The 113,166-nt window shown below is 64.6% G+C and carries 106 protein-coding genes and 10 pseudogenes (2 of these 116 running past the window's edge); 56 read left to right on the top strand and 60 right to left on the bottom strand.

The window, feature by feature from the left end; all coding sequences use genetic code 11:
• From F1640_RS21450 to F1640_RS21390, 13 genes are all read left to right on the top strand, one after another.
• Positions 1 to 197, top strand: the final stretch of a protein-coding gene (locus F1640_RS21450) for a hypothetical protein (RefSeq protein WP_194922096.1). 694 nt of this gene lie to the left of the window's left edge; only the last 197 of its 891 coding nucleotides appear in the window; its start codon lies beyond the left edge, outside the window; it ends in the stop codon at positions 195 to 197.
• Positions 194 to 526 carry a DUF3768 domain-containing protein gene (locus F1640_RS21445; protein WP_047100239.1) on the top strand — a complete coding sequence of 111 codons (333 nt, stop codon included), beginning with the start codon at positions 194 to 196 and terminating at the stop codon, positions 524 to 526. The genes F1640_RS21450 and F1640_RS21445 overlap by 4 nt, the downstream gene beginning before the upstream one ends.
• A 135-nt stretch (positions 527 to 661) precedes the next feature.
• Positions 662 to 856, top strand: coding sequence for a hypothetical protein (locus F1640_RS21440; RefSeq protein WP_037486138.1), 195 nt, complete (start codon positions 662 to 664; stop codon positions 854 to 856).
• Positions 853 to 1,182 carry a hypothetical protein gene (locus F1640_RS21435; RefSeq protein WP_047100240.1) on the top strand — a complete coding sequence of 110 codons (330 nt, stop codon included), beginning with the start codon at positions 853 to 855 and terminating at the stop codon, positions 1,180 to 1,182. The genes F1640_RS21440 and F1640_RS21435 overlap by 4 nt, the downstream gene beginning before the upstream one ends.
• A 140-nt stretch (positions 1,183 to 1,322) precedes the next feature.
• Entirely contained in the window at positions 1,323 to 1,811 is a 489-nt protein-coding gene (locus F1640_RS21430) for a hypothetical protein (protein ID WP_047100241.1), read from the top strand.
• Positions 1,801 to 2,499 carry a hypothetical protein gene (locus F1640_RS21425; RefSeq protein ID WP_047100242.1) on the top strand — a complete coding sequence of 233 codons (699 nt, stop codon included), beginning with the start codon at positions 1,801 to 1,803 and terminating at the stop codon, positions 2,497 to 2,499. Before F1640_RS21430 ends, F1640_RS21425 begins: the two co-directional genes overlap by 11 nt.
• 59 nt (positions 2,500 to 2,558) lie before the next feature.
• Positions 2,559 to 2,876, top strand: coding sequence for a hypothetical protein (locus F1640_RS21420; RefSeq protein ID WP_194921794.1), 318 nt, complete (start codon positions 2,559 to 2,561; stop codon positions 2,874 to 2,876).
• A 143-nt stretch (positions 2,877 to 3,019) separates the two neighbouring features.
• Positions 3,020 to 3,610, top strand: a complete 591-nt coding sequence (locus F1640_RS21415) for a MucR family transcriptional regulator (RefSeq protein WP_231727414.1) — start codon at positions 3,020 to 3,022, stop codon at positions 3,608 to 3,610.
• Between the two features lie 169 nt (positions 3,611 to 3,779).
• Positions 3,780 to 4,283 (top strand): DUF736 domain-containing protein, encoded by a 504-nt coding sequence (locus F1640_RS21410; RefSeq protein WP_030541254.1) that lies wholly within the window; start codon positions 3,780 to 3,782, stop codon positions 4,281 to 4,283.
• Positions 4,284 to 4,469: 186 nt separating this feature from the next.
• Positions 4,470 to 4,733 carry an antitoxin gene (locus F1640_RS21405; RefSeq protein WP_047100244.1) on the top strand — a complete coding sequence of 88 codons (264 nt, stop codon included), beginning with the start codon at positions 4,470 to 4,472 and terminating at the stop codon, positions 4,731 to 4,733.
• 11 nt (positions 4,734 to 4,744) lie between these two features.
• A complete protein-coding gene (locus F1640_RS21400) occupies positions 4,745 to 5,143 on the top strand; it encodes a type II toxin-antitoxin system VapC family toxin (protein ID WP_206694964.1) in 399 nt (132 codons plus the stop codon).
• 138 nt (positions 5,144 to 5,281) lie between these two features.
• The gene (locus tag F1640_RS21395) at positions 5,282 to 6,442 is read left to right on the top strand and encodes a YecA family protein (RefSeq protein ID WP_206694920.1); all 1,161 of its coding nucleotides are present in this window, start codon (positions 5,282 to 5,284) and stop codon (positions 6,440 to 6,442) included.
• Positions 6,443 to 6,704: 262 nt separating this feature from the next.
• Positions 6,705 to 7,025 carry a single-stranded DNA-binding protein gene (locus tag F1640_RS21390; RefSeq protein ID WP_042469252.1) on the top strand — a complete coding sequence of 107 codons (321 nt, stop codon included), beginning with the start codon at positions 6,705 to 6,707 and terminating at the stop codon, positions 7,023 to 7,025.
• Positions 7,026 to 7,073: 48 nt separating this feature from the next.
• On the opposite strand, the gene F1640_RS21385 is transcribed toward F1640_RS21390, so the two are convergent.
• Positions 7,074 to 7,454, bottom strand: coding sequence for a hypothetical protein (locus F1640_RS21385; protein WP_047100247.1), 381 nt, complete (start codon positions 7,452 to 7,454; stop codon positions 7,074 to 7,076).
• Between the two features lie 753 nt (positions 7,455 to 8,207).
• Complete coding sequence (locus F1640_RS21380) at positions 8,208 to 9,578, bottom strand: IS1380 family transposase (RefSeq protein WP_066763960.1); 1,371 nt, start codon at positions 9,576 to 9,578, stop codon at positions 8,208 to 8,210.
• A gap of 352 nt (positions 9,579 to 9,930) precedes the next feature.
• Here F1640_RS21380 and F1640_RS21375 point away from each other — a divergent pair, with 352 nt between their 5' ends.
• Both F1640_RS21375 and F1640_RS21370 read left to right on the top strand, forming a co-directional pair.
• Positions 9,931 to 10,908: a DUF2493 domain-containing protein gene (locus tag F1640_RS21375; protein WP_030541261.1), complete on the top strand. Its 978-nt coding sequence runs from the start codon at positions 9,931 to 9,933 to the stop codon at positions 10,906 to 10,908.
• Between the two features lie 189 nt (positions 10,909 to 11,097).
• A complete protein-coding gene (locus F1640_RS21370; RefSeq protein ID WP_042469249.1) occupies positions 11,098 to 11,676 on the top strand; it encodes a hypothetical protein in 579 nt (192 codons plus the stop codon).
• Between the two features lie 87 nt (positions 11,677 to 11,763).
• Here the strand turns inward: F1640_RS21370 and F1640_RS21365 are convergent, their stop codons facing one another.
• Positions 11,764 to 11,940: a hypothetical protein gene (locus tag F1640_RS21365; RefSeq protein ID WP_158014290.1), complete on the bottom strand. Its 177-nt coding sequence runs from the start codon at positions 11,938 to 11,940 to the stop codon at positions 11,764 to 11,766.
• A 675-nt stretch (positions 11,941 to 12,615) separates the two neighbouring features.
• On the opposite strand from F1640_RS21365, the gene F1640_RS21360 reads away from it, so the two are divergent.
• A complete protein-coding gene (locus F1640_RS21360) occupies positions 12,616 to 12,840 on the top strand; it encodes a hypothetical protein (RefSeq protein ID WP_047100248.1) in 225 nt (74 codons plus the stop codon).
• Between the two features lie 114 nt (positions 12,841 to 12,954).
• Here the strand turns inward: F1640_RS21360 and F1640_RS21355 are convergent, their stop codons facing one another.
• Entirely contained in the window at positions 12,955 to 13,173 is a 219-nt protein-coding gene (locus F1640_RS21355) for a hypothetical protein (protein ID WP_047100442.1), read from the bottom strand.
• Between the two features lie 660 nt (positions 13,174 to 13,833).
• Here F1640_RS21355 and F1640_RS21350 point away from each other — a divergent pair.
• The 3 genes from F1640_RS21350 to mobF are packed head-to-tail and all read left to right on the top strand — an operon-like array spanning position 13,834 to position 19,468.
• Entirely contained in the window at positions 13,834 to 14,121 is a 288-nt protein-coding gene (locus tag F1640_RS21350; protein ID WP_030541282.1) for a hypothetical protein, read from the top strand.
• Positions 14,111 to 16,417 carry a type IV secretion system DNA-binding domain-containing protein gene (locus F1640_RS21345; protein ID WP_047100249.1) on the top strand — a complete coding sequence of 769 codons (2,307 nt, stop codon included), beginning with the start codon at positions 14,111 to 14,113 and terminating at the stop codon, positions 16,415 to 16,417. The genes F1640_RS21350 and F1640_RS21345 overlap by 11 nt, the downstream gene beginning before the upstream one ends.
• Before the next feature lie 3 nt (positions 16,418 to 16,420).
• Entirely contained in the window at positions 16,421 to 19,468 is a 3,048-nt protein-coding gene (mobF, locus tag F1640_RS21340; protein ID WP_194921792.1) for a MobF family relaxase, read from the top strand.
• Positions 19,469 to 19,522: 54 nt separating this feature from the next.
• On the opposite strand, the pseudogene F1640_RS21335 reads toward mobF, so the two are convergent.
• Positions 19,523 to 20,371: pseudogene (locus F1640_RS21335) on the bottom strand (IS3 family transposase); the annotation flags it as partial.
• On the opposite strand from F1640_RS21335, the pseudogene F1640_RS21330 reads away from it, so the two are divergent.
• From F1640_RS21330 to zwf, 10 genes and pseudogenes are all read left to right on the top strand, one after another.
• Positions 20,356 to 21,219, top strand: a pseudogene (locus F1640_RS21330) (IS3 family transposase); the annotation flags it as partial. The pseudogenes F1640_RS21335 and F1640_RS21330 sit on opposite strands and share 16 nt — an antisense overlap.
• A gap of 70 nt (positions 21,220 to 21,289) precedes the next feature.
• Positions 21,290 to 22,432, top strand: a complete 1,143-nt coding sequence (locus F1640_RS21325; RefSeq protein ID WP_047867147.1) for a hypothetical protein — start codon at positions 21,290 to 21,292, stop codon at positions 22,430 to 22,432.
• A 25-nt stretch (positions 22,433 to 22,457) separates the two neighbouring features.
• A complete protein-coding gene (locus F1640_RS21320) occupies positions 22,458 to 23,105 on the top strand; it encodes an HdeD family acid-resistance protein (protein ID WP_194921789.1) in 648 nt (215 codons plus the stop codon).
• A gap of 208 nt (positions 23,106 to 23,313) precedes the next feature.
• Complete coding sequence (locus F1640_RS21315; RefSeq protein ID WP_047100255.1) at positions 23,314 to 23,946, top strand: hypothetical protein; 633 nt, start codon at positions 23,314 to 23,316, stop codon at positions 23,944 to 23,946.
• A 153-nt stretch (positions 23,947 to 24,099) separates the two neighbouring features.
• The gene (locus tag F1640_RS21310) at positions 24,100 to 25,116 is read left to right on the top strand and encodes an IS110 family transposase (protein ID WP_047100256.1); all 1,017 of its coding nucleotides are present in this window, start codon (positions 24,100 to 24,102) and stop codon (positions 25,114 to 25,116) included.
• A 630-nt stretch (positions 25,117 to 25,746) separates the two neighbouring features.
• Complete coding sequence (locus F1640_RS21305) at positions 25,747 to 26,679, top strand: YfdX family protein (protein WP_084718397.1); 933 nt, start codon at positions 25,747 to 25,749, stop codon at positions 26,677 to 26,679.
• Positions 26,680 to 26,772: 93 nt separating this feature from the next.
• Entirely contained in the window at positions 26,773 to 28,845 is a 2,073-nt protein-coding gene (gene tkt / locus F1640_RS21300) for a transketolase (protein WP_047100257.1), read from the top strand.
• Between the two features lie 2 nt (positions 28,846 to 28,847).
• Entirely contained in the window at positions 28,848 to 31,652 is a 2,805-nt protein-coding gene (locus F1640_RS21295) for a bifunctional transaldolase/phosoglucose isomerase (RefSeq protein ID WP_047100258.1), read from the top strand.
• Positions 31,653 to 31,668: 16 nt separating this feature from the next.
• A complete protein-coding gene (gnd, locus tag F1640_RS21290; RefSeq protein ID WP_037486173.1) occupies positions 31,669 to 32,655 on the top strand; it encodes a phosphogluconate dehydrogenase (NAD(+)-dependent, decarboxylating) in 987 nt (328 codons plus the stop codon).
• On the top strand, positions 32,652 to 34,112 hold the full coding sequence (gene zwf / locus F1640_RS21285; protein WP_084718399.1) for a glucose-6-phosphate dehydrogenase: 1,461 nt from the start codon (positions 32,652 to 32,654) through the stop codon (positions 34,110 to 34,112). The genes gnd and zwf overlap by 4 nt, the downstream gene beginning before the upstream one ends.
• A gap of 158 nt (positions 34,113 to 34,270) precedes the next feature.
• On the opposite strand, the pseudogene gpmA reads toward zwf, so the two are convergent.
• From gpmA to F1640_RS26100, 3 genes and pseudogenes are all read right to left on the bottom strand, one after another.
• Positions 34,271 to 34,956 (bottom strand): annotated as a pseudogene (gene gpmA, locus F1640_RS21280) (2,3-diphosphoglycerate-dependent phosphoglycerate mutase).
• A 70-nt stretch (positions 34,957 to 35,026) separates the two neighbouring features.
• Entirely contained in the window at positions 35,027 to 36,148 is a 1,122-nt protein-coding gene (locus tag F1640_RS21275) for a putative zinc-binding metallopeptidase (protein WP_126006128.1), read from the bottom strand.
• Between the two features lie 39 nt (positions 36,149 to 36,187).
• Positions 36,188 to 36,622: an NADH dehydrogenase ubiquinone Fe-S protein 4 gene (locus F1640_RS26100; protein ID WP_047100444.1), complete on the bottom strand. Its 435-nt coding sequence runs from the start codon at positions 36,620 to 36,622 to the stop codon at positions 36,188 to 36,190.
• A gap of 36 nt (positions 36,623 to 36,658) precedes the next feature.
• Here F1640_RS26100 and F1640_RS21265 point away from each other — a divergent pair.
• The 5 genes and pseudogenes from F1640_RS21265 to F1640_RS21250 all read left to right on the top strand — a co-directional run.
• Positions 36,659 to 36,943, top strand: a pseudogene (locus tag F1640_RS21265) (tyrosine-type recombinase/integrase); the annotation flags it as partial.
• 217 nt (positions 36,944 to 37,160) lie between these two features.
• Positions 37,161 to 38,273, top strand: coding sequence for a mannose-1-phosphate guanylyltransferase/mannose-6-phosphate isomerase (locus F1640_RS21260; RefSeq protein WP_194921787.1), 1,113 nt, complete (start codon positions 37,161 to 37,163; stop codon positions 38,271 to 38,273).
• Between the two features lie 55 nt (positions 38,274 to 38,328).
• On the top strand, positions 38,329 to 40,638 hold the full coding sequence (locus F1640_RS21255; protein WP_194921785.1) for a glycosyltransferase family 4 protein: 2,310 nt from the start codon (positions 38,329 to 38,331) through the stop codon (positions 40,636 to 40,638).
• Positions 40,629 to 40,820, top strand: coding sequence for a hypothetical protein (locus tag F1640_RS25890; RefSeq protein WP_309229344.1), 192 nt, complete (start codon positions 40,629 to 40,631; stop codon positions 40,818 to 40,820). The genes F1640_RS21255 and F1640_RS25890 overlap by 10 nt, the downstream gene beginning before the upstream one ends.
• A 161-nt stretch (positions 40,821 to 40,981) precedes the next feature.
• The gene (locus F1640_RS21250; protein ID WP_309229343.1) at positions 40,982 to 41,977 is read left to right on the top strand and encodes a glycoside hydrolase family 130 protein; all 996 of its coding nucleotides are present in this window, start codon (positions 40,982 to 40,984) and stop codon (positions 41,975 to 41,977) included.
• Between the two features lie 57 nt (positions 41,978 to 42,034).
• Here F1640_RS21250 and F1640_RS21245 read toward each other — a convergent pair whose 3' ends face one another.
• The 9 genes from F1640_RS21245 to F1640_RS21205 all read right to left on the bottom strand — a co-directional run bounded on the left by F1640_RS21245 (position 42,035) and on the right by F1640_RS21205 (position 49,228).
• Positions 42,035 to 42,361 carry a hypothetical protein gene (locus F1640_RS21245; RefSeq protein ID WP_194921783.1) on the bottom strand — a complete coding sequence of 109 codons (327 nt, stop codon included), beginning with the start codon at positions 42,359 to 42,361 and terminating at the stop codon, positions 42,035 to 42,037.
• Entirely contained in the window at positions 42,342 to 42,947 is a 606-nt protein-coding gene (locus tag F1640_RS21240) for a hypothetical protein (protein WP_194921780.1), read from the bottom strand. The genes F1640_RS21245 and F1640_RS21240 overlap by 20 nt, the downstream gene beginning before the upstream one ends.
• A gap of 17 nt (positions 42,948 to 42,964) precedes the next feature.
• Positions 42,965 to 43,504 (bottom strand): nucleotide exchange factor GrpE, encoded by a 540-nt coding sequence (locus tag F1640_RS21235; protein ID WP_010339434.1) that lies wholly within the window; start codon positions 43,502 to 43,504, stop codon positions 42,965 to 42,967.
• 74 nt (positions 43,505 to 43,578) lie between these two features.
• Positions 43,579 to 45,453, bottom strand: coding sequence for a molecular chaperone DnaK (dnaK, locus tag F1640_RS21230; RefSeq protein ID WP_010339435.1), 1,875 nt, complete (start codon positions 45,451 to 45,453; stop codon positions 43,579 to 43,581).
• A gap of 91 nt (positions 45,454 to 45,544) precedes the next feature.
• Positions 45,545 to 46,489: a DnaJ C-terminal domain-containing protein gene (locus tag F1640_RS21225; protein WP_194921779.1), complete on the bottom strand. Its 945-nt coding sequence runs from the start codon at positions 46,487 to 46,489 to the stop codon at positions 45,545 to 45,547.
• A gap of 150 nt (positions 46,490 to 46,639) precedes the next feature.
• Positions 46,640 to 47,386, bottom strand: coding sequence for an HAD-IIB family hydrolase (locus F1640_RS21220; RefSeq protein ID WP_047867093.1), 747 nt, complete (start codon positions 47,384 to 47,386; stop codon positions 46,640 to 46,642).
• Between the two features lie 46 nt (positions 47,387 to 47,432).
• Positions 47,433 to 47,642 carry a hypothetical protein gene (locus F1640_RS21215; protein ID WP_125458957.1) on the bottom strand — a complete coding sequence of 70 codons (210 nt, stop codon included), beginning with the start codon at positions 47,640 to 47,642 and terminating at the stop codon, positions 47,433 to 47,435.
• Positions 47,643 to 47,778: 136 nt separating this feature from the next.
• Positions 47,779 to 48,570, bottom strand: coding sequence for a universal stress protein (locus F1640_RS21210; protein WP_309229342.1), 792 nt, complete (start codon positions 48,568 to 48,570; stop codon positions 47,779 to 47,781).
• 184 nt (positions 48,571 to 48,754) lie between these two features.
• Positions 48,755 to 49,228 carry a Dps family protein gene (locus F1640_RS21205; RefSeq protein WP_107525133.1) on the bottom strand — a complete coding sequence of 158 codons (474 nt, stop codon included), beginning with the start codon at positions 49,226 to 49,228 and terminating at the stop codon, positions 48,755 to 48,757.
• A 292-nt stretch (positions 49,229 to 49,520) separates the two neighbouring features.
• On the opposite strand from F1640_RS21205, the gene F1640_RS21200 reads away from it, so the two are divergent.
• Positions 49,521 to 50,183 (top strand): BON domain-containing protein, encoded by a 663-nt coding sequence (locus tag F1640_RS21200; RefSeq protein ID WP_010339440.1) that lies wholly within the window; start codon positions 49,521 to 49,523, stop codon positions 50,181 to 50,183.
• 115 nt (positions 50,184 to 50,298) lie between these two features.
• Here F1640_RS21200 and F1640_RS21195 read toward each other — a convergent pair whose 3' ends face one another.
• A complete protein-coding gene (locus F1640_RS21195) occupies positions 50,299 to 50,622 on the bottom strand; it encodes a hypothetical protein (protein ID WP_255530661.1) in 324 nt (107 codons plus the stop codon).
• A gap of 427 nt (positions 50,623 to 51,049) precedes the next feature.
• On the opposite strand from F1640_RS21195, the gene F1640_RS21190 reads away from it, so the two are divergent.
• Together F1640_RS21190 and F1640_RS21185 are read left to right on the top strand one after the other, a co-directional pair.
• Complete coding sequence (locus tag F1640_RS21190) at positions 51,050 to 51,754, top strand: redoxin domain-containing protein (protein WP_241229443.1); 705 nt, start codon at positions 51,050 to 51,052, stop codon at positions 51,752 to 51,754.
• Positions 51,754 to 52,035, top strand: coding sequence for a glutaredoxin family protein (locus tag F1640_RS21185; protein WP_047867088.1), 282 nt, complete (start codon positions 51,754 to 51,756; stop codon positions 52,033 to 52,035). The genes F1640_RS21190 and F1640_RS21185 overlap by 1 nt, the downstream gene beginning before the upstream one ends.
• Before the next feature lie 280 nt (positions 52,036 to 52,315).
• Here the strand turns inward: F1640_RS21185 and F1640_RS21180 are convergent, their stop codons facing one another.
• Positions 52,316 to 52,966 carry a hypothetical protein gene (locus F1640_RS21180; RefSeq protein ID WP_062770711.1) on the bottom strand — a complete coding sequence of 217 codons (651 nt, stop codon included), beginning with the start codon at positions 52,964 to 52,966 and terminating at the stop codon, positions 52,316 to 52,318.
• Between the two features lie 113 nt (positions 52,967 to 53,079).
• Between F1640_RS21180 and F1640_RS26095 the strand changes: the two genes are divergently transcribed.
• Entirely contained in the window at positions 53,080 to 53,598 is a 519-nt protein-coding gene (locus F1640_RS26095; protein WP_083629931.1) for an NADH dehydrogenase ubiquinone Fe-S protein 4, read from the top strand.
• Between the two features lie 80 nt (positions 53,599 to 53,678).
• Here the strand turns inward: F1640_RS26095 and trxC are convergent, their stop codons facing one another.
• From trxC to F1640_RS21100, 15 genes and pseudogenes are all read right to left on the bottom strand, one after another.
• On the bottom strand, positions 53,679 to 54,170 hold the full coding sequence (gene trxC, locus F1640_RS21170) for a thioredoxin TrxC (RefSeq protein ID WP_309229341.1): 492 nt from the start codon (positions 54,168 to 54,170) through the stop codon (positions 53,679 to 53,681).
• Positions 54,171 to 54,238: 68 nt separating this feature from the next.
• Positions 54,239 to 55,078: an IS21-like element helper ATPase IstB gene (istB, locus tag F1640_RS21165; RefSeq protein ID WP_066770779.1), complete on the bottom strand. Its 840-nt coding sequence runs from the start codon at positions 55,076 to 55,078 to the stop codon at positions 54,239 to 54,241.
• Positions 55,075 to 56,586: an IS21 family transposase gene (istA, locus tag F1640_RS21160; protein ID WP_066770782.1), complete on the bottom strand. Its 1,512-nt coding sequence runs from the start codon at positions 56,584 to 56,586 to the stop codon at positions 55,075 to 55,077. Before istA (F1640_RS21160) ends, istB (F1640_RS21165) begins: the two co-directional genes overlap by 4 nt.
• Positions 56,587 to 56,693: 107 nt before the next feature.
• Positions 56,694 to 58,172: pseudogene (locus F1640_RS21155) on the bottom strand (conjugal transfer protein TraG N-terminal domain-containing protein); the annotation flags it as partial.
• 23 nt (positions 58,173 to 58,195) lie between these two features.
• Positions 58,196 to 59,596 (bottom strand): annotated as a pseudogene (locus F1640_RS21150) (conjugal transfer protein TraH).
• Between the two features lie 65 nt (positions 59,597 to 59,661).
• Positions 59,662 to 60,486, bottom strand: a complete 825-nt coding sequence (locus F1640_RS21145) for a conjugal transfer protein TraF (protein WP_194922091.1) — start codon at positions 60,484 to 60,486, stop codon at positions 59,662 to 59,664.
• 218 nt (positions 60,487 to 60,704) lie between these two features.
• A complete protein-coding gene (locus tag F1640_RS21140) occupies positions 60,705 to 61,100 on the bottom strand; it encodes a hypothetical protein (RefSeq protein ID WP_255530657.1) in 396 nt (131 codons plus the stop codon).
• 24 nt (positions 61,101 to 61,124) lie between these two features.
• Entirely contained in the window at positions 61,125 to 62,966 is a 1,842-nt protein-coding gene (locus F1640_RS21135) for a conjugal transfer protein TraN (protein ID WP_194921773.1), read from the bottom strand.
• Positions 62,963 to 63,709 carry a type-F conjugative transfer system pilin assembly protein TrbC gene (gene trbC, locus F1640_RS21130; RefSeq protein WP_194921771.1) on the bottom strand — a complete coding sequence of 249 codons (747 nt, stop codon included), beginning with the start codon at positions 63,707 to 63,709 and terminating at the stop codon, positions 62,963 to 62,965. Before trbC ends, F1640_RS21135 begins: the two co-directional genes overlap by 4 nt.
• A 206-nt stretch (positions 63,710 to 63,915) precedes the next feature.
• Positions 63,916 to 65,343: a group II intron reverse transcriptase/maturase gene (gene ltrA, locus F1640_RS21125; protein ID WP_206694918.1), complete on the bottom strand. Its 1,428-nt coding sequence runs from the start codon at positions 65,341 to 65,343 to the stop codon at positions 63,916 to 63,918.
• 603 nt (positions 65,344 to 65,946) lie between these two features.
• On the bottom strand, positions 65,947 to 66,960 hold the full coding sequence (gene traU / locus F1640_RS21120) for a conjugal transfer pilus assembly protein TraU (protein ID WP_194921761.1): 1,014 nt from the start codon (positions 66,958 to 66,960) through the stop codon (positions 65,947 to 65,949).
• The gene (locus F1640_RS21115) at positions 66,960 to 67,229 is read right to left on the bottom strand and encodes a hypothetical protein (RefSeq protein WP_194921759.1); all 270 of its coding nucleotides are present in this window, start codon (positions 67,227 to 67,229) and stop codon (positions 66,960 to 66,962) included. Before F1640_RS21115 ends, traU begins: the two co-directional genes overlap by 1 nt.
• Complete coding sequence (gene traW / locus F1640_RS21110) at positions 67,229 to 67,888, bottom strand: type-F conjugative transfer system protein TraW (protein WP_194921757.1); 660 nt, start codon at positions 67,886 to 67,888, stop codon at positions 67,229 to 67,231. Before traW ends, F1640_RS21115 begins: the two co-directional genes overlap by 1 nt.
• On the bottom strand, positions 67,885 to 68,358 hold the full coding sequence (locus tag F1640_RS21105; RefSeq protein ID WP_206694961.1) for a S26 family signal peptidase: 474 nt from the start codon (positions 68,356 to 68,358) through the stop codon (positions 67,885 to 67,887). Before F1640_RS21105 ends, traW begins: the two co-directional genes overlap by 4 nt.
• A 230-nt stretch (positions 68,359 to 68,588) precedes the next feature.
• A complete protein-coding gene (locus F1640_RS21100; RefSeq protein ID WP_194921747.1) occupies positions 68,589 to 71,480 on the bottom strand; it encodes a Tn3 family transposase in 2,892 nt (963 codons plus the stop codon).
• Positions 71,481 to 71,605: 125 nt separating this feature from the next.
• Between F1640_RS21100 and F1640_RS21095 the strand changes: the two genes are divergently transcribed.
• From F1640_RS21095 to F1640_RS21070, 6 genes and pseudogenes are all read left to right on the top strand, one after another.
• Positions 71,606 to 72,226, top strand: coding sequence for a recombinase family protein (locus F1640_RS21095; protein WP_008832583.1), 621 nt, complete (start codon positions 71,606 to 71,608; stop codon positions 72,224 to 72,226).
• Entirely contained in the window at positions 72,223 to 72,753 is a 531-nt protein-coding gene (locus tag F1640_RS21090) for a GNAT family N-acetyltransferase (RefSeq protein WP_185210334.1), read from the top strand. The genes F1640_RS21095 and F1640_RS21090 overlap by 4 nt, the downstream gene beginning before the upstream one ends.
• Positions 72,754 to 72,916: 163 nt before the next feature.
• Entirely contained in the window at positions 72,917 to 73,051 is a 135-nt protein-coding gene (locus F1640_RS25555) for a hypothetical protein (RefSeq protein WP_255530633.1), read from the top strand.
• Positions 73,052 to 73,238: 187 nt separating this feature from the next.
• Positions 73,239 to 75,599, top strand: coding sequence for a TonB-dependent receptor (locus tag F1640_RS21080; protein WP_194921745.1), 2,361 nt, complete (start codon positions 73,239 to 73,241; stop codon positions 75,597 to 75,599).
• A 149-nt stretch (positions 75,600 to 75,748) separates the two neighbouring features.
• Entirely contained in the window at positions 75,749 to 76,513 is a 765-nt protein-coding gene (locus tag F1640_RS21075) for an IS6-like element IS6100 family transposase (RefSeq protein WP_001389365.1), read from the top strand.
• A 175-nt stretch (positions 76,514 to 76,688) separates the two neighbouring features.
• Positions 76,689 to 78,260 (top strand): annotated as a pseudogene (locus F1640_RS21070) (Tn3 family transposase); the annotation flags it as partial.
• A 106-nt stretch (positions 78,261 to 78,366) separates the two neighbouring features.
• On the opposite strand, the gene F1640_RS21065 reads toward F1640_RS21070, so the two are convergent.
• The 10 genes from F1640_RS21065 to F1640_RS21020 all read right to left on the bottom strand — a co-directional run bounded on the left by F1640_RS21065 (position 78,367) and on the right by F1640_RS21020 (position 87,263).
• Positions 78,367 to 79,044 (bottom strand): type-F conjugative transfer system protein TrbI, encoded by a 678-nt coding sequence (locus F1640_RS21065; RefSeq protein WP_194921743.1) that lies wholly within the window; start codon positions 79,042 to 79,044, stop codon positions 78,367 to 78,369.
• A complete protein-coding gene (locus tag F1640_RS21060) occupies positions 79,037 to 79,390 on the bottom strand; it encodes a hypothetical protein (protein WP_170170750.1) in 354 nt (117 codons plus the stop codon). Before F1640_RS21060 ends, F1640_RS21065 begins: the two co-directional genes overlap by 8 nt.
• Before the next feature lie 13 nt (positions 79,391 to 79,403).
• Positions 79,404 to 81,995: a type IV secretion system protein TraC gene (gene traC, locus F1640_RS21055; protein ID WP_194921734.1), complete on the bottom strand. Its 2,592-nt coding sequence runs from the start codon at positions 81,993 to 81,995 to the stop codon at positions 79,404 to 79,406.
• A 1-nt stretch (position 81,996) separates the two neighbouring features.
• Positions 81,997 to 83,028: a TraV family lipoprotein gene (locus F1640_RS21050; RefSeq protein WP_194921725.1), complete on the bottom strand. Its 1,032-nt coding sequence runs from the start codon at positions 83,026 to 83,028 to the stop codon at positions 81,997 to 81,999.
• Positions 83,025 to 83,903 carry a DsbC family protein gene (locus F1640_RS21045; RefSeq protein WP_047100307.1) on the bottom strand — a complete coding sequence of 293 codons (879 nt, stop codon included), beginning with the start codon at positions 83,901 to 83,903 and terminating at the stop codon, positions 83,025 to 83,027. Before F1640_RS21045 ends, F1640_RS21050 begins: the two co-directional genes overlap by 4 nt.
• The gene (locus F1640_RS21040) at positions 83,890 to 85,218 is read right to left on the bottom strand and encodes a TrbI/VirB10 family protein (protein ID WP_047100308.1); all 1,329 of its coding nucleotides are present in this window, start codon (positions 85,216 to 85,218) and stop codon (positions 83,890 to 83,892) included. Before F1640_RS21040 ends, F1640_RS21045 begins: the two co-directional genes overlap by 14 nt.
• A 4-nt stretch (positions 85,219 to 85,222) precedes the next feature.
• Entirely contained in the window at positions 85,223 to 86,026 is an 804-nt protein-coding gene (locus F1640_RS21035) for a type-F conjugative transfer system secretin TraK (protein WP_007406605.1), read from the bottom strand.
• Positions 86,023 to 86,589, bottom strand: coding sequence for a type IV conjugative transfer system protein TraE (locus F1640_RS21030; protein WP_047100309.1), 567 nt, complete (start codon positions 86,587 to 86,589; stop codon positions 86,023 to 86,025). Before F1640_RS21030 ends, F1640_RS21035 begins: the two co-directional genes overlap by 4 nt.
• A gap of 1 nt (position 86,590) precedes the next feature.
• Positions 86,591 to 86,881 carry a type IV conjugative transfer system protein TraL gene (traL, locus tag F1640_RS21025; protein WP_007406717.1) on the bottom strand — a complete coding sequence of 97 codons (291 nt, stop codon included), beginning with the start codon at positions 86,879 to 86,881 and terminating at the stop codon, positions 86,591 to 86,593.
• A 61-nt stretch (positions 86,882 to 86,942) separates the two neighbouring features.
• Entirely contained in the window at positions 86,943 to 87,263 is a 321-nt protein-coding gene (locus F1640_RS21020; RefSeq protein WP_030541416.1) for a TrbC/VirB2 family protein, read from the bottom strand.
• Between the two features lie 365 nt (positions 87,264 to 87,628).
• Between F1640_RS21020 and F1640_RS21015 the strand changes: the two genes are divergently transcribed.
• A complete protein-coding gene (locus tag F1640_RS21015; protein ID WP_047100310.1) occupies positions 87,629 to 88,099 on the top strand; it encodes a hypothetical protein in 471 nt (156 codons plus the stop codon).
• Positions 88,100 to 88,223: 124 nt separating this feature from the next.
• Entirely contained in the window at positions 88,224 to 88,730 is a 507-nt protein-coding gene (locus F1640_RS21010) for a hypothetical protein (protein ID WP_047100311.1), read from the top strand.
• A gap of 29 nt (positions 88,731 to 88,759) precedes the next feature.
• Here the strand turns inward: F1640_RS21010 and F1640_RS21005 are convergent, their stop codons facing one another.
• Positions 88,760 to 89,089 (bottom strand): lytic transglycosylase domain-containing protein, encoded by a 330-nt coding sequence (locus tag F1640_RS21005; RefSeq protein ID WP_375336208.1) that lies wholly within the window; start codon positions 89,087 to 89,089, stop codon positions 88,760 to 88,762.
• Between the two features lie 108 nt (positions 89,090 to 89,197).
• On the opposite strand from F1640_RS21005, the gene istA (F1640_RS21000) reads away from it, so the two are divergent.
• Together istA (F1640_RS21000) and istB (F1640_RS20995) are read left to right on the top strand one after the other, a co-directional pair.
• Positions 89,198 to 90,724 (top strand): IS21 family transposase, encoded by a 1,527-nt coding sequence (gene istA, locus F1640_RS21000; protein ID WP_194917528.1) that lies wholly within the window; start codon positions 89,198 to 89,200, stop codon positions 90,722 to 90,724.
• An 11-nt stretch (positions 90,725 to 90,735) separates the two neighbouring features.
• A complete protein-coding gene (gene istB / locus F1640_RS20995; protein WP_194921074.1) occupies positions 90,736 to 91,476 on the top strand; it encodes an IS21-like element helper ATPase IstB in 741 nt (246 codons plus the stop codon).
• A gap of 113 nt (positions 91,477 to 91,589) precedes the next feature.
• Here istB (F1640_RS20995) and F1640_RS20990 read toward each other — a convergent pair whose 3' ends face one another.
• Positions 91,590 to 92,318, bottom strand: a complete 729-nt coding sequence (locus F1640_RS20990) for a lytic transglycosylase domain-containing protein (protein WP_255530656.1) — start codon at positions 92,316 to 92,318, stop codon at positions 91,590 to 91,592.
• Positions 92,319 to 92,428: 110 nt separating this feature from the next.
• Here F1640_RS20990 and F1640_RS20985 point away from each other — a divergent pair, with 110 nt between their 5' ends.
• Positions 92,429 to 93,721, top strand: a complete 1,293-nt coding sequence (locus F1640_RS20985; protein WP_047100312.1) for a hypothetical protein — start codon at positions 92,429 to 92,431, stop codon at positions 93,719 to 93,721.
• A 17-nt stretch (positions 93,722 to 93,738) separates the two neighbouring features.
• On the opposite strand, the gene F1640_RS20980 is transcribed toward F1640_RS20985, so the two are convergent.
• Positions 93,739 to 94,008 carry a hypothetical protein gene (locus tag F1640_RS20980; protein ID WP_047100313.1) on the bottom strand — a complete coding sequence of 90 codons (270 nt, stop codon included), beginning with the start codon at positions 94,006 to 94,008 and terminating at the stop codon, positions 93,739 to 93,741.
• Between the two features lie 785 nt (positions 94,009 to 94,793).
• Here F1640_RS20980 and F1640_RS20975 point away from each other — a divergent pair.
• Positions 94,794 to 95,198 carry a hypothetical protein gene (locus F1640_RS20975; protein ID WP_047100462.1) on the top strand — a complete coding sequence of 135 codons (405 nt, stop codon included), beginning with the start codon at positions 94,794 to 94,796 and terminating at the stop codon, positions 95,196 to 95,198.
• 33 nt (positions 95,199 to 95,231) lie between these two features.
• Here F1640_RS20975 and F1640_RS20970 read toward each other — a convergent pair whose 3' ends face one another.
• The 8 genes and pseudogenes from F1640_RS20970 to F1640_RS20940 form a co-directional block, all read right to left on the bottom strand.
• On the bottom strand, positions 95,232 to 95,732 hold the full coding sequence (locus F1640_RS20970; RefSeq protein ID WP_047100314.1) for a hypothetical protein: 501 nt from the start codon (positions 95,730 to 95,732) through the stop codon (positions 95,232 to 95,234).
• Between the two features lie 132 nt (positions 95,733 to 95,864).
• On the bottom strand, positions 95,865 to 99,389 hold the full coding sequence (locus tag F1640_RS20965) for a DEAD/DEAH box helicase (RefSeq protein WP_047100315.1): 3,525 nt from the start codon (positions 99,387 to 99,389) through the stop codon (positions 95,865 to 95,867).
• Positions 99,373 to 100,059, bottom strand: coding sequence for a Hachiman antiphage defense system protein HamA (locus F1640_RS20960; RefSeq protein WP_206694917.1), 687 nt, complete (start codon positions 100,057 to 100,059; stop codon positions 99,373 to 99,375). Before F1640_RS20960 ends, F1640_RS20965 begins: the two co-directional genes overlap by 17 nt.
• Before the next feature lie 266 nt (positions 100,060 to 100,325).
• Positions 100,326 to 101,171 carry a trypsin-like peptidase domain-containing protein gene (locus tag F1640_RS20955; protein WP_206694916.1) on the bottom strand — a complete coding sequence of 282 codons (846 nt, stop codon included), beginning with the start codon at positions 101,169 to 101,171 and terminating at the stop codon, positions 100,326 to 100,328.
• A 91-nt stretch (positions 101,172 to 101,262) separates the two neighbouring features.
• Entirely contained in the window at positions 101,263 to 101,517 is a 255-nt protein-coding gene (locus F1640_RS25885) for an Hsp20/alpha crystallin family protein (protein ID WP_309229340.1), read from the bottom strand.
• Positions 101,487 to 101,771, bottom strand: a complete 285-nt coding sequence (locus F1640_RS25880) for a hypothetical protein (RefSeq protein WP_309229339.1) — start codon at positions 101,769 to 101,771, stop codon at positions 101,487 to 101,489. Before F1640_RS25880 ends, F1640_RS25885 begins: the two co-directional genes overlap by 31 nt.
• Positions 101,772 to 101,937: 166 nt before the next feature.
• Positions 101,938 to 102,336: pseudogene (locus F1640_RS20945) on the bottom strand (Hsp20 family protein); the annotation flags it as partial.
• Positions 102,337 to 102,480: 144 nt separating this feature from the next.
• Positions 102,481 to 103,101 carry an HdeD family acid-resistance protein gene (locus F1640_RS20940; protein WP_255530655.1) on the bottom strand — a complete coding sequence of 207 codons (621 nt, stop codon included), beginning with the start codon at positions 103,099 to 103,101 and terminating at the stop codon, positions 102,481 to 102,483.
• Between the two features lie 193 nt (positions 103,102 to 103,294).
• Between F1640_RS20940 and F1640_RS20935 the strand changes: the two genes are divergently transcribed.
• From F1640_RS20935 to F1640_RS20920, 4 genes and pseudogenes are all read left to right on the top strand, one after another.
• Complete coding sequence (locus F1640_RS20935) at positions 103,295 to 104,620, top strand: FAD-dependent monooxygenase (protein WP_255530654.1); 1,326 nt, start codon at positions 103,295 to 103,297, stop codon at positions 104,618 to 104,620.
• 109 nt (positions 104,621 to 104,729) lie between these two features.
• Positions 104,730 to 105,113: a transposase gene (locus tag F1640_RS20930; RefSeq protein WP_072384197.1), complete on the top strand. Its 384-nt coding sequence runs from the start codon at positions 104,730 to 104,732 to the stop codon at positions 105,111 to 105,113.
• Positions 105,110 to 105,457, top strand: coding sequence for an IS66 family insertion sequence element accessory protein TnpB (gene tnpB, locus F1640_RS20925; protein WP_072384169.1), 348 nt, complete (start codon positions 105,110 to 105,112; stop codon positions 105,455 to 105,457). Before F1640_RS20930 ends, tnpB begins: the two co-directional genes overlap by 4 nt.
• Before the next feature lie 61 nt (positions 105,458 to 105,518).
• A pseudogene (locus F1640_RS20920) lies at positions 105,519 to 106,839 on the top strand (IS66 family transposase); the annotation flags it as partial.
• A gap of 85 nt (positions 106,840 to 106,924) precedes the next feature.
• Here F1640_RS20920 and F1640_RS20915 read toward each other — a convergent pair.
• Genes F1640_RS20915 through F1640_RS20905 form a run of 3 tightly spaced genes read right to left on the bottom strand, consistent with a single transcriptional unit; the run spans position 106,925 to position 110,123 of the window.
• A complete protein-coding gene (locus F1640_RS20915) occupies positions 106,925 to 107,932 on the bottom strand; it encodes a tyrosine-type recombinase/integrase (protein ID WP_194917832.1) in 1,008 nt (335 codons plus the stop codon).
• 26 nt (positions 107,933 to 107,958) lie between these two features.
• The gene (locus tag F1640_RS20910; RefSeq protein WP_206694915.1) at positions 107,959 to 108,882 is read right to left on the bottom strand and encodes a tyrosine-type recombinase/integrase; all 924 of its coding nucleotides are present in this window, start codon (positions 108,880 to 108,882) and stop codon (positions 107,959 to 107,961) included.
• On the bottom strand, positions 108,882 to 110,123 hold the full coding sequence (locus F1640_RS20905; protein ID WP_194917834.1) for a tyrosine-type recombinase/integrase: 1,242 nt from the start codon (positions 110,121 to 110,123) through the stop codon (positions 108,882 to 108,884). The genes F1640_RS20910 and F1640_RS20905 overlap by 1 nt, the downstream gene beginning before the upstream one ends.
• A 173-nt stretch (positions 110,124 to 110,296) precedes the next feature.
• Here F1640_RS20905 and F1640_RS20900 point away from each other — a divergent pair.
• Both F1640_RS20900 and F1640_RS20895 read left to right on the top strand, forming a co-directional pair.
• A pseudogene (locus F1640_RS20900) lies at positions 110,297 to 110,518 on the top strand (transposase domain-containing protein); the annotation flags it as partial.
• Between the two features lie 29 nt (positions 110,519 to 110,547).
• On the top strand, positions 110,548 to 110,934 hold the full coding sequence (locus tag F1640_RS20895) for a hypothetical protein (RefSeq protein ID WP_194921712.1): 387 nt from the start codon (positions 110,548 to 110,550) through the stop codon (positions 110,932 to 110,934).
• A 226-nt stretch (positions 110,935 to 111,160) separates the two neighbouring features.
• Here F1640_RS20895 and F1640_RS20890 read toward each other — a convergent pair whose 3' ends face one another.
• Together F1640_RS20890 and F1640_RS20885 are read right to left on the bottom strand one after the other, a co-directional pair.
• A complete protein-coding gene (locus F1640_RS20890; RefSeq protein ID WP_084718418.1) occupies positions 111,161 to 112,270 on the bottom strand; it encodes a helix-turn-helix domain-containing protein in 1,110 nt (369 codons plus the stop codon).
• 3 nt (positions 112,271 to 112,273) lie between these two features.
• Positions 112,274 to 113,166, bottom strand: partial view of a tyrosine-type recombinase/integrase gene (locus F1640_RS20885; protein ID WP_194921710.1) — the 3' portion only. Its footprint extends 238 nt past the window's final position; only the last 893 of its 1,131 coding nucleotides appear in the window; its start codon lies off the right edge, out of view; it ends in the stop codon at positions 112,274 to 112,276.

Genomic DNA, 113,166 nt, shown 5'->3' with positions numbered 1-113,166 from the left:
CAAAGCCCGGCAGGATCACCGACTTCATCCGCGGCGAGCGGCTGCTCCCGGCCGCCGAGATCCAAGCCATTCGCCGCGATGCGCCCACCGATCTCATCCGGTTCCAGGATGCAGCGAGCATCGTGCCGCTTTCCGAGCAGCCGACGATGGAAGCCTGGATCGAGACCTTCAACGCTGGCCTGATGGAGGCTGCATGACCGACCAGCTATCCCGCATCGCCGAACTCAACGACCGCTGCCGGCACGGCCTCGATCCGACTGCCCGCGTCGTCATCACTGCGGCTTGCCTCGCCGCATTCGCCGGCGAGCTCTCCGCCCAGGCCGAGCTGCTCTCGGCGATCCGAGGTTACGCATTCACGCGCGACGATGGCCCGGAACGCTCTCGCGGGGAGTTCACCGTCCGTGGCCAGGCCGTCCATTTCGCGATCGACTATTACGACCGCGCGCTGGAATGGGGATCGGAAGACCCTGGCGATCCGCACGTCACCACGCGAGTCATGACGATCATGCTGCCCGAGGACGACTGAACCTGGGGAAAGGGAAGGGGGGAGCGGGTCGGGGCAGTAGGCGCGTAAATGCAAGTCGGACTCTACCCTGCAAACGCCCCGCGCCCGCTGCAGACGCGCCTTTCCGCATCCATCGTCCATCCAAGGGAGAAGCCCATGCGCCGGATCGCCTCCGCCACGCCCGCTGACGGGCACGCCATTGCGATAGCCGTTGAGCGGCTGCGCGAAGCACGTACCTTGCTTCGCCAGGCCGGAGCGCGTCAGGCTGCGTCGGCCGCCGGCAAGGCGATCAGCAGCGCCGAAGGCGCGGCGCGCCATGTCCAGCATCGCATCCGGAGGACGATGGAATGAGCCGTCACGACCTTCAGCCCAAGCCGGACCGCCCAGACGTCGTCCGCGCGACGGTCGGATGGGACCGGCCGCTTCAGACCTTCTTCGCGCAAGTCTTCTTTCGCACCGAAGACGAGCCCGCAGAAGGCGAGCCCCTCGTCTGGATCGGCACGGAGCCGGGCGAACTCCTCTCCGCCGAGGCCGCGATCGCCGTTGTCGCGCCTCATGCCATCATTCCTCCCGATCTCCACCGGCAGCTCACTGCCGATATGCAGTCGTCCATCGGCGTCGAGGATGGCAGCCAGCAAGTCGCCGCCAAGCGCTACCTGTTCGGCTCGACTCACTGAAGCTGCAATCAGACAGGTGCCGGCGCGGCCGAGCCGCTGCCGCCACGATCCTTTCCAAGGCTCGATCATCACCGGTCCCGCGATCACCGCGCGGTGGCCGAACGTGCGCGCTGCGCCGCGCCCAACCAGAGGAGACCATCATGGCCGACCGGGTATCCGCCTCCATCGTCATCGGCGGCGCGCTTGACGCTCCCGCCTTCGCAGAACTTGCCGAGCTCATCGCCGCCGAGCGCCTTGCCGTCGAGTGGGACGGCGATCCGTTCGAGCCGGAACATCGCGTCGACGGCGAGCCGCTTCGCCTGTTTGCGCACGAAGTCGCAGGCGGTCGCTTCGAGGAGATCGAGGACTGGTGCGTGATGCATCGCGTCCCCTTCGTACGCTGGTGCGGGGGCTATTCCGGGCAGTGGGGACCCGAGCGCGTCGTCGCCATCGGCGACGGCAAGGCGGTGTCCTATGCTGTCACCGAGGACGACGAGGTTGTTATCAGCCGCAGCACCATCGCGGCGCTTGGCTCGCTCGATGCGATCTTCGCTCATTTCGATGCAGCGGAATTCGTAGTGCCGGCGCTCGTCGTTGCGGATGCCGCTCCCGCGCTCCCCCCGACTGCGGGAGCGCACCATGTCCAATAGCTACACCAAGGCGGCGTTCGACCTGACCGTCACCGTCGCCGAGGCCGACATGCTACGCCGGGTCATCGCCGCGGTGGATCTGATCGACGGCACCGAGGCCGGGAGCGACGTTCGCGACGCGCATTATGCCAGCCTTGGCAAGGACTTCGCCCACCTATTCCCGCGCGGCGACGAGGACCCGTTTGGGGGATTGCTCGACCTCTTTGAGGATCCGCAATATCCCTATGTCGATTTCCATGTCGCGTTTAACGAGGCCGACCAGCTCGGCCAGGTGCTCGTGACCTTCTCCGGCGAGCAGTTCGGAATCGATGTCGCGGCCAGGCTGATCCAACGTTGCGCGCGCTCGGCGCTGCCCTTCGGGTTCGAATGGGCGTCGGATTGCGACAGGCTGCGGGTCGGGGAGTTCGGCGGCGGCTATGTCGTCATTACTGAACACCGCATCAGCTATGGCCACACGACCCAACTTCTCGATCGCGCAATTGCCCGCGCGCGCGACGAAGGCGTCGATGGATTCGTCCTCGCGATCCGCGATCCGCAGCACGGGCTCAGCTTCTGGAACGACGATACCGGCTTTGACCGATTGTCGCGCGCGCGGGTCTTCAGCGAAGCCGAGGCCGCGAACCATGACGTGCCGCTCGCGCACGACCAGCCCGAATGGCTGGCGATGCCGGAGCCCCTGCGCCTCTGATCCGAACGTCGCGATTGCGCGATCGACACAGACGTATAGCATCGCCGCCGGAGATGCCGATGACTTCGATACCCACCGATCACGACGCGATGCTGGCGGCGCTGACCCGGCTGATACCGATCGCGATGAGCGATACTGGCCAGTCGCGCCGGGTCGCGAACTTCCTGATGGAGTGGTGGAACGGGCCGGAACTCGGCCATTTCGAGATCGCCGACCTGTTCGGGCTGGATGTCGCTGTCGCCAACGACATTGCGACCATCGTCGGCTATCTCGGACAACGCCCCGGCGCCATCTACATCGACGCCCTCGGTTTCGCCGAGGAGATGCAGGATATCATCGCGCTCTGGGGCAAGCCGGTCTCGACTTCGGCGACCTGACCGGGCGCCAGCACCCGAATTTTTCGGACCGAGGCCGCCACAGACACCCCAGGGGCGCCAAACCTTGCGCGGCATTCATCGCGCGCCATAACGGACGTCGTCGGGCGAAGATCGCCAGGCGTATCCTTTCGTGGGAGGTGCGGTTGCCGGAAGAGAACAACCTTGTCGCGATGACGATCGAAGTCGTCGCAAGCTACGTGGCGCACAATAATATCCGACCCGAAGACGTGCCGGACTTCATCGCCAAGACCCACGCTGCGATCGCCGGCATCGCCAAGGAACCCGAAACACCCGCCGAAGAGACACCGGCAGCCCAGTCCGAGTTCACGCCGGCCGTCTCCGTGCGCAAGAGCCTCGCCTCGCCTGATCACATTCTCTCGATGATCGACGGCAAGCCCTACAAGTCGCTGAAGCGACATCTCAGCGGCCACGGCCTGACCCCTGCCGAATACCGCGCCCGCTATGGCCTCAAATCCGACTATCCGATGGTGGCGCCCGGTTACTCGGCGCAGCGGCGCGAGGTAGCCAAGCGTCTCGGCCTGGGTCGCAAGCGGCAGGAGCCCATAGCGCCCGCCGAGGCACCACCGCCATCAGGTGACGCCGCGCCCGCTCCGCAACCGAAGCCCCGCGCCCGCCGCGCCAAGGCCGAGGACCCGTCCCCCGCCCAGGCCGGCGCCAAGACACCGCGGCGGCGCAAGCGGGAACCCGCAGACGCTGGCGCAGTCGAGGCCTGAGGGTTCGGGCCGAGGCACCTGCGACGACGGTACGATCCCGACGGCGCCGAAGAGGCGCTCGTCGGAGCGGCGCTGACGCGCCTTACTCGGCCGAACGGCCGAGGAGCTGAGTGGGTGAGAGAGAGTGTTCGGACAAGGGGTTCGAGCGCTCAATCTCAGGAGACTTCCCATGAACATCGGCACCATCACCCAGAACGCCAGCGGCACCTACACCGGCAAGATCTCGACGCTCACCGTCGCGATCGTGATCGCGCTTCGGACGGTCCAGTCGACCAACCCGCGCGCGCCCAAGTTCGAAATCCTCGCACTGTCGGCCGCCCGCCAGTGGGTGCAGGTCGGCGCGCTTTTCGAGCTCGCCTCCAACTCGACCGGCGAGACCTTCCTCAACGGCAAGATCGAGGATCCGAGCCTCGACAAGCCGCTCTACATCTCGGCGTTCCGCCAGGAGGATGGCTCCTACAACATCGTCTGGTCGCGTCCCACCCGCCGCCGCGAGGCGCCCACCGACACGGTCGCGACCGACGACGGCCTGCCGCCGCTGCCGGGGACCGAGCAGCCGGCCGCGCCCGTGGGAACCGACGGTCTGGGTGAGTCCTCCGCCGAAGGCGCGTTCGGCGGCAGCGAGCCCGCGCCGGGCGGCCGCCGGCGCCGCACGCCCGAGATGGCGGACTGATTGCCGCCAACCGATTGGCGCGCAGCTGCTCTGCGCGCCGGCGCCACGACAGGGCCTGCTTCGCCTCACCGCGAAGCCGGCCCTTTTTTTGCCAGCGTGCGAGGACGTTCTCTGCCCCTCGGCAACACATCATTGAACAAATCCGTCCGGTGATGTATATGCCAATGTATATGCAAGGAGTCTGCCGTGACACCCGATCATGAAGCAACGGTCACCAGAGAAGCGAAGCTGTTCCGCAACAACAAGAGCCAGGCAGTGCGCATCCCGGCCGATTTCGAGCTGCCTGGGGACCGGGTCATGATCCACCGGGAGGGAGATCGACTGGTCATCGAGCCGATCCGCCGCCGAAACATCGTCGAGGTCCTTGCGAGCCTCGAACCCCTTGGCCCCGAGGATGAATTCCCGGACATCGACAGCACCTTGCTTCCGGCCAAGGCCATCGAATTGTGACCCAGCTCTACATGCTCGATACCAACATCGTGTCGGAACTCGCGCGAAACCCGCACGGCGCCGTAGCCACCCGGATCGCGCAAGTCGGTGCCGATTCGATTTGCGTCAGCATCATCACCGCGGCCGAGCTGCGCTACGGCTGCGCGAAGAAGGGGTCCCCCAGGCTCCTGGCCCAAATGGAGGCGATCCTCGGCAGCGTGTCCGTGCTTGCGCTCGATGTCCCGGCGGACACTGAATATGGCGGTATCCGAGCCGAGCTGGAGAGCGCGGGCAAACCCATCGGGCCCAACGACCTCTTCATCGCGGCTCATGCCTATGCGCTCGGCGCCACATTGGTGACCGCCAACATCGGCGAGTTCTCCCGCGTCCGGGCCCTCAAGGTGGAGAATTGGCTGAGCGACGTCCATTGAGGCGTTCGCACCGAGTGACGATAGCTCCCCAAAGTCGCCGGTCCTCGCCGTCTGCCCGGCACGCCGTCCAACCCTGTTCCGCTCAACCTCCAAGACATGCCGATCCAACCGCCTCCCGCTCCGCACCCCTCGCTGTTCATGCCCCTGAACCGGCCGCCCCGCGTACACCGCCTGCCGAAGATCGGCCGCAACGACCCGTGCTGGTGCGGATCGGGCAGGAAGTTCAAAGCGTGTCACGACGGGCGTGAGCGGCTGCCGCAATTCAACCACCACCATGTTGCCGAGGCGTTCCGCAAGGAGCTGCGCCGACGCTACTGCTCCTATGCCGGCGAGGCCGGCGAGCCATGTGGCGCCGAAATCATCGGCGCCCACACCGTTCAGAAGGAAGGCGGGCTGCGCGCGATCTCGCGCGCTGGGAAGGTCTATTCCCTTATCGCGACGATGGGCGGGCTCGAGAAGAATGGTGGCCGCCTCGACCCGCGGCTGGTGGGCATCGGCGACGCTTCGGTCTTCCCGGGCTTCTGCTCGACCCATGACAACGATCTCTTCAAGCCGATCGAGGACAAGGACTGCGCGATCGGCGCCTGGGAGGCGCTGCTTTTCGCCTATCGCGCGGTGTCGTTCGAAGCCTTCTTCAAGCGCGCCATGCTTGCGGTGGCGCCGCTCTTCGCACGGTTGGACGAGGGCCTGCCCGTCGAGGACCAGGAACTCGCCCAGAACATGGCGCGCCATTTCCATCACGGCGCTCTCGCGGGCGAGGCCGGCACGCGCGCCCGGAAGGCAGCCTATGACGCGCGGGTCCGAGCCCGGGACGTGAACGGCTTCTCCTATGCCTGGACACGCTTCGACGGGCTCCTGCCACTGGTCTGCTGCGGCGCGTTCCTACCCGACAATGATCTGACCGGCCGCCCGCTCCAACGACTTGCCCATGGCAGGGGTCCGTTCGAGCAGGTCACGCTCAACATCACATCCTATGGCGGCCAGTCGGTCATCGTCTTCGGGTGGACCGGCGGGCCCGAGGGCCCGGCGGAGCGCTTCGTGCGGTCCTACCAGAACCTCGGGGACGATGACCGCGCCGCCGCCGCGGTCCGCCTTGGTCTCGAATATCTCGAAAACAGCTATCTGAGCCCGGCCTGGTGGGACGCACTGACCAGCGTCGATCGCCGCCGTCTCGTCCGCCATTCGGTCGAGACCCACGGTCCGCGTTCGGCGGCCGTCTCGCTCGGACTGCGCCAGCCAGTCCCCCATCTGCGCCTCCGCGTCATCGACCGGGGCGGAAGCCTGCCGACCTCGGTCTGAGCCGCCGGCCGGCGGTCAGTCGTCGCAGGGGCGCCGCGTCCCCAGGGCGCCGCGGCCTTCCTCCGCCTGTTCCTGCCACCTGCGGCGAGACAGGCCCGCCCCGCAACCCCTGCCGGTCGCCCGTGTTGCCGCTATCGCGGCTGCCCGCGCCAGCTCCCTTCAGGAGTTCCCCTCCGCTCGCGCTCCGGTGCGGAGCGGGCCTGCACGCCGCTCCCCGGTGGCACCGGCGGAAAGGCCGCTGGACCCAACAAGGAGCATCGCCATGAACAACGTCAACATCGCCGGCCGGGTCGCCAAGGATCCCGACACCCGCGGCAGCGTCACGACCCTCATCGTCGCGACCGATCGCGTGAAGCTCAGGGACGGGAAGACCTATGTCGACGAGGCGACCGGCTATACCGCCAAGGAAACCGAGTTCCACAAGGTCACCTGCTTCAACGGCCTCGGCAAGGCGGCGGCGTCGCGCGAGAAGGGCAATGTCGTCGCAGTGACCGGCCGGCTGCATTATTCGAGCTGGGAAGACCGCGACGGTATCACTCGCTACGGTTGCGAGATCATCGCGGACAAGCTCGACTTCTTCTGAGCGCATGCCGGACGGCGCTCCGGCGCCGTCCGGATCGGTCGAGCCCCGCTACCGCGCGTCAGCGTCAACGGGCGGCGCGAGCGGCGACACCGCGTTCGCATAGACCCACGCTCGGGCAAGCTGGCCGGTGAGCGGATCGCGATACATCACCAGGCGCCAGCGCCCCTGCCGCCTCTCGATCGCCAGCACCATTCCGTCGGGCGCCTTCAGCACCACGGCGCCCGCGCGCCGCGGTTCGCGCCGAAACGTCGCATCCCGGCTCAGCTCGGCCCTTGGAAGGTCCGCGACATAGGCTTCGTCCGCGCGCGCCTCGGCCTCGTGATAGCGACGTGTCTCTTGTTGAAGCGCCTCCGCCTTCTGGTTCAACGCGGCGAACGCCGCTTTCTCCTCGGGCGACTGATCAGGATGGAGGGCGGCGGTCGCCAGCAACAGGCCGAGGATTGCAGGCCGCTCGAGAGGCGACGCTGGTCGTCGAGCAACCCTGCGCTCCGGTCGACGATGCTGCGCGCGGCTTCAGAGATCGACAGCGCCCAGGCACTGCTGGTGAGCTGCCGGAAATCGCGCTGGTGCCGACGATCCCGCTCCAGCACATCGAGGACGCCGCGATAGGGAGCGCCGAAGTCCCGAGCCAGCCGCTTCGAACGTCGGCCGCCTCCCGGATAGCCTGGCCGGCGGTGCCGGCGCCGAGCAACTCGCGATGGCGCCGGGCGCGCTCGCGCTCCTCGCGCAGGAGGCGCTCGACGCTGCTCTCGGGAAAGCCAAAACGGATCCTTCATGCGCGCGATCCTGTCAGATCATCCCCATCCGCGCGACCGGCAATCGCCGCACCAGAGCATCCGCTGGAGGGCGGCGCATCCCGGCCCTTCGAGCTGCTCAGGCCGGGACCGGCGCTCTACTCGCCTCCGGCTCCCGGAGCCCCGCGATGCGCGGGTCTCCGCCCTTCGGGTGACGATCACCTTGCGGGGGGCCTGGCTGCACCGTGGTGACCAAAAATCTCTCTCTCTGACTTCCTAGCCCGGCTTATTCATGAGCCCGCTGCACTGGGGCGTGCCGGGTTTGATGTGTCGGTGGCCGCGTGATCCGGGCGCGCGGTTTCGGCGGCGTTTTTCGCCGCAGCAAAACCGATGGCTTTTCGAGGTTGATGGGCGATGGCTCGGGCTTTGTGCGGCACAGCCGCGCTGGCTATGTCGGCGCTGGCCGGAGACTGGTGGCGATGGCTTTGAACACGCCGGCGTCGGGGCATGCTGACGCGAAGGCGACACGGATGCGCGAGGCGGTCTCGATGACGCGGGCGGCGACCTTGAGCAGCCGCAGGCGCAGCGTTGCGAACTCGGCAGTGGCCAGAGAGGTGGCCTTGGGGATGGCCTGCTGGACGCGCCACATCAGCCAGTAGGCGGCGGTATGCAGGATGAGGCGCATCTGGTTGGCATTGGCCGAGCGGCACGAGGTGCGATCGCTGGCCAACTGGGTCTTGTGGCGCTTGATCAGGTTTTCGGCTTGGCCGCGCGCGCAATAGAGCGTGTCGTAAATGTGCTCGGGCGAGCCTTCTGTCAGCGAGGTGACGACATAGCGGATGTCCATGCCCAGCGTGCTGGCCTCAATCCGGGCGACGACGCGGCGTTGGCTCTTCCAGCTTTTGGCGCCGTAGCGGGTCTCGACATAGTTGCGCAGGACCGGATGTTGGGCCTGGGCCCGCTTGACCGCGCAGGCATCGGCGACGGCAACGATGGCCGGATCGGCCCGCAGCGCGGCGTTGGTCGGCAAGCCGAACACGTAATCGACCCCGGCCGCCTCGCAGAACGCCATGATCTCGGGACGGGCGTAGTGCCCATCGCCGCGGATGGTGATGTGGGTATCGGGCCAGTGCTGGCGGATATGACGCACCAGGCGCCGGATGTGGCCGGCACCTTCGGCACCCGACGGCGTCTTGCCAGTGCGCAGCAGCATCGCCACCGGCCGCCCGCTCGCGGTATCGTACACATGGATCGGCAGGAAGCAGCGCTCACCGTGATGTCCGTTCCAGAACGAGAGCTGCTGATAGCCGTGCACGACATCACACGTGTCATCGATATCCAGCGTCACCGCCGCCGGTGGGGCCGGATAGCTGGCACAGTAAACGCCGATCATCGCGACCATCATCCGGGCCAGTTCACGCGTGGTCGGTGCATTCTCCCAGCGGCTCATCGTCGGTTGGCTGGCCAGCCCCGCGCCCGATCCCGGCAACTTGCCCAGCGCCAGGCGGAAGCCCGGATCGTCGCGCAGGGCATCGAGATCATCGGCGTCCTCATAGCCACACGTGATCGCGAACACACGGGCACGCAGAATGTCATCGAGGCGATGGATCACCCGCGTCGGGTCACGCGGATCGGCGATGCACGCAGCAAGCTGCCGGCAGATCCCCATCGCGCGCTCGGCCTGCGCCAGCAGCAGAACGCCGCCGTCAGAGGTCAGCCGGCCACCGTCGAACGCGGTTGTGACCTTCTTGCCGCCAACCGCTGGAAACGAAAATCCCGGTGCGCTATCATCGCTCCCGGCGGGTGTGGTCCGTGGCATAAATTGCCTCGCTGAAGGACTGGTCTAGACACCCATTTTCCTACTGCAAAGCAATCGCTTACGCCACTCCCGCCAACCCTCTCACCCGCCGCGGTGAATAAGACAGGCTAGATATGACGTGCGGGGATTCGAGCCCGTCAAGGATGAGCGGTTCCCCCAATTTTCACGAGCCCGCAACGCCCGCTACGCGTCCGCTCCGCGCCCGAGAAAATCGGCTCCCCCGCTCCCCGCTGGCGCGGCGTTAACCGGGGTCCGGCTGCGCCGGCTTCCCGGTTAACGTCCCTGACTGCCCCGACCGCCGCACGTCGAAGGGGAAGCCTCATCGAGTGGATGAGATCCAACGGAGGCTATCATGCAGACCACTTTCACCAACTTCGCCGACCTCGCCAGCCACATCGCGGCAAGCCGAGAGAACGAGGAGCTGACGCAGACCTACGACGGCGCGTTCATCGAGCCGAACGAGATGGCGAAGCTCAGCATCGTCGACGCGCCGGAGGCACTCGACATGCCCGATCCCGAGCAGGTCCGGGCCGCCGTCGACATGATGATGCAGACGATGTTCGATGTCCTTCGCGACACGCGCATGGAGCCCTTCGCGAACGATCTCGCCTGGGGGTTCGCCAACAGCTTCCATGTCGTCGCCAAGCGGATCGAAGGGCGCGAGGACGATGCCGCCAAGAAGCTCGGCGAACTCGCCCGCAACTACGATCCGTCCGAGATCTACGCGACCGAACTGGAGGACACGCAGCTGCTCTGCCAGACCCTCCAGGGGTGCCGCGAGGCAATGGAATGCATGCGCGATCACGCCGCCGAGGTGTACCGCGTCGAGACCGGCAAGCCCTTCTCGCCGGTCCGCGGCAGCAGGGTCTCCAGCGCCCTCAACGCCTCGATGATCGACGCCCGTGACTATCTCGCGTCGCGCGCGCGGGAACGCCGTGAGCAGTTCGCACCCGAGGGTCCCGTAGTGGCCTTCTCCGGCGGGCAGGTCTGGGAGGATGCCGACCTCCTGTGGAACGGCCTCGACAGCATCAAGGCCCGCATCCCCGAGATGATCCTCGCGACAACCGCGCAGGCCAAGGGCTGCGATGCGGTGGCACACGCCTGGGCGGCATCGCGCGGCGTCAAGGTCATCCAGTTCCGTCTCGACCGCAGCCAGGGCAACCGCGCGGCCTTCGTCCGGAACGACCGCATCCTCGGCCTGAAGCCGGTCGAGGCGGTCATCTGCGAGGGCTCGGGCATCCAGCAGAACCTCGCCCAGAAGCTGCGCCAGGCAGGCGTGCCGCTGCACATCGTCCGGCTCGCCCACCAGCGCACCGCACGGCGGGCGTGAAGCCCTCGCGGAGAGGCTCCGGCCACGGCCGGGGCCTCTCCTCCTTTTGCTGCGTCAAGGGCGGCGCTCGGGGGCATCGAGCCCCCTCGCGCCGCGAGGAGCCGGCGCCGACGCGCAGCCGACCTGCAGACCCGCGAGGCGGCCAAGGGGAGAGGGATTGAGTGGGAGCGTTCAACAGGGGAGGACGAGATGTCCATCACGTTTCGCATCGCCACCGCCGCTGACGACGAGGCCCGCCCGATGGCGGTCATTGCCGCGCGCCAGCTCGCCGCCTTTCGCACCTTCCTGCGCGGCGAGGGCGAGCGTATCGGCGCCGTGCTGCTCGACCCGGATGCTCCCGAGGACGCGTTCCTCTCCTACCGCTTCGAGGCTCGCGTCTGCCCGCTCGCACTGGCGTCAATCGCCCGCCTCTTCGACTATGCCGCGGACGTCATTACCGTGGTCGAGGAAGCACAGTTCCGCGGGCGGCGCGTCAGCGTCTTTCGCGACGAGGCGGCTGGCACGATCAACCTGACCGTGGCGCTCACCACCGACATGGCGCTTGAACTCGACCTCGCCTCGAACAACGCGTTCGCGCTGCTCGAGAGCCTCGGCCTCGGCGCAGAAAGCGTGGGCGAGACCGCGATCGAGACCATCCGGGAACGCCTCGCCAGCCCGGCCGTCCGGCGGCACGCGGCCGAGCAGGGCGTAGCCCACCATATCGAACGGCTCGAGCGCCTTGTCGCGGCGGCGGCTCCCGACGAATCCTGCCGGCTGGAATGGGCCTAGCCTCCACCCAGAACCGGTCGCCAGGCGGGGCGCGCCAGCTCGCTGGCGCGCCCTCACCGCCTCCGAAAGCCAGGCCTCTCACCCGCGTCAGGATGCGGCCGCATGATCCATCTGCGGAGCCCGCTTCAGCACTGCATCCACGGCGTCGCGGAGGTGCGCGGCAGCCTTGTCCTCGTCCGCCGCTTCCAGCCACTCCAGCGCCTGCCGCATCAGCGCGAGCGCCATCGCTTTCTGGAGCGTCGGGTCCGTGTCGAGATCGTCCATTTCGATTGCCCGGGCGCACCTGATCCCAGCGGTCGCGTCGGAGCGCCCCGTCCAACGAACTCCCGCGCGCTGGGCGCGGGAGCCGGGGCTGGTAACACGTCGAGACATGCGCCTACGCTTTTAGTGCCGGGGCACCTGGACATATGCGCAGGCACCCCGGCGTGAGACCACACCGAGTTGCCGTTCTCGACGGGATTACCAGTCCCGGCGCTGCCGCTCTGCAGCGCCCCTGCGGACTAACATAGGCATATCGGCGAACCAACCCGCGACTGCTCGCCGGCTGTTTGCGCCCCCCGGTCAATGATGGTTGGGCGCGCCCGCGCGGCGGCCCCAAGATCGATCAGATCTCGCGGTCCCGCCGCACGTGGCCGGACCATTCCCGCGTGTCAAATCGACCGCCGCGGTCGAGGGTGCTCACGCCGGCCGTCGCGCCCGGATCAGAGGATGAAATCTCTCACAGACTTCCCAGTGTGTCGTTGAGGGAGACGCCGCGTCAAGAATGAGCGGTGCCCCCAATTTTGCCGCGGCCTGCGCTCCGCTTCGCTCCACTCCGACCACGACAAAATCGGCACCCCCGCTCCCCGCTTCGCGGCTCCGGCTTCGCCTCCGTTCCTGACCCGGCGTCTCCCTCAACGACGGCCATTCCCCTGTCATTCAAGACGACAGGAGGCTCCAATGCAGATCAACCCGACCAGCGCCCACAACGATACCGCCGCCTACCTCGCCGCCCTCGCATACGCCGAGCGCCGCGCACTCCACAGCTTCTTCGACCAGCACGTCATCGAGGACGATACGCGGGTCTACATCGCCATCGATGAGGGCGACTATGGCGCGCTGCCGATGGCGCTCATCGACCGAGTGGTGCACACGGTCCCGGGCGGCATGTCCGACGAGTTCTGAAACGACAGGGAGGGGCGGAAACGCCTCTCCCTTTTTTTGCTGCCGGGGCATACGGGCATGAGGGGCATCGAGCCCCCCATGCCCGTGCCGCGACTGCGTCGCGGCGGGTCCGGCTCAGGCCGCGAGCCGCCGCTCCACTTCCTCGATTCCGAGCGCCTTGATACGTTTGGTCAGCGCTTCCAGGCGAGAGGCGGGGAGCCTGAGCAACCCTGCCTTCTCGATAGTCCTGATCGCCTCCTCGCGTTCGCGTTTCGCGAGCTGCTCGCGGCGCTCCGCCAACCGGCGCTCCTCTTCCTCGAGCGCCTGTCGTTCCTGTTCCAAAGTCCGTGCCATAAGGGCCTCGCTGTTCAAAGCTGATCGGGCCGTGAACGCGGCCTATTGTTGAAGCGCCTTGATCACGCATTCAAGGGGCTTGGCATGTTTCGGGCGGCTCGGCGGCACCTTCCGGCGCCGCCGCACGGGCTCTACTCGCGTGTCGAAGACACGCTCACGAAGCCCGCGCGCGCCGTCTTCGCCCATTCGGGTGACGATCCTTGCCGATCGGGTTCGGCCTTCATATCCGAGCCGCGGACGTTCCGGACAGCTGGCGACGCAGGCCGCAGCTTCCCACTTTCGCGCCAGCCGTTCGCGGCGGCGCCGGTTCCGCGCGACGCGCGGCTCCATTCCCGGCCGGAGCCGGGACCCACCCCTGAACGACGATCACCAGGACCGCCCGGGGACCTGGAGCAATCCTGATAGATTCTAGCACAGCCTACGCACCTAGCGGTGCAAGTTTCCGGGGTATGTCAATGGCTTACGAGCAATCTGGTGAGTGCCACGCCGTGGGACAGTTCGGCGCTCAGGTCCGATCCCAGCTATTCCAATGGCTTAGGCGTCCCACGCGGTCACACGCAGTCCGTGCGACGGCAATACCCTTTGCGCTGAGTGCGGCGATCGACTATAAGGCTCGTCGCCTCTTTCAATCCCCACCAGCCTCTCTGCTAGGAGGCTGGTTTGTCCACTACCAGGCATTGCACGGTTCGGCTGAACCGCCAGCAGCACGATCGCATCCTCGCGCTCGCTACCGAGCAGAATTGCAATCCGTCGGAGGTGATCCGGGCGGCCGTTGATGCCTATCTCGGCACCGCCACGCTCCTCACGTCAAGCCATCGCCGGCTCGCGCGCATCAGCGAGTTCATGCAGCTTGCGCTCGACGTCATCATCAGCGAGCAATATCCCGAGTTCCGCGACCGGATCATCGCCAACGCCGACAAGCGCCTGGAGCAATACCATGGCGCGTAACGACATCCGCACCGACGGCCGGCCGATCCCGCTGACCCACCATTCCGCACGCGGAAAAGTCCAACGCAACTCGGGCAATTTCACCCGCGGCAGCCAGCTCCTGACCCACGAGCTGCTGATGTGGTTCGCCGGCGCAAAACTTCCCTTCGTCGTCTGGTTCTTCGTGTTCCTCGCGGCCTGGTTCGTGATCATGTCGCTCAAACTGGACGAGCACGGCTTCCAACTCGTCTGCATGAAGATCTACGCCATGCTCTGGGACTGGGTCGGCTTCGACCCGACGAAGCGCGTCAACGTCAGGCTTCCGAGCGGCGAACTCCACCGCACGATCATGGCCGTGGTCCCGTTGATGCCCGAGGTCCAGCGGGCCTGGAGCATCGCCATGCGCGGCCTTCTCGGCGCACTGCTTTTCTCGGTGTTCCTCACCATTCCCCTGTCGATCTGGTTCGTCGATCTCTCGCGTCGCCGTGGCAAGACGATCCTGCAGGAGCGGCACGAGCGCGGCGCTATGCTGGTCGATCGCGAGGTCCTCGTTGCCGAGGTCTCGCAGCATAACGCGGCCGCCTTCGAGATGGACGTGCGCAAATGCGTCCCGGGCCAGTCGCCCAAGCGGGTGCTCGCGCTTCCCTTCACGGCGCGCAAGCGCGCCGGAATCCACCATCCCTACACGCTCGCCGGCATCCCCTTTCCGCACCGGATGGAGCAGTCGCACACCATGCTGATCGGTACGACCGGCTCGGGCAAGACCACCGAGCTCCGGAGCCTCGTCCGGCAGATGCGCGAGCGTCAGGACAGCGCCGTGATCTTCGACCTGACCGGTGCCTATGTGGAGGCCTTCTACGACCCGGCACGTGACACGATCCTCAATCCGATGGACCGTCGCTGCCCTGCATGGTCGATCTTCTCGGACTGCCGCACGCACAGCGAGTTCACCGCCGCCGCCGCCGCTCTCATCCCCGCCGATGGCGGCTCGTCCGAGCCTTTCTGGGCGCTCGCAGCGCGGACCCTGTTCATCGAGATGTGCATCCGCTTGGTCGAGCGGGGCCAGACGACCAACCTGGCGCTCTCCGAGAACCTGATGACCGCCGATCTGAAGCGGGTCCATCGCTTCCTCCAGAACACGATCGCCGACCCGCTGACCGCGCCCGAAGCGGCGCGCATGGCGGAGTCGATCCGCGCCGTCTTCAACACCAATGCGCAGGTCCTGCGCTTCCTTCCCGACACGGGCGAGCCGTTCTCGATCCGGGACTGGATCACCGGCGAGAAGCAGCCCGGGTCGATCCTCTTCATCACCTCCAACTACGTCGATCTGCCCATGAACCGGGCGCTGCTGACGCTTTGGATGGACCTCGCGATCAACCGCCTCATGACAATGCCGCGCACGCGCGAGTTGCGGACCTGGTTCATGTTCGACGAGCTCGGCGCGCTGCACAAGCTGCCGGCAATCGAGAACGGCCTTCAGACCGCGCGCGCGTTCGGCGGCGCCATGATCCTCGGCATTCACAGCTTCGAGAAACTGATTGAGGTTTATGGCGAGCAAGGCGCCCGCAACCTCGCCTCGCTGGCACGTTCCAAGCTGATCCTTGCGACGGCCGATCTCGACACCGCCGAGCAGTGCGCGCGCTACATCGGCAATCGCGAAGTGCGGCAGATGGATGAAGCCTATAGCTATGGCTACAACAACACCCGCGACGCCTCGACACTGACTCCCAGGAAGCAGGTCGAGCCGCTCGTGATCGCGGATGACATCACGAACCTGCCGTCGATGCACGGCTTCGTGAAGTTCCCCGACGGCTTCCCCGCCGCGCGCATCCAACTCCTCTGGAAGGACTATCCCCAGGTCGCCGAGGGCTTCCTGCCGCGACCCGACCTTCAGCCGGTCCGGTCAAGGCGCGGAGAGGAGGTGTTCGACGATGGCGGGGAGGGCGACGCGGGCGGGCGGGATGGCGCCGGCCAGGTCGTGGAAGGGGCCGTCGAGCCGGTCAACATCGCCAAGGATTTGGCCGCGCGGATCCTTTCCGCGGAGGCCACGGAGGAGCACAACCAAGCAAGCCGCCCGCCAGCCGAGCGCACCGAGAATCGCGGCGAGGAGCAAGCTCCGCGCGCGCACGCCGCCGATCGGGCGCAGGCGGTCCGCAATGCGCCCGATCAGGCGCAGGCGCCAACGGAAGGCCGTGACGATCGCCGCGAGAGTCGCGCTGGCCGAACGGCGCCCACGCCCGAGGATCAGACGCTCGCCGAATTGCGGCAGGACTTCTCCGCGAGCCGCGATCATGACGGCGCAGACATGGGAATCTGACCCATGCTCTCGGTCGCATCGGTCCGTTCCGCGTCCGGCGCCGCCGGCTATTTCGCGAAGGACGACTATTACACGGTCGAAGGCTCGTCGGAGATCAGCGCCTGGGGCGGGGAAGGTTCCGCCGCGCTCGGCCTTTCGGGCGAGGTGTCGAAGGAGGCATTCGAGGGCGTTCTCAACGGCATCTTGCCGGGCGGCGAGGCCGTCGCCCAGGTCGAGAACCGGCGGGCCGGAGTCGATCTCACCTTTTCGGCCCCGAAATCCGTTTCGGTGCTCGCCTATGTCGCCGGCGACAAGCGCATCCTCGGTCCCGACGGCGCCAACATGAAAGCCGTGACCCGCGCAATGGCCTGGGTAGAGAGCAACCTCGCCGAGGGGCGCAAGGACATCGAAGGCCGCAAGGTTCCGATGCGGAGCGGGAACCTCGTCTACGCGCTCTTCCAACACGACACGAGCCGCGCCCTCGACCCGCAGGCCCATGTCCACGCCGTCATCGCCAACCTGACCAAAATGCCCGACGGCAAGTGGCAGGCGCTCCACGCAGACAAGATCTGGTCGAACAACTCCGTGATCGGCTCGATCTACCATGCCTTCCTGCGCGAGGAGCTCGAGAAGCTCGGCTACCAGGTGGAGCTCAAGGGCAAGCACGGCACGTTCGAGATCGCCGGCGTGCCCAAGCCGGTGCTCGACGCGTTCAGCCAGCGCCGCGAGGCGATACTCGAAAAGGCGGCCGAGCTCGGCATTGTATCGGCCAAGGGGCGGGACGGCGTCACCACCAACACGCGCGATCCCAAGCTCAACGTCGAGGACCGGGAGGCGCTGCGGCAGGATTGGATCGACAAGGCGGCGGCACTCGGGTTCGACGGCAAATCGCTCCTGGACGCAGCTCTGGCGCGATCGGCGCAACGCGACCCAGGCAGCGCGCTCGAGCGCGGCTACCGCGCGGTCTCGGATGCAGTTTCAGCGGCATGGGACAAGCTGGGATCTGTCCTGCGCCCGCATGATCCTCTCGTCGACCGCGGGCTGGGGCGGGTGACGGCCTTGCCGGCCGAAGCGCGCGCGCAACTGGCTGTCGCCTCTGCCGTCCGGATGCTCTCCGAGCGCGAGGCTGCCTTCAGCGTCCACCAGCTCGGCAAGACCGCGCTCGATCTCGGCCTCAAGGGCGTGACCGTGGATCATGTCGAGCGGCGGATCGAGCAACTCGTCGGGCGGGGGCAGCTGATCGCGGGCGAGGCGCGGATCGGCGACACGCGGCCCCGGCTGGTCACCACCCAGGAAGCGCTTCGCACCGAGGAGCGGATCCTGGACGCGGTTCAGGAAGGCAGGGGGCGCGCCTCGCCCGTCCTCGCCCCGCAGGACGCGCCACACCGGCTCCAGGCGGCGGCTGACAGGGAGCTCAACGCCGGCCAGCTCGGCGCGGCGGCGCTGATCCTGTCCTCCAACGACAGGACTGTCGTGATCCAGGGCATCGCCGGGGCCGGTAAGTCGACCATGCTGCAGGCGGTCGCGCGCGTCGCGCAAGCCGAGGGCCGCGCTGTCACGGGCCTTGCCTTCCAGAACAAGATGGTCGCCGATCTCGCGGAAGGGGCGGGCATCAAGACCCAGACGATCGCCTCGTTCATCCTCGCCAACGAGCGCCACGTTCAGGCCGGGGGCCCCGCATACGACGAAGCCCGCGCCGCGCTCGCCGGCTCGATGCTCATCGTCGATGAGACCTCGATGGTCTCGTCCGACGACCTGCTCACGCTCCACCAGATCGCCGCCGCGCTCGGCGTCGACAAGCTCGTCTTCGTGGGCGACCGCCAGCAGCTCTCTTCAATCGACGCCGGCAAGTCGTTCGCGCTCATCCAGGCGGGTGGAGGCACGATGGCGCGAATGGACGAGAATATCCGGCAGCGCACGGATCAGCTCCGCACCGTCGCGGCGCTTGCCAACCTCGGCGAAGCGTCCAAAGCGATGAAGGTGCTGGGCGAAAGCGTCGTCGAGCATCAGAGTCCGGCGCTCCATGCGGCCGAGATGTGGCTCGGCCTTTCCGCCGCCGATCGCGAGGCGACGGCCGTGTTCGCGTCGGGGCGCGCGGCGCGAGCGGTCATCAACCAGCGGATCCAGGACGGCCTCGCCACCGAAGGCAGCGTGCGAGGGGAGGGCATCCACCTCACGGTGTACGAGCGCGTCAACACCACGCGCGAGGAGCTGCGCTATGTGGCCACCTATCAGGCCGGGCAGACGCTCGAGGTCGGCCGCGGCGGCGGCCAGGACGTCGGCCTGGCCGCTGGCCGCTATGACGTCGCCAGGGTCCACCCGAACGGCAAGGTCGACCTGAAGCTCGGCAACCGGTCCATACGCTTTGATCCGCAGAAGCTGTCGCCGACCGAAAAGCGCGACCGGCTGCAGCTCAGCGAGAAAAAGGATCTCCACCTGCGTGAGGGCGACCGCATCCGCTGGACCGCCAACGACAAGGAACGCGGGCTCCACAACTCGGCGCTGGCGCGGGTGCTCGCGGTCGACGCCGAGGGCGTGACCGTCGAGACCGCCGGCAAGGAGCGGCTGACGCTCGATCTCGGCGACCCGATGCTGTCGCGGCTCGACCTTGCCTACTCGCTCAACATGCACATGGCGCAGGGCATCACGACCGACAAGGCGATCACCGTCATGTCGAGCCAGGAGCGCAATCTCTCCAACCAGCGCCTGTTCAATGTCGGAGTCACGCGCGTGCGCGATGAGCTCACGATGGTGGTCGACGACAAGGAGAAGCTCGAGCGCCAGCTCGACAACAATCCGGGCAACAAGTCGTCGGCACTCGAAACCGTCGGTCGCCTCGACGTTGATCACGAACGCACACGCGGCAAGAGCAGCGGACCCCGCGAGAAGCTTCATGTCGGTCCGGTCGACCTGGCGGACCTGCCGCCGTTGCCGGGTGAGCTGCCGTCCCCGGCCCACACGCAAGGCGCCGCCGCCGCTGCCGGCGCTTCCAAGTCACCGCCCGACCTCAAGCCGGACCGTGGCGACGCTCTGCCGCCGCTGCCGGAACGGAGCCTGGGGCTCGACCTGTGAAGACCGGCCGGCCGGACGCCGGAGCTTGATGATGGATGACCTGCCACGGGACTTTCATCCAGCTCTGATTAGAGCCTCGGCGATAGTGGTTATGCCTTTCGGTGGCTTGTTTGCAATGGGGTCAGGCATGCCTGACCCCATTGCAAAGATCGTTTCGGCGTAGCCGGCCGGGGTCTGGTATCCGATCGAGGAGTGAGGTCGGCAGGTGTTGTAATCCTCTGCCCACTCCCGGATCACGGCGCGGGCGTGGTCGAGGCCATGGAACAACGTCTCGTTCAACAGCTCGTCGCGCATCCGCCCGTTGAAGGATTCCACGTAGCCGTTCTGCATCGGCTTTCCCGGAGCGATGTAGTGCCACTCGATCCCGTAATCCTTGCACCAAGTCAGGATCGCATTGGCGGTGAACTCGGTCCCATTGTCGCTGACGATCAGCCCCGGCTTGCCGCGCCAGGCGATGATGTCGGTCAGCTCGCGCGCCACGCGGCGTCCCGAGATCGATGTGTCGGGGATCGCTGCAAGGCACTCCCGGGTCACGTCATCGACGATGTTGAGCACCCGGAACCGCCTGCCGCAGGCGAACTGGTCGTGGATGAAGTCCAGGCTCCAGCGGGCATTAGGCCGAGCCTCCACGAGGAGCGGTGCTCGTGTGCCAACGGCCCGGCGCCGGGCCCGACGCTTGCGCACGCCGAGCCCCTCTTCCCGATAGAGACGGTAGACGCGGTTGATGCCCGAAGGCTCGCCCTCCCGCCGCAACAGGATGTGCAGCCGGCGACAACCGAAACGGCGCCGCTCGTTGGCAAGCTCGCGCAAGCGGGCGCGCAGCTCCACCTCCGGCGGTCGCCGGGACTGGTAGTGAACGCTCTTGCGATCCGCTTCGATGACACGGCACGCCCGCCGCTCAGCGGAAGGCTGTTGAGAATGCTCGGCAGCTGTTCGGCATCAGCGAGCGTCGGGCATGTACCATCTTTGGCGTGGATAGGACGTCGGTGCGCTACGCGCCCCGGCGTAGTGATGATGGCGACCTGCGGTCGCGGTTACGGGAGATCGCGGCCGAGCGTCGGCGCTTTGGCTACCGTCGGCTTGGGATCATGCTGGCCCGCGAGGGGCTGGTCATGAACCACAAGAAGCTGCTGCGGCTGTACCGCGAGGAGAACCTGCGGGTCAGGCGCCGGCGTGGCCGCAAGCGAGCGATGGGCACCCGAGCGCCTATGACGCTGCCCCAGGGACCGAACCAGCGGTGGAGCCTCGACTTCGTCAGCGACACGCTGATCAGCGGCCGGCGCATCCGCATCCTGGCGGTGGTCGACGACTTCACGCGCGAGTGCCTGGCGCTGGTGGTCGACACCTCGCTGTCAGGTGCGCGGGTCGCCCGCGAGCTCGACGCCGTCATCGCTGTGCGCGGTGTGCCGCCGCTGATGATCGTCAGCGACAACGGCACCGAGCTGACCAGCCTGGCGATCCTGAGATGGACGCAGGAGCGACCTGTCGAGTGGCACTACATCGCGCCGGGCAAGCCGCAGCAGAACGGCTACGTCGAGAGCTTCAACGGTCGTCTGCGCGACGAATGCCTCAACGAGACGCTGTTCGTGTCGCTCGGCCACGCCCGCTCGGTGCTGCGGCTCTGGCGAGACGACTACAACCATGTGCGCCCGCATAGCGGTGTTGGCGGGCTGACGCCCGCCGATGCTGCCAGGCGGGTTGCGCAACCCCGCCCCGAGGGGCACCATAACAACCCCGGACTCCAGTTATGACTGGTAGAGCTTTGGGGAGCATGTCACACTCAACTTAATTTCGGATCAGACTCTAAAGAAAATGACGAAAATGAAGATACGAACCGCATTGCGCAATCTGGACAAGCATGGCCAGCAGCGCGCGCCGGAGGTGATTGCAGAAGAGGGCCGGCAACTTGAAAACCATCTTAAGCGGTTTCGTTCTGAGTTGGTCCGGCTTGAGGTCGTCGCCTCGCAGACGAAGGGCAAGACGCGAATCCAGGTCAGACTGCGGCTGCAACTGCCCTCAAGCGTGATCGCGGCGCAGGAAGAGGGGTTCGAGATCGAGCCTACCTTGCGCAAGGCCTTTGCCGACCTGCGCCACCGCGTCGACCGGCATGTGGCGCGCCTCAAGCACGAGTCGGAGTTCAAGCGTCCCGCCCGCCGGCGCCGGATTGGCGCCCCACTCCCGCCCGCGCGGGATGCGGCGGAGGCGGGGCGGCGCCAGCTTTTCTTCGGCCTGATCGAGGACCACCTCGATACGGTCTATGACGCGGTCCGGCGCGAATTGACCTATTTCGAATGCAGTGGATCGGTGCCCCAAGGATACCTGAGTGTTCGCGATCTCGTCGATGCGACGATCCTCAAGGGGCTCGAGCGGTTCGAGCGGCGGCCGATGCGGTTCTCGGTGGGCGACTGGCTCACCCAACTCGCCTTCGAGACCATCGGCGAAGAGGCCCGCGCCGCCCGCCGGGTTGTGCCGGAAAACGCCGCCTCGCTCGATGCCGCGCCCGAACAGCCGGCACAGGATCCGACTGAGACTGATCAGGAGCTGTTCGAATTTCACCAGCCTGACGAAGTGCTGCGGCTGGAGGATCTGGTCGGCGACGGCACGGCGACCGATCCCGAATCGGCCCTCGACCGCCACGAAACGGCGCTGTGCCTGCACCGCGCACTTTCCGCACTGCCCGCGCTCTGGCGACAGGTCCTCTATCGGACCTGCATCGAGGACGAGGCGGCGGCAGACACGGCGGCGCTTATCGGCATACGAGAGGACGAGGTGGCGACCATCGCCGCGGCCGCCCGCGGTTTCCTGCGCGCGAGACTGCGCGAAGCGGGGCTGGCGGTCCCGATCGCAGAGGATGATTGCGTTGACTCCGAGATCGCCCGCGCAATGCGCCTGCCCCTGCCGATCGACGAGCGCCGCCGCGTGGCTGCCGCCCTGAGCGAAGGCTCCACCGGCACAACGGCCTGACGAAACCTGTAGGGGAGATGAGACGATGACGACAACCTCGGAAACTGCTTCGAACTCGATACAGGACATGCTGTTCACCCTTTCGCGCAACTGGTGGCTGTTCGGTCTGCGTGGGGTGCTGGCGCTGATGATTGCTGGGCTCGCTTTCCTGATGCCGGCCGAGTCGCTTCTGGCCCTGACGCTGGTGTTCGGCGCCTTCTCTTTTGCCGACGGAGTGTTCGGTCTGGTCGCCGGGATACGCAACATCCGCAAGGGCGAACGCTGGGGCTGGCTGATGTTCAGCGGCCTCCTGGGGATCGCCACGGGCGTGGTCGTGGTCGTCTCGCCCTTCGTCGCAACGCTGGTCCTCGCTACATTCCTCTGGGCCAGCATCGCGTTCCGGTCGGTGTTTTCGGGCGTCCTAGAAATCGCGGCGGCGATCCGCCTGCGCAAGGAAATCAAGGGAGAGGTCTGGCTCATCCTGAGCGGCCTCATCTCGGTCGTGCTGGGTATCATCGTGACCTGGATGCTGCTGACGCGCCCGCTCGAAAGCTTCCTTGCCCTCGGCTGGCTGCTCGGCTTCTACGCCGCCCTTTTCGGAGCAATGATGATCCTGCTGGGCCTGCGGCTGCAGCGCGCAAATCAGGCAGGGCACGACAAAACTCCCGGCGTCAACCTGGCGGCTGGCACATGACGCGCGTGGGGAAAGCCGGGCGGCCTGTCGGCGATGAAGACGATCTCACCCATTGGGACGAGACGATCTTCGAACGCTGCTTAAGGACCGGCTTCAATCCCTTCGGCAGCGGACCGACACCGGTCTTTCTTCGACAGGCAGACCAAGGACAATGCTCCGGGAAGCCCAACGTTCGGCGGAAGGACGGTTGCGACGGGACAATTCGTCAATGACTTACAGGTCGCGCGATCTTGCCTATCTAGTTGTCGCCGTCGTGTGCGGGATCGGTATCTACTTCATGTTCCGCACCATGTATATGGCGGAAGAGCCCCTGCCCTTCGCCCAGGAGATGACGCTGGTCTTTCTGGGTGGCGCCGTCACGATCGCACTGACGGCCGCTCTCCTCAATCGTCAGACAGAACTCGAACTTCGGAAAGAAGGAAGAGTGATCATCCTTCAGCAGCAATGTGCCATATACATGGCTTGCATAGAAAAGGTGGCGAAAATTGTCGAAAATATCAGACATGATGCCGTGCTGATCGATGATTTGAGGGTTCTAAATCATCAGCTTGCGGTAGTAGCCAGCGAAGAGGTTGTGGTCCGCTTTGAGGCTGTTCTCGACGCACTGTTGTCCGGCTTTGCGGATGGCGCGCTTTCCGGGGCTGACGGCGAGAAGGTGATGCAATCCGTCGCCGATCTAACGACGGCGATGCGATCTGATGTCCTCCAGAACACGGCATTGACTTCGACGAATGCGGCGAGCGCCATTCGCCAAAACTCGAGACGAATGGAGCAATTAGACGATCTCAGTTTCGAGGCGGAGGTTGCGACGAATAAGGAGAACAGCAATGCGCGCTCATAACCGTCCGCCCTTTCCGCCGAAAATTCCCAGGACTGATATGAGATCGTGGGAGGTTCCCACGGCGGTTATTGACGTGATGTCGTGGACGACCTCCGCACCAGCGTAGCTGTGCGATGATGTGGTCGTTGTAGGTCCACGTCTAGGAGTCGTTCCATGGAGCAGGAGGTTGTCACCGTCGGATTGGATCTGGCGAAGAACGTGTTTCAGGTTCACGCTATCGGCGCCGATGGCGCAGTGCTGATCCGGCGCAAGCTGCGCAGGACCGAAGTCATCCGCTTCTTCGCTGAGTTGCCGCGTTGCCTGGTCGGCATGGAAGCGTGTGCCTCGGCGCATCACTGGGCGCGTGAGTTGATGGCGATCGGCCATGAGGTGCGCCTCATGCCGCCAGCCTATGTTAAGCCGTATGTGAAGCGCGGGAAAACCGATGCAGCGGATGCTGAAGCGATTTGCGAAGCGGTCACCCGGCCGACGATGCGTTTTGTCGCAGTGAAGTCGGTCGAGCAGCAAGCGGTGCTGATGCTCCACAAAAGTCGCGACCTGATGGTCCGGCAGCGCACCATGCTGATCAACGCGCTTCGCGGCCACTTAGCTGAGTACGGGATCGTGACGGGTCTGGGCGCCGCCGGCGTAGTGGCTTCCCTGAAGGCGCTGCACGAAGAGCAGGACAGGTTTCCCGCACACGCACGTTCGGCCCTTCATGGCATTGCCGCTCAGTTGAGGGCACTAGCGAGCGAGATCGAGCGGCTTGAGGCGCAAATCCTCGATTGGCACCGTAACGACGAGACGAGCCGCAGGCTGGCTACGATCCCGGGGATCGGCCCGATTACAGCGTCGGCTATCGCGGCTGCGGTGCCGGACGCATCTCTGTTCCGATCAGGCCGTCAGTTCGCCGCCTGGCTTGGGCTCACACCTCGTGCGAACAGCTCGGGCGGCAAAGAGCGGCTCGGGGGAATAACCAAGCAGGGCGATGGCTATCTTCGCCGGCTTCTGGTCGTCGGTTCGACTGCTGTTATGCGAATGACGCGTAAGAGTCCGGCTCGCCAACCCTGGATGGCGGGCCTGCTTGAGCGCAAGCCAACCAAGATCGCGACAGTGGCGCTCGCCAACAAAACAGCACGGATTGCTTGGGCCGTGATGACGCGGAAGGAGGTGTACGCTCCCGCCGCATAAGGAGATCTCCGTCACACGATAATCGCGTGATGTGATGGGATGCGTTGGAGCAGCTCAGTAGTGATGACGAACCGGTCAGACGGGGGTTGGTGAAACCCAGGGGGTCACAGAGCTTCGAGCGCGATGACGTGATTAGGGAGCCAGCCTGCGGACTTCATCAGGGCCAGCAGCCATGCGGTGCTGCGCGAACAGGCCGAACACATGGATGCACCCGACCGAGGTCATCAATGCCGAAAAGCTCTTGCGCCGCGGAGGTCGTCCACACATGGACTCCATCCCTCTGACGGGTGCGATCGCGCCCTACGCCGTGCGGCAAATCGGCCAGGTCGCCGGCTGAACCCTGGAGCTCCGCAGCGCCGAAAACAAGGCGCGCGCCGGCTTCCTGACGACGGCGAGATTGCCGAAATCAGGCTGAGATATGTCAGCGCAGCTAGCAGACGGCGTCTCCATAGCAATGCTCGCGCGATGCTTTGCAAACAAGAGCAGGTGCCGAGTGACGACGATAGGCCGCAACAACTTGCCAGTTCGAAGGGGCAGCGAAGCACTGCTGTCCCGTCCGAAAGCACTTCGCCGTACTCGGCAGCACGCGTTGTGAAATGCGAACTTTAACTCACAAACGGAGGATGGACGATGCGGAAACACCTAATCATCTCGACAGCCCTCGGCGCCCTCGCCATTTCGGCGTGGTCGAGCGCCGCAGCGGCCCAGGCTTCTGCACCCAGTCAGCAAGCGCAGCCGCAGACTTCGACTCAAGCGGCTCCGCCGGGCGGAGCCCAAGCGCAGTCGAGTCCCACCAACCCACCCGAGGCGCAGCGGGACAAGCTCGTCGACGAGGCGGTCGCCGCGGTGCGCGAGACGCAGAACGCTTTGACCGCAATCGACCAGAACAAGAACGACGACGCGATCGCGGCGCTGGAGCGCGCGACCGGCAAGCTCGAGATCGTCCTCGCCCGCACGCCGACGCTTGCGCTCGCTCCGGTCGACGTGAGCGTCGTGACGCACGACGTGATCGGAACCCCGGCCGACGTCGAGAAAATCCGCGGAGAGGTGGGCGCCGCGATCGCGCAGGGTCGCCTGCAGCTGGCGCGCAAGCTCCTCTCCGACCTGGGTTCCGAAACGGTCGTGAACATCAGCAAGCTCCCGCTCGGCACCTACCCCGCCGCACTCAAGCAGGCGGCCGCGTTGCTGCACCAGGGCAAGCCGCAGGAGGCCAAGGCGGTCCTTCAGACCGCACTGGGCACGATCGTGATCGACCAGATCGTGATCCCGCTCCCTCTCGTTCGCGCGCAGCTCGCGCTCGAGGACGCGCGCAGCCTGCTCGAGAAAAGGAAGCGGACCGACGCGGAAAGCGCCCGCATGCGCCAGCTGTTGGGAACGGCCCGCACGCAGCTCCAGCTCGGCAAAGCGCTGGGCTATGCCACTGACAGCGAGATGACCGACCTGATCGCCTCGGTCGACGATCTCGAGCGTAAGACCGCCGGCTCGCAATCCGCGAAGGGGTTGCTCGATCCCTTTGGTCCCAAGTTCGACGAGGCCAGGCGGTCGAGCCAGCGCCCGCGCTAGGCAGCACTCGGCGTTCGATCGTCTCCCGCGCGGGGGCTGGTCAACACAAGCACAAGGGGCGTTCAATCTGGCGAACGCCCCACGGGAGGTAACATGTTGCGCCAGCCCGCCACCGCACGCGGCGCGTTCGAGGCCCTCGATCGTCTAGCCATCAACACGATCCGTACGCTCGCCATGGATGCCGTCGAGAAGGCGCAGTCCGGCCATCCCGGCACCCCGATGGCGCTTGCGCCGGTGGGCTACACGCTGTGGTCGCAGTTCCTCCGGATCGATCCCGACGTGCCGGACTGGCCCAATCGAGACCGTTTTGTGCTCTCGGTCGGGCACGCCTCCATGCTTCTCTACGCGCTTATCCACCTCGCCGGCATCAAGGAGGTCGATGCGGAAGGCAGGGCCACTGGCCTGCCTGCGGTTAGCCTCGACGACATCAAGAACTTTCGCCAGATGGGCTCCAGGACGCCGGGCCACCCCGAGTATCGGGTGACGACCGGCGTCGAGACCACGACGGGCCCGCTCGGTCAGGGCTGCGGCAATTCCGTCGGTATGGCGGTCGCCGAACGCTGGCTCGCCCAGCACTTCAATCGCGATGGCTTCACCCTCTTTGACCATGACGTCTACGTGCTGTGCGGCGACGGCGACATGATGGAGGGCGTGTCGGGCGAGGCGGCAAGTCTCGCCGGACATCTCAAGCTTTCCAACCTCTGCTGGATTTACGATTCAAACCGTATCAGCATCGAGGGCCATACCGACCTCGCCTTCACCGAGGATGTGGGCAAGCGCTTCGAGTCCTATGGTTGGAACGTGCTCCACGTCGACGACGCCAACGATACTGAGGCGTTCGCGCGGGCAATCGAAAGCTTCAAGGCGACCGACGACCGACCCACCTTCGTCGTCGTCCACTCTATCATCGGCTGGGGCAGCCCCAAGGCGGACAGCGAGAAGGCTCACGGCGAACCGCTTGGTGCCGACGCGATCGTCGCCACTAAGAAGGCGTATGGCTGGCCGGAGGACAAGACCTTCTACGTGCCCGACGGCGTCGCCAAGCACTTCAACGAGGCGATCGCCTCGCGCGGGCGCCGGCTGCGCGAGGAGTGGGAGGCGACCTTCGCCGGCTATCGTGAGACCTATCCCGGCATGGCGGCCGAGCTGGACGCGATGCGCAAGGGCGCGCTGCCGCCGGGCTGGGAGTCGGGCCTGCCGAGTTTCGACCCGGATCCCAAGGGCGTCGCCTCGCGCGATTCCGCCGGCAAAGTGCTGAATGCGCTTGCCGGCAACGTCCCTTGGCTGGTGGGCGGATCGGCCGACCTGTCGCCATCCACCAAGACCGACCTAAAGAATTTCGGCTCGTTCCAGGCGGACAACCCTGGCGGGCGCACGATTCACTTCGGCGTGCGCGAGCATGCGATGGGCGCGATCGCCAACGGAATGGCGCTGTCCTACCTCAAGCCCTTCACCGCCACCTTCCTCGTCTTCGCCGACTATATGCGCGCGCCGGTCCGGCTTGCGGCGATCATGGAGCTGCCGGTCACCTTTGTCTTTACGCACGATTCGATCGGGGTCGGCGAGGACGGCCCGACCCACCAGCCGATCGAGCATCTGGCAACACTGCGCGCGATGCCCGGGCTCGACACCATCCGCCCGGGAGATGCGAACGAGGCGGCCGAGGCGTGGAAACTTGCCGTCCGCCAGACCCGTCGGCCGAGCGCGCTGATCCTCTCGCGCCAAGCGCTGCCGACGCTCGACCGGAGCCGCTATGCGGCCGCCGCCGGGGTCGCGAGGGGCGCGTACATCCTTGCCAGCGCCGATGATCCGGAGCTCATCCTGATCGGCACCGGGAGCGAGCTGAGCCTTGTGGTCGGCGCCTATGAGAAGCTGGCAGCGGAGGGCGTACGGGCACGCGTCGTGTCGATGCCGAGCTGGTCCCGCTTCGAGGAGCAGGACGACGCCTACAAGCAGTTGGTCCTAACCCCCGGCATAGAGGCGCGCCTGGCGGTGGAGCAGGGCGGCGCAATCGGGTGGGACCGCTATGTCGGCGCTCGCGGCCGAACGATCACGATGTCGACGTTCGGGGCGTCTGCCCCGCTTGCCAAACTCCAGGAGAAGTTCGGCTTCACCGTCGACCATGTGGTCGAGGCAGCGCGCTCAATGATCTTGCAGGAGGCGTGACGATGGCGAGCCGGGTCAGGAAGCTGCACGATTTTGGCCAGGCCCCCTGGCTGGACTTTGTCGACCGCCGCTTCCTCAAGGAAGGTGGGCTGCAAAGGCTCGTCGAGGAAGACGGCGTCACCGGCGTGACCTCCAATCCGTCCATCTTCGAGAAGGCGATCGCGCATGGCGATGCCTACGACGCGCAGCTCCTGGCTCTTCTCCAGAGCCGACCCGGCACGAGCATCACCCAAGCCTATGAGGCGCTCGCGGTTCAGGACATCCAAGACGCGGCCGACACGCTGCAGCCGGTCTATGAGCGGCTGAACCGGACGGACGGCTACGTCAGTCTCGAGGTCTCCCCCTATCTCGCTGAGAGCACCGAGGAGACGGTCGCGGAAGCACAGCGGCTGTGGCGACAGATCGACCGTCCCAACCTGATGATCAAAGTGCCCGGTACCCAGGCGGGTGTCCCTGCCATCCGCCAGCTGATCGAAGATGGCATTAACATCAACGTGACGCTGCTGTTCGGCCAGCAGAGCTATGCCGCGGTTGCGATGGCCTTCGTGGAGGGGTTGGAAGCACGGCTCGCCCAAGGCCAGCCGATCGACCGTATCGCAAGCGTGGCGAGCTTCTTCGTCAGTCGGATCGATGCCGCGATCGACAGGAAAATTGCCGAACGCCTGAAAAGCGCTGACGCGGAGGCCGAGGCGCTTACGGGACTGCGCGGACAGGTCGCCATCGCCAACGCCAAGCTCGCCTATCAATGGTATCTCGGCTTGGTAGCTTCGGAACGCTGGCAGGCGCTCGTGGAGCGCAGGGCGATGCCGCAGAGGCTCCTCTGGGCCTCCACCGGCACCAAGGATCCGAGCTACCCCGACACCCTTTACGTAGACAACCTGATCGGGCCTGAAACCGTCAACACGTTGCCGCCCAAGACGATGGACGCCTTCCGTGATCATGGCACGCTCGCGCCGTCCCTGACCGCCGAAGTGGAAAGCGCGCGTCGGATTCTCCGCGAGGTAGACCGTCTCGGGCTCGACTTGCCAGCGGTCGCGGACGAGCTCGTGCGAGACGGCGTGAAGCAGTTCGCCGACGCAGCCGATGCGCTCCTTGGTGCCGTTGCTGCCAAGCGCTCCGCCATTGTCGGAGACGGGCTGAACAGCATGCACGAGGCACTGCCGCGGGAGCTCGACGAGGCGGTAGAGGCGCGGCTCGAGCGAATGCGTCAGGAAAGCTGGTCCAGACGGCTATGGGCAGGCGATGCCACGCTATGGACCGGCGGCGAGGAAGCCAAGTGGCTCGGGTGGCTTGCCGCAGGTAAGGGCGAGCAGATCGACCCCGAGGCATTGAAAGCTCTCGGCGCTCAGGCAGCCCAGTATCGGTCCGCGGTGCTCCTCGGCATGGGCGGGTCGAGCCTCGGCCCGGAGGTCTTGGCCGAGATCGTGGGGCCGCGGAGCGGCAGCCCGATGATCCATGTGCTCGATACCACCGATCCGAAGCAAATCGCCGCAGTGGCGGCGGCGATCGACCCCGAGCACACGCTGTTCATCGTTGCCTCCAAGTCGGGCTCGACGATGGAGCCGGAACTGCTGCGCGCCTATTTCTGGAATCTGGCGGGCCAGGACGGCAGTCGCTTCATCGCCATCACCGACCCGGGATCGCGCCTGGCAAAGATCGCGCACGATCATGGCTACGCGGGCGTCTTCCTGGGCGATCCAACGATTGGCGGCCGCTATTCGGTTCTCAGCGTCTTCGGGATGGTGCCCGCGGCCGTGATGGGTATGGACGTGGCCGAGTTCTTCACCAGGGTTGCGCCGATGGTGCAGAGCTGCGCGCCCGACGCGCCGCCCGCCTTCAATCCTGGCGTGCGGCTCGGTGCGATCCTGGGGGAAGCGGCGAACCGCGGGCGCGACAAGGTGACGGTGCTGACCTCGCCCGCGCTTCGGGCATTCGGAGCGTGGCTCGAACAGCTGTTGGCCGAGTCCACCGGCAAGCAGGGCAGGGGCATCGTTCCCGTCGACCTGGAACCGCCGGTACCGCCGGCGCACTATGGATCGGACCGCCTCTTCGTACTGCTGTCGCTCACGGGCGACGATCACGCCAGGCTCGACGCCCATGCCGATGCGCTCGTTACCGCCGGCCAGCCGGTCGTGCGGATAGCGCTCTCGTCAAAGGAGATGATCGGGCAGGAGTTCTTTCGCTGGGAGATCGCTACCGCGGTAGCCGGCGCGGTGATCGGGATCGACCCTTTCGACCAGCCCGACGTCGAGGATGCCAAGATCAGGACGCGGGTGCTGATCGACGCCTACGAAGCCACCGGCAGCCTGGCGCCCGAGACACCATTTTTCGAGGATGGCAGGGTGGCCTTCTTCGGGCCCGCCGACCGAGGCCATTCCGGCGACAACGCGGTCCAGATCCTGCGCACCCATTTAGCGCGTCCCGGCCCCGGCGATTATGTAGGGTTCCTTCTTTACGTCGAACGCAACCCGGCGAACGAGGCTCTCGTCGCACGCATGCGCGAACGGGTCGTGAAGGCGCGACACGTCGCCACCGTCGCGGGCTTCGGGCCGCGTTTCCTCCACTCGACTGGTCAGGCGTACAAGGGAGGGCCGCGCTCGGGAGTGTTTCTCGAGATCACCCGCACGCCCGATCCCGACGTCCCGATCCCAGGACGTAAAGCCAGCTTCGGCACGGTCCAGCTCGCCCAAGCGCGAGGCGATCTCGACGTGCTCGCCAGCCGGGGCCAGCGCGTCCTGCGGGTCCACCTCCAAAGCGCCAGTCTGAGCGACCTTGAAGAATTGCTCGACGAAGCACTCCGGAATTGAGCGGGAGCCTGGAAATATGCGGATCGGAATGATCGGCCTCGGCCGGATGGGAGGCAACATCGCCCGTCGGCTTCAACGCTCCGGACATCAGCCAGTGGTCTTCGACCGCAATCCTGAGGCGGTGGCGGAACTCGAGCTTGAAGGATTCGAGCCGGCTGACTCGCTTGAGGAAATCAAGAAGAAGCTGGGCACGGAGGCAGTCTTCTGGGTCATGCTGCCCGCGGGCGAGCCGACCGAGAAGACGATCCAGATCCTCCGCACGATCGCCGAACCTGGCGACGTCGTCATCGATGGCGGCAACAGCTTCTACAAGGACGATATTCGCCGGGCGAAGCTGCTGGCCGACAAGGGCATCCACTATATTGATGTCGGTACCTCGGGAGGCGTGTGGGGCCTCGAGCGCGGCTATTGCATGATGATCGGCGGACCGAAGGAGGCCGTCGACCATCTCGATCCGATCTTCGACGCGCTCGCGCCGGGCATCGGCACCATTCCGCGGACGCCGAACCGGATGGAGCATGAGGGAGAGGATGCGCGCGCGGAGAAGGGCTATATCCACGCCGGGCCCGCCGGCGCGGGTCACTTCGTCAAGATGGTGCACAACGGCATCGAATACGGCCTGATGCAGGCATATGCCGAAGGCTTCGACATTCTGAAGTCGAAGCAGTCCAGCAAGCTTCCCGAGGATGAGCGCTACGTTCTCAATCTCACCGACATCGCCGAGGTGTGGCGGCGCGGCTCTGTCATATCCTCTTGGCTTCTGGACCTCACTGCGGCGGCGCTCGCCAAGGATCAGATGCTCTCGCAGTTCTCCGGGCGGGTTGCGGATTCGGGCGAGGGGCGCTGGACCGTCGAGGCGGCCATGGAAGAGGCGGTTCCCGCTGTGGTCCTTACCGCTGCGCTGTTTGCCCGGTATCGGAGCCGGGTCGAGCACACCTTCGCCGACCAGGTGCTTTCCGCGATGCGCTTCGGGTTCGGCGGGCATGTCGAGATCCCGCAGTGAATGGAGTGACCGTGCCGGGGCGCCCGGCGACGATCGTCATCTTCGGCGCGACAGGAGACCTCACCCGCAGGCTGCTGGTTCCGGCGCTGGCCAACCTCTGCTTCGACGGACTCTTGAGCGAAGAGCTCAACGTCATCGGCATAGCCCTTCGGGATGGCGATGATGAAAGTCTGCGCGTGAGCCTCGATGAGTTCGCGCCGCAGACACAGTGCTGGCAACGATTGCGCCAGCGGACCAGCTACCTCCCCGGCGACTTCACGCTTGGGACTGTCTACGAAAGGCTCAAGCAGCGGCTGGGCGAGGACGACGCGGCATTTTATCTGGCCACGCCGCCGCAGTTCTTCGGGGTCATCGTGGACAGGCTCGCCGACGCCGGCCTCACGGAGGAACATGACGGCGGCTTTCGGCGGGTGGTGATCGAGAAGCCCTTCGGTCACGACCTCGAATCCGCACGGGCTCTCAACCAGCGGATCCTGTCGCGAGTGAACGAGAGCCAAGTTTACCGGATCGATCACTTCCTGGGGAAGGAAACCGTCCAGAACATCCTGGTCGCGCGGTTCGGCAACGCCTGGCTGGAGGCGGTATGGAACCACCGCTACGTGGACCACATCCAGATTTCAGCCGCCGAAGCGATCGGCGTCGGCACCCGCGGGGCGTTCTACGACACAACCGGTGCGCTCCGGGACATGGTTCCCAACCACCTGATGCAGCTTTTGTCGATGATCGCAATGGAGCCGCCAAACAGCTTCGACGCCGAGGTCATCCGCGACGAAAAGGCAAAGCTGCTTCGGGCCGTCCGTCGCATTACCCCGGATGAGGCGCGAAGCGACGCGGTGCGGGGCATGTACGCAGCCGGCCAGGTCAACGGCCAGATGATCCCCGCCTATCGCGAGACGCCGCACGTGGACCCGAACACCGCCACCGAAACTTATGTGGCGCTCAAGCTCATGGTCGACACCTGGCGCTGGACCGGCGTGCCCTTCTATCTGCGCACGGGGAAGGCGCTCGCCGCACGGGACACCGAGATCGTGGTCACCTTCAAGCCCGTGCCATATGCGACGTTTCGGGAGACCCCGGTCGCTCCTCTCCCGGCCAATCAGCTCGTATTCCAGATCCAGCCGCACGAAGGGATCGACCTTGGTTTCCTGGTCAAACGGCCGGGTCCGCAAGTGGAGGCGGTCCCCGTAGCGCTCGATTTTGCTTATGCAGAGAAGTTCGCCGTCGCGCACCGGACAGGGTACGAAACCCTCCTGTATGACATGATGAAGGGCGATCAGACGCTCTTCCAGCGTGCCGACCAGATCGAGGCGGGATGGGCCGTTGTGCAGCCGATCCTGGACGCCTGGGCTCGGGGCGAGGGGGTGCTGGAGGAATATACGCCAGGCACTTCCGGACCTCGCGCCGCCGACGCACTGATCGCCCGCGATGGCCGGCAATGGCACGCATTGGGTCGATAAATGGAGCGAACGAACTCCGGTCAGAAAGGGAGGCGGGACAAGGCCGGCACCTTTTTCCGCGAAGGGTTCGGATCGCCCCAAGCTGCGCTGACTTGGATCGGCTACCGCGCTGGGCTCCACGCGACAGGCGGGCTCCGAGTGGCATTTCAGTAGTCGCCCTACCGCTCGTACAGATAATAGCGGTCTGTTGCCGTAAGATCGTGCGCGAGCTCATACACGATCGGCTCACCCGTCGGGATCTCGATCGTGGGGATCTCATCGTCCGGGATGCCAGACAGATGCTTCACCAGCGCGCGCAGCGAATTGCCGTGCGCCGAGATCACGACTCTTCTGCCGGCCTTGAGCTCCGGCGCGATCCTTGCCTCCCAATAGGGCAGCACGCGCCCGATCGTGTCCTTCAGGCTCTCGGCGCTCGGAATTGCGATGCCGGCGTAGCGGCGATCGCCGGTGACATCATAGGGTCCCCTGGCTGCTGTGGCGGCGGCGGGATGCCAAACGATCGGCGCCAGATCTTCACTTGCTCCGCTCCGTGCCTGGCTGCGGTCGCTGCCTTGTCGAGGCCGGTGAGCCCGCCATAATGGCGCTCGTTCAGACGCCAGTCCTTTTCGACGGGCAACCACAACCGCCCCATCACCTCGAGCGCAAGGTTGAGCGTCTTGATCGCACGCGTCTGGAGGCTCGTGAAGCAGAAGTCGAAGTCCAGCCCCTTCGCCGCCATCAGCCCGCCGGCCGCTTTCGCCTCAATCTCGCCCTGCCGCGTCAGATCCACGTCCCACCAGCCCGTGAAGCGGTTCTCGAGGTTCCAGACCGACTGGCCGTGGCGGATCAGCACGAGCGTGGGCAAGGGGTTCTCCAAAAGGCATTACGAGCTGAATGGACGTCTCTCCGCTCCGCGATCCGGCGTCCCGCAGGTTTCACACGCCATGCCCGAGGCTTGCGATCATTGCGGCCAGCTCAGACCCCTCCGGGATTTCCTCACGGCCCGCGGCCCGCGCGATCAGGCGGCTAACGAAATCGAGCTTGAGCATGACGCCGGGACTGAGACGAAAGGGATAGAGATCCGGTTGCCCTATTGCCCGGTTTACCGCGTTGAGAGCGAAGGAGATCGGTATCCAGCGCTCAACGAGCGTCGCCGTTGCAACACGATACGCATCGATGTCCGGGTGCGGTGCGCGATTGCCTTCCAGCCCCACACCGAAGTCCGCCATCGCTCCGAGCGTGTCGACGATGTGCAGGTAATGAGCGAACGTCTCGGCGAAATCTTCCCAGGGATGCGCAGTTGCATACGCGCTGACATGGTCATCAGCCCAGCCGAGTGCCGGACGGCCGGCATAGTAGCGCTGGACCGCTGCAGCATAATCGATGCGCTCGTCACCGAACAGTGCGCGAAAGGGATCGTGCATGTCGGTCACAGCGACGAGCCGGTACCAATAGTAGTGGCCGATCTCGTGTCGGAAATGGCCTAGAAGAGTGCGGTAGGGCTCGCCCATTTGATGGCGTATGCGCTCCCGCGCCGCGTCGTCCGCCTCGATCACGTTCAGCGTGATGACACCCCCGGCATGGCCGGTGAGAAGCTGTGGGACATAGCCGTTCTCGGCGGCGGCATCGTACAAGAAATCGAAGGCGAGCCCGTCTCCGCGCTCGGCCTTGGTCTCGAGGGGCAGGCCGAGCTTGATCGCACCGCGAATCATGCGCCGCTTGGCCTCCTCGATCCGCCGCCAGCGTTGAAGGACGCCGCGCACCGCGAGATCGGGGATCATGCGATTGTGCCGGCAGGCGCGGCACATTGCTCGGGTCGGACCGAGCGCTTCAGCGCCCGTCTCATCTGCCAGCCAGTTGCACGCGCCGTAATGAACATTGGCGCAAGGCTTTACCGCCGCGGCTGATCCCTCTGCATCGTGCCACTCGCGCGCCCTGGGGTCGAGATGACGAAAGGCGTCTATGCGCCAGTCATAGCCAACGGCGTGTGCGCAGCTCGGGCAGGCGCTTTCCTCCAAGTGAAGCTGGTGGCGGCAGTTGGGGCAGGGGAATGCCAAGCGTTGGGTCCCTGTTACCTGCGCGACGGCAAGCCTTGTTCAGGTGTCCGCATGGGCAGCCTCGATCGGCTCCGACGTCGTGTTGCCGCAGCACACGGGATGAGGACCCGCAGGCATGCAGCAGGTAAGCGCGCCGACCGGGATGAAAGCCATCTCGTCCCGTGGCCGAGGTCCCGACCATCGCGGTGCGCCCCGGCTCTCGTAGGAGAGGCCGTACCGCCGGCAATAAGCCTCGGCGGCTTCACGCGAAGGGAAGCCGAGCTCCAGATGGGCGAGGGGGTCGCTTCCTCCCGTCCAGCCGGTGAGCGGATCGACGAACGGGCGCGACCGCGGGCGGAAACGCAGCCGCCATCGACCCTCACGGGCGCGGCCGCCGGACCGACCGGCGAGCGGATCGGGTTCGATGATGGCGAATGCGTCCGTCGGCAGGGCGCTTGCGTAGCGTCGCCACGCCGTATCAAACGGCGAAGACACCTCGGTCGCGACGTTATTGCGCAGGAAGCGGCGGTCCCGCTGTTCCGCCGCCTCACCCGCAGCGACCAGCTTACCGGCGAGCCGATGTCCGACAAGGCAGTCGCGCGCTTGGTCAAGCGCTATGCCGGCGCCGCCGGCTACGACGCCGCCAAATTCTCCGGTCACTCGCTGCGCGCGGGGTTCCTGACCGAAGCAGCCAATCAGGGCGCGACGATCTTCAAGATGCAGGAGGTCAGCCGCCACAAGACGGTGCAAGTCCTCTCGGACTATGTCCGCTCGGCCGACCGGTTCCGCGATCATGCCGGCGAGCGGTTTCTCTGATCAGAGCGCTGCCGCTCACGACAGCCGGCGTGATGAGCAGGCAGTGATGTTGCGACTGATCTAGCGCAGGGCGGGGCAGCCGCCCCCTCCTTACCCTCACGTAGCCTTGGCGGCGGATGCAGCCTTCAGGATCGCGCCCGACGCTGAAAGGAAACCGGAAAAGTGTCCCTGGAGCGCGCTGCTCCCATGGCGGGACTTCGCGACAAGGGCCTGATTCATGCAGCTCATCTCCGTCATCCTTTCCGGCGGCGCAGGGACGAGACTGTGGCCACTCTCCACAGAGCAAACGCCGAAGCAGTTCCTTCCACTGGCAGGCGAAGAAAGCCTCCTTCAGCAGACGGCTTTGCGCGCCAAGAGCATCGCGCAATCAAGCTCCCCCATCGTCGTCGCCAGCCAGGACCATGAGCGGCAGATCCTCGGAGAGCTCGAAGCGGTGGGATGCCCACCCTCCCGGCTGCTCCTCGAGCCGATCGGGCGCAATACCGCCCCCGCCCTCGCCATGGCGGCGCTCGAGTGCACGGACGAGAACGCCTTGTTGCTGGTCATGCCGAGCGATCATGTGATCAGGGACGTGGAGTCCTTCGGCGACGCCGTGCATCGGGCTCTTCCCCTGGCCCAGGATGGCAGGCTGGTGACGTTCGGCATCACTCCAGACCGCCCCGCGACCGGTTACGGCTATATCGACATGGGAGAGCCGCTCTCCGGCGAAATTTGCCGGGTGAACTGCTTCGTCGAGAAGCCGGAGGCGGCACGCGCGGAACGCATGCTTGCCGATGGCCGCTATGTTTGGAACGCAGGCATCTTCCTCCTCCGCTCGGACCGCCTCATCGAGGAACTCGCGGTTCACGCGCCGGGGCTTCTCGGATCGGTTCGCAAGGATTTGGCGACCGCCGATCGCGAGGGCAATCGAGTGATTCCCGATAGAGCCACCTTCGCATCCGTGGAGGCGAAATCGATCGACTATGTCGTGATGGAGCACGCCGCGCGCATCGCGGTGGTTCCCGTCGACGTGGGATGGTCCGACATCGGGAGCTGGGATGCGCTTCATGCGATCGAAGCCCAGGACGACAGCGGAAATGCGCTGCACGGCGATGTCCTGGCGCTGGAAAGCCACGGATGCCTCATTCGGACAAGCGGGCCCCGCGTTGCCGCGCTGGGCGTGTCCGATCTCGTTATCGATGCCACAGATGACGTCGTGCTGGTGATCCCGCGGGAGCGTGCTCAGGAGGTGCGCCGACTGGTTCAACGGGCCGGCCAAGCGACGCCTCCGCCACCGCGACGACCGCAGCGAACCGCCGCCCTGTCGATCGCCACGCCCGCCGCCTCCTGAGCAGGAAATGGGATCGGCAACACGAATCTCGAAGACTCCCGGAATGGAGAGTAAGATGAACGGCTATGCTCTGACGCCGCCGGTTCGCCACATCGCGCTGATCGGCAATTTCCCTCCTCGACGCTGCGGCATCGCGACTTTCGCCGCCGATCTGCACGACGCGCTGCGCCAGATATCGCCCGACGCCAGTCTCTCCACTGTCGCGATGAACGATCCTGGGACGCGGCACCGATACCCGGAGGAAGTAGGTTACGAGATCGCGCAGGACGATCCCGACGCCTGCCTGGCGGCCGCGGACCACCTCAATGCGCTCAATCCGGACGTCATCTGCGTTCAGCATGAATTTGGCATCTTCGGTGGGAAGGCAGGCGGCTACTTGCTGCCGATGCTCGAGAGGCTTCGAGCGCCGGTCGTGACGACGCTTCACACGGTCCTGACGCAGCCCGACCCGGATCAACGACGCGTGATGCGCGCCCTCGCCGAGCGGTCATCTCGCCTGGTCGTCATGACCGAGATGGGCCGAACCATCCTCACCCGTGACATGGAGGTGGCGGCCGGCAAGATCGCCGTGATCCCGCATGGCATTCCCGATTTGCCCTTTCTGGACCCAGCCTTCCACAAGCACCGCTTCGGGCTCGACGGCCATCGCGTCGTTTCGACCTTCGGCCTGCTTTCCCCAAACAAGGGCATCGAGGTGATGATCGAAGCGCTGTCTCGCCTCGTCAAGGATCATCCGGATCTCGTATACATCGTCCTCGGCGCGACACACCCTCATCTGGCGGCGCGCGAGGGCGAACGCTACCGCGACGAGCTGGCATGTCGCGTCCGCCGCCTCGGTCTCGAGAGCCATGTGCGCTTCGTGAACGAGTATGTCGACGCGCCAACCTTGCAGGCATGGCTCTCGGCCTGCGACATCTATGTGACGCCCTATCTCTCCGAGGCGCAGATCACGAGTGGAACGCTCGCCTACGCTGTCGGCTTGGGCAAGGCGGTGATCTCTACGCCCTATTGGCACGCGCAGGAGTTGCTCGACGGGTGTCGCGGTCATCTCGTCCCCTTCGGTTCGCCCGAGGCGCTCGCCGGATCCGTGGGCGCCGTTCTATCCGACAGGAACCTTCGCGACGAGATGCGGCGCAACGCTTATCAAGCCGGCCGTGACATGATCTGGCCGGTGGTGGCGGAGCGCTATGCGACGCTTTTTCAGCGGGCGCGCATCGAGGTTTTCGGAAAGACGGGCATCGTGCAGCTCCACGCCTCCAAGTCGAAGCCGCCGAAGCCAAGCCTTAGCGCCGTGGCGCGGATGAGCGATGGGTGCGGTATGCTGCAGCATAGCCGGTCCACCGTCCCCGACCGGCGCCATGGCTATTGCCTCGATGATAACGCCCGCGCGCTGATGCTCGCCGCGCAGTTCGAAGCGGAGCGAATCGAGGCCAAGCGCGCGCTCGCCCTGGCGCCTACCTACGCTACGTTCGTCGACCTTGCCTGGAACGAGCAGTCACAGCGCTTTCGCAACTTCATGGGTTTTGACCGGAACTGGCTCGAACAGGAAGGTTCACAGGACAGCTTCGGCCGCGCCGTCTGGGCGATCGGCCGTACGGCCGAGCTCACCCGAAATCACGGTCTCAAGCTCTGGGCAACGGTGTTCGCAGACAAGGTGATCCCGGCAAGCGCGTTCCTCACCAGCCCCCGTGCCCGCGCCTTCGTCATTCTCGGCCTAGCCGCGCATCTCAGCGTCTACCCGGGCCACCGACCGGCGAGGCTTCAACTTGAATCGTTCGCCGGCGAGCTGCTCGACCTGCTTCGTACAGTAAGGCGGGACGCCTGGACGTGGTTCGAGCCGGTCCTTGCCTATGACAATGCCCGCCTGCCGGAAGCATTGCTGGTGGCGAGTACCGTTCTTGGCCGCACGCAGATGCGACAGGACGCCCTGGAGGCGCTGGACTGGCTCCGGCGCCAGCAGACCGCTCCGGAAGGCCATTTCCGGCCGGTCGGCACGCAAAGCTTCGGCGCGGCCTTTCAACCGCCGCGTGCCTTCGATCAGCAGCCGCTCGAGGCCTGGGCGACCATCGATGCCTTCACGCTCGCATTCGCGCAGGACGGCGATCGCCGCTGGCGGGATCATGCCGAAGCCGCGTTCGCCTGGTATCTTGGCGCAAATGACCTCGGCGTGCGGATCGCGAGCCCCGATGGCGGTTGCTACGATGGGCTGCAGGTCGATCGGGTGAACCTCAACCAAGGCGCGGAATCCATCCTCGCCTACCAGTTTGCTGCCCTGGCGATCGCGCGCTTGCGCAACAAGGCGGCCGCTTCGAACACAAGCGAAGAGCGCCCGGTGGCCGCGTCTGGAGGTAAGGCATGCCGCTGATCCAATCCAGCCTGCACCTCCTTCCAAACCCAGCCAGAGTGGTCATTCGGCCGCTGAAACTCGCCTCAGAGCCGAGAGAACTCAATCCGGTAGACGACTGGCGCATGCATCGTATCATCGCTGCCGTGCGCGCGATGGACACGCGCACGGTGAAGGCGGAGCTTGTTTTGGTCTTACATTAAACGACTTCGAAAATCGGCATTATGATATCAGGAAAGTCTTCGAGGAGCGTTATGAGCAGGTTGCGAGGGACATTGGCTTCGCTGCTCCCCTAGACCAGGCTCAGCGCCAACTTATTGGTGCCTGTTTCTGCCACGAGTATTCGGTTGGCGCTGCCGCGCTAATGAACCCAAGCATCGTGCCGCACCCGGATCAAACAAATCTTTCGCAGGGCGCGTTACGTTTTATCTTGTCGCTCCGAGCAGTGGGCGAGGGCCACATCTCGTCGGTCACATTCCGCCAGGGCGTCGTTCTCTCAGACGGCTCGCTCGAACTCGAGCCGGAACCGGATCTCGCGATCGCGGCCAGAGCCGAGAGCCATGACGATGGCAGCGTTACCTTCCGGCGCCATGACTGCAGCAGCCGTCTCGACGAGATGGTGTTGTTTCCCTATACGCCCGCGCAGCGCAACGGCTTGGAGGATCTGCGCCTGGTAAGGTTCGAGAACGGTGACGGCAGTACGGTCTATTACGGCACCTACACTGCTTACAGCGGCGCGACGATCGCGTCTGAGATCCTGGAAACTCGCGATTTCGAAAGTTTCGAGCTTCGCCCACTCCAAGGCAGCGCCGCGCGCAACAAGGGCATGGCGCTCTTCCCTCGCAAGTTTGGCAAAGACTATGTGATGCTCGGGAGACAGGACGGCGAGAGCCTTTATCTACTGCGCTCCACCGATCTCCTTTCCTGGGAGCATGGCGAAATTCTTGCGCGTCCGGAATATGCCTGGGAACTTATCCAGATCGGCAACTGCGGAGCGCCTATCGAACTGGAAGAAGGATGGCTCGTGCTCACCCACGGCGTCGGCGCCATGCGCAAATATTCCATCGGGGCGCTGCTGCTCGATCGGGATGACCCGAGCCGCGTCATCGGTCGAACCGCAGTCCCGCTCCTCTCGCCCTCGGATGAAGCACGCGAAGGCTATGTCCCCAACGTCGTCTACACCTGCGGTGCGTTGGCGCACGCCGGCCGCCTGATCATGCCGTATGGCGTGGCGGACAGTTCCGTGAGCTTCGCGTCGATGGACCTGGCGGAATTGCTGGCGATGCTGTCGCCGCCAGCTGCCGCCCGGTCCCCAATCGCCCGGGATGTGGAGCCGATCCGGGACCGAACGGACGCGTGATCCTTCCTTCGCTATGACGGCGCAGCGGACGTCAGTCGCGCACCAGCAGGCACTTCCCTAATGCAGCGTCGTGTCGGTCTCGACGTCCGCTTCCGCGATGACATACTCGTCCCCCTCCCCCACGAAGAACATCGTGACGCGTTCTTCCTCGTTTTCTGGAGGCGGCCGGTCGGGGAAATGTTCAGCCCAGGCGCCGTTCACGTAGGACAGAAGGGTGGACCAGGCGATTGCATGATTCGGATGCGTTGACAGGAAGACCTTTCCGAGGTGCTCGATCATCAGGACGACAACGGACATACGCCTACTCGCCACCTTGCCTCGCGAGAACATCTGCAAAGACGAGGTCGCGGAGAGGGTCAGACCATCAACGGCTTCCGGCTGCATCGGAAGTGCGAATGCCTGACAAAATCTGCTCCACTTCGAAGAGATCGCCCGACGTCTCCACACCAGGTCCGCAGAGGCGAATGATCATTCGCCCCTCGATTACCTTGCTTCCTATTCGAGGTGCGGATCCGAGGCCAATATGAACGCCGGGCTTATCGAACACATGCTGATAAAGCCGCCAGTAGCGGCGCCATTCAGCCACGCTTCCACTCATCGAAATGGTCATATGACCGGATCGGAGCGGCACATACGACACATCGCGGCTTAACTGTGCGCGTTCGATCGCAAAGCAGCGCGCCCCACGGCCTGCAGCGACTTGCGCCGCTTTCCTCAACAACCCCGTCCGCACCGACCGATCAGGCCAGCGTGTCGGGGCGAGGATTGCGATTTCATAGCTCGGCGGATCGCCGCTCCCGACCTCGTGGACTTCGTAAGTTGGGAGCTGGGGCCCGCTCTGCGCAGGCGCCGAGTCGGCATGCGCGGCCGAGACTAGGGCGAGCACGCCGCACCACCAGTAGCCCCTTGTGGACCGGGCCGAGCATTGCCGTGGTCCGAAGGCGTCAGCGGCGGAGGCGAACTGTACCATCGGATCCATCTCCCCGCTCAGCTCGCCCTTGCAATCACGACGCGCGCGGGCCGCACAAGTCGGCTTGCAACCCTGTATCCGGGCTGGAGGGTCTCCAGGACCAGCCCGTCACCTGTCTCGTCATCAGATCGCGATGCGATCGCATCATGGATGTTCGGGTCGAACGCCTCGCCCGTGCCGGGGCATATTCGCTCGACGCCCACCTTGATCAGCGCATCGAGAAACGCGCGACTGGTCGCCCGCAGCCCGTTTAGCAGGGCATCGACACTCGGCTGGGTTCCTTCCTCGGTTCGGCCGGCCGCCTCGATGGCGAGATCGAGGCTATCGAGAGCGGGAACGATTTTCGAGACCAGGTCTGCAATCCCGCTCTCGCGCCCCTCGGCACGCGCGCGATCGGCTCGCTTCCTGGCATTCTCGGCATCGGCCAGGGCACGCAGGAGCCGCTCCCGCAGCTCGTCGGCTTCCGATGCGGCCGCCTGCTTGGACTCGGGCTTCTCCACCTCCTGCTCCTGCGGCGCCGGAGACTGTCCTCCTTCAGCGATGTCGTCCTGGTTCATTTGACCGAGCCTTCATTCATCCGTGCAAGCGGCGGCGCCACTTCACCAAATTGTGATCAGCGGAACGGACCGGATCACTTCTTCGCGTCGTCCGCCTCCTCGAACTCGGCGTCCACGATCCCGTCATCAGCCGACGATGTGCTGCCCGGCTCGGCGCGCTGGGCGCTGGCGACCTTCTGGGTCGCAGACTGAAGATCCTCGCCGCGCGCGCGAATGTCCTCGATCTGGTCGCCCTGCATGGCCGTCTTCAGGTTCGAAACCGCGTCTTCGACGGCTTGCCGATCCGCGGCCGCAACGCGATCCCCTGCATCCGCAAGCGTCTTTTCGGAGAGGAAGATCAAAGCGTCGGACTGGTTCTTCGCTTCCGCCAGTTCGCGCCGCTTCCTGTCCTCGCTGGCATGCTCTTCGGCGTCCCTGACCGCACGCTTGATTTCCTCTTCGCTCAGTCCGCCCGACGACTGGATGGTGATCTTCTGCTCGCGCCCGGTCCCCTTGTCTGTCGCGGAAACGTTCACGATGCCGTTTGCATCGATATCGAACGTCACCTCGATCTGTGGCACGCCTCGGGGCGCCGGTGCGATGTTCTCAAGATTGAACTGGCCGAGGAGCTTGTTGTCCTCGGCCATTTCCCGCTCGCCCTGGAAGACCCTGATGGTAACAGCGGGCTGGTTGTCCTCCGCCGTCGAGAAGGTCTGGCTCTTCTTGGTAGGTATCGTCGTGTTCCGGTCGATGAGCTTGGTCATCACGCCGCCGAGCGTCTCGATGCCCAACGACAATGGCGTGACGTCGAGAAGCAGCACGTCTTCGACCTGGCCCTTCAGCACGCCCGCCTGGATCGCTGCGCCAAGTGCCACGACCTCGTCAGGGTTGACGCCCTGGTGCGGCTCGCGCCCGAAGATAGTCTTCACCGCCTCGACGACCTTCGGCATGCGGGTCATCCCGCCGACCAGCACAACTTCGTCGAGCTGATCGGCATTAAGCCCTGCATCCTCCAGCGCTGCCTTGCACGGCCCCATGGTGCGGGAGATGAGATCATCGACCAGCGCCTCGAGCTTGGCGCGCGTGAGGCTGATGTCGAGATGCTTCGGACCGGATTGATCCGCGGTAATGAAAGGCAGGTTGACACTCGTCTGCGATGCCGAACTGAGTTCGATCTTCGCTTTCTCGGCCGCCTCTTTCAGGCGCTGGAGCGCGAGCCGGTCCTGGCGCAGATCGATCCCCTGCTCCTTGCGGAACTCGTCCGCGAGAAAGTCGATGATCCGCTTGTCGAAATCCTCGCCGCCGAGAAAGGTGTCGCCGTTGGTCGACTTCACTTCGAACACGCCATCGCCGAGTTCGAGAATGGATACGTCGAACGTGCCGCCGCCAAGGTCATAAACCGCGATCGTGCCTGCCTTCTTCTTTTCCAGCCCATAGGCAAGGGCGGCAGCCGTTGGCTCATTGATGATGCGCAGAACCTCGAGACCGGCGATGGTCCCTGCATCCTTGGTCGCCTGCCGCTGGGCGTCGTTGAAATAGGCCGGAACGGTGATGACGGCTTCGGTGACCGGCTCGCCCAGATATTTCTCGGCAGTCTCCTTCATTTTGCGCAGGATGTGCGCGGAGATCTCGCTGGGGCTCGACTTCTTCCCGTTTACCTCTACCCAGGCGTCACCATTGGCACCGGGCACGATCTTGTAGGGCACCATGCCCTTGTCCTTCTGAACGATGGGGTCATCGTAGCGGCGTCCGATCAGGCGCTTGATCGCAAAGAGCGTCTGCTCGGGATTGGTAATGGCCTGACGCTTCGCGGCGGCTCCCACCAGTACCTCGCCATCGGGGCGGAAGGCCACCATGGATGGGGTGGTCCGGGCACCTTCGGCATTCTCGATGACCTTGGGCTCTTTGCCCTCCATCACCGCGACGCAGGAATTGGTGGTGCCGAGATCGATGCCGATTGCTTTCGCCATACTAGCCTCCAAATTAGAAAATCGAACAACGACGATGAAGGGTCTCGCGCTCGTGAGTCCTGACCTGGATCAGTTGTCGCGTAAGGCCGCCTCAGACTCCCAAGGAGGCACGCGGATTTTCGTCATGACGCTGAGCCCAGGTCCGGGCGAACTCCTCAAGCTCAGCGTCGCCGGAAGGCAGATGCACCATCAGGCGGACCAGCTGATTGCCGCGTGAACCGTCCCGCCGGTGGAATCCCTTGCCCTTGATCCGCAGCGTGCGCCCCGAGCTCGATCCCTTAGGGATCGTCAGCAACACCGGCCCGTCGACGGTCGGAACCCGCACTTTGGCGCCGAGCACGGCTTCGTCCCAGCGCACCGGCAACTCCAAACGGACATCGTCTCCATCCCTCGTGAAGAAGCGGTGCGGGTCTATCTCGAGAATCACGATGGCATCGCCGGGTCCGCCAGGGCCTTCCTCCCCCTGGCCACGCAGGCGCACTTGCGTCCCCGACTCGAAGCCAGCCGGCAGCTTCAGGTCGACCGCCTTCCCCCTTCTGAGCTCGACATGTTGCGGACGCAGCGCCGCTGCATCTTCGAAGCTGACGTTCAGGCGATAGGCGACATCAGCTCCCCGAGAGCGATATGATCGGCGCTGACCGCCCCCGGCGGTCTCCGCGCGGCCGAACATATCGCCAAATATGCTCGCGAAATCGGCTTCGTCCCCGCTGAATTCAAATGTCGTCCCGCCACCATCGGTACCGGCACGAAAGCCGCCACGGCGGGCAAAGGGTCCGGCACCATCGAAGTCGGAAAAACCATAGGGAGCCTTCGGATTGCCATTCTCATCGATTTCACCGCGATCATAGCGCGCGCGCTTTTCCTTGTCGGTAAGGAGGTCATAGGCGGCTGTAATCGCAGAAAAGCGTTCCGCCGCTCCCGGCTTATCCGCGTTGCGGTCCGGATGATATTCCTTGGCGAGCTTTCGATAGGCCTTCTTGATCGTGACGTCGTCAGCATCGCGCGGCACGTTCAAGGCCTGGTATGGATCGGCCATTCTGTTTCAGTCCCTATGTCGGTTGTTCATTATCTGCCGTTACGCCTCGGCGAAAATGAGATAACCAATCCTATTACCGGAAGCATCTTGCAAGGTGCGCGACTCCGAACTCCCCATCGGCATCCCGCTCCACGGCGCGTTCCAGCGAGATCATGCACCAAACCATAGGGTGAGAGCATGCAGGATGCTCTTTGTTTCCTGCACGTCGCGAACAGCGACTGTGTCGACGCCGGTCGTAACCGCAGGGTAGTCGTTGCCACCAGGGAATACTGCGTCGCCGAGGAACATCATGTCCTTCAAGGCGACGCCGCTAACCTCTGCCAGCTTGCGCAGTCCAAATCCCTTGTCGATCCCTTCCCGCGTAATGTCGACCGATGTGGTTCCTCCGATGTTGATCGACCAGCCAGGCAAGGATTGTTCTAGCATGGCTTGCAACTGCAGCCGCTTGCGACGATCCGGGTCCCAGGCCCGCTTGGCATCCAGCGGCGCTTTCTGCCCGATGCCTGAATAGGTTATCTGCGTTCCGCGATCCTCGACCCGTGGTCCCCACGCAGGATCGTCATTGAGGCCCGCCGCCGCTATCGCCCGTTCCAGTGCGCCCAGGATATGCGACTTCTCATCCGGCGTGATTGCCTGCGAGTAGACCAGCTGCCAGTCTTTGGTGAAGCGGAACAGCTTCGCGCCGGCAGTGGGCAATATCCAGAGCATGGCCAGCTCTGCATTGCTTGGCAGGCGATCAATCACCTGCTTCTTCAGTTGGGGCCAGTCACCCCCGGAAATCACTGCCACCTGGGCAAAGGTGAGGAGCGTTGCCAGCAGCCCGGCGATCTCGTCGTCGAGCGGGGCTTTGCTTTCGGCCAAGGTGCCGTCGAGATCGAAAGCGATCAGCTGCTTCACACCGTCACCGTTGGCTTTGGGTCGACACAAGAGTTATAAGAAGGGATCACCGAGTTCGGCTGACCACATTGGCCGTGCCATCGGCTTGAACGATGACGAGATGATAGGACTTGTCTTCGCACTGCGCCCGCCAAACCGGTCCTTCCTTCTCGTCCGGCAGCCGCTCAGCCTGAATGACATTCTGGCACGCCAGACCGGCATCTCGGATCGCGCGGAAGAGCGCAGACCGCCTAGATGCGTCGTTCAGGTTGATCACCGCCTGTTGGTAGTGTTGATCGAGGCGCTATGCGCGGTGATCGCCGCTAGGCTGCTCCGCCTTCTGCGTCCCACATCCAGCTAGAGCGACGCACAGCACTGCTGCGATGATGCCGCGCATCGATCGAACTCCTTCCTCAATGGGCCAGCAGCAGCGGCTTCGGGCACCGCAGCAACATCTCGCGCGTGACCCCACCGAGGATACGTTCGCGAATGCGCGAATGCCCATAGGCGCCGAGAACCGCGAAGCTCGACCGCGAGTCGATGATGACGTTCAGCAGTTCCTCTCCCACGCTGAGCTCACCGCGGGGCACCGAGAGCAACTCCGATTGGATGCCATGATGCGAGAGATAGGCGGCAGCGCCGGCGGCGGGAAACTCGGGAGCGTCCTCCCCGATCGTCACGATCTGGACGCGCGCCGCCCGGCTCAGGAGCGGAACCGCGAAACGCAGCGCCTGCGCGGCCTCGAACGAAGCGTTCCACGCGACGAGCGCAGCGCCCTCGAGGTCAAGGGTTCCGTTGTCATAAGGCACCGAGAGGATCGGAGCACGCGAATGGACTGCGACATCGCCGACGAGGTCGAGTTCCGCGTCCCAGCCGCCTTCGTCGCTTTCGAGATGACTGAGGATGATCACGTCGCTCAGCCGCGATTGATCGAGAAGCACCGTCGCGGGAGAACCAACTCCGCGGAGCCAGTCGAACGCCACGCCCTCGTCGCGCAGTCTGGCCTCCACGGCCGCGCGCGTGGCATCCTGTCGTTTCTCATGCTCCGTGAAGAGCTTCACCGATGGGTAAACCCCGCCGAAGGGGTCGGCCATTGCGTAGGCCGACAGCGGCGCAGCCTGCGCGCCCGTCAGATGAAGGTCGAATGCCCGGGCAAGCCGGACTGCCGCGTCAAGCCGCGCGTCTCCGCCCCTGTCCTCGGCCACGTGGAGCAATCCTGTTTTCATCTACCGATCCTTTCGATTGGGTGGTCGGCCGAAGGCAATGGCCGCAACAGCAGAAGGGTAAGCAGCGGAAGGGTAAGCAGCGGAAGGATCGCGGACGCTGACATAGGTCAGACGCGGCGCCCGCCGATCATTGCCGCCGAAAGCGCGGGCTGTGGAGGTAAGCTCACTCGTCGAGGAGCGCGCGGAGCATCCAGGCCGCCTTTTCGTGAACCGCCACGCGTTGCGTCGCGAGATCGGCGGTCGCCTGGTCGCCCGCTTCATCGGCCACAGGAAAGAGGCTGCGAGCCGATCGGGCAGTCGCCTGGTGTCCGTCGACCAGAATCTGGATCATCGCCTCGGCTCTGGGGGGAGTTTCGGGCGCGTCAGCGAGCGAGCTCAGCTTCGCAAACTGCGCATATGAACCAGGTGCTGGCTCAGCGAGCGAGCGAATTCTTTCGGCGATCGGATCAACCGCATTCCACAATTCAGTATACTGGACCATGAACATCGCATGGAGGCTGTTGAACATCCGCCCAGTGACGTTCCAGTGGAAATTATGAGTCGTCAGATATAGCGTGTAGGTGTCGGCCAACAGGCGCGACAGACCCTCGGCTATTTCTTTCCTCTTGGTATCGTCAATTCCGATCTCGATGGCCATTCCTGTCATCCTGTTAATCCGCCGCGCTAGGCGGGCGGAGGTCTGGTCGCGGGTTGCGCCTCGGCCGCAAGCGCGGTTGGTGAAGCACTGCGGAGGATAGCGCGGCACCGCGGCGATGAACTGACCCACATCAGACGGCAATGTAACGGTCGCAGACCGCGACCGGGCCGGGAACGGTCCCACCGGTTTTCGCCTGACCTAAGTCAGCGCGCATCGGCGACTCGCTGAATAGGAAAGCTGGGGCGGAGTGCCAACCTGGGCTGCTGGCCCGCAATGACTAGGAGGATCCACCATGGTTTCCCTTTTTCGCACCGATTCCACCATCAAGAGGGACGTCGAGGACGAGATCAAATACGACCCGTCGATCCAGCACGACGAGACGATCGCCGTCGCCGTGAAGGACGGGATCGTGACGCTGAGCGGCGTGACCAAGAGCTATATGGACTCTTATTATGCCGAGAAGGCGGCGAAACGCGTCTCGGGGGTTAAGGCGGTCGCCAACGAGATCCAGGTCAAGCTGTCGACCGAGCGCCTTGATCCCGAGATTGCCGAAGACGCGGTAAAATCGCTGAAGCGCGAACTGCCCAGCAGCGCCGAAAAGGTCAAGGTCGTCGTCAAAAATGGCTGGCTTACGCTCGAGGGCCATGTCGAATGGAATTTTCAGAAGGAATGGGCCGAACGCGCCGTCCGGTCGATCAGCGGCGTAAAGGGCGTCACCAATTTGATCACGGTAGAGCCCAGGGTCAACCCTGGCGACGTCAAGAAGAAGATCGAGGACGCCCTCGTCCGCAGCGCCCAGGTCGACGCGCAACGCGTCGAGGTCATAGCCGACGGCGGCAAGGTCACGCTCAAGGGTACGGTCAGGAGCTGGGCCGAACGTCAGGAGGCCGAAAGATCGGCATGGGCCGCACCTGGCGTGACGAGCGTTGACAATCAAATCAGGATCCTGCCCTGATGCGATCGGCGGGGATGGCGATGGCTATCCCCGCCTTCGCCGGCTGCACAACATCCACCCGCACGAACCCATCGCCGACCGGCGTAACCTTGCCGACCGAATTGAGCAAGAGCCGTCAGGTCGGCGGAAAGGTCGCGTCGATGATCGTCCCGCCCGGCAATTGGCAGCGTCCCTGCCCACCGCCAGCCATCCCTGCACTCGGCCGCATCAGCCGGAAATGGCACCGCATCTGCCCGTCTGCGCCGGTAAGGTTGGCGAGCACCCTCCCGCTGTAATGGGTGAGCGTGCTCTGGCTTGGTCCCCAATACGTCCAACCACGCCACCTCCACCGATCGCCCCACCCGGTCCATAGCGGAGTAAGCTCCTCGATGGTTGTCTCGCTCGTGATCTGGAAGAACGGGCCTGCATAGGTGACGCCCGTGCTAAGCTTTGCGGTCATAATGCCCGATCGGGCACCGCTCGATTTCCACACGAACGTCGCTGTCGTCGTCCCGCTCCTCGCAACGCCGATGCCGGACCCCGTAGTGGTGCACCCGGCTATGACAAGAAGCATTGCCGGCAGGAGAGCAAAACTGAATCCCATTTTCTTCATCTCAACCTAAGCCTCCACGGTTTTGATCGTTGCTCCTTCGTCGATGGTGCCCCGACCTCCTGCGGCCGGGGCACCTTGAGCGGCGGTCTCGGGTTAGTCGCAGGGCCGAGCCAAGCTCTGATCTATCTCAGCCCGCCGCCAAGCAACCCGATTAGGTTGGGTCGGCGACATCAGGAAGGTTCGTCGCGCCATTCCTCGCGAAGGCGGACCACGTGCAGCAAGGAGTCCCAACTTGGATAGAAACGCAGGCACACTGGCCCCCCAGCCAAGTCGATTGGAACAGCTCAGCACCGACTTTGCGGCGCTGGCGCCCAAGCTTCCGGACGGCCCGGAAAAGCAGGCTCTATCGCTGCTCCACGGCCTGATTCAGGAATTGTGGCGCTCCGCCGGCTCGGCCCGCCCTGCCTTCGAGGCACCGGCCGGCGCGACTCTGGATGATCTGAAAAGCCTCCACGAGCATGCGCCTGCGATGGAGGGGGATGCGGTCAATGCTCCTCTCAGCGTGGGAGCGAAAGCGCCAGAGTTCGCCCTGCTGGACGCCAACGGCCGGGAAGTCACCCTCTCATCCTATGCGGGACGAACAATCGTCGTCGCCTTCTATCCGCTCGACTGGAGCCCAGGCTGCAGCAAGCAGTTGGACCTTTATCAGCAGGAATGGAGCGAGTTCGAGAAGCGCGACGTGCAGATCGTCGGGATTTCGGTAGATAGCCTTTACAGCCACGGCGCCTGGGCAGCCGCTCGCGGACTCTCGATGCCGCTCCTCGCGGATTTCAATCCCAAGGGAGAAGTCGCGCGCCGCTATAACGTATGGCGCGACGCTGATGGCTTTTCCGAGCGCGCGCTCTACGTCATCGATGGAGCGGGCGTCATCCGCTACGCCCACATCTCGCCGAAGCTCCAGCATGTCCCCGACATCTATGAGCTCTTCGCCAAGCTCGACGAGATTGTTGGAACGCCAGCGAATGCGGGACGCGAATAATGGCGTCCGCGTATCGAGCACGCGGCCCAGCTCCCGCTCCGATCGTCATCTACGGAAGCCGTTGGTGCGGCATCACCATGATGATTCGGCGGTATCTCGACCGAGCCGGGATCCCGTATCGCTTCGTCGACTGGGAAGCCCATCCAGAAGTGCGGTCGGAGCTCGAATGGCTCGCCGGAGGCAGGCTTGCCAGTCCCACGATCAAGCTCGGGGGACAGGTTCTCGTGCAGCCCTCGATGCGCGAACTCGAATGGGCGCTGGCCCGCGCAGGATACGGTTAGCTTTAGGAATACGGCTCGGACGGACCACTCGCCCCCCCCCGGCCGCCGAGCCGTTGCACCGGGCAGCGTGATACTATTACTCCGCCCGTCACGCTGTCCGGTGCCCTTACCTACCAACGAATCTACGGTGTACCGGTATCTCACACGCGATTGAGCATGATGCCGCGGCCGACACGCGAATGTTTATTGCAAAACGCCCGAGAAGCCACGCAATGGGATCAGGGTTAGATCGCGACCTGTTCTAACTTCTCGGCGTGCCGGGCCGCCAAGCCCGCGCTGATCAGGTGGCGAGCCATGGATCAGGTTGGATTGTGGCAAGCGGCAACTCGTCCAGCGTCTTCTTCAGCTCGATTTCGTGCACGTGCACGTTCAGCGCGCCGGATTTTCGCATGATGTCCTGAATCTGGGATTCGGGGGTGTCATCCCGCACTCGAACAAAGACGACTAATCCACCGGAACGAATATCGCGCTCAAGAGTATCGGCCCCGACGCCACCCAGGATGGCCCTGCGCACGACCTTCGCGATACCCGCTCCAATCGTTCCGCCTGCCGCAGTTGCGGCGAGCACCGCTGCCAAGGCGCCACCTGATGCCACGACGGGCAGGGCTGCGCCAAGCGCAGCCAGCGAGATTAGCGTTCCGAAAACAACCCCGGTGACCGTCGCCCCTTCATCTCGGGTAACCAGCTCGCGCCGCGGCAGGTCGGGAATTTCCGCAAGATTTATCGGGTCGCCATAGATTGCGGGAAGTTTCGCAAGTACCGCCTCGCGGCTCGCCATCAAGTCGATGTCGCCCTTGTCGACTCCTGCCGCTCCGAGCGCAACAACCAATTCCTCGAGCATTTCGAGGTTGTGCACGGTGCCGACAACCTCCCTCACTCGTACCTGCTCGAGGACGTTCTGCTCGAATTTTTCTGGCACGTTGATCTCCATCAAGGGCTGGACGAACAGAATATCCGCAATTCAAGAAGCAGCATCCTGACATAGCTCAGACCTATCGCCGATGAAATACCGCAAGCTCCGCATCGGCAAGGACAGATGTCAATATGGGCTCGCGTCTCTATAAAAATCGATCATGCTCGGCCGGTTATATCCGGAGCCGCCTGCGTCGCATTCGCTTGCGCAACATGCGACAGCAGAAGCTCGATCATAGGCATGCCACAAACTGTCGCGTCGCGCAGGATGGGCGATGGTGGCGCCGCTACCTAACTTCGCTGCCTGATGATGCTCGTGCAATCATCGAGCCTTATCCCAGCGCCTCCAACCATGGGCGAGGCGGCCGCGCGCATAAGAATGAGTGGAGGCTCAGGTTTGAGCCGAGAAAAAGGCCTTTTGTCGACTGGCTAACAGGTTGGACCGGCGGAGAAGATCCCCTGCTTCAGATCGATCTTCGCTTCGACAGTCGTGATGCTGCGGTGCGTTATTGCGAGCGGATTGACTTGCCGTATGAGGTACACGAGCCGCCCCGGGAAAGGGCTGCACCCCTTAACAAGCAGCGTTTTCAATTCGACGATGCTCCTATCCGGGGTTGGCCAGGCGACGCCTCGGGACAGAAAGGCTCGTGACATGGGGTCGGCCGGCATTCGATGCGCCGGCCGCTAACATTGCCACACCCGAGGCACCGATCAAGCTGCGATGCCGGTATTCAAGCACCGAACCGCTCGGCCCACCCTCTCAGCGTGCCTAGATCAGTGACGCCAGCCTGGCGCGCGACGACATTGCCATTCTTGAAGGCAAGCAACGCGGGGATCCCCTGGACGCCGTACTCGGATGCGATGTCGGGATTTGCGTCGACATCGACCTTGATGAAGCGCGCTTTCGGCTCGATCGAGCGCGCTGCCTGTTCGAAGATCGGCGCCATCGTCCGGCACGGGCCGCACCAGCTCGCCCAGAAATCGACGATCACCGGCAGATCCGAATTGCGGATATGCTTGCGCGCTCGCGCAGCGTCGAGAGCGGCAGGGACGCCCTCGAACAGCTTCTGATGACAACGACCGCATCTGGCGACCAGCGGCTCACGGTCGGTCGGCACCGCGTTCGTGGCATCGCAGTGGGGGCAGACGACCCCTCGCTTTTCAGCCATCGTGTCAACGGCGGAGCAAAAACCGGCCACTGTGGCGGAGTAAAAGTAGGCCACTGATGTTGCGGCAGGTGCAAAGCAAAGGGCCCCGATCGGGGCCCTTTGCTTTTGGCCGTTTTGATGGGTCAGTTTTCGTCGACGGTGGCCTGGTTTTGCTCCGCCCCGCTGGCAGTGGCGCGACGGCGACTGGCTGACTGCTTTAGGCGGTAACTGTCACCATTCATGGTCAGGATGCTGACGTGGTGGGTCAAACGATCCAGCAATGCGCCGGTCAGGCGCTCGGACCCAAGCACCTGCGTCCAGTCCTCAAACGGCAGGTTGGAGGTAACGATGGTGGAGCCGCGTTCGTAGCGCTGGGAGAAGGTCTCGAACAACAGCTCCGCGCCGGTGGGCGAGAGCGGGACGTAACCCAGTTCGTCGATGATCAGCAGCTTCACTGCAGCCAACTCGCGCTGCATCTTGAGCAGCCGCTTCTCGTCGCGGGCTTCCAGTAACTGGTTCACCAGCGCCGCGGCGGTGGTGAAGGTCACGGTGAAGCCCTTCTGGCAGGCGGCCAGCCCCAGGGCGAGCGCCACATGGGTTTTGCCCGTCCCGCTATTGCCCAGCGCAATGATATTCTCGCGCCGCAGGATATATTCGCAGCGCGCCAGATCCAGCGTCAGCATCTTGTTGAGGCTGGGGATGGCGGTGAAGTCGAAGGTATCGAAGCTTTTGACGGCCGGGAACCGGGCAGCACGGATCCGGCGTTCGACAGTGCGCCGCTCACGGTCGATCAGTTCCAGTTCGATCAGGCGCAGTAGATAGCGGGGATGATCGACACCATCACGCGCGCACTCCCGGGCTACTTTCTCATATTCGCGCAAAACGGTCGGCAGTTTGAGTTGCTTGAGGTGGTGGGCCAGCAGCACCTGTGGCGCACCAGCGGTGGTGCCGGTGGGCAGGTTGTCATCGGGCGCCCGGCTCATGCTGCCATCTCCTTCGAGACCTGGGGCATCAGAGCCGCATAATCAGCCGCCTGCGTGACCTTCACATCCAGCCTTGGCAGGTGGGGATAGGTCGTCAGGTCAAGCCTGGCGGGCCGCCGTTCCATCCTGGCCAGTGCGATCTGCTTCACCGCATCAAAGCTGATCGCGCCCATGTGGATCGCCTGAGTGACAGCATGGGTCACCACGGCCATGGGCATCGCTTCCAGCAAGCGCAAGACCTGGATATACTCGCGCTTGCCCTTGCGGCCCATGCGTCCCTCCAGCAATTGCCGCAGGTGGGCAAAGACATCGGGCAAGGCCCAATTCTGCAGTGCAGCCGCCTGATCGAGAGCATTCGGCTTTGTCTCGATCAGCGCCAGATAATGCAGCGGATCGGCCACAAAATCGCCGCTGCCATAACTGCGCACATGGCGGGCGATCTCCTCGGCGCCGGACAGGATCACCACCTCGTCCACGAAGCCCTTCACCACCACATCCTGGAACCCAAACCTTGTGGGCACCGAGTAATCATTGCCGCGATACCGCACCAGCGCCGTCGATGACACACGGGCGCTGCGCCTCTCGCATGGCTCCAATGGCACCGGCGGTAGTGGGCGTAGCGCCGCAACGTCAGCAACCATGCGCTCACCGATGGTCTGGGCATGGCGGCCAGCACGTTCGCCTTGCCGCGCATGACAGCGCTCCAAAAGAGCCGCGTTCAGTGCGTCATAGCTCGCCGCCTGCGGCTTGGGCGTCATGAAGTTGCGGCGCGCGTATTTGACCAGCCCTTCGACCTTGCCCTTGTCATTCCCCTTGCCGGGTCGGCCGAAGCGGTCAGAAAACAGGTAGTGGCTGACCAGCTCGCTGAAGGCACGTGTGCGCTCACGCTTGCCGTCCCCCAGAATCTTGGCCACCGCAATCGTCGTGTTGTCGTAGAGGATCGACTGGGGAATGCCGCCAAAGAAGTCGAAGGCCGATACATGCCCATCCAGAAATGCCTCGGTCGTCTCGCGCGGGAAAGCCTTCACGAAACAGGCATCGGACTGCGGCAAATCCATGCACAGGAAGTGGATCTTCTGCTCCACACCGCCAATCACGCCCACCGCTTCGCCAAAATCCACCTGCGCATGCCCCGGTGGGTGCGCCAGCGGCACAAATGTCTCGCGGCCACGCACCCGGCTCAGCCGGACATAGTCCTTCACCACCGTGTAGCCGCCGCCATAGCCATATTCATCGCGCAGCCGCTCGAAGATCCGCTTCGCCGTGTGTCGCTGCTTGACCGGCGCCGTCCGGTCACCTTCCAAAATCGCGTCAACCACCGGCAGCAAAGGCCCCAGCTTCGGCTTCTCCACCGGCTTCGTGCGCGTATAGCCAGGTGGCAGTGAAAATCGGCAGATCTTGCCAATCGTCTCCCGGCTTAATCCAAATACCCGCGCGGCCTCTCGCTGGCTGCGCCCCTGCACAAACACAAACTGCCGAACACTCGCGTAAACTTCCACGGCATACATCCCGGCCGCCCTCAAAAGGGCAGCCTTACCACTGGCCGGTTTTTACTCCGCCACGCTCAGCACTTCGCTGGCGTTCCAGTGGCTGGTTTTGTCACCGCCCTGCACAGCGCCGTCTGCCACTGGTCGGCCTGCCGCATGTTCGAGGTCGAGTTCGCCCAACTTACATTTCCGTAGGAGTAGTTGCCGGTGGTCTGCTCCAGCGCAGCAGCTTCCGCGGCATTCTGCGCCGGCGCCAGCATCGACGTCGCCTGCCCCGCGATCGACATCGCGCCCCGTGCGAGCCCGCCCGCCAGAAACGGTATGCTCATCAGCATGAAGCCGGCGATCGTCGCCGTTTCGCCGTTCACCGCGCCGATGCCGGCATAGCTTCCGAGCGACATCCCTCCTGCGGCGACGCCGTTCGAGGCTGCCTCGGCCCGGGTCATGCAGATCATGTGGAGGATCACGTAGAGCGGTCCCCAGGACGCCAGATAGAAGAACCCCATCGCGTAGCCCTTCAACGAACTCAGCCCGGTCTGCGGGAGCAGGAAGAGCGGGAAGATCACAGGGAACATCGCGAAGAACACGACAGTCAGGACAATGTTCAGGATCGGCACCCACGCCATCGCCTGCTGCGCGATCGAATTGTAGGTATTGCGGGCCTGAATGTCCGCGCGGGTCTGTGCGAAGGTGTCGATCGACGCCGCCCCGCTTCCGCCGGCCATCGAATTTCGCGCCTGCATGAAGGCGTTGATGGCGGTGTTCTGCCTCATGACGCCGGTGAAATCGTTGCCCGAGCCTGTGAAGGCCGCATTCACGATCGGGACGTCGTGCTTGAGCTTCGCCGCGGCGACAGCATTGCTGAGCTTGGGATAGACCTCTTTTGCCCAAGGCTCCGCGTTCGCCTCGATCATGCTCGCCCATTGGCCGTTCAGCGTGTCATAGGCCTGGCGACACGTGACAATGAAGTTCTGGACCGAGCCGTCGCCTTGCCTCTCCAGCCACTCCTGCGACCGCGCTTCCGAGCCCGGCCCGATCGCCGCCCACAGGTCCGGCGCCTTCGCAAGGTTGGTGAGCGACTTCTGGTAGAGCATCACGTCGCCGAACAGGCAGTTCTTGAAGTGGTTCTCGAGGTTGGTCGAGAATTCCGCGTCGCGGATGGTGAAGTTGCGCGTCGCGTCGAATAGCCGGGCGCCGTACACCATGCCGTTCGTAGTGTAGTTGAGCTCTCCGGGCATGACGAAGACGGTCTCGGCCGTCCGGGTGAGCCAGTCGCCGATTTGGGTGGTGAAGCTCGCGAGGACCCCCAGGCCGAGAGGTACATTCGCCACCGTCGCGGGCGACAGGCTCGGATTGAGGCGGTCGGTCACCTTCACGTCGATCGTCGGGACCATGAGGCACAGGTAGATGCCCGTCGCCTGAAGGAACCAGTTCAACCACGCGCGGAAGTTGAGGGTGAAGGCGACGACGAGCAGCGAATAGATCAGCCCCATCACCATCACGACCCGCAGGAGAGAGCGATAGCCCCCTCCCCCCGCCCACGCGGCGACCGCGTTGAAGGTGTTGACGAGATACTCGCCCCCGCCGACCGTGTAGACCTCGAGCACGCCGCTACCTCCCTGTTGCGCGCCTAGAGCAAGCCCTGCGCGTTCAATCCCCGCGAGAAGTTCAGCGCTGAGGACATGCCGGGCGTCATTGTGTTCTGCAGCGTCGATTCGAGCATGATGCTCCGGTTGATGATCTGCATCGTCACCTGGAGCTTGTTGCTGAGCTTCACGTCCCGCTGCGCGAACTTGGCGCGGGTCGCCGCGATCTGCTGGCGCCACTACGAGGCCGTCTCCTGGTCCGCGGTCTGGTAGAAGACCTTCGCCTGCTCCACCCTGTCGAGCATGTTGTCGAGCATGGCGTTCAGCAGATCGACCGCGACGATTTCAGAGAGCGTCTGAATCTCGCCGTCGGTGAGCGCGTAGTGGGCGTAGGCCTGAACCGCGAGGATCTTGTAGATCGGAACCGTCGCCATGTTCAGCAGCTGCTTCTCGGCTGCGTCAAGCGCGCTGTCGCTGCGAATCTTGGAGCTCATGCTCTTGATCATCGTCGCGATCCGGGGCCGAAGCGCGCTCGACGCAGGCACGTTCAGGGTCTGGTCGGAGACATCGGTGCACGGGTCGTTGTTGCACTTCAGGATTTTCACTGCCGGCGCGTTCGCGGTGCCGTCGAGCAATGCCGTCACGACCGCCTCCTCGGCCGGTCCGTAGATCACCACCTTCGGGCCATTCTCGCTGCCCGACGGAGGAGTCGTGACGATCGTCCCAACCAGCGTCATCACATATTCGGAGAAGGCCTGGTCGAACGCTCCGAACTTCGACGACTTCTTCAGCGCCTCCCACGTATAATTGTGCGGGTCGCCGATGATCTGCTCCTTCATCGCCGGGTCGGTGTTGCCGGCGAGCGTCGCGTCCCTCTGGCCCCCGTTGTTGCAGCCTTGGCGGGACGCGGCCCAGTCCGAGAAGACGCCCTGGCTGTTGCCGACAGCCTCGCAGATGGTCGATCGGGTGGTTTCCATCTGCGGCCAGATCCCGCCCACCAGCGCCTGCGCGGTCTCGCAGCTCGAGATGTTCATCTGGTTGAGGAGCTGAGCCTTCTGGCTGAACTCGTCCATGACCTTGCCAATCTCGGGCGAGACGCTGTCGATCGCCAGCTTGAAGGCGAAGCCGAGCGCGTTGTTCGCCGTCGCCTTCAGCATCGCGACGATCTCGCTCGCGTTGATGAAGCTGAAGGAGCCGGAGAACAGGTCGATACCCCCGCATCCCGCCCGCGCGCTTGGGAGCTGCAGGTTGAACGGCGACACGCTCTTCTGCGGGAAGCGCGTCCAGACGTTGCCGAGCGAGTAGTAGCCGGCCGACTGCCCTTGGAACGCCGTTGGCCCGGTGACGTTCGCCGCGCCGCCGGCGTCGTTGAAGAACCCGTTCATCTCCGAGGCGACGTCCGCCCGTGCGACACCGATGAGCGCGAAATGCGAGGCGGCGGCCACCGTCAGGGCGGCGCCGGCGCGGTGAGCCAGCCTTCTCAGCCGGCCCTTCTGCCGTTGAATGGACATCAGTAGTCGCTCCCGACCTTGGTGTTGGTGAGCATGAAGATGCGATCCATGATCTCATCGGCGCTGAGGATGCCGTAGCCGACGGGGATGGTGCGCTTCGTCGCGGTATCGAACAGGACGAGTGCCGGCGTCTCGTTGCCGGGTATCCCCATCCGCGCGCGCTGGCCGGAGTCGACCACATAGTTGGGGAAGTCGCGGCTCGGGCCGCCGTCCATCGAGACGGCCATCACCGCCATGCGGTGACTATCCGCGACCGATCGCAGGATCGGCGAGAAGACCTCGCACGCGCCGCAGCTCTGCGCGTAGAAGTAGAACAGACCGTAGCGCTGACCGAGGTTGGTCAGGACCTGGTCGCGGTCGGCCTTCCGGTTGTCGAGCCAAGCGCGCTTGGCTACCGTGTTGACCGGCCGCTGCAGCGTGTAGTCGATGTCCGGGTTCTGCCAGAGCGCGCGCTGCCAGGTGTCCGAGAAGGTCGAGGCGCGGTCCAGCTGCTCGCGCTGGAAACGGACATAGGCAATGACATTCTCTTCCGACGGATCGAGGATCGCCCGCGCCTTCAGCTCATCCAGCTGCCGCGTGATAGCGGCGAGGCGGTCCGCCGCGCTCTGCTCAGGAACCTGCGGCTGTGCCTTCGCGCTCTCGGGCGGTTTCGGCTTGGTGCAGTAGAACCATTGCCCCAGCCTGCGCTCGCCGCAGTAGAAATCGTCGCCGCGGTCGGACGCCTCGACGCTGTCGTCCCGGCGCTCGGCGTCCTGCGCCCGCAGCGGCGCCGCCAGGGGCGCGACCGCCAGCAGGAGCATCGCCAGCTTCGCGATCTTGGACATGCTCATCGTCCTTCCTTCTGATTGGCCGCACCGTCCGGGGATGGCGCGGGTGGATGAGCGGTGCGGTGAGCGGCGCCTTCCACAGCGCGAGGTCGAGGCAGCAGTCGAAGGCGGAGGTGATGGTTGCGTGGCGACTGCACGGTGAGGCGGGCGCGGACATAGGCGCTGCAGGCGCTGGCAGGCCGACGCCGGCGAGCAGCACCGCCAAGATCGCCGGCTCAAAGATCGCGAATGCCATGGTCCAGTTCTCCTTTCGACAAGCGCAGCACGGACATCATCAGAGCGACATCGATCAGCCGCGTCCCATGGTCGAGCATCCGCACCATGCCGCTCATCAGCGGTCGCGCCGCACGGCGGCCTTCCTCGGTTGCGCAAAGGCCATGGCCTTTTTCCGCGACCCATCGATTGACCAGCATGTGCTCGATCGGCGCGGCTGCGGCCGGCGGGTCGACCACGCATTCGAACCAGCCGCCGATCACCTTGCAGATGTCCTCCACGCGCCGCGGCTGCCCGGCGCGATACAGGCACATGAAAATCGCCAGCTCGAACACGGTCATCTTCCAGTCACACCCTGGAGCGCCGGCAGAGAGCAGGTCATTCGCCGTGGCCGTCATCTCGATCCCCTGGCTCGTGGCTGGTCATGGCTTGCCTCCATGCAGGTCGTAGTAGTTCTGAATCTTCGACTGGATCTCGGTCATCGTCTGGACCTCGTCCGGCAGCTTGGCCGCGTCGAGGAAGTCGGCGTAGACTTCCGTGAAGTCCATTTTCGAGAGATCGAGCCGCTGGAACTCGGCAATGCTGAAGCCCTTGCACTGCTCGTTCTTGGGCTTGCCCCAAGGTTTGTTCAGCTGGACGCGGCCCTGCTCCTGAAGGACACGGCTCAGCTTGCTTTCGAAGCAGCAGTAGGCAGTCTTCTTCGTCTTACAGATGCCGAGGAAGCTGGACGAGCACCAGGTTCCGACCTTGTGGCAGAACCCCATGCGGTCCTTGATGTCGAGCTTCATCTCGTCCTGTGAGCAGGCGAACAGTGCGAGGAACGGGGTCGCGAGCGCGGCGATCGCGACGGGCCCGCCGGCGAGCGCCGCGCCGCCTGCGGCGACCGTCAGCGCGCCGGATACCTTGCCCGCGCAGCAGTTGATGAGGCCGAAGACCGGCTTGTGGCAGGTGTCCCGCGTTCCCGAGAAGACGGTTAGGTTGTTCGGGTCGAAGCCCTTTGAAGCGTCGTCGATCGCGTGCAACGCGACCAAGGCGTCCTTGAACTCGGTCGAGGCTTCGCGGGTAATCGGCTCGCAGTCCCCGTTGATGCAGTAGACATCGTCACCACAGATGTACTGCGGTGCGTTTGAGGTCGGGGTGTCCGGTGTCGGGCAACGATAGACCTTCTCCTTGACCTTGCACGCACCCTGCTGCGGGTCGTCCAGGCAGTCCTCGCGCAGAAACGTGCACTGTCGGTTCGCGTCGAGATCGCCGCAGTCGTTCCCTGCGCTCATGACATTGCAGGTGAAGTCGCGCTTCCACGCCCAACAGGCCTGCGTTACCGGCACGCCGTCGATGATCCGGGTCTCAGGTCCTTCGGTGCAGACCTCGCCGGCCCCAGCAGCGGTGCACATCGCATCGGCTGCCATTTCGGCGCAGCCGTCGACCCGCTTCACCGTCACGCTGGTCTGGACGGTCTTCTCGTGCCAGCCCTCGCCAGTGATGGGGCTCGGCAAGAGGGCGATATCCCTCAGGTTCTGCGAGCAGACATATTCCGTCGCATAGTAGTCGTCGCAGAACTTGTTGGTGGACACGCCGTAAATCCGGTGCGCCGCGCAGGCCTGCATGGCCACGCCCGTGGGCTTGCAGGTTCCGGCCGCGACGTGCGGCGCCATCGAGGAATAGCGTGCGAACGGCGTACCGTAGGCGCTGTCGGGAACGACGAAATACTTGTACGCATCGATTTTCGTGATCTCAGGCGCCATCCTTATGGAACAGGACCTCGGCACTTCGTCGAGCTTCGTTCCCTGGTTGCACGTCGCCTCGTAGTATCCTCCCGCGCCGGAACCTGGCGGCAGCGGTTGGCACTGGCCAGTGGTCGAGCCGATATTCTCATCGGCGAGGTAGGCCGACGGATCGTTCTCGATCGACGTTGCGCGCGACGTCGTCGCAAGGATCTCCGCGTTGCTGAAGGCGGGCCGCGTGCGGTCCGCATCGGTGACGGTCCGGTAGGACTCGTTGGTCGACCGCTGGGCCGTCCCCGCCGCGATGAGCGCATCCGGATCGTCGAAGTAGGTGCTCTGCGGCTGATTGGTCCCGGAATAGCCCGGGACGGCCTGGGCCTGCGCCTCCGAATTGGGAACAAGGCTCTCATCTCCCCGCTTTGCGTTGCCAAACGCCTTGCCCTCTTCGCGCGCCTGCTCGATCGTCATCTGCTGCGCGCCAGCAGAGCTGATCGTCAGGCAGACGCCGGCAAGCACGGCCACGATGGCGCGAAGCTTCATTGGCGCCGGCTCCGCGCCAGGTTGCCGAGCGCCACCGATGCGATGCGCGCGCCCGGTCCGTTGGCCTCCGCGAAGGTGTTGAGGGCATAGTCGACCGTGACGTTGCCCTCGATGCGGTCATGGGGCGGAACCTTGGTCTGGCAGTGAAATCCGGCGCACAGGTCGAAGGTCGACGAGACCGCCACATATGTCGGTACCGCCTGCACGTCGAAGGCGCGGAAAAGCCGCGGGTCGATTCCGATGTTCGGCATGTCGCCCTTCTGGACGACCTGACCGAGACGGCGGACGAACTCCTTGGCCGAGTTGTTGGGGAACCCGCGGAAAACGACGACGCCGCCAGCCCGCGCGGTATCGGCGATCAGCTGCTTGAGCGACGCCGGCGGCATCGACAGGCTGGCGAAGACGATGAACTGCGGGGCATCGCCCCCTGGGAGATTGGCATTTGTCGCCGCGCCCTGCACAAGCTCGTCGAAGTCGATCTTACCTCCCGGTCCCTTTGGCAGATCGGTCGCGGCAACCCGCTGCATGTTGTCGATGCCCGACTTACGGACGACGCTCGCCTGCTCGCGGAATTCGTCACCGCGGTCCTTCACCTGGTCGACGAAGGCCTGCGCTTCTGCCGCCATGTCGGCCGCGCGCTTCTTGACGGCCTGAACGTCGACCCCGTCGACGGATTGCGCGAGCAATGCCGAAAGGCCAGCCGTGCCGAGAAGCGCGACGATGCCGGATGTCAGAAGACGCATGTCTCTCTCCTCAGAGTAGAGTCAGACGTGGGCGCGGTGCGGTGTCTCCACCGCCCGTCTCCCACGCCTGCTCTCCGAACCGGACTTGCACCTTTCGTTGTGCATCCGGCTCTCCAAAAGTCTTGGCGAACTCGGGTTTTCTCATCCATTTGAGATCGAACCGGTGGACCGGCACGTAGCTCATCAAGAACTGTTCTGTGCCGCCTTCAGCCCAGACCTTGGCACCGGAGTGCGCGGGTACTGGGTCGGCGCCACGATGCGATCTTCCTCCCGGGGACACCTGCGTGCTTGGCCCGCAGCCACAGCCAGAGACGTTGACGCACATGCCAGTCGAGACTGGCGAAGATGCGTTTGGACCCCAAACAGTAGCGATAATAGGCGGACCACCCCCGAAGGTATGGATTGAGTTCCTGAAGCATGGCCGTGAGCGAACGCCGAAGCGTCTGGCGACGAGCCAGTTGATTTACCCGAATGCGGAAGCCGTTGATCGGCTCGCGGGGGATTTCGATGCGGGCATGCAGCCCGAACCGCCTGTCCCACTTGAGCCTTACACGGCATCCCAAGAACCGACAGCCCTTGGTCAGCGCGGTGATGCGCGTCTTCTCAGGCGAGAGCGTCAGACCCATCGTTTCGTACAGGTAGGAGGCCAGCGCCTGCTTTTCGGCAAGAGCATCAGCTTCCGTCCCTGACACGAAAATCAGGAAGTCATCGGCATAGCGGACAGGGTAGAAGACCGTTCGACCGGCCCTCCGGTCCTTGTCGCGCTTGATGGCCGCCAGCCTGATCCCATCGGATTTCAGCCGGGGGTCTTCGGGGCGGCGGACCCATTGTCGATACCGTTCCTCGATCACGCCAAGCGCGATGTTGGCCAGCAACGGCGAAAGTACGCCACCTTGCGGTGTGCCGGTGTCTGTTGGACTGTACGAGACATCCTCCAGTACTCCGGCTTTGAGAAACTGCACGATCAGCCGGTTCACCTTGCGGTCCGCGACGCCGTGGCGCACGCGTTCCATCAGAGGGTGATGGCCGATGTTGTCGAAACAGGCCTCAATGTCACCTTCGATGACCCATTGATACGGCGCATCATGTCGGTAGCCATCGGCAGCAGGTTTGCCCCGCGACTGGATGGTCACACGGATATGTTCGAGGCAGGCCTGACTACCTCGTCCGGGCCGAAACCCGTATGAGACAGGCCAGAACCGGGCCTCGAAGATCGGCTCCAGTACTTGTTTGACCGCGCACTGCACCACGCGATCCTTGACCGTAGGGATACCGAGGGGTCGGAACTTCCCCGGTTTGCCGGGCTTGGGGATCCACTTCCTTCGTGCAGGAGACGGACGATAATCGCCCGACCGGAGCTCTTCTCGGAGCTCATGAAGGAAAAGGCCGACCCCTTTGCCGGTAGCAATTTTCTCTACGGTCGCCCCGTCGACTCCCGGCGTCTGTTTGCCGCGATTACCGGCAATCGTCTTCCAGGCCATGTACAGATTGCGGGGATCGGTTACCCAATTCCACAGATCACGATATGGTGTCTCGAGGTTTTCCCGACTCCACTGGTATAGCTTGCGCTGAACGCTGAGGAGCCAAGCCTGAGAGGCTTGATTATCAGAGTCCACTGATAGTTCCTCCGTCATGAAAGCACACCGACTTCCTGCCCGCCTTCGCCATGTGGACGGCTTTCCCGCCCTCGGACTACTACGCAGGCTCCGCCCCGCCAGCGCCCATCCCCGGTCTCCGCGGATAGCCTGCTCCGAAGCAGGCGGACGATGATGGTTCCCGTGTTCCGACGATCAACCTTGGACCCGTAGGTGCGACGCTTAACCCCTTGCGGTTCAGGCATGCGGACAAGAAAGGACGATCCGCACACGAATACTCTGCGAGAATTCACCAGAAGGCAGCATGCCAAACCAACCGGTTCGCACCGCGATCTCCCCACCCCGTCAGGTGATCGGGAGTTCAACTGTAAATAAAGAGGCTTCAGACACGTCATTCGCTTTTATCTCACCATAGGACCTGTGGTAGCCCGACCTGCGGCTGACGGGCCGCATCCGGTGCAGTTAAGGTCTCCTGCTTTGAGGCCGTCCGCCGGAACGTGGAAAACCTTGGAGACCCCCTTCCGACCCGGCTCCTTCCGCCGAGTGGGGTGGCATCGCAGCCACCGGTCAATCGTCAGCAAGACGATCGAAAGGATATGATGTTGTTTACATACATATTTCCTTTCTGCGCCGTCACGGCGCTCACACGCAGCAGTTGCGCTTGCGCCAGACGAGGTAGCCCATGTCCTCGCCGCCGGCGGGAAAGGCGCGTCCAGCATCGGGCGGCATGGTCGAGGCGCCGATCGCCGAGCAGGCGAACCGGCCGCTCACCGTCGGGATCGGGTTGACCATCTGGAAGCGGTATTGCTGCTTCCGCATGATCGGCATCAGGTACTTCTTGCAGAGCCCCTGCGAGCCCATCGTGCCCCAGGCGAGGCCTTCGCGGTGCATCTTGTAGGCGAACCGGGAAAGCGCGAGCCGCGACGACTGGACATGCCCGATCGAGGCGGGAATGTTGCCGTTGAGCGGATACATGCTGCCCTGGCACCCCGCGCACCAGAACAGCGCGTCGAGCGGCAGCGCGGCGGTCCCCGCAATGCAGTCGCCCGCGCATGCAGCCTTTGCGATGGGGTTCGCGAAGACGATCGCCTCGGGGTTGATGATCGCGGTCAGCGAGTCATCCTGCCACAGCGGGTCGACCTCGGTCATATAGGCGATGTCGAACGACGCCTGCTCGAAACAGATGAAGTCGGTCAGGATCTCCATCCAGTATAGAAGCGGGTAGACGTACCAGTGGACGTGCCACTTCGCCGTGCTCTGTGACCGGCCGCCTACCATCGACGGCCCGGCTAGGTAGCCCTGGCCGATGTCGAAGCCCGGCGCGATCCGCGTTCCACCGAGGTTGGGAAAGCACCACGGCTTCATCGTTACGTCCGCCAGCCTCGCGGGCTCCCAGAAGCCGACCGAGATGCCGATCCGGGGCAAGGGATCGGCGCACGCGCACACCGGCGACGCAGGATTGTTGGTGTCGGGGCGGCTGCCCGGCCAGATCTTCGCCCCGCCGATCGAAAGCGGAAAGAGGCAAGACCAGCAGACGTCCGTGATGGGATTGACGAACTTGCCCGTGCACGTCGGCGCCGCCTCGGCGCGCGGCGCCAGGGCCACCACCACGAGCAGCAGCCCCAAGACGCCGAGGACGGCCCTCAGCCAGCGCATCAGCCCGCCTCCCCCGTCTCCAGGAGGAAGGCGGTGTCGGCCGCATTCTTCCGGCGAAGATAGAGCCAGGTGTACAGCGCCGCCGCGGCGAGCAGCGCAGCCGCGAGGCACGGCGCAGTCCGGCCAAGGGCGGCATGGAACTGCGCGAAGAACCCCACGACCAACGCGACCGACAGGCACAGCCCCTGCCACACCAGCCGCATGCGGCGAAGGGCGCCGGTTTCCGGTGCGGCCATGGGGGTCCGCAGAAGGTCCAGCCAAAGGGGCATCAGCTCTTTGCTCCCGGCTTGAGGACGGTCTCCGAGACGCGCAGCAGACTGCCGGCCTGCGACACCACGGCCGGGGTGTGGCGGATGCCAAACTTGGCGGTCAGGCGACCGTCCTGGTCGAAGAAGAACCGGCGCTTGCGCTCCGTCATCGATTCGATCGGCGAGCCGTTGACGAATATGATCTTCGCGTTGAGCTCGGTGAACCGCTTGGTCGCCCACGCGACCTGCGCTGTGTCGTCGCCGTCGACAAAGACGAGGCTCTGCCGCATCGAAACGAAGTCGAGCGGATTGATCCTCTGCCCGGCTTGCGCGATCACCTGTCCTTTGTGATCCCGGATCTCGCGCTCGAGCGTGATGCTCGGGTCATAGTCCCAGGCCCGCGGTTCCTCGGCAGGCGTGATGCCGGCGACCGGCACCGGGCGCCGCACCTTGGCCTCCACGCGCTTGGCGAAGGCCGCGTTGACGCGGTCCATCTCTCCCGTCGCCTGCGCGCGTTGCAACCGAGCCTCGATCGTGGAAAGCAGGTCGGCCTCGATGACGGGGAATGTCTGCCCGAGCTGGCCGAAGTCCCGCGCTTCGCCCCGCTCCGATCCGGCGACCAGGACCGCGGCGCCCAGACAGGCAGCACCGGCGAGCGAGGCAGCGGCCGCGCGGATCACAGGATCGCCTCGCCGGTGCCGACAATCTGGCGCCGACAGGCAAAGCCGATCGCCGCGTAGCGGGAGTCGAGACCATCCTTGTGGGGCGTGCCGACATAGTAGCAGCCCGCCGGTATCACGCCGCTCGGTCCGATCGCGAGCCGCTCGCCGCTTCTGGTCGTGGGCTTGGTGTAGCCCACGATCCGTCCGTTCACCGTTACGGCGCGGTGCCAGTGCGCCACAACGTCGCCCGGCAGGCCGTAGACGATCTTGCCGAACATCTGCGGCTTGGCGCCGAAATGGCGCCGCACCAGCTCGCTGGGGGGCGGATCGAAGAAGACGTACTCGCCCCTGACCGGCACCTTGTTCCGGTGGATGACGAACGCCCAGTTCGGGAGCGAATCGGTGGTGTTGATCAGGAGCGCGTGATTGTCGCGCCAGTCGCTGATCGCGCCGAGCACCACGCTTCCCGCGACGAGCCCGCCATACAGGGGTGACTACACGAAAGTGACGTATCTGCACGCTAAGGGCGAACAAATCCGGTACGATGCCAGCAGATGCTATTCGCAGGCTTTCCTGCCCCTTTTATGTGGTGCCGCTCTACGGGCGCCGATATGGGAGGGCGGCAATCCGATTGACCAACGATCGAGGTAGAACCCTGCTCGCCAAATATGTGAGCTGGTTGCCCATCCCGGGGGCGTTTGCGGGAGGGGGCGGAATCCTACGCTAAGGATTTGGGCCAGCGATATTCCCCGGTTAGATTGATGTGTTCCCATCCCAACGGCGAGACGTGGGCGAGTAGATCAGGCGCGATATGGGTACCGCTGGCGGCCCGGGTATTGACGACCTCGCCGAGCTTCATGGTGTTCCAGAATATGATGATGGCGGCGAGCAGGTTCATTCCGGCGATGCGATAGTGCTGGCCTTCGCCGGATCGATCCCGGATTTCACCTCGGCGGTGGAAGCTGATGGCGCGCTTTAGGGCGTGGTGGGCCTCACCCTTGTTGAGGCCGATCTGAGCCTGGCGCTGGAGGCCGGCATCAAGAATCCAGTCGATCATGAACAGGGTTCGCTCGATGCGGCCCACCTCTCGCAATGCGAGGGCCAGCTCATTCTGGCGCGGGTAAGAGGCGAGCTTGCGAAGAATCTGGCTGGGGGCGACGATCCCCGCTGCGATCGTCGCCATGATGCGCAGGATGTCGGGCCAGTTGCGCTCGATGAGCGGTTCATTGATCTTACCTCCGACCAGCGCTCGCACATTGGCCGGCGTCGCGTTGGGCGTGAAGGCATAGAGTCTTTTCTGAGGGAGATCGCGGATACGGGGGGCGAACCTGTAGCCGAGCAAGGCGCAGGCGGCGAACACATGATCGGTGAAGCCGCCCGTGTCGGCAAAATGCTGGCGAACGCGGCGGCCCGCGTCATTCATGAGCAGCCCGTCCAGGATATAGGGAGCCTCGCTGACCGTTGCCGGGATCACCTGGGTTGCGAACGGCGCATATTGATCGGACACATGGCTGTATCCCTTGAGGCCCGGGACGTTGCCATATTTCGCGTTGATCAGATTCATCGCCTCGCCCTGCTCGGTAGCAAGGAAGAACTGCCCGTCGCTGGATGCCGATTGCCCTTGTCCCCAGAAGGCGGCCATGGGCAGGGCGGCGTGGGCCTCCACGATCATGGCGAGCGCCCGATCATAGGCGCTGCCTTCGACATGCCAGCGCGCGATCCGCAGCAATTCCCAGAAGCTGTGCGTGTTGGTCGCCGCCGCCATCTTGCGCAAACCGAGATTGACGCCTTTCGCCAGCAACACGTTCATCAGGCCGATCCGGTCGCTGCAGGGCGCGCCGGTGCGCAGATGCGTGAACGCCTCGGAAAATCCGGTTCGCTCATCGACTTCCAGCAACAGATCGGTGATCCTCGCGGGCGGGAGCTGTTGATAGAGATCGAGCACGAGATCCTCGGCCCCTTCGGGCGTGTCGGCCCTCAGCTTGTCGATGTGCAGCTTGCCGTTCTCGATGATGCCGCCTGGGATCGTGCCGGTTCGCGCCGCGCGGCCAAACTCCTTCAGCCGTGTATCCAGTCGAGCCCTGCGCTCGGCCAGCCATTCGCCGGGTCGCAGCGGCACGGCGAGCCGCGCGGTCTGCTCTATCGCCTGTGGCGGGACCAGAAGCTGCTTGAGGTCGCCATAGCGGCGCGATCCCGCCAACCATATGTCACCGGACCGGAAGGCGTCGCGGATGTGGAACAGCACCGCGATTTCCCAAAGCCGGTGGTCGCCGCTGGGCTCAGCGCGAAGATGACGATGCCATTTCGAGTTGGGACGTAGAAAATCCACCGGCGGATCGACCTTGATCCCGTTACGCAGCATCGCAACGGCCGCCAGAAGAGGCGTGGCGATCGGCGCCGCCTGCATGTCGAGCAGGCGCAGCATCCTGGGCGCGTAGAGGCGGAAACGGTGATAGCCGTCCAGCACACGGCTGAGCGGGTCGGCCGCGAGCACGTTGGTCAGCGCGGAGGCCGTGGCGACAAGGGTTCTGAACCGTTCCCAGCCAGGCCCGGTGGCGATTATCCCGTCCAGGGCCGTGCCATCGTCCTGCGCTCCAAGCAAAGCACCACCGATTTCGGCAAAGGACTTCAGCGTGTCCCGAACGGCCGCCTTTGCGTCGGCGATCCTGGTGTTGCAAAGGCGTTCGGAGGCCCGATAGAGACGGCCTACGATGCGATCGTGGGTCTCCACGATGACATCGGCCAGCGATGACCGCCATTCCAGGGTGCAGACAGCGAGGATCGCAAGCCGCCTGTCTTCGGGCAGATCACGCATGCCGTCGGCGTAATAGCGCTCGCCCTGCCGGCGAAGCCGGGTCACACGATGCGCCGGCACGCCGTCCAGCAAATCCGCCGGAAGATCGAACCTTTGAAGATATTCCAGTCGATCCATCAGCCGGTTAGCGGCTGCTGAATTTGCGCCAACCTCGAACTGTCGCAGCCATACGAAGCGCGTGACGCGACCATCCACCGTATCCTCCAACAGGTGAGCCAAATTCTCGCTCAGGGTTGGCGTGATGCGATGGGCGATAAGATCCTCGATCCGGCGCTCGGCCTCAACCAGCGCATCGGCGCAAAGGCGCTCGATCGTCGAGGAGCCGGGAAGGATCGTGCGGGTGCGGCGACACTCCGCAACGAAGCGACGGGCAAGATCCTCATTCGATGTCGCCGCCTCGGCTTCCCGAGCGATCCATTCGCGCAAATCCCGTGCGCCCCGCCCCGAAAAGGAGCGATAGCCGTAGATTCGGCGAAGGTCCGCCAGATGCTCGTGCCGGGTCTCCTCGCGCGCGGCATAGAGGAGTAGATCGTCGCTGGTCAGGCCGAGCTGGGCCGCGATGAAATCCGATACCTGCGCCGGGATCAACTCGCCAGGAGCGAGCACCCGGCCCGGGTAGCGCAGGACGCACAGTTGCAGCGCGAAGCCAAAACGATTGTGGGCGCGCCGGCGCTGGCGGATATGCCCGAGATCCTCATCGCTGAGGGTATAGTGCCGCAGCAGCTCACCTTGATCGACCGGCAAGTGAAGCAGCGCCTCGCGCTGTCGATCGGTCAGGGTCACGCGACGCGGCATACATGCTCCTTATTCTTTCCGAGCTACGGTTTGAGATAGCTTGATTGAGATGCTGGTTAAGATACACAATAGCCCAATCTTATGTGCTCATGTTCGTCACCGCCTCAAACCTTCGTTTGTGATCCATGCTGATCGGCTACGCCCGCGTGTCCAAAGCCGACGGCTCGCAGTCGCTCGACCTGCAGCACGATGCCCTTCGCGCTGCCGGTGTCGAGCCAGGCAATATCTATGATGATCGTGCATCCGGTAGCCGTGATGATCGCCCCGGTCTTGCCGCCTGCCTGAAATCGTTGCGCGACGGCGATGTCCTCATCGTTTGGAAGCTCGACCGGCTCGGCCGAACGCTCACCCACCTGGTCAGCACGGTGCAGAATCTGTCGGATCGCGGTATCGGTCTGCGGGTGCTCACCGGCAAGGGCGCGCAGATCGACACCACGACGCCATCGGGCCGGATGGTGTTCGGCATTTTTGCCACACTGGCGGAGTTTGAGCGGGATATGATCCGCGAGCGCACCATGGCTGGCCTGGCCGCTGCCCGCGCGCGGGGACGCAAGGGTGGCCGCAAGTTCGCCCTCTCCAAGGCCCAGGTGCGGCTCGCTCAGGCTGCTATGGCCCAACGCGACACGTCCGTTTCCGACCTCTGCAAGGAACTCGGGATCGAGCGCGTCACTCTCTACCGCTATGTCGGTCCCAACGGGGAACTCCGGGATTACGGTCAGCGCGTGCTTGCTGCCAAAACGCGATGATGATGACGGGAGCCCCGATCAAACTTACCCAAGCGGACGCCGCAGACGTTGCAGACCTGTACAACCGTTGCAGCGACTATTTCCTGTTGCAGGACGGGGCCGCGCCCACGCTGGACGGTGCTCGCGAGCTTTTCTCCGATGTGCCGCCCGAAAAGAGCGCCCACAATCAAGCTGTCCTGGGATGGAAGGGGCCTGGCGGCCTATATGCAATCGCGGCCATCCTCCGCGATTATCCGCGTGATGGCACATGGTATCTCGGCTTCATGATCGTAGATGCCGCACAGCGTGGTCGTGGCGTCGGACGCTCAATTTACTCGACGGTCGAAAGCTGGGCCGCTGCGAGAGGTGCCACAGAGATTCGGTTGGCCGTGCTGGAAGCGAATGAAGCGGCAGAGCGATTTTGGCGTTCTCTCGGCTTCATTGAGTATCGGCGCGTTGGGCCAGACACCTTCAAAATGCGTAGCCATCGCCGGATAGAACTGAGCCGTCGCCTTTCTGGCGCGACCGTAGAAGGCAGCAACAAGTAAGATCTCGCGCCGGCTATCTGGGCGAGCTTGGCGTAGGATTCCGCCCCCTCCCGCAAACGCCCCCTTCCAGCTTCGCCCGAGCTCGCATGACGAATTCGAGGCCGAGCTGGCCTCGCTTCTGGCCAGCAAGGCCCCCCACGTCCCGGCATCGGAAACGAAGGTCGTGGCGATCGTCGCGCTGCAGATCCTCAAGGCGGCCTATGCGCTCGAACGCGGCGGTGCGGGGGTGGATATTCAGCAGGAAATGGCGCTGATCATGCGCTCCTATTTCGAATCCAAGCTGGGCCAAGCCCGGTAAGAGGCGGCATCCGCTGAATTACTTTCGTTAATTTTCAGTATCTTGCTTTCCGAGGCCTTGACGGAAGTCGCCTCGCCGCATCAAAAATTCAAAGATGAGAGATTTCTCATATTGTAGTTTTATGAGAGTTCATTCATAAAACTCTCCGAAGAGATTCGACGGACAGTCGAACCTGGAGGAGGGGATCATGAAGCAGTTCAGCACCATCGTCCGCGGCCTGGCGATCGCCGCCCTGGCATCGTCGAGTGGCATCGCTCTGGCGCAGGCGACAGCGCCCGCCGAAACGGCGGTGGCCGACGCGGCCAGCGTCGACACCGGCGACATCATCGTCACCGCGCAGAAGCGCGCCGAGCGGCTTCGCGACGTGCCGATGTCGATCAACGCCGCGACCGGCGATCATCTGAAGTCGCTGGGCGTGACCAGCAGCGAGCAGCTCGAAAAGCTCGTTCCCGGCTTCACCTTCCAGCGCACCGTCTACGGTCTGCCGGTCTTCTTCCTGCGCGGCGTCGGCTTCAACGACACGACGCTCGGCGTCAGCCCCGGCGTGTCGGTCTATGTCGACCAGCAGCCCTTGCCCTTCTCGGCGATGACGCGCGGCGCAATGCTCGATATCGAGCGGGTCGAGGTGCTGAAGGGGCCGCAGGGCACCCTGTTCGGCCAGAACTCCACCGGCGGCGCGATCAACTATATCGCGGCCAAGCCGACCGACGAACTGAAGGCGGGGGTCGAGGCCTCCTATGGCCGCTTCAACGAGATCACCGGCGAAGCCTTTGTCAGCGGTCCGCTGACCTCGACCCTGTCGGGCCGCATCGCGGTGCGCGGCGAACGCCAGGGCGACTGGCAGCGCGGCTACACCAATGGCGACACGATCGGCCGTCGCCGCTTCGTCAACGGCCGTGCGATCCTCGACTGGAAGCCCGCTGACACGATCCGCGCCGAACTGGTCGCCACCGCGTGGCACGACACGTCGGACACGCAGCAGCCGCAGACCGTGGCCTATACGCCGCTGTTGACCGGGCCGATGGCGCGGCCGGTTCCCTTCCCGCTCGCGACCTTCCCGGTGTCGCCGCGCTCGCCGCGCGCCGCCGCCTGGGATCCCAATGGCGACTTTGTCCGCGACGACCGGCTCTATCACATCTCCGGCCGGGTCGAGGTCGACCTGAGCAGCGCGGTCACGCTGACCTCGCTCACCTCCTATGCCGATTACCGGCAGAGCATCCCGCTGGACCTCGACGGCACGACCTTCTCATCGGGCGTCTCCGACGATACCGGACGGATCAAGACCTTCGCGCAGGAATTGCGGCTGACCGGCGACACGCCCTCGGGCCTCAAATGGATGGTCGGCGGCAATTACCAGCACGACAAGGTGTTCGAACGGCTGATCTTCGATCCGATGATCACATCGGGCACCGCTGTCGGCCCGGCGACGTTCGACTCCTTCTTCGTCGACAACGACCAGAAGATCGAATCCAAGGCCGTCTTCGCCAGCCTCGATCTGCCGCTGGCCGACCGCCTCGTCCTGCAGGGGTCGGTTCGCTACACCGACCAGAAGCGCGACTTCGCCGGCTGCGTCCGCGACAATGGCAATGGCCAGATCTCGGCCGCGCTTGGCCTGCTCAGCACCATCTTCACCGGCGCGCCGCAGACGATCCCGCTGGGCGGCTGCGGTACGCTGGGCGCCAATTTCCTCCCCGCGCCGATCGTCACCGGCAAGCTGAACGAGGACAATCTGTCGTGGCGCGCCAGCCTCAACTGGAACCTCGACAGTCAGAGCCTGCTCTACGCCAACGTCACCAAGGGCTATAAGTCGGGCAGCTTCCCGACCCTGCCGGCCTCGTCGGCGGTCCAGCTCCGGCCGGTGCCGCAGGAGTCGGTGCTGGCGTTCGAAGCGGGCGCCAAGCTCGGCTTCGGCCGGATGCTTCAGGTCGAGGCCGCCGCCTTCTACTATCGCTACCGCGACAAGCAGCTCGTCGGCTTCCTGGTCGATCCGGTGTTCGGTCCGCTGCCCAGCCTGGTGTCGATCCCGAAGAACCACATCCAGGGCGCCGAGATCACCGCGACCCTGCGGCCGGTCGCCGGCTTCACCCTCACCGCCAGCGGCACCTATGTCGACACCCGGATCGATCGCAACCCGATCAACCCGACCGGCCCTTATGGCACGCCGTCCGACTTCGTCGGCCAGCGCTTCCCCTATACCCCGCGCTGGCAGGGCAGCCTCGACGCGCAGTATCGCTTCCCGGCCTTCGCCGATCTCTACGCCTTCCTCGGCGGCACGATCACCGCGCGAAGTTCGACGACGGGCGCGCTGCTGAGCGGCGATCCGGCGGTGGCCGCGCTCGAGGCCGGGCTGAAGATCGACGGCTATGCGCTGGTCGACCTGCGCGCCGGGATCGAGGCGTCGGACGAGCGCTGGCGGCTCGAACTGTGGGGCCGCAACATCACCAACAAATTCTATGTCAACGGCGTCACCCGCAATTCGGACTTCACCACCCGCTTCGCCGGCATGCCCGCCACCTACGGCCTGACGGTCCGCTACCGGTTCAACTGATATGGCCCGACCGCGCAAACCGTCGGGCGCCCCCGCGAACACCCCCCCGAACACCCCCACGCCCACGGAGAAGACTATGTCCCTCACCGGCTCTGTTGCAAAAATCGTGAAGCTTGAGCATGCTTGGCGGAGATTGGACGGACGGAACGATGACGGATTTCAAGTGGCGCCATTTCCAGGGTGATGTGATCCTGTGGGCGGTGCGCTGGTATTGTCGCTATCCGATCAGCTATCGCGACCTTGAGGAAATGCTGGCGGAACGCGGCATTTCGGTCGACCATACGACGATCTATCGCTGGGTCCAGTGCTACGCCCCGGAGATGGAGAAGCGGCTGCGCTGGTTCTGGCGGCGTGGCTTTGATCCGAGCTGGCGCCTGGATGAAACCTACGTCAAGGTGCGGGGCAAGTGGACCTACCTGTACCGGGCAGTCGACAAGCGGGGCGACACGATCGATTTCTACCTGTCGCCGACCCGCAGCGCCAAGGCAGCGAAGCGGTTCCTGGGCAAGGCCCTGCGAGGCCTGAAGCACTGGGAAAAGCCTGCCACGCTCAATACCGACAAAGCGCCGAGCTATGGTGCAGCGATCACCGAATTGAAGCGCGAAGGAAAGCTGGACCGGGAGACGGCCCACCGGCAGGTGAAGTATCTCAATAACGTGATCGAGGCCGATCACGGAAAGCTCAAGATACTGATCAAGCCGGTGCGCGGTTTCAAATCGATCCCCACGGCCTATGCCACGATCAAGGGATTCGAAGTCATGCGAGCCCTGCGCAAAGGACAGGCTCGCCCCTGGTGCCTGCAGCCCGGCATCAGGGGCGAGGTGCGCCTTGTGGAGAGAGCTTTTGGCATTGGGCCCTCGGCGCTGACGGAGGCCATGGGCATGCTCAACCACCATTTCGCAGCAGCCGCCTGATCGGCGCAGAGCGACAGCCTACCTCTGACTGCCGCCAATCTTTGCAACAGAGCCATCGCCCGATGGATCCTGAAACAAGTTCAGGATGACGCAAGGCGGGGGCGCGATGTCCGCTCCCCACCCCTTCTTGCCGTTTCGCTTAGGGTGTCATTTCGCCCTCAGCCGGAACCGACCCCAACTACGCGAGCGGTTGCGAGCCGGGGATATATGGGTCGCGGGAAGCCGGCAGTTTCGCGATTTCGACAGCTATCTCATACCGCCGGCGACCTTTGCGGCGCTGCGCGAGAAGGGGCCGTTGCCGCTCGCCATCGAAACGGATTTCGAGCGCCATATCGAGGAACGGCGCACCAGGCTCGACACGGCGATCGAGCAGGTAACGGTCCTTGCACGGCAAGGGGAGCTGCCCCAGGTTAAGCTTGACGAAAACGGTCTCATCATCTCGCCGCTGAAGGCGGCAACACCGCCCGCCACCGAGATTGCCCGTCGCGCCGCCTATGATCGACTGCCGCGCGTGAAGATCACCGATCTTCTGCTGGAGGTCGATGCCTGGACCGGGTTCAGCGAATGCTTCATCCATCGTCGTTCGGGCCGGGAAGCCGACGATCGCAATGCGCTGCTCACGGTCATCCTCGCCGATGGCATCAATCTCGGCCTCACACGCATGGCGGAAACCTGCCGGGGCGCAAGTCTGCGTCAGCTCGCCCATCTTCACGACTGGCACATCAGCGAAGCCGCCTATGGCGAAGCGTTGGGAAGGCTGATCGACGCCCATCGCGCCATGCCGCTCGCCGCGCTGTGGGGAGACGGCACCACTTCGTCGAGCGACGGACAGCAATTTCATGCCGGGGGCCGTGGGGCCGCGATCGGCGACATCAACGCGCGCAGCGGCAACGAACCAGGCGTTGCCTTCTACACCCATGTCTCGGATCGATATGACCCCTTCGCAAGTCGGGTGATCGCGGCGACCGCTGGCGAAGCGCCCTATGTGCTGGATGGCTTGCTGTATCACCAGACCGGCCTGACGATCGAGGAGCACTACACCGATACGGGCGGGGCATCGGACCATGTGTTCGGCCTCATGCCCTTCTTCGGCTACCGCTTCGCGCCGCGCCTGCGCGACATCAAGGAGCGTCGTTTACACCTCCTTCCCGGCCAAGAATCCGGCCCCTTGCTTGCCGGCATGACGGCCGAACCGATCGCATTGGGTCATGTCGCGGCGCATTGGGACGAACTGCTGCGGTTCGCCACGTCGATCCGCACCGGCACCGTCACTGCTTCGGCAATGCTGCGCCGCTTGTCCGCCTATCCGCGACAGAACGGACTGGCCCTCGCACTACGCGAGCTGGGCCGCCTCGAACGCTCCATTTTCATGCTCGACTGGCTGCGCGACATCGACCTGCGCCGGCGCACCCAGGCGGGCCTCAACAAAGGCGAAGCCCGCAACGCGCTCGCCCGCGCGCTCTTCTTCAACCAGCTCGGCGAACTGCGCGATCGTCGGTTCGAGAACCAGACCTATCGCGCCTCCGGCCTCAACCTGCTCGTCGCCGCCATCATCTTGTGGAACACTCGCTATCTCGAAATGGCGCTGGCGGACATCGGCACAGCCGACGAAATCGCACGCCACATCGCGCCATTGGGCTGGGAGCATATCTCGCTGACCGGTGACTATAGCTGGAATGTTGAAGATCAACCCGATCCGGACGCCTTGCGACCGCTGCGCGCCGTCAACTCCCTACTTGCCGCGTGACGTTCGCTATCCGTTCGCCCTTTCCGTGCAGATACGTCACTTTCGTGTAGTCACCCCATACAGGCCCCAAAGTCGTTTGCGCGGCCGCCAGGGGGCGGCCGTCGCATTACTGACCGCCTCTGCCATCGGGACCTCCAAAGGTGGTGATCGCCGCCCCGGGGACTGCCGCGGGAGGCGCAGCGCCGGCGCCGGAGCCGGCCTGCGGCATCACCGCTCCGGCCGGGACGGCCGCCATCGGCTCGAGCGTTGCGCCGGCAGCGGCAGCGGGCCCGCCGGGCATCGATGGCGTCGCCGGTCCCGGCGCCATCTGCTGCTGGAGCTGCTGCATCTCCTGGGCGCTCGCCGGCCGGGGTTGGCGAACGCCGCTCGCATAGACGGCCTTGCGCAGGCTGTCGGTGATGACGGGCACGTTCTTCGTCAGCACCGCCTCGCCGACCAGCACCACCTGCCCCCCGGCCCCGCGCCGCTGGAGTTCGTGGTCGAGCGAAGACATGAAGGCGCGCATCTCGGCCTCGACCTGCCCGGGCGGCGACGCCGAGCGCGCCTGCGCGCTCACATATTCGCCAACGATGTTGGAGAGGCTCGCCTTGACGATGTGCTCCTCCCGGGGCTCGACGAGGGCCTTGGTCACCCACATCGCCCAGATCAGTGCGACGATCAGAATCGCGCCCATCACCAGCTGAGCCCGCGTGAATCCGCCGAATCCACGCCCCGAACGGGCCGGCGCAGCGGCCTTCGGCGCCATCGGAGGAGCTTGAAGGTCGAGCTGGGGCTGATCAGACATCGGTGTTGCTCCCCTTGGGATCGCGCGAAGGCAGGATGCTGTGCCGGCGGAAGAAGATGACCGCGGCCGCGAGAAGCATGTGCGCGACGATCAGGACGTGCCGGAATGACGTGATGCGAGCGGCGTCGGCGGCGACGTACCGGCTCGCGAGATTGTCGAGCTGGTGCATCATCCCGTCGAACGAGAAGCCGCCGATGGCGAGGAAGAAGAGGACGAACAGGCCCCAGGTGATGAGCAGGGTCGACGCGAGGAACCCTGCCATGTGGAGGTAGAAGTAAAGCAGAAAGCCGACATCGAGCCCGCGCGACGGGCGTCGTGGGCTGGGCGTGGTCGGCTCTGTGAGCATCGTCGCCATGGGTTCACTCCGCAGCGATCGCCGCCGCATCAGCGGCGGGCATCGTCCATTTTTCGGGGTTCTCGGGGAATGCGATCCGCTCGATCGCCTCATCCATGCTGAGCCCGTCGGCGACCATCGCCTCAATGGCAGCAAAGGTGCGCGGACTCGACGAGAACAGCGCGGCAGAGAAGGGATCGAGGACCAGCCGGCCGACCGCCAGCGTCTCCGGCCCCTTGATCATGATGTCGGAATATTCGAAGCCGTTGCGCTTGAGCGAGCGGAGCAGCGCGTCGGTATAGTCGTCCATCTCGAAGCGATCGTGCTTCTTGAAGTCGGCGATCGTTTCCGGCTTCTGCTGGAGGATCACGAACCAGTCGCTGTTCTCGAGGGCGGCTATGGACCCGGCCGACTTGTAGTAGTCGTTGAGCGACTGCGTGGCCGTCACCAACGAGGCGCCATACTTGCGGCACGTGCGGGCGTAGGTTTCGATGAAATCGGCCATCGCCCCGCCGCGAAGCATCTGCCAGGCCTCGTCCAGGAGCAGCGCCTTGGGAATCGAGCGGTCGACCTTCCGCATCATCTGCTGCGACATGAACATGATCGCGGTCAGGACGACGCTGCGCAGTTCCTCGCGCGAGGACAGGTCGGACAGCTCGAACACCGTGAGCTGTGCCTGCAGCTCGAACGAGACCTCACCCTGGAAGAACTTGCCGTAGGTGCCGGCGCTCGAGAACGGCATCATCGCGATGGCGAGATGCGAGGCAAGCTCGTTGCCAGTCTCGTTGAGCGCGGCGATCACGTCGTCGATCGAGCCGTTCCTGCCTTTAGCCTCCCAGACGCGGTTGACTGCGCCGTCGATCAGGCCGCGCTCGGTGTCGGTCAGCCGGTCGATGTGGCGGGACATCTGGTTCACGATGGCCTTGAGCATCGCCATGCAGTCGAGGAGATAGTCCTCATCCTCGGCCGCCTGGGCGGCGTCGATCATCGAGAACGGGTTCAGGCAGAAGCCGCTCGACATCGTGAACTCGACGAAGGCACCGCCCTGCAGCTTGGCCGAGTGCTCGAAGGAGCGGCCGTCATCGATCACGACAACCTTGGATCCCGCACCGCACAACGAGGCGCACAGCTCCTGCAGGGCGACCGACTTGCCCGACCCCGACTTGCCGAACACCGCCACGTTATGGTTGCCTGCGGCGTTCTCGAACGGGCTCCAGAAGAAGGGCTGGCCCCGTCGGCCGATCAGGAGCAGGTGCGGCGTGTGACCACCGAGATACTCGCCCTGTATGGGAGCCAGGTTCGCCGCGGTCGTGCTGAGCATGGTCCGCATGCGCTTCATGCGCTCGAGGTCGCGGGACAGCCCGTTCGCCATCGTCATGGGCATCGCGCACAAGAGGCCCATCACCTGGAGGTAGCGGTCGTCGAGCAGGTCCCAGCCTGCGGCCCGGTAGACCGACTTGAGGACGCGCTCGTTGGCGTCTCCCTTCCCTTTGGGAGAGAAGGACGTAACGCTGTAGAACAGGCGCACGAGCTTGCGCCCCTGGCGGATCTCGTCATTGACGAACTTCCACTCCTGGGACTGCTCGCGGAGTTGGGGAAGGAAGCGCGCGGACTTGGAGTCGGCGAGGCTCGTGGTGCGCATGAACTTGAAACCGGCCTTGTTGCTCGAGGACTGGGGATCGGGAAAGTCGAGGCACAGGTTCGTGGAGACCGGGCACGGCATTCGCAGCTTGTCGGCGAACATGTCGCCGATCAGCTGCGCGCAGTCCCAGGGCGCCCAGCGCTGAGGAAGATTGCGGACCGAGAACGAGCGCACGTCGAATACGTCGGGATAGATCTCGCCGATCTCGGGCGCGCCGTTGACCTCCTTGCCGGTCGGGCGAAACCGTTCCGTCCGCAGCAGGATGCGGTCGGGATCGACCTTCATCTCGATGTCGCGGCGCACCGCCTGGTCGGCGATGGGATCAAGCGGATTGTAGCTGATGACATCGTCGCCCGCGGCCGTGGTCGGCGAGGTGATGTCGTCGATCCACCCGATCAGCGCGACCGGATCCATTTTGCGCGCGGAGACCCCGATCGAGCCGAGCACGGAGATGAGGCCGTCCATCACGGCGACGATTTCCTCGACCGAGACACGCGAGCTTTCCTGCGTCGAATAGGAAATGGCGACGCGGTGGTTGCGAAGACAGAATGGCGCATCGGCCGAAAGCGAGTTCCACACGCCGTCCGTGAGGAAGTCGACCCGATGCTTGGCCATCCGCTCGTAGACGCCGCTCGCCGAGTAGCGGGGCAGATACCATTTGGAGAGCCGCTCGCTGATCCGCGGGCTCATCCAGTCGTGGAACTGCAGGCATCCGGGCACCGGGATGCCCTCGGACAAGAATTGGGTCAGGATCTCGCCGGTACGCTCATCCGCCCCGACGAGCGGTGAGACCTCGATCACGAATCCGCGCGAGGCGGAGTTGTAGAAGATGCCCGTTTTCGGGTCGTAGCTGCGATAGGGCAGCCAATGCGCGAGCATCGGCACGGCCAAGTCCGGACGCTCGGCCTCTGGCCGCTTGCTATCGCCGAACAGACCGGAGAGCAGGCTGTCGTAGAAACGGGGCTTCGCGCTCATGTCAATTGTCCTCCGGAACCGCCGCGGGGAAGCTCGCAGCGCGGACGGTGGGGCTCGTCAGGGTCGTGAGCCCCACCCCGGGCGTCGCTCCGGCGGAGCCGCGCGCGCTGTCCTCGATCCGCTCGCGCGCTTCCTGATACTCTTGGCTCGCCTTCACGCGCGCAGCTGCCTCCTGGCCGGACGCAGTGCTCGTGGCGGGAGCACCCTCCGAGCGCTGTTTGACTTGAGGCGGCGCCTCGCTTCGGCGGCTGGCTGGCACGCCCGCCGCGGCGCTCTCGCCGCCGCCAGCTGCGCGCTTGGTGGCCGTGGCGGACGCAGTCGGTTGCTGCGACCCAGTCGCTGAGGATGCCGAGGCGGGCGCTCCAGCCGTCGGCGCGCCGCGCGCCGGCTTGACCTTGATAGCCAGACGGCTGGCGACATCCGCCTTGATCGCTGCAACCGGATCCGGCTTTCTGGACCGGGCAGCCGCCACCACATCCGGGTCCGGCATGTTCGGGTCGAACGCGGCGACGTCCACCACACCGGGAACCTCGCGCTCGACCGCATCGACAAGGCTCAGCTGAACAGGTGCATCAGCCGACCTGCTGTCGGGGATGGGAGTCGCATCCGCAAGCGCCTGGGCCTGCCACTCGGATTGGACGACCGCGTGGACAGCGCTCGATTCATGCAGCCGGCCCCGGTCATCGACATAGGGCTGAAACACAATGCGGAGCACCTTCTCGCGGGTTCGCGGCGCGACCTGCCCGTGCGCGTCCGAGAGCGGCGCTGCCACAGCGGTGCGCAGGGCACGGGGCTGTTGTGCCGGTGTCGGATAGGGCCCTGCCGGGATCATGACATCGCCGGCGTCACCGGAGATCATCGCCAGCGCGCGATCGTCGATCGTGGAGGATGGCGCGCAGATGCCGTCCGGCGCCTGGCAGGTGAAGCTGCCCTTCACGTTGCCGCCGAAGGTCGTGCAGCCGCTCAGGCTCATCAGCGTGCCGAAGCCAAGCGCGGCGACCGCAGCCCGGCGGCCGAGGCGCGGCGCGCTCACGAGCGCGCGTCCTTGAGCCAGCTCTGCAGGAACTCTTTGGGCCGATAGCCCTCGAGCATCGCTCCATCGCTGCGCACGATCACCGGCGTTCCGCTCAAGCCGTGCTTGTGAGCGAAGGCCTCGTTCGCATCGAGGCCCGACGTATCGCACGACGGGCCGCTCTTGAGCGGCTCGCCGGCATACGCGGCATGTAGCGCCTCCTCGCGATTCCTGGCGCAATAGACGCGGTCGGCGATATCGCGACTGCCGAGAACGGAGATCGGCCGCTCGACGACCCGAACGTTCATGCTGCGCAGCACGTTCGTCAGCGCGCGGCAATACCCACACCGGAAGTCGGTGAAGACCGTGACTGTCTGCCCCGCCGGATTGCCCCAGACGATCGCGCCGTCCTTCGGAAGTCCGTCCAGCGCCAGCCTAGTCGGCCGCGCGGGGAGCGCGGTCTTCTCGACCCTCGCCTGCGCTGGAGCGGCCGCTTCCTTTCCCTGGCCCTCGCCTTCCGCGGCCGCGGCATTGGCCTTGGCCGCACCGCCGACGAGCATGTCGGGGTTGATCTCGAGCAGCCGGGCGGCCGTGAGATCCTGGCGTGTCTCCATGTCATAGACCCGGCCGATGATGAGGTAGCGGGCGCCGGCGTCGACGTAGAAGAGGTTCGACCCCGCCGTCACCTCGCAGAGGCCACGTACCTTCTCGCAATTGACCTGGGTTAGGGGCGTCTTCGGCAGGCGCGTCTTGAGCAGGTTCGTGACCTCGGCGCTGCTCGGACCCGCGACCTGGGCCGCGAGGGCGACGCTGGCAGCGCCAAGCGCCGCGACGCCGGTGAGCAGCTTCCAGGGGCGCGCGAACGCGCTCCGGCGCAAGCGATCAATTGCGGACATAAACACCCTCCAGGAAGACGATTTCGACATCGACGCCGGTCGGCATCTCGATGACCGGCTGGTACTGTTCGGCGCGCTCGATCAGATATTTCGAGACGTCCTTGCCCGACTCCGCGGCACCGCCGCCGAGCGCACGCAGGCCGACATTGCCCAAGCTCGGCGTGCGGTTAGTTCCACCGTCGCCATCGGTGCTGATCGTCGCCAGCGGCTGCTGGAAGGCCGTGTTGAGCGCGTTGCCGGCACCGCCGACGAGGCCCGCGAGGAACGCCTGCATGGCAAGCGAACCCTCGCGGCTGACCACCCGCCCGCGCACGCCGGTCTTGCCGCCGAACGCGATGAAGCCCTTGACCTCCGAGACGGCGTAGCGGCCGCCAGGCTGCGGGCACGTCATCTTCTGCAGCTTGACGTAGACCTTCTCGCTGGAAAGGTCTCCGCGCGCCGCGCCGTTGATGAGGCAGCCCTGGATCTTGGTCGTGAGGAGCTTGCCGTTCTGCAGCACCGAGCGCGCCGGCCCGGTAACGCGCAGAACGACGGGCAGCGGATCGGTCTGGCTGTTCACGCCGGCGCTCGCGTCCACCCCCACGATGACCTTGGCCGAGGCGAAGCTGTTGGGCGGCAGATAGTTCGGGCTGTCGGTATAGACCGTGCTGCCCTTCGCCACCTTGGACGCAGTCCCCGTGTCGGAAGACGAGAAGCTGACCATCTTGACCTCGGCGGCGCGGCTGAGCGGAGGCGCTGCGCCGGCCTCGCCCGGCGCGTCCGGCCGCTGATAGGCTTGCGGGCCACCTCGCCCGTACAGTGCCGCGGGGCCCGGCGCCGGGGGCGGCGCCGAAGGCCGCTCGTTCAGCTGCTTGCGGAGCTGCTCATTCTCCGCCTGGTAAGCGGACAGCACTCGCTGGCCGTCGGCCTGCATCGACGAGTTCTGCCCTTTCAGTGCTTCGATCTGAGCGGCGAGATTGTCCATTCTCGCCTGCTGGCCGTTCACCGACTTGAGCTGGTTCTCGGTGGACTCAAACCGGTTTTCCGAGAGCGCCATCCACTCCTGCTGCGAGAGGTTGCGGTTCACCAGATCCTTGGTCGAGACCTCGACCTTCTCGGCGCCATCGGCGTCGGCGGCCTTCTCGCCTTCGTCGCCGCTGAAGATCCACATGGAGGACAGAACCAGCCCGACGCCGGCGACCCCGGCGAGCAGCATTCGCTGCTTGCGGCGCACCGCTTCGTTGCCCGCCAGTTCGCCTCCGACAGGCGAGACCCCCTCTCCCTCCGCCTCGTCGAGGGGCCTCCGCTTACGAGTGAAAATGTCCGAGAAGGCCATGGGCTTACCTCACATTCTGGGAGACGAGGTAGGCCGTCGTGACCTTCCCCGGGGCGAGCTTGGGCTCGGCGATGGAGACGGCGAGCGCGCTTGCCGGAGCGACCGTGCGCTCGGTCAACTCGGTCGGCGCATCGCCCGTGTTCTCGATGCGCAGCACCTTGCCGGTCAGGTCCTGCCCGCGATATTCAGCGATCATCTGGACCTTGAGCTTGCCGACATAGACCGGCTTCAGCGCGCGCTGCCGCATCTCATAGCCGTCGGCGACGCTGTTGGCGTACATGGCCTGGACGAGCTCGACCGCGGCATCCTGCGGCCCGGCGGCGACCTGCTGGGGCGAGCCCTCGGCTGCCTTTTCCCGGGCGATCGCCGGATTGGACACAAACACCTGCGCCGCCTGGTCGCCGGCGATCCGGCAGACGAACTTGTAGACGTAGCCGCGCTTGCTCGTGCCGAAGAAGGAAAGCGCCGGGCGGCCGAAACCTTCGGGCACGCTCAGGTAGATGTCGCCCCGGACTGGCTCGTTGACGACCGAGAAGTCGTCCTGCGGGTTGCCGGTCGAGATCTTCGACACGCTCGCGAACTCGTCATCGACCAGGCTGATCCGGGTCAGGTCCTTGGCCGACGCCTGACAGTCGACCTGGGCGCTGTCGGCGGCCACGACCGTTTGGTCTGCCCATGCCGGCTGCGCGAACAGGAAGACCGCCAGCGTGATCAGGCAGGCGCCCGCCACCCTGCTCAGGATGCAGTAGATGCGGGACATGAGGATGGTGCCTGCAGCAGCGCTGCCGACGGCATAGAAAGCCATCATTTGTCTTGCTCCTTGCCGGTGCGGACCATCCCGAAGCCGACCAGGCGGAGCGACAAGCCCTCATACTCCCAGTCGTAGCGGAAGGTGCGGCGCTCCCTGGAGATCACCTTGTTGCCGACAATGGTGTGGAGCTCGCCGGTCACCTCGGACCGCAGGTTCTTGGGATCGATGTCCATCGACTCAATCGTGAAGAACTGGGAGATCGAGGAGCCGCGCTGTTCGTTGACGATCTTGAGGAGGTCGGACTTGATCTTGCCCTGAACGCGCGGCGATGTGATCTCGAGCACCGCGTTCATCCAATATTCGAGGTTTTGCGGACTGCGGTCGAGCGTGAGCACCACCACGTCGCGCGTGATCATCTCGAGATATTCGCGGGAGACGCCGGCACTGCTGACGGTCACCGGCGAGCGCAGTACGGGCTGGAGGACGATCTCGCGGTCTCGCGAGATGCCGAAGGCGAGCAGCAGCGCTGTTATCGCCGCAAGCGCGCCTGCGACCACGACCAGGAAGTTGCGCTGGCGAAGAACCCGCTGGTTGCTTGCGTGGCTGAATGCGAGGTCCATCTCAGCCCGCCATCAGTCGGAGATAAGAGGGTGGCGTGGCCCTCAGGCCGGTGAAGCCGGCCGGAAGATGCCAATAGGCCAGATGGAGCAGCCAAGACGCGGCACGACCCGCTTTTGCCTTTTTCAATCCCCACCAGCCGGCGAATGCCAACGCCGTTCCGATGACGATGTGCTGGGTCATGATCCCCCAGACGAATGGCGTAACCATCGCCAGGAACTCATCCAGCGTCCACAGCCCGATCAGTTCTGGATCGTCCAGATGAGATGGGATCGCGTACTTGTCTGCGGCCATTGCACCACCCTCCCCCTGTGCCGCGCCGAGGCTGCCACCCCGACGCGCCAGGCTCGTTGCGTCAGATCGTCGCCGTCACCGTCGAGGTGACGATCGGAATGCCCGTGCCGGCGCCGACACCGACGCCGACCGGAATGGCGATCTGACCCATGGAGAAGCGGCCCGAGGCGAGCGCCACGATGCCGCCGGCGAGCGACAGCACGGTAATTACCTTGCCGCCCGACCCCTCGAGGAAGTCGGTGAACTTCGTGAGGGCCGTGTCGAACGTGGTATCCGCCCCGGCAAAGGCCGGCCCGGCGAACCACAGGAGCGCGAACAGCATCACAGCGAGGGCGAGGATCGCCATCTCCATGCGCCCGCTCCGATTCAGCAGAGACTGCATAAGAGTTTTCCCTTCGATGGAGACGCGGCACCTCCGCGCCCAATTGAAGGGTGGGTCCCCGACGACTTTCGCTACAACCGGCTTTTGTTGGAACCGCCGGGCTCTCGGCGGATTTATCTAGCGGCCGTGCCTAAAGAACCTTCGGCAGAGCCAAACATCGTCCGCGAACAACGATTCTTCATCTTGATTCGCGGACACCTTGTCCCGGCTTTCAGGCGCGCTGTCCGCGGTTGCGGACCCAGGTCCGGCTTTGCGGGCAAGTCCCTGTGCGGGTACACTTGGCTCGCCCCGGACGAGTCGTATAGGGCGATGTCACTTCACCTTGGCGACTTCAGCCGAAGCCAGGCAAGCAAGGACATGCGGGAATGGGCGGGCAGGCAATGCGGGGGTACACCCTCGACGTATCCGAGTATCTGTTTCGGCTGACCACCGAGAGTCTGCGGATTCACTCCAATCAGACACGGCGCTACCAGTCGCTCGGGAACCTCGTGAACGCGCGCGCCACCGCCGGCGCCGCAGGCGCGATCGAGCAGCACGACGTGGAAACGCTGCGCAAGCACCTCGAGAAGGTGCCGACCAAGGGCCCGATCCGCATCCATCTAAGCATCACGAAGACGAGCGCGGAAAGCCTGACGGAGGCCAAGCGGCGACTCGAAAAGCATCTCGGATCGGCCCTGACGGTCGGCGACGCTATCTCCATGCTGCTGTTCGATTATGTGGTCGAGCAGGGCACCGCCAAGCTGTTGAGCAAGATCGGAATCGACGAGCAAAAGCCGCCAAAAAGCGCGCGCGGGCGTGGTCGTGACGAGGGCGAAAAGGTTGTGCGAATTAGATAAATTCGGTTGTGAGGGGTGCGCGGGCTTTTCTCGAAGGGCTTGCCAAGATCGATAAGGTTTGATTGTGTCGCTCTGTCCGCAAAAAGGACTGCGGGGGCGAAAAGTGTCATCGCTTACGAATCGAATGGAGCAGGAGCTGCCCCTCGAGGCAGAAGCTGAAGCAGCGGCCGACTATGTGCCGATGATCATGCGCGCGATGGAGGCCAACGACATCGGCATCCGGACGATGGCGCTGCGCTCAGGTATCAAGAAGAGCAGGCTCGGCACGATCCTTCACCGGGATCCGGAGAAGCGCGCCTCGATGACCTTGCCGGAATTCCAGGCGATCCTCAGGGCCCTTAACATCGACCTCATGCAGGCAGTCATCAGCGTCGAGATGACCCGCGAGATGGAGCTCGTGCAGGACGATCGCTTCACCGCACTCGTGGCGATGCTGAGCACCTTGTTCAAAGGTCTGCCCCACCGGCTCGTCGAGGCTCTTCAGGAGCTCGAGGGCATGGACGGCAGCGAAATCCGCAGCGAGTGGGGCACCTATTTCCAGTCGGCGGTCATCAAGCGGATGGTCACCGAGATCACGGCGGTCCTCCAGCGTCGCTCGCAATTCGGCTCGGGGCGCGACCCGCTTCTCTAGCGCGGCACCCGTGCGATCGGCACGACTTCTCAGAAGCTCGACACCGTGGCGGCGCGAACGAATGGTTCACGGCGCGGTGCCGGCGATGCACTCGTGTGGATGGTCGCAACTCTCGAAATGCCGCTGAGCCGAGACCAGTTGAGCAGGACGTTCGAGACATAATCCTGGGTCTCGACGATCCGCGGCACACTCCCGTTCCTGACGCGCCCGGGCCCGGCATTGTAGGCCGCCAAGGCCAGGTGATAGGCACCGAACCGGTCGAGCTGCTGACGCAGATACCGCGTGCGGATTCCGAGGTCATGCCGGCCACCATTCCGATTTGATCCCGGCCGGCATTCCGACCTGATCCCGGCCGGCATTCCGATTAATTCCCGGCCACCTGCCGGGGGATGAGAAGCCTGATCGTTGGGCCATCCTTGCGGCTGCGTGTGAGCCGGGAGGACTGGATGCCGACGAGGAGGCCGAAGATGCGCGATGTGCGCGAAGTATTGAGATTGCACCGGGAAGGCTGTGTCCCGATGCGCGAGGTGGCCCGTATGATGGGCATTGCACGCTCGACGGTGCGAGACATGGTGGTCCGCTTCGAGCGCTCGGGGCTTTCCTGGCCGGTTCCGGCCGAGATCAGCGACGCGGAACTGGAAGCCCGGCTTTATGGGCCTGCCGGGGTAAAGCCGGGCAGACGCAAGCAATCCGAGCCCGACTGGTCGGTGGTGGCACGCGAGCTGAAGCGCAAGCACGTGACGCTGCAGGTCCTGTGGGAAGAATACATCGCCGCTCATCCCGACGGTTATCGGTACAGTCGCTGGTGCGAGCTGTTCCGCAACTGGGAAGGCCGGTTGTCGCTGGTGATGCGCCAGAGCCATGCCGGCGGCGAGAAGCTGTTCGTCGACTACGCGGGCGACACTGTCCCGGTCGTGATCAACCGCCGGACCGGCGAGATCCGCGCCGCGCATCTGTTCGTGGCGGTGCTGGGCGGCTCGAGCCTGTCGTTCGCGTGCGCGACCTGGACGGAGCAGTTTGCTGACTGGGCCGAGGCCCACAACGCCGCGTTCGCGTTCTTCGGCGGCGTGCCGCGGTTGCTGGTGCCCGACAATGCCAAGGTCGCGGTGATCAAGGCCTGCAACTTCGATCCAATGGTCAACCGCAGCTACACCGACCTCGCCCGCCATTACGGTACGGCGGTGCTCCCGACACGAAGCCGGAAGCCGAGAGACAAGGCGAAAGTGGAGGCTTGCGTCGGCATCGTCGAAAGATGGGTGCTGGGCCGGCTGCGCAACCGGATCTTCTACAGTCTGGCCGAGGTCAATGCGGGCATTGCCGAGTGCCTTGCCGATCTCAACGACCGGCGCGTGCTACGCCAGTTCCAGAAGACCCGGCGCGAACTGTTCGATGAGGTTGACGCGCCCAACCTCAAACCGCTGCCTGCCGAGCCCTGGGTCCATGCCCAGTGGAAGCGCTGCCGGGTCGGGCTCGACTACCATATCGCGCTCGAGCAGCATCACTACTCGGTGCCGCATCGCTTCGCCCGCCGTGAGGTAGAAGCCCGCTTTACCGCACGCACTGTCGAGATCTTCCTGGGCGGCGAGCGCATTGCCGTTCACATGCGTGGCAGCGGAAATGGCCGGCACACGACTGTGCCCGAGCATATGCCCTCGAGCCACCGGCGCTATCTGGAATGGACGCCCGCGAAGATCCGCGACGAGGCGGCCCGGATCGGGCCGATGCTGTCGCTGTTGGTCGAGCGCATCATCAACGATCGGCCGCATCCCGAACAGGGATACCGCTCGTGCCTTGGCATCATCGGCTTGGCCAAGCGCTTCGGCGCCGATCGGCTTGAAGCCGCCGCGGTCCGCGCTCTGGAGATCCAGGCGCGCAATTATCCTTCCGTCAAATCGATCCTCGAAAAGGGGCTCGACAAGGTGCCCGTGTCCAAAGCCCCGGAGCGCGAGCCGATCCTGCACGACAACATCCGGGGCTCCCAATACTACCATTGAGAGGAACAATGATGCTCAGACACCCAACCCTTGATCAATTGAACCAGCTCGGCCTGACCGGCATGGCGCACGCCTTCGCCGACCTCGACAACAACGGCGATGCCGCCAGCCTGAACCACGCCGAATGGCTGGCGTTGCTGCTCGATCACGAGGCTACCTGGCGTAACGACCGGCGCCTCGCGCTGCGCCTGCGACACGCCAAGCTACGGCACCACGCTGTTCCCGAGGACGTCGATTACCGCGCTGCGCGCGGGCTCGACCGCCGGTTGTTCGAAATGCTGCTCAAGGGCAACTGGATCGCCGCCCACGAGAACTGCGCGATTATCGGGCCAGCAGGCGTCGGCAAAAGTTGGCTTGCCTGTGCAATCGGCCACCAGGCTTGCCGGGACAATCGCTCGGTGCTCTACACCCGCCTACCGCGCCTGATCGATGACTTGTCGCTGGCCAAGGGTGACGGCCGCATCGCGGCCCGAATGAAGAGCCTGGCGCGCGTCGACCTGCTCATCCTTGACGACTGGGGGCTTGAGCCGCTCGACGGCAATGCCCGTCATCACCTGCTCGAAATCCTCGAAGACCGTTACGGCCGTCGATCAACGTTGGTGACCAGCCAGCTCCCAGTAGCCAGCTGGTTCAATCTGATCGGCGACCCGACCTACGCCGATGCCATCCTCGATCGCCTCGTTCACAACGCCCATCGCCTAGAACTCTCCGGCGAATCCATGCGCCGAAATCTCCACGCTCAAGCCGCTTGACCCACTCAAAACCTGCATGCCAATAATTACCCACGATCTGGCTTCACCCGGCCGGCATCATATCGGAACAGTGACCGGGATCAGATCGGAATGGGCGGCCGGGATCGTCGGAATCAGCACCGCGCTCCGCCACGAAGATTCTGCTCCACGTCGTAGCGGTTCACGCCTAGACCGGCGGCCGTCCCAGGCATCAGCTGCGTCAGGCCAAATGCGCTTTTCGGGGACACCGCGGAGGCGTTGTAGCGGCTCTCCCGAATGATCATCGCATCGAACAGCCCGACTGGAATCCCGTATTCGCAGGCGACGTTGCTCATCATCGAGAAATATGTCTGGCGGCGGACTTCGGCATCGGCGGGCAGGAAACCGCTTCGCCGGTAACCGGTCGGCGAGCATCCGGGGACGAAGGTCGTCGCAGCCGCAGCGAATACCGGGCCGCCGCGCATCCATGCCGGCACGGCGATCGCGGAAAATGGAGCAAGTGCCGCCGTCTGACTGGTCGGGGCGCCGAGCTGGGCAACACCGACCGGGGCAAAGGGGTCCTCCTCCGCGACCGCCGTCGTTGCGCCGGCCTCTGCCGCGAGTCTTTCACCCATCTGATACTCGACCCAGCGACGGCTCAGATCGTGGACCCGGAAGCCCTCCACATCCGCTATGACGGCCTCGGCCGGACCCTCCATGCGGGGCTCGGCCGTCCCATCCTTAGCGTCGGCGGCGACGTCCGACCGCCCCGTCATGCTGATCAGCTGGACGCTGCGCACCGGCGAAGCGGCGCGTCGGGTCGCCGCGAGCGCGGCCCCGCTATCAACGATGACAAGTGTGCTCGCGAGCAACAACGCACGCATATCAAACCTCCCTGACCCCTAGTTCAGGAAGTTGAGATCAGGCGATTTGCAGTTGTCAATTCCCTGGAGCGGGCAAACTATGGCTGCATTGGATCGCCCGAAACTGGATCATGTGGCTGATTGACCGAGACACGGATGGCCGCGGCCCTCGGATCGCGCTGCCCGCTCCGCTCCGCGAGGCGCTGGTGCGTTGGTACATCGGCCAGGGATCGCCTGGCGATGAAGAAGCAGGAATCATGCTCGTCCAGAACGCCCGAATCGGCGCCAAGTGGATCGCCTGTGATTGCCTGGCCGCGGACGATCCGCCGCCGATACTTACGCCCGCCTTCCTGTCGGAGGCGGAGACCTATTATCTCCGCCGGCTGACCAGCGCAAAGCGACCCGACCACCGCGCCGACTGCCCCTTCTTCCGGGATCAGGTCACCCATCGCATCTCGGAGGTACGATCGCGCGAAACGCCGGCGGCGCCTCCCGAGGGCTTCTTCGAGGTCCTGCGGCCTGCCCCCAGCAAGCTCGCGCAACAGCCCGAGAGCGACGCCAGCGACGATCGCACGCGCCACGCCTCGGTGCCTAGGCTGGCCCGGCTGCTATGGCGCCTCCTCGACGTTGCAGGGACGACCCGGGCTTTTCCCTTGTCCGATGGCGCGGAGGAGCCTTCGATCAAGCGGGAGTTCGATGCTCTAGTGAAGGCGAGCAGCAGGATCGAGATCGCGCCCGGCATCGAGCTCAGCCGCGCCTTCTGGACCCACGCCGATGCCCTGCACAGCCGGCGCGCCTATGCGGTTCTGAGGCGTCTCTCCCGAGACTGGCCTCCCGGCCACGCGCCGCAGGCGTTCTTCGCGCTCTTCTCGCATCAGATCACCGGCCATGTCATCGAGACCGCCGACAACCGGCCAGTGCGCGTCGCCAATCGGGTGCAATCCCCGTCGGTGCGGGGCAACCTGGTCCGTGGCCCTTTCCTCGTGATCGTCGTCGCTGGTCAATATCCCGAGGCGCGTGGCTATGCTCCGCTTCGCGCCTACGCCCAGCCGATCTACTCGGGGCAGCGTTTCATCCCGGTCGACTCCGAGTTCGAGCGCAGCCTGCTGCGCGAATTGCTGTCGATCCAGCGCAACCTTCACCGGCATGGCATCGATGCCGCGATCGAAAAGCCCGTGTTCGATATTCTGACGCCGCTCGGCCCTGCGCGACCGGACTTCCTGATCGAGGCGCGCTCGCGGATCACCGGGGAGATCAAGCGTCTGGCGATCGACGCCATCGACCACGGTGACGACGAGCATGACGGATCGAGCACCAGCGGGCATTCCCGCATGCGCGAGATCGCTCCGCTGCTCTGCCTCAGTTCCGGCGACCTCGAGCTGGGCCGGGTAGCGCGAAAGGTTGCCGCCGCCCTGGACCTGTGAGTTGAGCCCCGTGCTTCTCAGCTCCAGCGAAGCGTCATCGCGAACCCGCCCACAATGGCGATGATAACCGGCGTCGAGCGAAAGTAGAGCCGTTGCCACAGCCACCAGAGCTTGGACACGAAGAGAATTGCTTGTCGAACGCTCCGAACTTCTTCCCAGGCGCGTTCGCGGCAGACGTGCACTCCAGCGCCGACAATCGACAACGCGAGGGCGATCGCACAGCACAGCGCCGTAGCAGCGTAGAGAGCTGCCCAGTTCGCCAATTCGAGTTGCGTCAGCTGCGCCATTTCCGACCGTACCTTCTCGCACCGCCATCCAGGTAAGTGTCTGCCCTCGTTCCGGTTCCTACAGCCGTTATTGGTCGCCAAAGCCTGGCCTTAGACCCTTGACGGGGCGCCGAGGAATACTAGCTCGACTGACGCCGAACGCCATAGCGGTTCGGCTGGGACTAGAGGGCGCCGGCTCTCTCTCCGGCGCATCTCATGCCCGAATTGCTCATGCAGAGGATTTGGATATGAGGACGATTGTTCGCGATCTGATCCGTGGGCGGCGGCGCGGTGCTGCCGATAGCTCCCACAACAACGCGCTCCGCCATCTGGAGAGCCAGACGCCACCCTCCCGATCGGAGGCGCGTCGCTGGCGCTCGCGCGTGATGAAAGTGCTGACGTCGGCAATCGTCGGTCTGCTGGCGCTCCTCGGCACGTCCCTTACCCCCGCAGCGGCTCAGGTCTGGGCGCCGCCGCCGGCGTGGGGGCCGGGCTGGCATCATTGGACCGGCCATCATCGCTGGGCGCCAGGATGGCGCGGCCCAGTGTGGATAGCCGAACCAGGCCCTCGTCATGGTTGGTATCGCTGGCACGGCCGGTGGTACCGGCATTGCGGGTGGCGCTGGGAAGCGCCGCATCTCCGCGTGTGGCGCTGCTACTGACGCGTTGGCCCGACCCTCGGCGGTCGGGCCAACATCGACCACGTGGCGATGGACCGCGACCATGCCCAGCAAACTGCGCAACGGGCTAGACGGATTTGCTCGCTGGTCATGCCTTCCGCCGACCGGAGGCCGAGGGAAGCTTTGATGTTCGAGTGTCTGATCCTTGGAGACAGCACGGGCGTCGGCACCGCGCAGGCGATAAACGCGCGCTACGAACGCCATTGTGACGTTCAGGCCGCAGAGCGGGCCACGGCCGCCCAGGTCCTTTCCTGGCGAAGACCGGGAAAACGCTACAATACCTGCATCTTCTCGATGGGCTCCAATGACATGGCCGGACCGGCTCTCGCCGCCCGCCTCGCTGAGATACGTGCGCAGTTCTGTTTCAACCGTGTGATCTGGCTGCTGCCATACGCCCGCCCACAAGCCTACACCGTCAGCTCCGTCGCTGCTCGCTTTGGTGACGAGACCCTGGATCTCGGCCGCTTCCGCTCCCGCGACGGCGTTCACCCGAGCCGGTATATGGACGTGGCCGAAGCGCTTCTGAGATAGCGGTAAAGCAGCCGCTCGGTCCTTCGCTACGGCTCAACTGCGCAACGTGGGCGCTTCGCCGAAAGCTGTCTCTGCCTGCGAGAGGCAGCGGTCCCAGAAGGCAATCGCGGCATGAAAGTTCGGCAGTACCGGCCGGCCAAGACGATCCCGCACCTCTCGCGCGTCGAACGCAGCGACGCGAGCCACGTTGCCCGGCATCGTCGGATCGACCACCACGGCAATCGTTCCGAAGCCCTCGCTGCGCAGTTCAAGGCCGCCTTGGAATTCCTTCAGGAGGGCGTTGCGCGTCGGCTCGATGAACTCGCTGAAAATCGGATCTCGCCGCCAGATCGGCCATTGTTCGCGGCTGTACTCGCGCCGAGCGGCATCGTGACAGTCAACATTGGCGAACACATGTCCAACCGATCGCAGGAGCGCAACGATCGCGACATATTGCGACTGGAAGTCGGCAACAGGCCGCATCATGCTGTCGTCCTGCTGAAAGCGGGCGACGAGGTCCCGAATTAAATCGAGCTGGGCGCGGGCGACAAGCATGGCCTAGAACCGCCCAGACACCAGTTGGCGGCCCGCCTCGGTATCAGAGAAGGCGCGAAGCGTCTCGGCGGTCTTGCAGATTCTCATCATGATCTCCGCGATGCGATACAGTGGCTCGGTAAATGGGCACGGCTATGCCACAGCCCAAAGGTCATCGGGTCCGAGATAGCTCAGCTCAAGCTGCGCAGGGTTCAGCGCGACTGTCGCGCGGAGAAGGCCACGCCGATTATGGTTGAGGGGATGCTGGAGGCGGCCGATGCCGCGCCCATCGGCAGAGAGCACCAATGGCTGGCCGTTCCAGTTGTGCAAGCTCACGGGAGAGCCGGGCGGAGCCGGCGCCGCGAACCACTCGACATTCCCCACATAGTCCCGTCGTGCCCAGGTCCGGTTCGCCGCAGGCGCGGCCTCCTGGGCGAACTCGAGCCACATTGCTCGCGTCTCGGGAGAAGGCCAGTCCGGCTGAGCCGACCAGGCCGCGAGGACAGGCGAGCGTAGCCATGTTCGCAATTCCGCACCGGACGTGAAAGTCGCGCCGGTGTCCACGACGGCCTTGATGGCTGCCAAACGCGAGTTGAAGCCCGCCTGGATGAGAATCGAAGCCGATCGGTTCATGGTGCCGGTCTCAACGGCAGGGACCGCTAGACCCAGCTCATGATCGGCGAGGGCCAGGCCGAAGACGCCAACGACATCACCGTTGGCGGCCGCACGCACACGAAGCGCCTCCATCGCCCACGGCAGGCGATAGACGAGGCCGCCCTCGATGAACTGCAGCGCATCGCCTTCCTGCCCCGCGACGGCGGAGGCGAGTGGCTGCCCGAGCAGCCAGCAGCGGAGGATGTCGCGCCAGTTCCCCGGAAATGGGTCCGGCTCGAACGGATAGAAGGAGAAGACCCGCTCGGCGATGCCGGTGATCGCCGTAATCGCAGCCTCGTGATCTCCAACCAGCAGCGCGGCGTTCGCCTGCACCAGAAGGTCGTTGGCCACCGGCGCCACCGCGTCGAGCGCGTGACCCGCCTCGAGACCCAGCCCCGCAAGAAAATAGCCGCGGCGCGAGACGGCAGTCGAATTGGCCCAAATGTAGCGGCTTCGGGTGAGGAGCGTCGCACGGTAAGCGGCGCGCGACCCGGCATCGAGGCGCTCTAGGCGCCGGTTCCAGAGAGAGGACTGAAGAACCGTGTCGAGCGCGGCTTCGATCTGGTCATCGGGAACATCGTCTTCGCCGATCAGGCTGAGGATCGCCGTATCGAGCGTCGCCATGGAGCGCTCCCATTGCTTGAGCGCTCGTTCGCGTTTTTCGGGGATCTCGCCCGCCACTTCGGGGAAGGTCCAGGCCGCGGCGTTGTTGACCACATAGTCGACGAGCTGCTCGAGATTGCCGCCGATCCGCCCATGCATCCTCTTCAGGAGCGCAAAAATGAGCTGAACGAGGCCGCTTTCCATCTCGCGGGCGCCGAGATCCCCGATCAGGCCAACCCACTCGTCATGCCTCTTGTTCTGGGTGTCGCTGAAGATCGGGAAGAGCACCAAGCCTTCGACGTCGACATAGGCCCGCCCGGCGCGTCCGATCACGTTCTTGAACTCGGAGACCTGGATCTTCTCGCCATGCCGATAGAGCGAATGCATGACGACCGCCGTCGCCGAGAGGTTGAGCCCCTGCGCGAGAGTGGGCGATGAGATCGTCACCTTCAGAACGCCGTCTCGCAGGAGCCTCTCAACCTCTTTTCGGTAGGCGGTCGGAAGCGCGCCGTGGTGGAGGGCCACGCCCAGGCGCAGGCATTTGAGGATATCGCTGTCCGCGCCCAGCCATTCTTCACCGAGCGCGATCGCGGTCTGCAGCCGCACCGGGTCGACCGTGAGCAGTGACGCAAGCGCGCCTCGCGTATGCAGGTCGACGATGACCTTGGCGAACGGCTCGACGCTGCGCCGTTCCGGGCAATAGATCAGGACGGTCTGTCCATCGTCGACCAGACGCCAGGCGGTGGCAAGGCTGAGCTCCTGCTGATTGTCGGGAAACAGCCGGGTCCGCAGCTTCTTCGGCGGTATGAAGAGCGGCGGTGCCACGCCGGTGAGGAACCCGGGCACGAAGGGCTGCTCTTCGCCGACCCTCAGGTTGAGGCGTGCCCGGGGGGATGACCAGACCACCTCGCCGAACCGCAGACGTGTCGGCCGCCAGTCGTCCTTGATGGGATCGCCTGGCTGATCGCGCCGCAGCCACGCCGAGAAATCCTCGAGCTGCGGGCCATCGGGCAGGATTGCCGACAGGCAGACGATCCGGCGCTGCTCCGCGTCTGGTCGGCGGAGCAGGCGCTGTATCTGGACCTCGTAGCGAACTTCGCGCTCACCCGGACCGATCATGTGGCCCTCGTCGAAGACGAGCAGACCGACATCGTCGAGCAACGACGGATCGTTCCTCAAGGCGAAGTCGAGTTTCTCCGGAGTTGCGACGACAATGTCCCGCTCGCGGATCGCGTCCTCGTCGAACGCAGAGACGCCGATGCTACCGTACAGGGCGGATATGGTCTTGCCGAGCGGGCCGAACGTACGCTGAAGCGTCGTTTCCGTCTGCGCGGACAGAGCACGAAGTGGCGTGACGAACATCACGCGGCGCCCGGCAGCCAGGCAGCGAAGGATCGAGAGCTCGGCGACCCTCGTCTTCCCGGCGCTCGTCGGTAGCGAGACCACGAGATTGTCGGCCTGATCGACCGCGCGCGCGGCGGCCTCTATCTGTGACGGCCACAAGTCAACTTCCGCCCTTGGACGGCGGGCGAGCAGTCCGATGAAGAGATCGCGCAAGCCCCGCCACGGCGGCGCCTCTCCACCGGCCGGAATGAGAGGCACCCTCTCGTGGAACGTGTTCGACCATAGGTCGGAGAGCAGATGGATCGCGACGCGGTGCGCCCACCATTGCGGCACCAGGTTCAGCTCGGCGCAAATGGCGAGGTTCTCGCGCAGTTGGGCGATCGCACGGTCGATCAGAGCGCGCTCGCCGCGGTCAAGCGCGAGCAGGAACATCGACACGGCACCGAAGAAGGCATCGGTTAGGGCAAGGTCGAGGCCCTCGAACAGGAAATCGTGGCCGTCCCGCTCGGCCGCGTCGCCGACAAGCGGATCGGCAAGACGCTGCTGGAAGAGCGCGGTGATGGCCTCATCCGATCCCCGACCATCGAGACGAAAGGCATAGACCCGGGCACGCAGCTCGTTGATGTCCCGCCGCATGAGAAGCGCCAGCGCCTGCTCGATGAGCGAGAAGTTCTCCTCCTCCGCCACGACCGCAAGGAGGGAGTAGGCACGGGCGGAGAGATGCGCGAGATGGTAGCTCGCAGCCGCCATCACGAAGTGAAAATCGCGGTCGGCTTCGGCGCGATTGCCCTTGGCCATGACCGCCTCAAGGGCGGTCGCGGCCTGCTCGAAGGCGACACGCGCCTGGGCCGGGTCGCCACCGAGTTCCAGAAGACGCAGCCCAAGCCCGAGCAGCCCATAACCATAGCTGTGCAGGTCGAAGCTCAGTTGCGCAGAAAAGGCCGGTGCGCCCGCCGGGAGCACGCCCTGCCGCCATATCATCGCCCGTGCCTGGCCGCGCGCGATCAGACGACCGCGAAAACCGGTGGCGGCTGCATCGGTGATGGCGGCGGAGATCGCCTCAGGGCTGGTTGGCATTGGCGATCACCTGAGCGTAGACCGCGCCGACAAAGGCGGCGTGTCCATCCACGTGCAGCCCTACGCCCCACTGCCCGATCGGGCCGGGATAGGCCAGCAGCGCCTGCGTCAGCAGTGCCTCCGGCGCGTTGCCGGAGAAGGTGAAGAGAAGATGCCGGACATGATCGGGCGGGATGCCGAGGCGATAGAGAGCCTCGTCGATGGCGTCGACGAGTGGAGCGTCCGTCCCAAGGTCCATCAGCCTCGCCGAGATGAACGACAGGGCGTGCGACGACGGAAGGCCGCCATCCTTGTCGAGCCCAGCGCGCGCTTCCTGAAGCGTCTGCGCCCGCAGATCGATGCGGCTCTTTGCCTCGGTCTTGAGGAACCGTAGGCGCTGCGTCGCAGGATCAAGGATCATGCCGATCACATCGTCGCCGCGCATCGCCATGTCGCGATGGTCCTTCCACCGCAGTCGCTTGATGGGAGCCCGGTAGCCGCTGTGGGCATCAATCCATTCGGTCGCGTAGATTTCCCCCAGATCACCGGAGCGTATCTGCGGTGTTTGCGGAAGAAGATCGGTAACCATCTTGGCTGCAGCCGGCTTGCCCAGCCGCGCGAGCGCAGCTGCCAGACGCTCCTCCGCCGCATAGTGGGCGGGAACCGCCGTCGCCGTCAGCTGGATGCCCATGGCGGCATCCGCTGTGCGTCCGGTCATCACGCGGACATGGTGATTGCCCAAAGGAGTATCGGCCGCATCGCACCAGTCGTTAAATTGAACCATCCACTCATTCCAAAACGGGCTGCTGAAGTGCCGGCCCATCCCCACGTGAATTGTCGCCCGACGCGCGGCCGCGCGTCTACCTTCTAATCCAGCCTGGGCTCATCGAGCCAGTTGCGACCGGCTCCTGCTCGACGACCCGCCTTGCTGCGGCACGATCCCGCGACTGATACCGGTCAGCTCGCGGCAGGGGCCAATCGCGAGCCCGCAATGCGCTCGACCACTCGTCGCGCGACATCCGACGGCACGGCAAGTCCGATACCAACATTGCCCCCGCTGGGACCGATGATCGCGCTGTTGATGCCGATGACCTCGCCCCGCATGTTGATCAGCGGCCCACCCGAATTCCCTGGATTGATCGGGGCATCGGTCTGAACATACGGCGGACCTGCGGACGGCGCCCGTACGGCGCTGATGATGCCGGCAGTGACGGTCTGGCCCACCTCGAAGGGGTTGCCGATCGCCACGACATAGTCGCCGACATGGGCCTTGGCTGACTCGCCGAGCGGCAGGGCCTTCAGCCCTCGCGCTGGGATCCTTAGAACGGCAATATCTGTCAGCGGATCGCTCCCGAGCAGTTCCGCCTCGACCTGTCGATCGCCGATGCCGACTGCGATTGCGCGCGCGTGCGAGACGACATGCTGGTTGGTCACCACCAGCCCGCGTTCGGCGTCGACCACGAACCCCGATCCGGCCGATATGCGCGGCGCGAGGGCTTCGTCAGGCACGCCAAGAAAGAGGCGGTAATAGGGATCCCGGAGCAGAGGGTTCTGCGCATAGGGCGAACTCTGCAGCACGGCGATGTTGACCACCGCAGGCGCGACCCGCTCCACCAGCGGCGCCAGCGTCAGCCGGTTGATGGGAACGGCGTCGCTCGAGATCGCCCGTTGCCCGGTCGCTTCAGCCGGGTCGGCGCTCGTCAACATTTCGACAGCCGCGCCGCCGAGAGTGGCGCCAACGAAGGTGAGCACCAAAGCCCATGCCGCCCAGATGCCCCTGGATTGCCGATGGGATCGAATCATGATTGTTCCCTTCGCTTCGTCCTCCACCAGCCGGCGCAGGGAGCGTGTGTTTCGAAAGCCGCGCACCGGCGGCGCCGGCGCGCGCAATCGATCAGTGCTGCGTCGCGCCGTCGCCGAGCGGTATCCTGCGACCGCGCGTCGTCCGCTGCGACTTGGGCATCCGCACCGTCAGCACGCCATCGCGTAGCACGCCCTGACAGTTCTCCTCATCGGCGCCGTCGGGCAGCACGATCGAGCGTTCGAAACGGCCATAGTAGCGTTCGGACCAGCCGCGATCCTTGTCCTGGTGCTCGGACTTCTTCTCGCCCCGGAGCGTCAGCACGCCATCGTCCACGGTGACGTCCACATCCTTCTCGTCAGGCCTGGAAGCTCAGCGGTGACGATCACCTGATCATCGGTCTCCTTAACCTCCAGATACGGCCAGCTCTGCACATTACTGGAGAGGCCGATGCCGCCTACGAGCGGTGCCCGGAAAAAGTCCTCGAACAGGCGATCCATCTCTCGGCGGAGCTGGACATAGGGGCTGCGCTCTTCGTCGCGGAAGAGCGCGGGCGCCGGGTTCTCCTGCCGGCGCCACGGAATCAAATCACGCATCGACATGATTCGTCTCCTTGGTTGCTGGCGAAGAGGGCTCGCCGCCCCGAACGGCGCGGCGAGCCCGGGTCGGCATCAGGCAGCTTCGCGCTGCTTTGGCGCCGTCGTTGGCCTTCTCGTTATTGTTCGCGGACGAGTCTTCGATCCGGCGGGCATTTTCACCAGCCGCGCCGATGCTGATCTTCCGCGGCTTCATCGCCTCGGGGATCTCGCGCACCAGCTCGATCGAGAGCATGCCATCCTTGAGCTCCGCATTCTTCACCTGAACATAATCCGCCAGGCCGAAGCGGCGCTCGAAGTCACGCCCGGCGATGCCGCGGTGGATGTAGCGGGTTTCCTCGCTTTCCTGCTTGCGACCAGAGACCACGAGCAGATTCTGCTGTGCGGTCACTTCGATCTCGCCGGGGCGGAAGCCGGCCACCGCTATGTTGATGCGGTAGCGGTCCTCACCTTCGCTCACGAGATCGAACGGCGGATAGTTGTCGGTAACCTGCGAAGTCAGACCGTTCTCGAGCAGGTCGAACAGCCGGTCGAACCCGACAGTCGAACGCCGGAACGGCCGTAAAGTCATAGTTGGTCCTCATAAACAAGTCCTCCTTTGAGCAACGAGTGTATGAAGAGCGTCCGAGAGAGCGGACGCACTCTCCATGCCGGGTCCTGTCGGCACCCGGCAGGAGTTTATTTGGTTTCGTCAGAACGGCTTTCAAGACCATTCTCAACAACCTGAAGTCGCTTCAGGCGGATGCCGAGGCTGATCAGCGTGAAAGCCGGCGAAGAAGGCCCAGGCCACAATCACCCACGCCACCGAGAGGATGCTGGCGATCGGGTAGAGCCACAGCATGGCCCACACCCACACACCCAGCAGGATCGACAGCGCGCCAGAGATCCCGAGCAGCCATTCGCCCTTGATCTCCTTGCGCAGCCGGATAGCGGCGGCGATCTCAAAGGCACCGGTAAGGAACGCCCAGGCGATCAGCACGCCCAGCGTGACCAGCGCATAGCTTAGGGTTGCGAGCTCGGGCATCAGCGCAACGGCCACCGCGGCCGCGATGCCGATAACGCCGCGCAGGACCATCGCCCACCAGCGATCCTCCTTCTTCGTCGCCCCCCGTACACCCGCGATCAGCGACAGGATGCCGTCTGCGCCGGCATAAGCGGCAAACACGAGAGTGAAAGCCAACAGAGCATTCAGCGGAAACAAGATGGTGACCACGCCCAGCAGAAGGGCCAGGACACCACGGAACACAATCCAACCCCAGTTCCGCCTCAGCAGCGCAGAACCCCGGGCATAAGCACTCCCCGTGGAGAAGGGGGAGGCAAAAGACATTGCGGTCATATGATCTCTCCCAGTTCAACAGCGGAGGCCGACACGGGAGCCCTGATCAGGCACTTCCGCGCCGGCGACCATCACTCGCAGAGATAGGTGAGGCCGGTATGATTTGAATAGTGCTCGTACGGTCACTGAGACACGCGCAGATTGCAGCACGGCCCCGGTCGAGCTATGGGCTGGCCCGTCGGAAAAGGCAGACTTGGTCTGGTCAGCCCAAGTCCTTTCGGTGACGAAAGCTCTGGTCTTCGGCTTCGTGCCCGAGATCCCCACGACGAACACCGGACGCTTTTCGGCGTCCGACTGTTCGTCCGTGCGGGCCTCGCGTGACGAGGAACGCTCCGGTCGAACATCGACAAGGAGCTCGACCGTGAATTTATCTATCCCGACGTACGACGCCATCATCGCCGGCGCTGGACCGGTTGGCCTGTTCCTCGCCTGTGAGCTGCGCCTTGGCGGATGCTCGGTTCTAGTGCTCGAGCAGGCGCCAGACCCCCGGTCCCCTTTCAAGACGCTTCCGTTCGGCCTGCGCGGGCTGACCGTCCCGACTGCCGATGCGCTCGACAGACGCGACCTTCTCGAAAGTCTCGCAGCCCACGCCGCCAACCCTGCCGCTCCCGAAGCTCACTGGATGCGGCAGCATCGCCGGCCAGCCGGGCATTTCGCCGGCATCCAGTTTTTCCACGACAAGATCGACAAAGCGCGGTGGCGCTACCGCCTCGGTCCCGCAAAGAGCGCCGCGGCAGACATGGCAAGCATCGAGGCGGTGTTAACCGGGCGTGCCGAAGCCCTCGGCGCGACCATCCGCCGCGGCTACGCCGTCAAGGGCTTGGAAGAACGAGGCGACGAGGTCCTCGTCAGCGCAGGCGACGACGTATTCCCGTGCCGGTGGCTCGTCGGCTGCGACGGCGCGCATAGCGCGGTCCGCAAATCTGCCGGGATCGGCTTCACGGGCACCGATCCTGAGTTCACCGGCTACTCCGTCAGAGCCGTGCTCGCGAACCCGGATGCGCTCGCACCAGGACGCCACCAGAGCGAAGGTGGCGTCTACACCTTCGAAGCTCCCGATGTGATTGCGATGGCCGATTTCGACGGCGGCGCCTTTCACCGCTCCAGCCCGATAACCCGCGAGCATGTAGAGGCAGTGCTCCGAAAGGTGTCAGGCGCGGACGTCAGGGTCGAAAGCCTCGACCTCGCCGCCACCTGGACAGATCGCTCCTATCAGGCGACCGATTACCGCGTAGGCCGCGTGCTTCTCGCTGGCGACGCGGCCCACATCCACTCTCCGCTTGGCGGCCAGGGGCTCAACCTTGGATTAGGCGACGCAATGAACTTGGGTTGGAAGCTCGCTGGCGTAATCCGCGGCGACGCGCCGACCGATCTTCTCGAAAGCTACCAGCACGAGCGGCACCCCGTCGGGGCACAAATCCTGGACTGGTCGCGCGCGCAGGTTGCCCTGATTCGTCCGCAACCCAGCTCGCGGGCGCTTCGGGCGATCGTGCGGGACGTGAGTAACCGTGGGCTGTAGGCCGCCTTGCGTGGCACGGGATTGAAGCGCTGATAGCCACTCCTTTGATGGGGTGGCGTAGATGGACGATAGCGAGGCGGATCGAGCAAGTAGTCATATGAGTGGTCATATGACTACTCGTATTGAGGTGGTCGGCCGCATATCTGGCCGCCGTCGTTGGACGGTGGAGCAGAAGCTGGCGATCCTGCGGGATGCGTTTGGGCCGGACGGTTCGGTCCGGGCTGCATGCGACCGGCACGAGGTCGGCAGCGGGGCGGTCTACACGTGGCGCCGACAGGCGATGTCGGGAGAACTGACTGGCTTCCGCTCAACGGCCTTGCCGACGTTCTCAGAGGTTGAGGTCGCAGATCCGGTCGTCCGCGATATTACGCCAGCGGTGCCACCCCGTTGCGGGCAGATAGGCATCGAACTGGCGACAGGTGTCCGCCTGACCGTGGACGCGATGGTCGATGCCGACGCCCTTGCCCGGGTGATTGCCGTGCTCAGCCGATGATCCCGTTGCCACCCTCAACGCGGGTTTACCTGGCCTGCGGGACGACAGACATGAGAAAGGGCTTCGACGGGCTGGCGGTATTGATCCAGCAGGTTCTGGAACAGTCCCCGCATTCCGGCGCACTGTTTGCCTTTCGCGGTAAGCGCGGCGATCTGATCAAGCTGCTCTGGTTCGATGGCCAAGGGATGTGCCTGTTTTCCAAGCGTATGGACCGCGGCAAATTTGTCTGGCCGGTGACGAAGACAGGCAAAGTCAGCCTCACCTCGGCCCAGCTTTCCATGCTGCTCGAAGGCATCGACTGGCGCCGTCCAGAACGCACCGCCGTACCGCTTCTGGCAGGATAAAAAGTCCCAGATTTGCGTGGTTTTTCTGGCACCGGATGTCCCGTTTTGCTAGTGGATCACGGTGTCGGACGCAGCCTCCTCTTGGTCAGATAAAGACGCCCGGATCGCCGAGCTGGAAGCTGCATTGGCGGCCCGCGACACGCTGATCGACACGTTGCGTTTCCAGCTGGCACAGCTGCGCCGCATGACGTTCGGGCAATCGTCCGAGAAGCTGTCGGCGCAGATCGAACAGCTCGAAACTGACCCTCGAAGAACTCGAAGGCGAAGCCGCTGTGGCCGATGCCCGCAAGGATGCACCAGCAGGCATGTCCGAACGGCCATCGCCGGTTCGCGCCCTGCCGCCCCATATTCCACGCGCCGAGCAGCGGATCGAACCTGAAGCGGGTCACTGCAATTGCCCCGATTGTGGCGGCACCTTGCGCCCCTTGGGTGAGGACAGCGACGAGATCCTGGATGTCCTGCCCGTGCAGTGGCGCGTCATCCGCACGATCCGCCCCAAATACAGCTGCCGTTCCTGCGAGAAGATTGTGCAGGCACCGGCTCCGGTGAAGGCGATAGCCCGCGGCAAGGCAAGCTTCGCCACGCTCGCGCATGTGGTCGTATCCAAGTTCGATCATCACCTGCCGCTCTACCGGCAGGCCGAGATGATGGCCGCGCAAGGCCTCGACATCGACCGTTCAACGCTGGCCGGGTGGGCAGGACAAGCTGCGCATCTGCTCGACCCCATTGTCTCCCGGATCCGCGAGGAAGGCCTGAAGGCCGCCAAGATCCACAGCGATGACACACCCGTGCCGATGCTGATGCCCGGTAAGGGCAAGACCGCGCAGGGCCGGTTGTGGACCTATGTGGTCGACGACCGGGCCGGCGGATCAACCGCAGCGACGATGGTGTGGTACAGGTTCACGCCCGACCGCAGCGGTATCCATCCGCAGACCGAGTTGAAGAACTTCACGGGCCTCCTTCAGGCCGACGGCTACGCCGGTTACGAGAAGCTCTATGCTGACAACCGGATTCAGGAGGTCGCCTGCTGGGCGCATTTCCGTCGCAAGATCTTCGAGAACCACCAGACCAGCCCGACGCCGTTGACTACCGATCTCCTGGCACGGATCGCCGCGCTCTACCGGATTGAGGACGAAGTTCGCGGACAACCACCTGATATTCGCAAGCAACGGCGACAGGAAAACACCAGGCCAATGGTCGACGAGCTACGCTCGGCCATCGACGATGCTTTGCGCCGTCTGTCACCAAAGTCCGCGATGGCGAAGGCGCTCGCCTATGGTCGCAAGCGCTGGATTGCGCTCACGCGCTTCGTTGACGACGGCTTGGCCGAGATCGACAACAACATTGCCGAGCGCGCGATGCGCACCGTGGCGATCGGCCGGAATTATGCGAAGCGCCGGATTATGCGCAGGTGCCGACGGCGGGTCCAGTTGTTGCACCAGACCCGCCGCCATAAACTTCACATAATCACAACGACTGCAGGAAGCTCATCAGATTGTCGGAGGCTCGGAAGCGCCCCGGCGCGGCGGCGCTTGGTTGCAGCTTCATCAGAGCCTGTTCCTTCATCGCGAGATCGGCTTCGACGTACATATGCGTCGTTGCCGTATCCTCATGACCGAGCCACAGGGCGATGACGGTGATGTCGACGCCCGATTGAAGCAGGTGCATCGCCGTTGTGTGTCGAACCGTATGGGGTGTGACTGGGCGGTCAAGGAGCCCCGGATTCTTGCGACCTGCAGTCGCAACGGCAAGGTTCAAGCGCTGGGTGACGTTCGAGCGGGTCATGCGGCCGCCACTTCGGTTCGGAAACAAGATACTATCCCCCGAGGGATCGCCGATCTGGCGGCGCCAGGACCTGATCAGCGCGGCAGTTGGGCGCCAGAGCGGCACACTGCGTTCTTTGCGGCCCTTGCCACGCAGATGCGCGGCGGGCTGTCCTTCAAGGACAACGTCCCGGCACCGCATGCCGATCATCTCGGAAACGCGGGCGCCCGTGTTGTACATCATGCTGAACAAGGCGCGGTCGCGTTGTCCGGCCCAGCTAAGCCGGTCAGGTGCTTCGAGAATGGCGCTGATCTCGGGCCGTGACAAAAACCCGACCATTGATCGATCGAACCGCTTGAGCGGGATCGCCAGCGCCCGTTCGATCGTCGCCAGCGACGCAAGGTCGTGATGCGATGCATATTTAAGGAACGTCCTGATCGCGGCGAGACGTGCGTTGCGGCTTCGAACGCTGTTGCCTCGATCCTTCTCGAGATGGTCCAGGAAGGCGAGCAACAACGGCGCGTCGAGATCGGGCAAAGTGATGGCGCTGGGCGTTCGACGGAGTGCTGCCGCCGCGTAGTTGAGGAGCAGGCGCAAGGTATCCCGGTATGCCGCTACGGTCTGAGCGCTGACCGCACGCTGCTCGCCGAGATGATCCAGAAAGAAGCGCTGGACGAGCGTCGGCAATGTCGGGGGAGTAAGCTCAGCCATGAGCTGCCTCCCCGAAAGCGAAGTGTTCAAAAACGGTTGCCTGCGGTGGCCATCAAATCCGGGATGCCGGTCAAATACCAATAGGTGTCCGATACCTTTGCATGGCCAACGTAAGTCGAGAGCGCCGCGATAGCATTGTCGATATCAGCACCTTCGGCTTGCCACCGTTGGATGCGTCTGCAGATGAACGTGTGCCTGAGGTCATGGATACGAACGTCGCGATAGGCACCCCGGGCAACGATGCCCGCTTCGTTGCGCAACTTCTGGAAGGTCCAATGTACTGCGCGCTTTTTTAGCGACCGTGATGGGGTCGAGACGAAAAATGTGTCCTCAGCCACGCGCGGTAGAAAATGATCCCGCATGCGAAGATAATCGGCGAGTGCGACGGCGACGGTGGCGTGGAAAGGCACATGCCGCGATTTGTTGAACTTCGTCATCCGGACCGTCAGGCATCGACTTCCAAGGTCCACATCGGCGCACCGCAGCTTGATCGCTTCGGAAACGCGCAAGCCGGTTGCGGCGATCAATCCGTAAAAGGCTTCGAACGCAGCGGGTCGAAGCCCGCCTTCCGGATCGAGACGGCGTGCCGCTGCGAGCAACGCCAAGATCTCGTCTTCCGTATAGATATGGGGCGTGGCTCGGCGATGGGACTTGCCGAATATCTGAGTCTGCGGGAACTCCGTGGCCGGATCTTCCCGCAGAAGGTAGGCGGCGAAGGGCCGAAGTGTATCGAGCCGGCGAGCCCACGCCCTCGGCTCGCGACTGCGAGCATGCCCCTTCGCCCACTCGATCGCGAGGTCCGATGTGAGAGAACTCCGGTGGCCAGAGTCGTCGAAGAATCTGGCGAACGAACGAAGCTGGCTAGCGTTCGGCCCGGCGCCAAGAAATCCCAGCGTCGTACGTTCAGCAAGATAGGCCTCTACCTGCGCTGTCATGGTGATCGTCATCATCACGCCCTCCCTGGCCAGGGCATGGCCACGGCCGACAGGCGGCGAAGATCGATCTTGGTATAGATCTTCGACGTGTCGAGGCTACGGTGACGCAAGACATCGGCGATGTGCTTCATGGGCGTGCCGTCGGCGAGCAGGCGGCTCGCGATGCTGTGACGAAGGACGTGGGGATCAGTTCGATCCAATCCGCATCGTACGAAAGCTGCGATCACCGCATGCTTGGCGACGCCTGCCCTGATCGGGACGTCATACGGCGCGACATGGCGCACGAAGATCGCACGGTTGCTGGTCTTCGGTCGCTCATGGCGCAAATAGTCTGCGATGGCGTCGCCGGTGGCAGTCGGCAATGGAAGGCTGTCGGTGAAATGCGTCTTGGTCCTGGCTATACGAATGATCCCGTTGCGCCAGTCGAGGTCGTCGAGGCGAAGCTTTACGACTTCGGAACACCGGAGCCCGAGATCGGTGACGCATCTCACCATCGCGTAAGCGCGCCGCCGTGAGGGTAAATGATCGTCGAATGATGCGAGAACCGCGTCAATCTCGTTTGGCGATAGCACGTCGGGCAACTCTGCTAGGCGCCAATGCGCGGCCCGCGGAATCGCCCGCAGGAGTCGGCCGATATCATCACCCAACATCTTGCGAAACTTGAAATAACAACCGACTGTGCCGCCGGCGACACGCACGGCGCCAGCACTCCAACAACGGCCTTCACCGAGGACAAAACGCCGGACGACTGCCGGGTCGAGCTTCTCAGGATCAATCTCGCCATCACCGAACCGCTCGAGGAGCAGCCGGCGAATGATATGGATCCGCTGCCGCCGCGTCGTGTCCGCCAGACCACCGACATCGCGCATGTAACGATCGAATGCTGCCAGTTCACCGTCGAGCCGGCCCCTCTGTTCGATCGCCGGAATCCGCCTTTGGGCACGAAGCACGTGCAGAAGGTGCCGGATAGCGACGCGCAACTCGTGGCGCAGCTTGCGAACCGGGTAAGGGCAATCGCAAGATGGCACATGGGTATCCAGGAACCGTCGTTGCGCCGCCTCATCGATCAGCGCGATGTCCAAGCCTTCCTCGGTCGCCCACTTCCCGAAATGCGCGACGCAAGCAAAATATACTCGCACTGTGTTCGGATGATATCGGCCCGCTCGAAGATAGGAGACATACTCCTCCTCCACGGACGCAAAGACACTGTTCGCCAGCCAGCGACGCGGTCCCGGCTGCAATAGATCAGACTTCATGAAAGGCTCCTCTCCAGATGGTGGGTGGAGAGGAAGGCGTATTATGTGCAGCTGAAGTTAGTCATGCTGCAACATGTGCGGCGAAAAATGGCGGACTGGGCACAACCCGCCGTCGGCACCTGCGCATAATCCGGCGCTTCGCATAATTGCGATTATGCATACCTTTCCATAACAAGAAGAATTGGCTATTCGCGGGATCACAGGCTGGAGGAGAGCGCGCCGCTGCCATCTATTCGGTCATCGAGACGGCAAAGCTCAATGGCATCGAGCCGCAGGCTTACATCGCCGATGTCATCGAGAAGATCGCAGGTGGATGGCCGGCCTCCCGCTGGGAAGAGCTCATGCCTTGGAACTGGACAGCCGACGAGCAACCGCACATCGCCGAGGCCGCCTAAGCCGCGGCCTTCAGGCCACGCTTACGGACGTGATCGAGACGCGCGACGGCGCAACCTACTTCGCTGAGCGGACCTTGGGCATAGGTCTACGTTACGACCTGGGCGGATCCCACCCGCTCATCGGGCGCAGCGCGCCAGACTTCGACCTGAACGACGGGACGCGGCTGAATCAGCATCTGCGCGCAGGCCGCGGTCTGATCGTCGACTTCGACACGGTGACCAAGAGAAGAGCGCTCGCCCGCCAGTGGCACCATCGGCTCAACTATCTCAAATCCCGGGCGACGAACCCGTTGGGCCTCAGTGCCCTCCTCGTCCGCCCGGACGGATTCGTCGCCTGGGCGGTCGACGGCTCTGCCGATGAGAGCGAGCTCACTGCAACGATCAAGCGCTGGTTCGGCCTCCCGTCGCGTCAATAACCGGGCGCGCAATTTCTCGTCTGGATCCTCCCTGACCGCCCTCTCAGCAGTCGCGGCTCCCCTTTTCGCCGTCGGCTCTTTGAAGCGTTATGCACCGTTACGAGAACCGTCGCCAAGGCTTATTGGGCGCACGGAAAGCGAGGCCTTGATTAGGCCCGGGCGGCTCTGCCTTGCTGGGAAGCGCGCGCCCTGAGGATGAAGCCCGCTTCCTTACCAGGTCGATCAATCAGCCAAAAACGGTCGCCTGCCTCACCCGCCGGAGGAAGTCGGCAATCAGCTCGCTGTCATCGACATCCTGCACGACGCGGGGGCGGAGCGTTCGGACGATTGAAACATTCGGGAACCAGGCTCCAAACTGCTCGCTTTCACCCAGTCCCTGGAGCGCCAAGGTCATGGCGAAGGGGCCCTCGATTCCCTGTTCGCCAAGAAACGTCCCCAGCGATGTCAGATAGCGTTTGGACGCTTCGTTGAACTCGTGCAGGCCCAGCCTCCCCTCCCCGCTCAGCTGCTGGATGGCGAACGCGGCATGGGCATGGACGAACCAATCGTCGCGGATGAACAGGCGCTCAATGCCCTGCGACCTCAGGTCCTTCGAATAGAGTTCATGGCCATCCTCCGCGGCCTTGAACCAAGGATCGGAATGTTCGTGAAACACCGGACCGGGGTGGCGGACATGGTCGCCCTGCTCGAACGCGCGGCGCTGATGGTCAAAATGCTCCTGCGGCAGGATGGCAATCCGGAGCGCCTGGCGAGGCACCAAGCGTCCGCTCGCGGCGACTTTCGCATCCTCAGCCGCAGTCAGCTCCTCGAGACGGCTCATCCAGGTGGTCTCATCGACAAACCGGCTGCGCAGCATCCCCGGGTCGATCGGCAGATTGCGCGCGCCCGACCGGATCAAATACCCGCCTGAGAGTCGATTCATGAACGGCGCGCCGGCGTGGCGCGGGATCCGGATATCGAGGATGAACCCTGTCTCGAGGTGCAGCGGCACGACCTGCACATCGAGGGGAACGGGCGTGATGCCATCCTGAATGAGAGTCTGCAGCCGCAGCGCGGTCTTGTCCGGATCGCCCGCGAGCGGCCGGAAGCCGTCGAAGCGGCCGCCCTTTTCCTCGACGCCCACGATGATGCGGGCCGCGCCCCGGTTCAGAAAGGCTACGACATCGTCGAGCAGCCGGGACTTGGCCTCCGGCTTGTCGATGTTCACCTCACGCTTGAAATCGAGGTCTTGCCCTTCCTGCAGGCCGCCCTCGGCGAGTTGCGCGACCGTGAGCGAGTCAAGAACCCGCCGGCGGCGCTCCGGCTTGGCCGGTTCGGTCACACTGATCCTGACCATCGCTCAACGGCTCTCCTGAAAGCGCCGCGCGAGGCGCGCCGACGCCCCGCTCTTGGCCGCGAGCCGCGCACCGTAGCGCATGACCGTCTTGGGGTCCCGCCAGCGATAGGCCTGCATGATCGCCGGCAGGCTCTCGCCGGCGGCGAAATTGTCCTGCGCCACGCCAACCCTGATCGAGTGGCTCGACACCGCTTTCACCCAGCGCTCGAGCTCCGCTTCGCTCATTCCTCCGAGCAGCTTCTTCTCGAAAGCGGCGCGGATCAGCCGGCGGTAAATCAATGTGATCGTGTTCGGGTGCAGGGCCCCCTCTCCCACCGACCGCACCGAGCCGTCGAAATAGGTCTCGACGCGCCGGAAGAGCGGCCCGCCCGCGATCCCCCCGGCCCGCTTCCACTCGTCGATCGCCTGCATCGTCGCGGGCGAGAGATAGGCGATGGCGCCGGCACGCTCGCGGTCAGTCTTGCTGGTCGCAATAAACAGGGTTCCCGAGCCGTCGGAATCGGGCCCTTCGACCGCGTCACAGACGATCGCCACCAGCTCGGAGCGCCGGCAGCCGCTGTCATAGGCGACGCGCAGCAGCGCGCGGTCGCGCGCACCGAGAATGTCGCGGCGAGAGGCCTTGAGCAGATGCGCCAGGCAGATGCCGGTAGCCGGATCGTCGAGGTCGCTCACCTCACCCTTGAACCGGATGCCGCGCGCCTGGCGCTGGCGCGTGCCCAGTAGTTTGCGCAAGCCCTTGAGCTCGAGCCGCACCAGCGGTGCCGCTGTCGGATCATCGAGCCCGGCCATGCGGTAGGCCCAGCCGATGTTCACCAGATAGCGCTCGATCGTCGCCGGCGCCCGTTGCTTCAAGGGATTTCGCGAATCCTGCTCGACCCCCGCCAGGGCGCGCAGAT

This window comes from Novosphingobium sp. NBM11 (assembly GCF_015390225.1).
Taxonomy (GTDB): domain Bacteria; phylum Pseudomonadota; class Alphaproteobacteria; order Sphingomonadales; family Sphingomonadaceae; genus Novosphingobium.
Note: the sequence above shows the minus strand (reverse complement) of the source record. Positions and strands in the feature narration are given on the sequence as shown.

Bases quoted from the DNA above. Each gene is read 5' to 3' on its own strand.
- F1640_RS21445 (WP_047100239.1), top strand. From the start codon at position 194: ATGACCGACCAGCTATCCCGCATCGCCGAACTCAACGACCGCTGCCGG.
- F1640_RS21440 (WP_037486138.1), top strand. From the start codon at position 662: ATGCGCCGGATCGCCTCCGCCACGCCCGCTGACGGGCACGCCATTGCG.
- F1640_RS21435 (WP_047100240.1), top strand. From the start codon at position 853: ATGAGCCGTCACGACCTTCAGCCCAAGCCGGACCGCCCAGACGTCGTC.
- F1640_RS21430 (WP_047100241.1), top strand. From the start codon at position 1,323: ATGGCCGACCGGGTATCCGCCTCCATCGTCATCGGCGGCGCGCTTGAC.
- F1640_RS21425 (WP_047100242.1), top strand. From the start codon at position 1,801: ATGTCCAATAGCTACACCAAGGCGGCGTTCGACCTGACCGTCACCGTC.
- F1640_RS21420 (WP_194921794.1), top strand. From the start codon at position 2,559: ATGACTTCGATACCCACCGATCACGACGCGATGCTGGCGGCGCTGACC.
- F1640_RS21410 (WP_030541254.1), top strand. From the start codon at position 3,780: ATGAACATCGGCACCATCACCCAGAACGCCAGCGGCACCTACACCGGC.
- F1640_RS21400 (WP_206694964.1), top strand. From the start codon at position 4,745: ATGCTCGATACCAACATCGTGTCGGAACTCGCGCGAAACCCGCACGGC.
- F1640_RS21395 (WP_206694920.1), top strand. From the start codon at position 5,282: ATGCCCCTGAACCGGCCGCCCCGCGTACACCGCCTGCCGAAGATCGGC.
- F1640_RS21390 (WP_042469252.1), top strand. From the start codon at position 6,705: ATGAACAACGTCAACATCGCCGGCCGGGTCGCCAAGGATCCCGACACC.
- F1640_RS21380 (WP_066763960.1), bottom strand. From the start codon at position 9,578: ATGCCACGGACCACACCCGCCGGGAGCGATGATAGCGCACCGGGATTT.
- F1640_RS21375 (WP_030541261.1), top strand. From the start codon at position 9,931: ATGCAGACCACTTTCACCAACTTCGCCGACCTCGCCAGCCACATCGCG.
- F1640_RS21370 (WP_042469249.1), top strand. From the start codon at position 11,098: ATGTCCATCACGTTTCGCATCGCCACCGCCGCTGACGACGAGGCCCGC.
- F1640_RS21365 (WP_158014290.1), bottom strand. From the start codon at position 11,940: ATGGACGATCTCGACACGGACCCGACGCTCCAGAAAGCGATGGCGCTC.
- F1640_RS21360 (WP_047100248.1), top strand. From the start codon at position 12,616: ATGCAGATCAACCCGACCAGCGCCCACAACGATACCGCCGCCTACCTC.
- F1640_RS21355 (WP_047100442.1), bottom strand. From the start codon at position 13,173: ATGGCACGGACTTTGGAACAGGAACGACAGGCGCTCGAGGAAGAGGAG.
- F1640_RS21345 (WP_047100249.1), top strand. From the start codon at position 14,111: ATGGCGCGTAACGACATCCGCACCGACGGCCGGCCGATCCCGCTGACC.
- mobF (WP_194921792.1), top strand. From the start codon at position 16,421: ATGCTCTCGGTCGCATCGGTCCGTTCCGCGTCCGGCGCCGCCGGCTAT.
- F1640_RS21325 (WP_047867147.1), top strand. From the start codon at position 21,290: ATGAAGATACGAACCGCATTGCGCAATCTGGACAAGCATGGCCAGCAG.
- F1640_RS21320 (WP_194921789.1), top strand. From the start codon at position 22,458: ATGACGACAACCTCGGAAACTGCTTCGAACTCGATACAGGACATGCTG.
- F1640_RS21315 (WP_047100255.1), top strand. From the start codon at position 23,314: ATGACTTACAGGTCGCGCGATCTTGCCTATCTAGTTGTCGCCGTCGTG.
- F1640_RS21310 (WP_047100256.1), top strand. From the start codon at position 24,100: ATGGAGCAGGAGGTTGTCACCGTCGGATTGGATCTGGCGAAGAACGTG.
- F1640_RS21305 (WP_084718397.1), top strand. From the start codon at position 25,747: ATGCGGAAACACCTAATCATCTCGACAGCCCTCGGCGCCCTCGCCATT.
- tkt (WP_047100257.1), top strand. From the start codon at position 26,773: ATGTTGCGCCAGCCCGCCACCGCACGCGGCGCGTTCGAGGCCCTCGAT.
- F1640_RS21295 (WP_047100258.1), top strand. From the start codon at position 28,848: ATGGCGAGCCGGGTCAGGAAGCTGCACGATTTTGGCCAGGCCCCCTGG.
- gnd (WP_037486173.1), top strand. From the start codon at position 31,669: ATGCGGATCGGAATGATCGGCCTCGGCCGGATGGGAGGCAACATCGCC.
- F1640_RS21260 (WP_194921787.1), top strand. From the start codon at position 37,161: ATGCAGCTCATCTCCGTCATCCTTTCCGGCGGCGCAGGGACGAGACTG.
- F1640_RS21255 (WP_194921785.1), top strand. From the start codon at position 38,329: ATGAACGGCTATGCTCTGACGCCGCCGGTTCGCCACATCGCGCTGATC.
- F1640_RS25890 (WP_309229344.1), top strand. From the start codon at position 40,629: ATGCCGCTGATCCAATCCAGCCTGCACCTCCTTCCAAACCCAGCCAGA.
- F1640_RS21250 (WP_309229343.1), top strand. From the start codon at position 40,982: ATGAACCCAAGCATCGTGCCGCACCCGGATCAAACAAATCTTTCGCAG.
- F1640_RS21245 (WP_194921783.1), bottom strand. From the start codon at position 42,361: ATGCAGCCGGAAGCCGTTGATGGTCTGACCCTCTCCGCGACCTCGTCT.
- F1640_RS21240 (WP_194921780.1), bottom strand. From the start codon at position 42,947: ATGGTACAGTTCGCCTCCGCCGCTGACGCCTTCGGACCACGGCAATGC.
- F1640_RS21235 (WP_010339434.1), bottom strand. From the start codon at position 43,504: ATGAACCAGGACGACATCGCTGAAGGAGGACAGTCTCCGGCGCCGCAG.
- dnaK (WP_010339435.1), bottom strand. From the start codon at position 45,453: ATGGCGAAAGCAATCGGCATCGATCTCGGCACCACCAATTCCTGCGTC.
- F1640_RS21225 (WP_194921779.1), bottom strand. From the start codon at position 46,489: ATGGCCGATCCATACCAGGCCTTGAACGTGCCGCGCGATGCTGACGAC.
- F1640_RS21205 (WP_107525133.1), bottom strand. From the start codon at position 49,228: ATGGCCATCGAGATCGGAATTGACGATACCAAGAGGAAAGAAATAGCC.
- F1640_RS21200 (WP_010339440.1), top strand. From the start codon at position 49,521: ATGGTTTCCCTTTTTCGCACCGATTCCACCATCAAGAGGGACGTCGAG.
- F1640_RS21195 (WP_255530661.1), bottom strand. From the start codon at position 50,622: ATGACCGCAAAGCTTAGCACGGGCGTCACCTATGCAGGCCCGTTCTTC.
- F1640_RS21185 (WP_047867088.1), top strand. From the start codon at position 51,754: ATGGCGTCCGCGTATCGAGCACGCGGCCCAGCTCCCGCTCCGATCGTC.
- F1640_RS21180 (WP_062770711.1), bottom strand. From the start codon at position 52,966: ATGGAGATCAACGTGCCAGAAAAATTCGAGCAGAACGTCCTCGAGCAG.
- F1640_RS26095 (WP_083629931.1), top strand. From the start codon at position 53,080: ATGGGCTCGCGTCTCTATAAAAATCGATCATGCTCGGCCGGTTATATC.
- istB (WP_066770779.1), bottom strand. From the start codon at position 55,078: ATGAGCCGGGCGCCCGATGACAACCTGCCCACCGGCACCACCGCTGGT.
- istA (WP_066770782.1), bottom strand. From the start codon at position 56,586: ATGTATGCCGTGGAAGTTTACGCGAGTGTTCGGCAGTTTGTGTTTGTG.
- F1640_RS21145 (WP_194922091.1), bottom strand. From the start codon at position 60,486: ATGTCCAAGATCGCGAAGCTGGCGATGCTCCTGCTGGCGGTCGCGCCC.
- F1640_RS21140 (WP_255530657.1), bottom strand. From the start codon at position 61,100: ATGACGGCCACGGCGAATGACCTGCTCTCTGCCGGCGCTCCAGGGTGT.
- F1640_RS21135 (WP_194921773.1), bottom strand. From the start codon at position 62,966: ATGAAGCTTCGCGCCATCGTGGCCGTGCTTGCCGGCGTCTGCCTGACG.
- trbC (WP_194921771.1), bottom strand. From the start codon at position 63,709: ATGCGTCTTCTGACATCCGGCATCGTCGCGCTTCTCGGCACGGCTGGC.
- ltrA (WP_206694918.1), bottom strand. From the start codon at position 65,343: ATGACGGAGGAACTATCAGTGGACTCTGATAATCAAGCCTCTCAGGCT.
- traU (WP_194921761.1), bottom strand. From the start codon at position 66,960: ATGCGCTGGCTGAGGGCCGTCCTCGGCGTCTTGGGGCTGCTGCTCGTG.
- F1640_RS21115 (WP_194921759.1), bottom strand. From the start codon at position 67,229: ATGCCCCTTTGGCTGGACCTTCTGCGGACCCCCATGGCCGCACCGGAA.
- F1640_RS21100 (WP_194921747.1), bottom strand. From the start codon at position 71,480: ATGCCGCGTCGCGTGACCCTGACCGATCGACAGCGCGAGGCGCTGCTT.
- F1640_RS21095 (WP_008832583.1), top strand. From the start codon at position 71,606: ATGCTGATCGGCTACGCCCGCGTGTCCAAAGCCGACGGCTCGCAGTCG.
- F1640_RS21090 (WP_185210334.1), top strand. From the start codon at position 72,223: ATGATGATGACGGGAGCCCCGATCAAACTTACCCAAGCGGACGCCGCA.
- F1640_RS21080 (WP_194921745.1), top strand. From the start codon at position 73,239: ATGAAGCAGTTCAGCACCATCGTCCGCGGCCTGGCGATCGCCGCCCTG.
- F1640_RS21075 (WP_001389365.1), top strand. From the start codon at position 75,749: ATGACGGATTTCAAGTGGCGCCATTTCCAGGGTGATGTGATCCTGTGG.
- F1640_RS21065 (WP_194921743.1), bottom strand. From the start codon at position 79,044: ATGTCTGATCAGCCCCAGCTCGACCTTCAAGCTCCTCCGATGGCGCCG.
- F1640_RS21060 (WP_170170750.1), bottom strand. From the start codon at position 79,390: ATGCTCACAGAGCCGACCACGCCCAGCCCACGACGCCCGTCGCGCGGG.
- traC (WP_194921734.1), bottom strand. From the start codon at position 81,995: ATGAGCGCGAAGCCCCGTTTCTACGACAGCCTGCTCTCCGGTCTGTTC.
- F1640_RS21045 (WP_047100307.1), bottom strand. From the start codon at position 83,903: ATGTCCGCAATTGATCGCTTGCGCCGGAGCGCGTTCGCGCGCCCCTGG.
- F1640_RS21040 (WP_047100308.1), bottom strand. From the start codon at position 85,218: ATGGCCTTCTCGGACATTTTCACTCGTAAGCGGAGGCCCCTCGACGAG.
- F1640_RS21035 (WP_007406605.1), bottom strand. From the start codon at position 86,026: ATGATGGCTTTCTATGCCGTCGGCAGCGCTGCTGCAGGCACCATCCTC.
- F1640_RS21030 (WP_047100309.1), bottom strand. From the start codon at position 86,589: ATGGACCTCGCATTCAGCCACGCAAGCAACCAGCGGGTTCTTCGCCAG.
- traL (WP_007406717.1), bottom strand. From the start codon at position 86,881: ATGGCCGCAGACAAGTACGCGATCCCATCTCATCTGGACGATCCAGAA.
- F1640_RS21020 (WP_030541416.1), bottom strand. From the start codon at position 87,263: ATGCAGTCTCTGCTGAATCGGAGCGGGCGCATGGAGATGGCGATCCTC.
- F1640_RS21015 (WP_047100310.1), top strand. From the start codon at position 87,629: ATGGGCGGGCAGGCAATGCGGGGGTACACCCTCGACGTATCCGAGTAT.
- F1640_RS21010 (WP_047100311.1), top strand. From the start codon at position 88,224: ATGGAGCAGGAGCTGCCCCTCGAGGCAGAAGCTGAAGCAGCGGCCGAC.
- F1640_RS21005 (WP_375336208.1), bottom strand. From the start codon at position 89,089: ATGCCGGCCGGGATCAGGTCGGAATGCCGGCCGGGATCAAATCGGAAT.
- istA (WP_194917528.1), top strand. From the start codon at position 89,198: ATGCGCGATGTGCGCGAAGTATTGAGATTGCACCGGGAAGGCTGTGTC.
- istB (WP_194921074.1), top strand. From the start codon at position 90,736: ATGCTCAGACACCCAACCCTTGATCAATTGAACCAGCTCGGCCTGACC.
- F1640_RS20990 (WP_255530656.1), bottom strand. From the start codon at position 92,318: ATGCGTGCGTTGTTGCTCGCGAGCACACTTGTCATCGTTGATAGCGGG.
- F1640_RS20985 (WP_047100312.1), top strand. From the start codon at position 92,429: ATGTGGCTGATTGACCGAGACACGGATGGCCGCGGCCCTCGGATCGCG.
- F1640_RS20980 (WP_047100313.1), bottom strand. From the start codon at position 94,008: ATGGCGCAGCTGACGCAACTCGAATTGGCGAACTGGGCAGCTCTCTAC.
- F1640_RS20975 (WP_047100462.1), top strand. From the start codon at position 94,794: ATGTTCGAGTGTCTGATCCTTGGAGACAGCACGGGCGTCGGCACCGCG.
- F1640_RS20970 (WP_047100314.1), bottom strand. From the start codon at position 95,732: ATGCTTGTCGCCCGCGCCCAGCTCGATTTAATTCGGGACCTCGTCGCC.
- F1640_RS20965 (WP_047100315.1), bottom strand. From the start codon at position 99,389: ATGCCAACCAGCCCTGAGGCGATCTCCGCCGCCATCACCGATGCAGCC.
- F1640_RS20960 (WP_206694917.1), bottom strand. From the start codon at position 100,059: ATGGGCATCCAGCTGACGGCGACGGCGGTTCCCGCCCACTATGCGGCG.
- F1640_RS20955 (WP_206694916.1), bottom strand. From the start codon at position 101,171: ATGATTCGATCCCATCGGCAATCCAGGGGCATCTGGGCGGCATGGGCT.
- F1640_RS25880 (WP_309229339.1), bottom strand. From the start codon at position 101,771: ATGTCGATGCGTGATTTGATTCCGTGGCGCCGGCAGGAGAACCCGGCG.
- F1640_RS20940 (WP_255530655.1), bottom strand. From the start codon at position 103,101: ATGACCGCAATGTCTTTTGCCTCCCCCTTCTCCACGGGGAGTGCTTAT.
- F1640_RS20930 (WP_072384197.1), top strand. From the start codon at position 104,730: ATGACTACTCGTATTGAGGTGGTCGGCCGCATATCTGGCCGCCGTCGT.
- tnpB (WP_072384169.1), top strand. From the start codon at position 105,110: ATGATCCCGTTGCCACCCTCAACGCGGGTTTACCTGGCCTGCGGGACG.
- F1640_RS20915 (WP_194917832.1), bottom strand. From the start codon at position 107,932: ATGGCTGAGCTTACTCCCCCGACATTGCCGACGCTCGTCCAGCGCTTC.
- F1640_RS20910 (WP_206694915.1), bottom strand. From the start codon at position 108,882: ATGATGACGATCACCATGACAGCGCAGGTAGAGGCCTATCTTGCTGAA.
- F1640_RS20905 (WP_194917834.1), bottom strand. From the start codon at position 110,123: ATGAAGTCTGATCTATTGCAGCCGGGACCGCGTCGCTGGCTGGCGAAC.
- F1640_RS20890 (WP_084718418.1), bottom strand. From the start codon at position 112,270: ATGGTCAGGATCAGTGTGACCGAACCGGCCAAGCCGGAGCGCCGCCGG.